Source organism: Hymenobacter nivis (genome assembly GCF_006439025.1).
In the GTDB taxonomy this organism is placed as follows: Bacteria; Bacteroidota; Bacteroidia; order Cytophagales; family Hymenobacteraceae; genus Hymenobacter; species Hymenobacter nivis_A.
Genome location: NZ_RCYZ01000004.1, coordinates 230,687 through 346,029, shown reverse-complemented (window position 1 = coordinate 346,029; position 115,343 = coordinate 230,687). Strand labels below are relative to the sequence as shown.

92 protein-coding genes, 1 tRNA gene and 2 pseudogenes (1 of these 95 cut by a window edge) are annotated in these 115,343 nt (G+C 65.4%); 40 read left to right on the top strand and 55 right to left on the bottom strand.

Annotated elements, in window-relative coordinates:
- Both EAH73_RS11760 and sdaAB read right to left on the bottom strand, forming a co-directional pair.
- A protein-coding gene (locus tag EAH73_RS11760) for a TolC family protein (protein WP_140466711.1) crosses the window boundary here: on the bottom strand, positions 1-207 show its start. Its footprint begins 1,347 nt before the window's first position; the window shows 207 of its 1,554 coding nt (coding positions 1-207); its start codon is at positions 205-207; its stop codon lies beyond the left edge, outside the window.
- 132 nt (positions 208-339) lie between these two features.
- Positions 340-1,020, bottom strand: coding sequence for an L-serine ammonia-lyase, iron-sulfur-dependent subunit beta (gene sdaAB / locus EAH73_RS11755; RefSeq protein ID WP_140466709.1), 681 nt, complete (start codon positions 1,018-1,020; stop codon positions 340-342).
- A 142-nt stretch (positions 1,021-1,162) separates the two neighbouring features.
- Here sdaAB and EAH73_RS11750 point away from each other — a divergent pair, with 142 nt between their 5' ends.
- From EAH73_RS11750 to EAH73_RS11735, 4 genes are all read left to right on the top strand, one after another.
- Entirely contained in the window at positions 1,163-2,185 is a 1,023-nt protein-coding gene (locus tag EAH73_RS11750; RefSeq protein WP_140466707.1) for a tryptophan 2,3-dioxygenase family protein, read from the top strand.
- 183 nt (positions 2,186-2,368) lie between these two features.
- Complete coding sequence (locus EAH73_RS11745) at positions 2,369-2,782, top strand: hypothetical protein (protein ID WP_140466705.1); 414 nt, start codon at positions 2,369-2,371, stop codon at positions 2,780-2,782.
- Between the two features lie 66 nt (positions 2,783-2,848).
- The gene (locus EAH73_RS11740) at positions 2,849-3,268 is read left to right on the top strand and encodes a hypothetical protein (RefSeq protein WP_140466703.1); all 420 of its coding nucleotides are present in this window, start codon (positions 2,849-2,851) and stop codon (positions 3,266-3,268) included.
- Between the two features lie 88 nt (positions 3,269-3,356).
- A complete protein-coding gene (locus EAH73_RS11735; protein WP_140466701.1) occupies positions 3,357-3,785 on the top strand; it encodes a hypothetical protein in 429 nt (142 codons plus the stop codon).
- 97 nt (positions 3,786-3,882) lie between these two features.
- On the opposite strand, the gene EAH73_RS11730 is transcribed toward EAH73_RS11735, so the two are convergent.
- A complete protein-coding gene (locus EAH73_RS11730; protein ID WP_140466699.1) occupies positions 3,883-4,416 on the bottom strand; it encodes a DUF2911 domain-containing protein in 534 nt (177 codons plus the stop codon).
- Positions 4,417-4,567: 151 nt separating this feature from the next.
- On the opposite strand from EAH73_RS11730, the gene EAH73_RS11725 reads away from it, so the two are divergent.
- Entirely contained in the window at positions 4,568-6,130 is a 1,563-nt protein-coding gene (locus EAH73_RS11725; RefSeq protein ID WP_140466697.1) for an NAD(P)/FAD-dependent oxidoreductase, read from the top strand.
- A 232-nt stretch (positions 6,131-6,362) separates the two neighbouring features.
- Here EAH73_RS11725 and EAH73_RS11720 read toward each other — a convergent pair whose 3' ends face one another.
- Positions 6,363-6,686, bottom strand: coding sequence for a hypothetical protein (locus EAH73_RS11720; RefSeq protein WP_070741530.1), 324 nt, complete (start codon positions 6,684-6,686; stop codon positions 6,363-6,365).
- Positions 6,687-6,983: 297 nt separating this feature from the next.
- Between EAH73_RS11720 and aspA the strand changes: the two genes are divergently transcribed.
- Complete coding sequence (gene aspA / locus EAH73_RS11715) at positions 6,984-8,390, top strand: aspartate ammonia-lyase (protein WP_140466695.1); 1,407 nt, start codon at positions 6,984-6,986, stop codon at positions 8,388-8,390.
- Positions 8,391-8,845: 455 nt separating this feature from the next.
- Here the strand turns inward: aspA and EAH73_RS11710 are convergent, their stop codons facing one another.
- From EAH73_RS11710 to mnmA, 4 genes are all read right to left on the bottom strand, one after another.
- Entirely contained in the window at positions 8,846-10,552 is a 1,707-nt protein-coding gene (locus EAH73_RS11710; RefSeq protein ID WP_140466693.1) for an acyl-CoA synthetase, read from the bottom strand.
- Between the two features lie 108 nt (positions 10,553-10,660).
- Entirely contained in the window at positions 10,661-12,337 is a 1,677-nt protein-coding gene (locus EAH73_RS11705; protein ID WP_140466691.1) for a S8 family peptidase, read from the bottom strand.
- A 310-nt stretch (positions 12,338-12,647) separates the two neighbouring features.
- Positions 12,648-13,397: a hypothetical protein gene (locus EAH73_RS11700; RefSeq protein WP_140466689.1), complete on the bottom strand. Its 750-nt coding sequence runs from the start codon at positions 13,395-13,397 to the stop codon at positions 12,648-12,650.
- A gap of 159 nt (positions 13,398-13,556) precedes the next feature.
- Positions 13,557-14,717, bottom strand: a complete 1,161-nt coding sequence (gene mnmA / locus EAH73_RS11695) for a tRNA 2-thiouridine(34) synthase MnmA (protein ID WP_140466687.1) — start codon at positions 14,715-14,717, stop codon at positions 13,557-13,559.
- 172 nt (positions 14,718-14,889) lie between these two features.
- Between mnmA and EAH73_RS11690 the strand changes: the two genes are divergently transcribed.
- Both EAH73_RS11690 and EAH73_RS11685 read left to right on the top strand, forming a co-directional pair.
- A complete protein-coding gene (locus tag EAH73_RS11690) occupies positions 14,890-15,534 on the top strand; it encodes a hypothetical protein (protein WP_140466685.1) in 645 nt (214 codons plus the stop codon).
- A 212-nt stretch (positions 15,535-15,746) separates the two neighbouring features.
- The gene (locus EAH73_RS11685; RefSeq protein ID WP_140466683.1) at positions 15,747-16,589 is read left to right on the top strand and encodes a redoxin domain-containing protein; all 843 of its coding nucleotides are present in this window, start codon (positions 15,747-15,749) and stop codon (positions 16,587-16,589) included.
- A 136-nt stretch (positions 16,590-16,725) separates the two neighbouring features.
- On the opposite strand, the gene trmB is transcribed toward EAH73_RS11685, so the two are convergent.
- The 9 genes from trmB to EAH73_RS11640 all read right to left on the bottom strand — a co-directional run bounded on the left by trmB (position 16,726) and on the right by EAH73_RS11640 (position 29,027).
- Positions 16,726-17,391 carry a tRNA (guanosine(46)-N7)-methyltransferase TrmB gene (trmB, locus tag EAH73_RS11680; RefSeq protein WP_140466681.1) on the bottom strand — a complete coding sequence of 222 codons (666 nt, stop codon included), beginning with the start codon at positions 17,389-17,391 and terminating at the stop codon, positions 16,726-16,728.
- 152 nt (positions 17,392-17,543) lie between these two features.
- A complete protein-coding gene (locus EAH73_RS11675; RefSeq protein WP_140466679.1) occupies positions 17,544-18,860 on the bottom strand; it encodes a bifunctional folylpolyglutamate synthase/dihydrofolate synthase in 1,317 nt (438 codons plus the stop codon).
- Positions 18,861-18,943: 83 nt separating this feature from the next.
- Positions 18,944-19,858: a hypothetical protein gene (locus EAH73_RS11670; RefSeq protein WP_140466677.1), complete on the bottom strand. Its 915-nt coding sequence runs from the start codon at positions 19,856-19,858 to the stop codon at positions 18,944-18,946.
- 100 nt (positions 19,859-19,958) lie between these two features.
- On the bottom strand, positions 19,959-20,375 hold the full coding sequence (locus EAH73_RS11665; RefSeq protein WP_140466675.1) for an ExbD/TolR family protein: 417 nt from the start codon (positions 20,373-20,375) through the stop codon (positions 19,959-19,961).
- Positions 20,376-20,478: 103 nt separating this feature from the next.
- Entirely contained in the window at positions 20,479-21,186 is a 708-nt protein-coding gene (locus EAH73_RS11660) for a MotA/TolQ/ExbB proton channel family protein (RefSeq protein WP_140466673.1), read from the bottom strand.
- Between the two features lie 23 nt (positions 21,187-21,209).
- Positions 21,210-22,409, bottom strand: coding sequence for a hypothetical protein (locus EAH73_RS11655; protein ID WP_140466671.1), 1,200 nt, complete (start codon positions 22,407-22,409; stop codon positions 21,210-21,212).
- A gap of 126 nt (positions 22,410-22,535) precedes the next feature.
- Positions 22,536-24,248, bottom strand: a complete 1,713-nt coding sequence (locus EAH73_RS11650) for a hypothetical protein (protein ID WP_140466669.1) — start codon at positions 24,246-24,248, stop codon at positions 22,536-22,538.
- A 174-nt stretch (positions 24,249-24,422) separates the two neighbouring features.
- On the bottom strand, positions 24,423-27,713 hold the full coding sequence (locus tag EAH73_RS11645; RefSeq protein ID WP_140466667.1) for a tetratricopeptide repeat protein: 3,291 nt from the start codon (positions 27,711-27,713) through the stop codon (positions 24,423-24,425).
- A gap of 330 nt (positions 27,714-28,043) precedes the next feature.
- Positions 28,044-29,027 (bottom strand): aldo/keto reductase, encoded by a 984-nt coding sequence (locus EAH73_RS11640; RefSeq protein WP_140466665.1) that lies wholly within the window; start codon positions 29,025-29,027, stop codon positions 28,044-28,046.
- Positions 29,028-29,129: 102 nt separating this feature from the next.
- Here EAH73_RS11640 and EAH73_RS11635 point away from each other — a divergent pair, with 102 nt between their 5' ends.
- Together EAH73_RS11635 and EAH73_RS11630 are read left to right on the top strand one after the other, a co-directional pair.
- Positions 29,130-30,137: an ABC transporter ATP-binding protein gene (locus tag EAH73_RS11635; RefSeq protein WP_140466663.1), complete on the top strand. Its 1,008-nt coding sequence runs from the start codon at positions 29,130-29,132 to the stop codon at positions 30,135-30,137.
- Between the two features lie 154 nt (positions 30,138-30,291).
- Positions 30,292-31,281, top strand: coding sequence for an amidohydrolase family protein (locus tag EAH73_RS11630; RefSeq protein WP_140466661.1), 990 nt, complete (start codon positions 30,292-30,294; stop codon positions 31,279-31,281).
- 38 nt (positions 31,282-31,319) lie between these two features.
- On the opposite strand, the gene EAH73_RS11625 is transcribed toward EAH73_RS11630, so the two are convergent.
- The gene (locus EAH73_RS11625) at positions 31,320-32,015 is read right to left on the bottom strand and encodes an HAD family hydrolase (protein WP_140466659.1); all 696 of its coding nucleotides are present in this window, start codon (positions 32,013-32,015) and stop codon (positions 31,320-31,322) included.
- Positions 32,016-32,098: 83 nt separating this feature from the next.
- Between EAH73_RS11625 and EAH73_RS11620 the strand changes: the two genes are divergently transcribed.
- Positions 32,099-32,728 carry a chloramphenicol acetyltransferase gene (locus tag EAH73_RS11620; protein ID WP_140466657.1) on the top strand — a complete coding sequence of 210 codons (630 nt, stop codon included), beginning with the start codon at positions 32,099-32,101 and terminating at the stop codon, positions 32,726-32,728.
- Between the two features lie 136 nt (positions 32,729-32,864).
- Positions 32,865-34,436 carry an ABC transporter permease/substrate-binding protein gene (locus EAH73_RS11615; RefSeq protein WP_140466655.1) on the top strand — a complete coding sequence of 524 codons (1,572 nt, stop codon included), beginning with the start codon at positions 32,865-32,867 and terminating at the stop codon, positions 34,434-34,436.
- Positions 34,437-34,572: 136 nt separating this feature from the next.
- Here the strand turns inward: EAH73_RS11615 and EAH73_RS11610 are convergent, their stop codons facing one another.
- The 5 genes from EAH73_RS11610 to EAH73_RS11590 form a co-directional block, all read right to left on the bottom strand.
- Positions 34,573-35,106, bottom strand: a complete 534-nt coding sequence (locus tag EAH73_RS11610) for a GNAT family N-acetyltransferase (RefSeq protein ID WP_140466653.1) — start codon at positions 35,104-35,106, stop codon at positions 34,573-34,575.
- Positions 35,107-35,232: 126 nt separating this feature from the next.
- Entirely contained in the window at positions 35,233-36,612 is a 1,380-nt protein-coding gene (locus EAH73_RS11605; protein WP_140466651.1) for an ABC transporter permease, read from the bottom strand.
- A gap of 17 nt (positions 36,613-36,629) precedes the next feature.
- On the bottom strand, positions 36,630-38,048 hold the full coding sequence (locus tag EAH73_RS11600) for an ABC transporter permease (protein ID WP_140466649.1): 1,419 nt from the start codon (positions 38,046-38,048) through the stop codon (positions 36,630-36,632).
- Positions 38,049-38,051: 3 nt separating this feature from the next.
- Positions 38,052-38,762 carry an ABC transporter ATP-binding protein gene (locus EAH73_RS11595; protein ID WP_317129390.1) on the bottom strand — a complete coding sequence of 237 codons (711 nt, stop codon included), beginning with the start codon at positions 38,760-38,762 and terminating at the stop codon, positions 38,052-38,054.
- Positions 38,763-38,801: 39 nt separating this feature from the next.
- Positions 38,802-41,246 (bottom strand): TonB-dependent receptor, encoded by a 2,445-nt coding sequence (locus EAH73_RS11590; RefSeq protein WP_240047228.1) that lies wholly within the window; start codon positions 41,244-41,246, stop codon positions 38,802-38,804.
- 528 nt (positions 41,247-41,774) lie between these two features.
- Here EAH73_RS11590 and EAH73_RS11585 point away from each other — a divergent pair.
- From EAH73_RS11585 to EAH73_RS11545, 9 genes are all read left to right on the top strand, one after another.
- Complete coding sequence (locus EAH73_RS11585) at positions 41,775-43,007, top strand: NADP-dependent isocitrate dehydrogenase (RefSeq protein WP_140466645.1); 1,233 nt, start codon at positions 41,775-41,777, stop codon at positions 43,005-43,007.
- A 162-nt stretch (positions 43,008-43,169) separates the two neighbouring features.
- On the top strand, positions 43,170-44,564 hold the full coding sequence (locus EAH73_RS11580; protein ID WP_140466644.1) for an FAD-containing oxidoreductase: 1,395 nt from the start codon (positions 43,170-43,172) through the stop codon (positions 44,562-44,564).
- A 153-nt stretch (positions 44,565-44,717) separates the two neighbouring features.
- Positions 44,718-45,347, top strand: coding sequence for an alpha/beta hydrolase (locus EAH73_RS11575; RefSeq protein WP_140466643.1), 630 nt, complete (start codon positions 44,718-44,720; stop codon positions 45,345-45,347).
- Between the two features lie 59 nt (positions 45,348-45,406).
- Positions 45,407-46,342, top strand: coding sequence for a ring-cleaving dioxygenase (locus tag EAH73_RS11570; RefSeq protein WP_140466642.1), 936 nt, complete (start codon positions 45,407-45,409; stop codon positions 46,340-46,342).
- Positions 46,343-46,544: 202 nt separating this feature from the next.
- The gene (locus tag EAH73_RS11565) at positions 46,545-47,894 is read left to right on the top strand and encodes an MFS transporter (protein ID WP_140466641.1); all 1,350 of its coding nucleotides are present in this window, start codon (positions 46,545-46,547) and stop codon (positions 47,892-47,894) included.
- A 228-nt stretch (positions 47,895-48,122) separates the two neighbouring features.
- On the top strand, positions 48,123-51,842 hold the full coding sequence (locus EAH73_RS11560) for a DUF4394 domain-containing protein (protein ID WP_140466640.1): 3,720 nt from the start codon (positions 48,123-48,125) through the stop codon (positions 51,840-51,842).
- A 79-nt stretch (positions 51,843-51,921) separates the two neighbouring features.
- Complete coding sequence (locus tag EAH73_RS11555) at positions 51,922-52,170, top strand: PID-CTERM protein-sorting domain-containing protein (protein WP_240047223.1); 249 nt, start codon at positions 51,922-51,924, stop codon at positions 52,168-52,170.
- A gap of 157 nt (positions 52,171-52,327) precedes the next feature.
- The gene (gene xrtX / locus EAH73_RS11550) at positions 52,328-52,900 is read left to right on the top strand and encodes an exosortase X (protein WP_140466639.1); all 573 of its coding nucleotides are present in this window, start codon (positions 52,328-52,330) and stop codon (positions 52,898-52,900) included.
- Positions 52,890-53,345, top strand: coding sequence for an XrtX-associated membrane protein (locus tag EAH73_RS11545; RefSeq protein WP_140466638.1), 456 nt, complete (start codon positions 52,890-52,892; stop codon positions 53,343-53,345). The genes xrtX and EAH73_RS11545 overlap by 11 nt, the downstream gene beginning before the upstream one ends.
- On the opposite strand, the gene EAH73_RS11540 is transcribed toward EAH73_RS11545, so the two are convergent.
- The gene (locus EAH73_RS11540) at positions 53,330-54,064 is read right to left on the bottom strand and encodes an ATP-grasp domain-containing protein (RefSeq protein WP_140466637.1); all 735 of its coding nucleotides are present in this window, start codon (positions 54,062-54,064) and stop codon (positions 53,330-53,332) included. The two genes, EAH73_RS11545 and EAH73_RS11540, sit on opposite strands and share 16 nt — an antisense overlap.
- An 85-nt stretch (positions 54,065-54,149) precedes the next feature.
- Complete coding sequence (holA, locus tag EAH73_RS11535) at positions 54,150-55,211, bottom strand: DNA polymerase III subunit delta (RefSeq protein WP_140466636.1); 1,062 nt, start codon at positions 55,209-55,211, stop codon at positions 54,150-54,152.
- A 166-nt stretch (positions 55,212-55,377) separates the two neighbouring features.
- On the opposite strand from holA, the gene tyrS reads away from it, so the two are divergent.
- Entirely contained in the window at positions 55,378-56,691 is a 1,314-nt protein-coding gene (tyrS, locus tag EAH73_RS11530) for a tyrosine--tRNA ligase (protein ID WP_140466635.1), read from the top strand.
- A gap of 203 nt (positions 56,692-56,894) precedes the next feature.
- Here tyrS and EAH73_RS23980 read toward each other — a convergent pair.
- Positions 56,895-57,065 (bottom strand): annotated as a pseudogene (locus EAH73_RS23980) (histone H1); the annotation flags it as partial.
- Positions 57,066-57,319: 254 nt separating this feature from the next.
- Entirely contained in the window at positions 57,320-58,558 is a 1,239-nt protein-coding gene (locus EAH73_RS11520) for an aminotransferase class I/II-fold pyridoxal phosphate-dependent enzyme (protein ID WP_140466634.1), read from the bottom strand.
- A 217-nt stretch (positions 58,559-58,775) separates the two neighbouring features.
- Here EAH73_RS11520 and accC point away from each other — a divergent pair, with 217 nt between their 5' ends.
- Entirely contained in the window at positions 58,776-60,287 is a 1,512-nt protein-coding gene (accC, locus tag EAH73_RS11515) for an acetyl-CoA carboxylase biotin carboxylase subunit (protein WP_140466633.1), read from the top strand.
- Between the two features lie 85 nt (positions 60,288-60,372).
- Here accC and gpmA read toward each other — a convergent pair whose 3' ends face one another.
- A complete protein-coding gene (gene gpmA / locus EAH73_RS11510) occupies positions 60,373-61,062 on the bottom strand; it encodes a 2,3-diphosphoglycerate-dependent phosphoglycerate mutase (RefSeq protein WP_140466632.1) in 690 nt (229 codons plus the stop codon).
- 171 nt (positions 61,063-61,233) lie between these two features.
- Between gpmA and EAH73_RS11505 the strand changes: the two genes are divergently transcribed.
- The 3 genes from EAH73_RS11505 to EAH73_RS11495 all read left to right on the top strand — a co-directional run bounded on the left by EAH73_RS11505 (position 61,234) and on the right by EAH73_RS11495 (position 64,401).
- The gene (locus EAH73_RS11505) at positions 61,234-62,793 is read left to right on the top strand and encodes a hypothetical protein (RefSeq protein WP_140466631.1); all 1,560 of its coding nucleotides are present in this window, start codon (positions 61,234-61,236) and stop codon (positions 62,791-62,793) included.
- 2 nt (positions 62,794-62,795) lie between these two features.
- Positions 62,796-63,326, top strand: coding sequence for a YceI family protein (locus EAH73_RS11500; RefSeq protein WP_140466630.1), 531 nt, complete (start codon positions 62,796-62,798; stop codon positions 63,324-63,326).
- Between the two features lie 82 nt (positions 63,327-63,408).
- Positions 63,409-64,401: an amidohydrolase family protein gene (locus EAH73_RS11495; RefSeq protein WP_140466629.1), complete on the top strand. Its 993-nt coding sequence runs from the start codon at positions 63,409-63,411 to the stop codon at positions 64,399-64,401.
- A gap of 133 nt (positions 64,402-64,534) precedes the next feature.
- Here the strand turns inward: EAH73_RS11495 and bshB1 are convergent, their stop codons facing one another.
- The 8 genes from bshB1 to EAH73_RS11455 form a co-directional block, all read right to left on the bottom strand.
- On the bottom strand, positions 64,535-65,263 hold the full coding sequence (gene bshB1, locus EAH73_RS11490) for a bacillithiol biosynthesis deacetylase BshB1 (protein WP_317129389.1): 729 nt from the start codon (positions 65,261-65,263) through the stop codon (positions 64,535-64,537).
- A gap of 232 nt (positions 65,264-65,495) precedes the next feature.
- A complete protein-coding gene (locus tag EAH73_RS11485) occupies positions 65,496-66,650 on the bottom strand; it encodes a peptidoglycan DD-metalloendopeptidase family protein (RefSeq protein ID WP_240047222.1) in 1,155 nt (384 codons plus the stop codon).
- Positions 66,651-66,678: 28 nt separating this feature from the next.
- Positions 66,679-67,614, bottom strand: a complete 936-nt coding sequence (gene trxB, locus EAH73_RS11480; protein WP_140466628.1) for a thioredoxin-disulfide reductase — start codon at positions 67,612-67,614, stop codon at positions 66,679-66,681.
- A 145-nt stretch (positions 67,615-67,759) separates the two neighbouring features.
- The gene (locus EAH73_RS11475) at positions 67,760-68,623 is read right to left on the bottom strand and encodes an RNA polymerase sigma factor RpoD/SigA (protein WP_068231931.1); all 864 of its coding nucleotides are present in this window, start codon (positions 68,621-68,623) and stop codon (positions 67,760-67,762) included.
- A gap of 117 nt (positions 68,624-68,740) precedes the next feature.
- A complete protein-coding gene (pnp, locus tag EAH73_RS11470; protein WP_140466627.1) occupies positions 68,741-70,906 on the bottom strand; it encodes a polyribonucleotide nucleotidyltransferase in 2,166 nt (721 codons plus the stop codon).
- Between the two features lie 175 nt (positions 70,907-71,081).
- Positions 71,082-71,357, bottom strand: a complete 276-nt coding sequence (gene rpsO, locus EAH73_RS11465) for a 30S ribosomal protein S15 (RefSeq protein ID WP_140466626.1) — start codon at positions 71,355-71,357, stop codon at positions 71,082-71,084.
- Positions 71,358-71,476: 119 nt separating this feature from the next.
- Positions 71,477-72,925, bottom strand: a complete 1,449-nt coding sequence (locus tag EAH73_RS11460) for an LptF/LptG family permease (RefSeq protein ID WP_240047221.1) — start codon at positions 72,923-72,925, stop codon at positions 71,477-71,479.
- Between the two features lie 72 nt (positions 72,926-72,997).
- Entirely contained in the window at positions 72,998-73,408 is a 411-nt protein-coding gene (locus EAH73_RS11455; protein WP_140466625.1) for an START-like domain-containing protein, read from the bottom strand.
- A 128-nt stretch (positions 73,409-73,536) separates the two neighbouring features.
- Between EAH73_RS11455 and EAH73_RS11450 the strand changes: the two genes are divergently transcribed.
- Positions 73,537-73,610, top strand: a tRNA-Met gene (locus EAH73_RS11450).
- 514 nt (positions 73,611-74,124) lie between these two features.
- A complete protein-coding gene (locus EAH73_RS11445) occupies positions 74,125-74,319 on the top strand; it encodes a hypothetical protein (RefSeq protein ID WP_140466624.1) in 195 nt (64 codons plus the stop codon).
- Positions 74,320-74,883: 564 nt separating this feature from the next.
- On the opposite strand, the gene rplT is transcribed toward EAH73_RS11445, so the two are convergent.
- The 7 genes and pseudogenes from rplT to EAH73_RS11405 all read right to left on the bottom strand — a co-directional run bounded on the left by rplT (position 74,884) and on the right by EAH73_RS11405 (position 83,668).
- On the bottom strand, positions 74,884-75,228 hold the full coding sequence (gene rplT / locus EAH73_RS11435; RefSeq protein WP_140466623.1) for a 50S ribosomal protein L20: 345 nt from the start codon (positions 75,226-75,228) through the stop codon (positions 74,884-74,886).
- Positions 75,229-75,411: 183 nt separating this feature from the next.
- Positions 75,412-75,606 (bottom strand): 50S ribosomal protein L35, encoded by a 195-nt coding sequence (gene rpmI, locus EAH73_RS11430; RefSeq protein WP_070744131.1) that lies wholly within the window; start codon positions 75,604-75,606, stop codon positions 75,412-75,414.
- 209 nt (positions 75,607-75,815) lie between these two features.
- Positions 75,816-76,373, bottom strand: a pseudogene (gene infC / locus EAH73_RS11425) (translation initiation factor IF-3); the annotation flags it as partial.
- A 215-nt stretch (positions 76,374-76,588) separates the two neighbouring features.
- The gene (gene thrS / locus EAH73_RS11420; RefSeq protein WP_140466622.1) at positions 76,589-78,523 is read right to left on the bottom strand and encodes a threonine--tRNA ligase; all 1,935 of its coding nucleotides are present in this window, start codon (positions 78,521-78,523) and stop codon (positions 76,589-76,591) included.
- Positions 78,524-78,768: 245 nt separating this feature from the next.
- Positions 78,769-79,914 carry a tetratricopeptide repeat protein gene (locus tag EAH73_RS11415; protein WP_161599519.1) on the bottom strand — a complete coding sequence of 382 codons (1,146 nt, stop codon included), beginning with the start codon at positions 79,912-79,914 and terminating at the stop codon, positions 78,769-78,771.
- A 47-nt stretch (positions 79,915-79,961) separates the two neighbouring features.
- On the bottom strand, positions 79,962-80,933 hold the full coding sequence (locus EAH73_RS23070; protein WP_161599518.1) for a hypothetical protein: 972 nt from the start codon (positions 80,931-80,933) through the stop codon (positions 79,962-79,964).
- Between the two features lie 5 nt (positions 80,934-80,938).
- Positions 80,939-83,668 carry a DNA gyrase/topoisomerase IV subunit A gene (locus EAH73_RS11405; protein ID WP_140467017.1) on the bottom strand — a complete coding sequence of 910 codons (2,730 nt, stop codon included), beginning with the start codon at positions 83,666-83,668 and terminating at the stop codon, positions 80,939-80,941.
- Positions 83,669-84,189: 521 nt separating this feature from the next.
- On the opposite strand from EAH73_RS11405, the gene EAH73_RS11400 reads away from it, so the two are divergent.
- Both EAH73_RS11400 and EAH73_RS11395 read left to right on the top strand, forming a co-directional pair.
- The gene (locus tag EAH73_RS11400) at positions 84,190-84,621 is read left to right on the top strand and encodes a hypothetical protein (RefSeq protein ID WP_140466620.1); all 432 of its coding nucleotides are present in this window, start codon (positions 84,190-84,192) and stop codon (positions 84,619-84,621) included.
- An 81-nt stretch (positions 84,622-84,702) separates the two neighbouring features.
- Entirely contained in the window at positions 84,703-85,200 is a 498-nt protein-coding gene (locus EAH73_RS11395; protein ID WP_240047220.1) for a group I truncated hemoglobin, read from the top strand.
- A gap of 74 nt (positions 85,201-85,274) precedes the next feature.
- On the opposite strand, the gene EAH73_RS11390 is transcribed toward EAH73_RS11395, so the two are convergent.
- Together EAH73_RS11390 and EAH73_RS11385 are read right to left on the bottom strand one after the other, a co-directional pair.
- A complete protein-coding gene (locus EAH73_RS11390; protein ID WP_140466619.1) occupies positions 85,275-85,730 on the bottom strand; it encodes a CHRD domain-containing protein in 456 nt (151 codons plus the stop codon).
- Between the two features lie 103 nt (positions 85,731-85,833).
- The gene (locus EAH73_RS11385) at positions 85,834-87,753 is read right to left on the bottom strand and encodes a DNA topoisomerase IV subunit B (RefSeq protein ID WP_140466618.1); all 1,920 of its coding nucleotides are present in this window, start codon (positions 87,751-87,753) and stop codon (positions 85,834-85,836) included.
- Between the two features lie 180 nt (positions 87,754-87,933).
- Here EAH73_RS11385 and EAH73_RS11380 point away from each other — a divergent pair, with 180 nt between their 5' ends.
- The 6 genes from EAH73_RS11380 (at position 87,934) to EAH73_RS11355 (ending at position 94,084) form a co-directional block, all read left to right on the top strand.
- Complete coding sequence (locus EAH73_RS11380) at positions 87,934-89,166, top strand: AI-2E family transporter (RefSeq protein WP_240047219.1); 1,233 nt, start codon at positions 87,934-87,936, stop codon at positions 89,164-89,166.
- Positions 89,167-89,257: 91 nt separating this feature from the next.
- A complete protein-coding gene (locus EAH73_RS11375) occupies positions 89,258-89,731 on the top strand; it encodes a PA2169 family four-helix-bundle protein (protein WP_140466617.1) in 474 nt (157 codons plus the stop codon).
- Positions 89,732-89,893: 162 nt separating this feature from the next.
- Entirely contained in the window at positions 89,894-91,387 is a 1,494-nt protein-coding gene (locus EAH73_RS11370) for an exonuclease domain-containing protein (RefSeq protein ID WP_140466616.1), read from the top strand.
- On the top strand, positions 91,384-92,052 hold the full coding sequence (locus tag EAH73_RS11365; RefSeq protein ID WP_140466615.1) for a sce7726 family protein: 669 nt from the start codon (positions 91,384-91,386) through the stop codon (positions 92,050-92,052). Before EAH73_RS11370 ends, EAH73_RS11365 begins: the two co-directional genes overlap by 4 nt.
- Positions 92,053-92,374: 322 nt before the next feature.
- Positions 92,375-93,529, top strand: coding sequence for a zinc-dependent alcohol dehydrogenase (locus EAH73_RS11360; protein WP_140466614.1), 1,155 nt, complete (start codon positions 92,375-92,377; stop codon positions 93,527-93,529).
- Positions 93,530-93,541: 12 nt separating this feature from the next.
- A complete protein-coding gene (locus EAH73_RS11355) occupies positions 93,542-94,084 on the top strand; it encodes a hypothetical protein (protein ID WP_140466613.1) in 543 nt (180 codons plus the stop codon).
- An 88-nt stretch (positions 94,085-94,172) separates the two neighbouring features.
- Here the strand turns inward: EAH73_RS11355 and EAH73_RS11350 are convergent, their stop codons facing one another.
- The 3 genes from EAH73_RS11350 to EAH73_RS11340 form a co-directional block, all read right to left on the bottom strand.
- Positions 94,173-95,291, bottom strand: coding sequence for a phytase (locus tag EAH73_RS11350; RefSeq protein ID WP_140466612.1), 1,119 nt, complete (start codon positions 95,289-95,291; stop codon positions 94,173-94,175).
- A gap of 39 nt (positions 95,292-95,330) precedes the next feature.
- Complete coding sequence (locus EAH73_RS11345; RefSeq protein WP_140466611.1) at positions 95,331-96,737, bottom strand: hypothetical protein; 1,407 nt, start codon at positions 96,735-96,737, stop codon at positions 95,331-95,333.
- Between the two features lie 66 nt (positions 96,738-96,803).
- Positions 96,804-99,548, bottom strand: coding sequence for a TonB-dependent receptor (locus EAH73_RS11340; RefSeq protein ID WP_161599517.1), 2,745 nt, complete (start codon positions 99,546-99,548; stop codon positions 96,804-96,806).
- A 401-nt stretch (positions 99,549-99,949) separates the two neighbouring features.
- On the opposite strand from EAH73_RS11340, the gene EAH73_RS11335 reads away from it, so the two are divergent.
- Genes EAH73_RS11335 through EAH73_RS11320 form a run of 4 tightly spaced genes read left to right on the top strand, consistent with a single transcriptional unit; the run spans position 99,950 to position 104,530 of the window.
- Positions 99,950-100,528, top strand: a complete 579-nt coding sequence (locus EAH73_RS11335) for a biliverdin-producing heme oxygenase (RefSeq protein WP_140466609.1) — start codon at positions 99,950-99,952, stop codon at positions 100,526-100,528.
- Positions 100,525-102,831: an ATP-binding protein gene (locus EAH73_RS11330; protein WP_140466608.1), complete on the top strand. Its 2,307-nt coding sequence runs from the start codon at positions 100,525-100,527 to the stop codon at positions 102,829-102,831. The genes EAH73_RS11335 and EAH73_RS11330 overlap by 4 nt, the downstream gene beginning before the upstream one ends.
- Complete coding sequence (locus EAH73_RS11325; protein WP_140466607.1) at positions 102,832-103,278, top strand: response regulator; 447 nt, start codon at positions 102,832-102,834, stop codon at positions 103,276-103,278. It begins immediately after the preceding gene.
- A gap of 10 nt (positions 103,279-103,288) precedes the next feature.
- Complete coding sequence (locus EAH73_RS11320) at positions 103,289-104,530, top strand: sensor histidine kinase (protein ID WP_161599516.1); 1,242 nt, start codon at positions 103,289-103,291, stop codon at positions 104,528-104,530.
- Positions 104,531-104,646: 116 nt separating this feature from the next.
- On the opposite strand, the gene acs is transcribed toward EAH73_RS11320, so the two are convergent.
- From acs to EAH73_RS11285, 7 genes are all read right to left on the bottom strand, one after another.
- Complete coding sequence (gene acs / locus EAH73_RS11315; RefSeq protein WP_140466605.1) at positions 104,647-106,557, bottom strand: acetate--CoA ligase; 1,911 nt, start codon at positions 106,555-106,557, stop codon at positions 104,647-104,649.
- A 128-nt stretch (positions 106,558-106,685) separates the two neighbouring features.
- Positions 106,686-107,066 carry a response regulator transcription factor gene (locus EAH73_RS11310; RefSeq protein ID WP_140466604.1) on the bottom strand — a complete coding sequence of 127 codons (381 nt, stop codon included), beginning with the start codon at positions 107,064-107,066 and terminating at the stop codon, positions 106,686-106,688.
- Between the two features lie 60 nt (positions 107,067-107,126).
- Entirely contained in the window at positions 107,127-109,904 is a 2,778-nt protein-coding gene (locus EAH73_RS11305; protein ID WP_140466603.1) for a sensor histidine kinase, read from the bottom strand.
- A gap of 88 nt (positions 109,905-109,992) precedes the next feature.
- Positions 109,993-110,211, bottom strand: a complete 219-nt coding sequence (locus EAH73_RS11300; RefSeq protein WP_140466602.1) for a hypothetical protein — start codon at positions 110,209-110,211, stop codon at positions 109,993-109,995.
- 214 nt (positions 110,212-110,425) lie between these two features.
- On the bottom strand, positions 110,426-111,901 hold the full coding sequence (locus EAH73_RS11295; protein ID WP_140466601.1) for an MFS transporter: 1,476 nt from the start codon (positions 111,899-111,901) through the stop codon (positions 110,426-110,428).
- Positions 111,902-111,996: 95 nt separating this feature from the next.
- Positions 111,997-113,562 carry a hypothetical protein gene (locus tag EAH73_RS23065; protein WP_161599515.1) on the bottom strand — a complete coding sequence of 522 codons (1,566 nt, stop codon included), beginning with the start codon at positions 113,560-113,562 and terminating at the stop codon, positions 111,997-111,999.
- Between the two features lie 461 nt (positions 113,563-114,023).
- Positions 114,024-115,289 (bottom strand): MFS transporter, encoded by a 1,266-nt coding sequence (locus EAH73_RS11285; protein WP_140466600.1) that lies wholly within the window; start codon positions 115,287-115,289, stop codon positions 114,024-114,026.
- Between the last annotated feature and the right edge of the window lie 54 nt (positions 115,290-115,343).

Here is a 115,343-nt window from a genome sequence, read left to right as displayed (position 1 = left end):
GTGGGCCAGGGCGTAGTCCACGGCGGCTTGCAGCGTCCAGGGGCCCGTGGGCACGGGGGCGGCCGGGGCGGGGGCCCCCAGCACCGCCGGGGCGGCGGGCACCGCCTGGGCGCAGGCGGGGCCCCCGGGGGCCAGCGCCACGCCCAACAGGGCCAGCAGGCCGGGGGCCCAGCGCCGGGGCCCCTCGCGCAGTTGTAAACGGTTCATCACGGCAGAAAGCAGGTTGGTAGAAGGAAAGGGCACCCGGCGAAAAGCGCCCCGGCGCGGCAGTTATCGCGCCGCGGGGCCGGCGCATTACGGGGCAAAATATGGTGCGCCGCGGCCTTTCGGCCCGGGGCCCTACTCCAGGGTGGGGATGTAGGTGATGTGCTGCACCCAGCCCAGGGCGCGCAAGTAAGACAGGGTCAGGTCTTTCACGGGGCTGTCCATTTCAATAAACTGGCGCGCGGCGTCGTTTTTACCCTTGCGGCTCACAAACATGGTGGCGATGTTGCATTCGTCGTGCGCAATGACCGACGCAATAAAGGCAATGGAGCCGGGCTCGTCGCGGGCGTCGACGATGAGCGTGTGCAGGGCCCCGGAGAAGTCGGCCGGAAAGCCGTCGACCTCCACGATGCGGATCACGCCGCCCCCGCGGCTCTGGCCCACCACCTCCACCCGGCGGCCGGTGGCCCCGTCGAGCAGGTTGAGCTTGATGGTGTTGGGGTGCATGGTGGAGGCGTTGCCCACGCTCTGGAACGTGTAGCGCAGGCCGGCCTCGGCGGCGTGGTCGAAGGCCGTGCGGATGCGCACGTCGTCGGGCGGGTAGCCCAGCAGCCCGGCCACAATGGCGCGGTCGGAGCCGTGGCCCTCGTAGGTGCGGGCAAACGAGTTGTAGAACGTGACCACCGCCTCGGTGGGCACGGCCCCCAGGATGCGGATGGCGGCCCGCGCGATGCGCACCACCCCGGCCGTGTGCGATGAGCTGGGCCCGATCATCACCGGCCCGATCATGTCGAAAATGCTGGATTTCTCTGCCATAACAGCCCCAAAAGTAGGGCCCAACGGCCGGACCGCCGCCGGGTTCTTTGGCCCCCTGGGCTATATAGCGTCCGGCGGATGCAGCCGGCGCGGCCCCAGCCACCGGGCGCAGGGTATTTTTGGGGCCCCTTCCCCTCCTGCCATGCCCCTCGACCCGCTCGCTCCCGCCGAAAACCCTGCCGAAAACCCCGCCGCCGCCGCCGAATTTTCGCCCGCCGTGCTGGCCCAGCTGCGCCGCCTGCAAGCCAAGTACGCCGCCGACGGCCAGGACTTGGCTGCCTACCTCGAAGGCCTCTACCGCGCCGACTACGTCAACTACTGGGACTACATCGAGCTTGATACGCTGCTCTCGCTCCAGCGCCCGCTCACGCAGCTGCCCGACGAGCGCATCTTCATCATGTACCACCAGATCACGGAGTTGTACTTCAAGCTCTGTCTTTGTGAGTACGAACAGCTGGGGGCCCTGGAAGCCCCCACCCTGGGCGAAGTGGTGCTGCGCGTGAACCGCGTGAACCGTTACTTCGAGAACCTCATCGACTCGTTCGACGTGATGGTGGACGGCATGGACAAGCAGCAGTTCCTCGAATTCCGCATGGCCCTGATGCCGGCCTCGGGCTTCCAGAGCGTGCAGTACCGCCTGATCGAAATTGCCAGCACGGCCCTCGAAAACCTCACCGACGAGCAGCAGCGCCTGGCCCTGGGCCAGAGCCCCGACCACCAGCAGCTCTTCGGCTGCATCTACTGGAAGGCCGGGGCCACCGTGGAGGAAACCGGAGCCAAGGCCCTGACCCTGGTGGAGTTCGAGCGCAAATACACGGCCCAGCTCGTGGCCCACGCCCAGGCCTACAAGCAGTGCAACGTGTGGGCCGTGGTGCAGCGCCTGCCCGAAGCCGAGCAGCGCCACCCGCGCTTGGTGCGGGCCCTGCGCCAGCTCGATGTGAGCGTGAACGTGAACTGGCCGCTGATGCACTTCAAGTCGGCCGTGCGCTACCTCCAGCGCGACCCCACCGACGTGGCCGCCACCGGCGGCACCAACTGGCGCAGCTACCTGCCCCCCAAGTTCCAGCGCCGCGTCTTCTACCCCGCCCTTTGGAGCGCCCAGGAGCTAGCCGATTGGGGCAAGGGCTGGGTGGAAACCGTATTGGACGAAGCGGGGAAAAAATAGCGCGTACCAAAGAACCCCGCGCCGGGACGGCTTTTTTGGCACGCTTTTACCTAGGAATAGGACTGTTACACAGCCGGGGCGTCAACACTTCCGTACCATTTTTCGTTGAACTAGTCTGCCCGGCCGCGCTCGCTCGCGGCCCTGTTTATCACTATGCTACTTGCCAATCCCACCCACCATTCTATGAAACCGTTAACCCCGCTACTGCTGTGCCTGTTAGGTCTGGCATCCTGTTCCAAATCATCGGACGATAACCCGTACCGGGTCGACCCCACCTGGTACCCCAGCCCCACCACCCGCCTTCAGCTGGTGGTGCCCTCCAAGTACGGGCCGGCGCAAGATTCCGTCGCCGTTATTTTTCGCAACCCCGACGCGGTCAACACCGGCTACGACTTCCAGCTGCGGCGCTACACCGGGGCCACTTACGTGGAAATCGGTACCGACAAGACGCGGCTGCTGAAGCCCGGCGAAACCCAACAGATTAATTATTCTACCCTGCCCACCGGGCAGTACGTTTACGGAAAAGATGCCATCCACGTGCTGCTCACCAACACCGATACGCACGAATTTTACGGCGATTTTCAGCTCACTAATTAATTCCGGTACCGGCTGGGCGGCGGGCCCCAGCCGGTACCGGAATTAATTATTCCTCCCACACAACCAATGAAAGTACCGTTTGCCCTGGCCATTGGTGGGGCGCTGCTCGCCGGGTGCGGGAATTCAAAAACCGATTCGGGGGCCCACCGGGCCGATGCCGATGCTGAGTGGCACAGCCCCACGCCGCGCCTGCACCTCATTATTCCCTCCCGGTACGGCCCCGCCCAAGACCTGGTAGCCCTCGGGTTTCGCAACCCCGACACGGTGCAGGTGCGCTACCAGTTCCAAATCAGGCGCTACACGGGGCCCCAGTACGTGCTGGTGGCCGAGGGCCAAACGAGCCTGCTCGCGCCCGCCGGCACCCAGCAAATCAATTATTCCACCCTGCCCACGGGGCCCTTTATCTACAAAACAGACTCGCTGCGGGTGCTGCTCAGCAACGCAGACACGCACCAGCGCTACGGCGATTTTTTGCTTACCCAATAGCTTAAGCTCAACAAATGAACCGCGGCGGCGCACGCCCCCGCAGGGGCCCCCGGCATGCCACCTGCCAATCATTATCCCCTGTCCTGTTGTGAAAACAAACTTTACCCGCGGGGCCCTGGCCGCGCTGGCTTTGGCTGCGGCCTGGCCGCTGGCGGGCTGCAAAAAGAACGACGACGCCTGCGCCGAAAACGAGTTTTTCGCGGCCGTTGCTACGGCCCCCACCACCGGCATGGCCCGGGTGGGCGTGCCGCTCGAAATCAAAACCACCGTGGCCCTGGGCACGCCCAGCTGCACCGAGTCGCGCCAGTTCCAGGAAACGCCGGCGGGCACGGGCAGCACCACCCTGTTTGTGCGGCCCGTGGGTTACTACGCCAAGTGCGCCTGCACCGGCGAAACGCCCGCGCCCCGGGCCCTCTCCTACTACTTCACGGCCCAGCAGGCCGGGCAGTACCTGGTGCGCTTTACCAGCACCGCCGACGGCACCGCGTTCCTGACCGACACGGTGACCGTGCGGTGACCGTGCGGTGACCGCAACGGCTCCGAGGGCCCAAAAAAAGCGCCGGCCCCTTGCGGGCCGGCGCTTTTTTTGGGCGTTAAAGGGAATGCCCGGGGCCCTATTTCACGGTGAAGTCCACCTCGGTCATGTCCCACTTCAGGGCCACTTTGCCAGCTTTGTCAACGGTAATGTCGAATACCTCGACCGGGGAAGCAAGCTTTTTAGCCGGCACCATCACGCGCAGCACGTCGTCGGATTCCTTGTACTTGTAGGCGCCCCACTGGTTGGGCTCTTTGTTGAAGATGACCGTCCAATTAGTGGCGGTGGGGATGGTGAAGAGGCTGTATTTACCGGCCGCCAATGCTTTACCGTTGATTTTCACCGCTTTGTCTACCGTGAAAGTAGTGGCCTCGTTGGCCCCCGTGCGCCACACCTTGCCGTAGGGCTCTAGCTCGCCAAACGCCTTGCGGCCCTTCAGCGATGGGCGGCTGTAGTCGATGGTAACGGTGGTGCCGTTGACGACGGCCGAGGCGGTGGCCGGCGGGCTGGGCCGCTTGGACTTATCCTCGGGCGGCTTGGCGTCTTGGGCCTGGGCGGCGGCGGCTACGAGCAGCAGGGCCCCCAGGGCCGGAGCGAAAAAACGGGTTTGCATAAAGCGAACAAAAAAGTGGGTGATGTGAATGGGGCCCGAAGGTACGGGCGCGCCCGGGGGTTTGGTTTGGGGCGCGGCTGGGGCCCCAACTTCCGCCGCCGGTGCCGACCTTTGCGCCCGTTAGAAGGATAACCACCTTCCGCCCCGCCCCGTGAAACAAGAACTGGAAATCCTGCTGCCGCCCGAGGTGGCCTTTGATGAATTTGCCCGCTACGAGGCCATCCTGCGCCAGGCCGGCCTGCGGCCCGGCGAGGCCGATTTTGTGCACTTGCTGCGCCGCTCGATTGACGCGCGCGGCCGGCAGCCGCTGGTGCGCCTGCGGGCCGAGGTGTACACCGGGGCCCCGCCGCGCGAGCTATTCGGGCCCTGGTTTCAGTACCCCAGCGTGGCCGGGGCCCGCCGCACGGTGCTCATTGTGGGGGCCGGGCCGGCGGGGCTCTTTGCCGCCCTGCGCTGCATCGAGCTGGGAATGAAGCCCATCGTGCTGGAGCGCGGCAAGGACGTGCGCGCCCGCCGCCGCGACCTGGCCGCCATCAACAAGGAGCAGACCGTGGACCCCGACTCGAACTACTGCTTCGGCGAGGGCGGGGCGGGCACCTACTCCGACGGCAAGCTCTACACCCGCGCCACCAAGCGCGGCGACGTGGGCCGCGTGCTGCGCCGCCTGGTGCAGCACGGCGCCACGCCCGATATTTTAGTCGATGCCCACCCCCACATCGGCACCAACAAGCTGCCCGACGTGGTGCGGGCCCTGCGCGAGGCCATTGCCGCGGCCGGCGGCGAGGTGCGCTTCGGGGCCCGGGTGACGGATTTTATCCTCGAAAACAACCAGCTGCGCGGCGTGGTGCTGGCCGACGGCGCGGCCCTAACGGCCGACGCCACGGTGCTGGCCACCGGCCACTCGGCCCGCGACATTTACGAGCTACTGCACCGGCGCGGGGTCCTCATCGAGGCCAAGCCTTTCGCCCTGGGCGTGCGCGTGGAGCACCCGCAGGAGCTGATTGACCGCGCCCAGTACCGCCGGCCCGAGCGCGGGCTGCTGCCGGCCGCCTCCTACGCCCTGGTACAGCAAACCGAGGTGCAGGGCCGCCAGCGGGGCGTGTTTTCGTTTTGCATGTGCCCGGGCGGTTTCATCGTGCCCGCGGCCACGTCCCCCGGCGAGGTGGTGGTGAACGGCATGAGCCCCAGCCGCCGCGACTCGCGCTTCGCCAACTCGGGCATCGTGGCGGCCGTGGAGCTGGAGGACCTCGACGTGGCCCAGTACGGGGCCCTGGCCGGCCTGCGTTTCCAACAGGCGCTGGAGCAGCGTGCCTGCCAGGCGGCCGGCGGCACCCAGCGGGCCCCGGCGCAGCTGCTGGGCGACTTCCTGAAGAAAAAACCTTCCGCCCAGCTGCTCGAAACCTCCTACCAGCCCGGCCTGGTATCGGTGCGGATGGACGACGTGCTGGGGGCCCCACTAGCCGAGCGCCTGCGCCAGGGCTTCGCCAGCTTCGGGCGCAAAATCCCCGGCTACGCCACCAACGCCGCCCAAATCGTGGGCGTGGAAAGCCGCACGTCGGCCCCGGTGCGCATCCCGCGCGACCAGCACACCTTGCAGCACCCGGGGGTGCAGGGCCTGTTTCCGTGCGGCGAGGGCGCGGGCTACGCCGGCGGCATCGTGAGCGCCGCCATGGACGGCGAGCGGGTAGCCGAGGCCATCGCCGCGCTGCTGTAGCGGCGGCATAAGGCTGCGGTGCCCAGGCATATAAGAAGCACCAGCTAAAGCTTTCGTTTGCCGCAAAAAAGGCCGTCGTGCCGAGCGTGTCGGAGCATCTCCTCCGCAGCAGTAACCTTAATTACTTGCGCAGGAGGGATAATTCGAGACACTCGGCACGACGGCCTTTTTTTCTATTCATGCACGCCCCCGGGGCCCTAGCCGGGCGCCGGGGGGCCCTGGCCGTGGGGCCCTATTTCTCGGCTTTTTCGTAGGCGCGCCAGTCCAGCTCGCCGCTTTCTTTTTTGCGCAGGAAGTAGCTCTGCTCGTCGTCTTTGTTTTTGCCGAAGGTGAGGTCGCCGCGGCAGCTCAGGCACTTGATGGAGGTGTACTTAAACTTGCCCTGGGCCACGCGGCTGGTCAGATCGAGGTTGTCGGAGCCGCACAGGGCGCAGGCGGCCACGTCGGGGAAGCTCAGGCGGTCGTACTCGGCCACGGTTTCGTGGAAGTTGCTGCCCTGCACGGTGAAGTGGAACTGGCGGCGCCCAATGCGCTTGGTGATCATCATTTGCAGCATAATGCGCAGAATTAGTAGTACGGCTTGCTAACCAGATTAACCCGCATTTCGTGCGCGGGAACGCTAATTTAGCAGATTATTTTCACAATTATATTAGTAATTCAAAAACTATTAGCTAATTATTTTGGCCAAGCCAAAACCAGCCGGCCCGGCACGCCCCGCCGGGCCCTTGGGGCCCCCAGCCGCCCAGGCCGGGCCGCCGGGGGCCCTAACAGAAACCGGGCGGCCGGGCGCACTTTTGCGTAGAAGCGCTACCGTATTCGCTTCCCCACCTTCCTTTCCCCTCCCCTTTTTGGCATGAGCACCTCCCGCATCGAGCACGACTTCCTGGGCGAACGCGCCCTTTCCGACAACGTTTACTACGGCATCCAAACGCTGCGAGCGCTGGAAAACTTCCGCATCACGGGCATCCCCATCCGCTCCGAGCCGCTGTTTGTGCAGGCGCTGGCCCTGGTGAAAAAAGGCGCCGCCCTGGCCAACAAGGAGCTGGGCGTGCTCGACCCGGCCATTGCCGACGCCATCGTGGGGGCCTGCGACCGGGTGGCGGCCGGCGAGTTCGACGATCAGTTCCTCACCGACATGATTCAGGGCGGGGCCGGCACGTCGGTGAACATGAACGCCAACGAGGTGATTGCCAACGTGGCCCTGGAGGCCCTGGGTCACGCCAAGGGCGAGTACCAGTACTGCCACCCCAACAACCACGTGAACTGCTCGCAGAGCACCAACGACGCCTACCCCACCGCCTTCCGCATCGCCCTCAACAACAAGCTGGTGGGCTACCGCGAGGCCCTGGGGGCCCTGGCCGAAGCCTTCGCCGCCAAGGGCGTGGAGTTTCACAACGTGCTGAAAATGGGGCGCACCCAGCTCCAGGACGCCGTGCCGATGAGCATGGGCGACGAGTTCCACGCCTTCGCTACCAACCTGCGCGAGGAGCTGCTGCGCATCGACGACTCGCGCCGGCTCATCTCCGAAATCAACATGGGCGCCACCGCCATCGGCACCGGTGTGAACACGCCGCCCGGCTACGCGGGCCTCGTCACGCAGCACCTGCGCGCCGTGACCGGCCTGGATTTGCTGCTGGCCGGCGACCTCATCGAGGCCACCTACGACACAGGGGCCTACGTGCAGCTTTCGGGCGTGCTCAAGCGCACGGCCGTGAAGCTCAGCAAGATCTGCAACGACTTGCGCCTGCTCTCGTCGGGGCCCCGGTGCGGCATCAACGAGATAAACCTGCCGGCCCTGCAGCCGGGCTCCAGCATCATGCCCGGCAAGGTGAACCCGGTGGTGCCCGAGGTGGTGAACCAAACGGCGTTCTACGTCATCGGGGCCGACCTCACGGTGACGATGGCCGCCGAGGCCGGCCAGCTCCAGCTCAACGTGATGGAGCCCGTCATTTCCTTCGCCCTGTTCACCTCTATTTCCTACCTCACCAACGCCTGCGACACGCTGCGCGAAAAGTGCGTGGTGGGCATCACGGCCAACGCCGCCCACGCCGCCGCCCTGGTGCACAACAGCATCGGCATCGTCACGCAGCTCAACCCCGTGCTGGGCTACGAGGCCAGCGCCAGCATCGCCAAGGAAGCCTTGGCCACCGGCAAATCGGTGCACGACATCGCCGTGACCGAGCGCCAGCTGCTCACCCAGGCCAAGTGGGACGAGATTTTCACTTTCGAAAACCTAATCCGGCCCGTATTTATGCAGTAGCCACCGCTGGGGCCCCCGGCGGGCGCTGGGGGCCCCAGTGGGCAGCTAAGTGCTGGGCGATTAGCTGATGGCCACTAGGAACTGGCTGACACTTACTATTCTTAACGACAACAATTTACCTGAGCGTATTCTCCCACGAAATACTGACAATCAGATAGATAAGTAAAGCATATTTCATTCAACAACGGTCATCTTACTGCAAACGCCAGCAAATCGACCGCAACACTATTAAGATTAATTCTAAATAGTGTTGTTTTAGTATGATAATTATTTTCCCTCCCCCCGCTAATCCCCCGCCCCCCTGCGCCAGCAACGGCCGGCGCGCGCCCGGCAAAGCCCTACTCTGGCGGCGCTTGCGGCTCGGCCGGTTCTGACGCAGCCAGCGGGCCGAATCGCCGCGTGCTTACCTGGGGGCCCCACCCTGGGGCCCCCAGGTAAGCACGCGATGGAAGGCGCTATTTGCCGTAGAAATACTCTGTGGCCCGCGGGGGCCCACCGCCCAGCCGGTGCTGGGCTTCTTCGGCGCGCAGCTCGACGCGGCGGATTTTACCGCTGATGGTTTTGGGCAGCTCGGGCACGAACTCCAGCAGGCGCGGCATCTTGTGGGGGGCCAGGTGCGTGCGGGAATAGGCAAACAGCTCGGCTGCCAGGGCCGGGGAGGCCGCCACCTCGGGGCGCAGCAGCACAAACACCTTGATTTCGTGGCCCTTGACGGCGTGGGGCGAGGCCACGGCGGCGGCCTCCACCACGGCCGGATGCTCGACGAGCACGCTCTCGACCTCGAAGGGCCCCACGCGGTAGCCGCTCGATTTGATCACGTCGTCGTCGCGGCCCACAAACCACACGTAGCCATCGACGTCGCGGTAGGCCTTGTCGCCGGTGTAGTAGAGGCCGTGGCGAAACACGGTGGCCGCCCGCCCGGGCTCGCCGAAGTACTCCTTGAACAGGCCATTGGGCCGGTCCGGGTGCTGGCGCACGGCGATGTGGCCCTCGGCCAGAGCCGGCAACTCCGCCCCGTCGTCGTCGGCCACCACCACATCGTACATGAACGAGGGCTGGCCCATCGAGCCCGGGCGTACCGCCGCGCCGGGCAGGTTGTACACCATCGCCGTGCTCTCGGTTTGGCCGTAGCCGTCGCGCAGCAGCACACCGGTTCCGCGCTGCCAGGCGTCGATGACCTCCGGATTGAGCGGCTCACCGGCGCTTACGCACTCGCGGAAATTAAAGGCGTGCTGCGTGAGGTCTTCCAGGATGAGCAGGCGCAGCACGGTGGGCGGCGCGCAAAACGTGGTGACGCCCTGCTCGGCCAGTACCCGCAGCAGGGCCCCGGCCGCAAACCGGCCGGCCGGCCGGTGCACCAGCAGCGTGGCCCCCACGCCAAGAGGCGCAAAAAAGCTGCTCCACGCAAACTTGGCCCAGCCGGCCTGCGCCACATTGCAGTGCACGTCGTCGGGCCGCAGGCCAATCCAGGCGGCGGTGCTCAGGTGGCCCACCGGGTACGAGAAGTGGGTGTGCACCACCACCTTGGGCAGGCCCGTGGTGCCCGAGGTGAAGAACAGAAAGAGCGGGTCGTCGGCGCGGGTGGCGGCGGCGGCGGCCTCGGCGGGCTGGCCGTCGGTGGCCGCGAAGCCCACCCAGCCGGGCCGCTTGGTGGGGCCCACCAGCATTTTCAGCCCGATGCGCTGGCCCAGCTGCTGCTCGGCCTGGTCAATCTTTTCGGCGTTTTCGGCATCGGCCACCACCACGGCGGGCAGCAGGTGGCCGAAGCGGTACACCAGGTCGGGCACGGAAAGGATGGTGGCCACCGGCACCAGCAGCAGCCCGCCCTTGATGCCGGCCAGGTAGGTGAGCCAGAGCTCGGCCACTACCGGCACCATCAGCAGCACGGCCTGGCCGCGGCCCACGCCCTCGGCCCGCCAGTAGTTGAGCAGGCGGTTGGCGCGGCCGCTTAGCTCGCCGTAGCTGAAGCTTTGGGCCGGGGCCCCGGCCTCGTCGTCCACCAGCACGAGGGCGGCCTTGCCGGGGTGCGCCGCACCGTGCAAGCCCTCAAAAATATCGGCGGTCCAGTTGAAAAACTCCGGCTTGGGCACCGGCTTTTGGGCCAGGGCGGCGTAGGATCCGGCCCGGGCAAGGCGCTGGAAATACTGAAAATATTCTTTCATAAGGCGAGCAGCAAAAGGCTGCAAGCCGACAATACGGCCCGGCCCTCGCCCACGATATTGGACTATGTTCCTATTATTTAGTCCTATTCCCGTGTGGCTTTGCTTTGCTTACTGTTGCACGAAGCGCACGGCTTGCTGCTGGCCACCGCCGCGCACCTCGCACAGGTACGTGCCCTTGGCCAGGCCCCCGGCGTCGAGGGCCACCTCCTGGGCCCCGGCGGGTGCCAGGGCCACGCGGCGCACCACGGCCCCGCGCGCATCGACGATGCGTACTTCCAAGGCCTTGTCCTGAAGCTCTTTGGGCAGCACCAGCAGCAGCTGGCCGGTGTGCGTGGGGTTGGGGTAGAGCTGCAGGCGGGCGGGCGCGGGGCCCAGCGGCACGGGCGGCACCAGGGTGGCGGCGTAGGTATCGGCGGCCGCAAAATCGGGGATGCCGTAGCCCAGCACGTTGTCGGGGGCCCCGCCCTGCGAGGCCGTGCGCGTAAGGGCCAGGATGATTTGCTGGGCCGAGAGCCGCGGGTGGGCCTGCCAGAGCCCAGCCGCCAGCCCGGCCAGCTCGGGGCAGGCGTAGGAAGTGCCGTTGCCGCGCACCACGGCCCCGCTGGCCGTGACGACGGCGCTGGCCACGCCCATGGCCGAGAGCGTGGGCTTGATGCGCCCATCGGCTGTGGGCCCGTACGAGCTGAAGCTGGCGTGGAAGCGCAGCGAATCGACGGCCCCCACCGAGATGATGGAGTCGGCGTCGGCCGGCACGGCCACGTAGCGCCAGTTGTTGGCGCCTTCGTTGCCGGCGGCGCTCACCACCAGCATGCCCGCCCGGGCGGCCAGCGCCGCGGCCCGCGAGCCCAGGGCCGTGCGCCCGTCGAGGTCGGCGTAGGTGTGGGGCGCGGCAGGCGGGTCAAACGAGGTGTAGCCCAGCGACGAGCTGATGACGTCAACACCCACCGAGTCGGCGTATTCGGCGGCGGCCAGCCAGTTGGCCTCCTCCACGGGCCGCTCCGAGCCCGTATCCTCCGTGATGCACAGGTGGAACGAGGCGTTGGGGGCCGTGCCCACAAACACGCCCGCCTGGGCCCCGCCAATCAGCGACAAGCAGTTGGTGCCGTGGCTGCTGCGCACGTACACCTGCCGGCCGCCGTCCACAAAGTTGCGGGTGCCCAGCACGCGCTGCTGGGCGAAGAGCGGCTGTAGCGGCGCCACGGCGTTGGCCCCCGGGAAGCCCCCGTCGAAGACGGCGATCTGCATGCCCTCGCCGCGGTAGCCCGCGTCGTGCATGGCCACGGCCCCGATGAGCTGGTCCTGGGCGAAGGTGCGGCCGTAGTCGGGGCGGGTGCCCACCACGTAGGTTTGCTGGCTGGTTTGGGGCGGGGCGGGGGCCCAGGCCGGGGCCCCAGGGCGGGGGCCCCGGCCGAGGGTGGTGGCCTGGCGCACAGCGGGCAGCGCCTGCACCCGCGCCAGCACGGCCGAGTCGCAGGCCACCAGCACGGCATTCAGCCAGCGCGAGGGGTACACGATTTGGGCCCCGGGCACGGCCCGCACCTGGGCCAGGTAGGCGGGGCTCACGGGCAGGTCGCGGGGGGCCACGGCAATGCCCTGGCGCTGCCGCCGCGCCACGGCGCGGGCCGACAAAAAGGCCTCGGGCTGGTCCACGCGGTAGGGCGTGCCGGCCTTGTCGCGGAAGTACACCAAGTGGCGGCGCACGAGGCCCTGGGCCCGGGCGGGGGCCGCTTCGCCGAGCAGCACCGCCGCCGCCAGGGCCAGGGCCCCCATCCAATTCACACGCATATATTTCAAACTAATTGTTAAACGGTTTATTATTAATTTATTAGGACTTCCACACCACATTTTGCCTGTTTGCTCCCAGAGCTTGGAAACGTGGGCTATGCGTTATAGAATTCCAAAATCTACCGGTGCCAAAGTGCCTCCAGATGTTGGAAACGCCGTTGTGAATTTTGGTGCGGAAGCGCTATTACCTTGTCGCTAGGCGAATGAGTGGTTGCTTTCGGGTTAACGATTGACCAGTAAGTGCGAAGCCATTGGGGGACGACGCAGCAATTTACCCCAATCATCAAACCACTAATAAGTAAACAATTGCTTACAAGTTACCGGCGTCGATCAGGGTTTCGCGGTGGATGTAGCCGCTGAACACCTGCCCCTGCACCGGCAGCGCACCGGTGCTGCCGCTGGTGTACACGAAGCGCCGCCGCCGCCGCAGCACCGGGCCCACGCCCTGGGCGAGCACCTGCTGGTAGGTGCGCAGGTAGTAGAGGTTGTCTTCGTAGATGTTGGGCCGGTTTAGGGCCGTGTCTACGGCGGTGGCCGTGGCGGGGTAGGCGCGGGCCGTGCCGCCGAGCACCGCCGTGGTGTAGGGGGCCCCCACGCGGCGGTAGCTGCGGGTGTCGGCGTTCACGGTATCGGCTGAGTTGTTGTTGAAGGCGTTGAAATTCCAGATGCGGCCGGTGCGCGCCGGAAACACGGCCTCCACGGTGCGCTGGTTGCCGCGGTTGAGGACGACGGCGGTCGGGCTCACGCTCAGGGCAAACACGCTATCGGCCACCCAGGCGTCGGCGGTGGTGGCGCGGCGGGCGCGCTCCACGCGGTAGGTGAGCTGGCCGGCGGCATCGGCGTAGGTGCTCGTGATGGCCTCGCGCAGCTGGTAGGGCGTGCCCACCGTGCGCACGTAGTTGTTCCAAGTCGTGTCCACCACCTGGTAGGCGCGGTAGGTGCCCACGGCCACGGGGTAGTAGCTGGGGCCCTGGTCGGGGGCGGGCGCGTCTTGGGTGCGGCACCCGGCCAGGGCCAACAGGGCCCCGGCGGCGCTCAGGAGCGGGTAGCGTAAACGCATAGCAATCGATAGAATAGGCACCAGAACAACGAATAAACGGGAATAGCCGGCAAGTTATTGGCGGGCCGCCGAAGACCCGTAGAATTCTTCCGCAACCCGCCAATAATCTTGTATTATCCCGGCATATCCCTACCGGCACAGTGGCCGTCCGCCGGGGCCCTACGCCACCGGCGCTTCGGCACGGGCAAAGGGCACGGGCGCCTCGCCGATGACGTGGCGCTCGATCCAGCCGCCGCCCAGCACGTCGTTGCCTTCATAGAACACGGCCGCCTGGCCCGGCGTGATGGCGTGCACGGGCTCCTCGAAGTAAACGTGGATTTTGCCGTCCACTTCTTCCAGGAACGCGGGGGCCCCGTCGTGGTTGTAGCGCACCTTGGCCACGGCCGGCACCAGGCCGCGCCCCTCCAGGGTGGCGTACTTACCGGGGTTGAGCTGGCCCACCACGGTGGCCGTGCTGGCCAGGTCGTCGTAGTTGCCCAGCACCACCTCGTTGGTATCGGGCAGGATTTCCGTCACGTAGGCCGGGAAGCCCAGCGCGATGCCCAGCCCCTTGCGCTGCCCGATGGTGTAGAACGGGTAGCCCTCGTGGCGGCCCAGTTCGGCGCCGCTTTTGTCTACAAAGCGGCCGCCGGCCACGCGCGCCTCCAGGCCCGGCACGCGCCGGCGCAGGAAGCCCCGGTAGTCGTTGTCGGGGATGAAGCAGATTTCGTAGCTCTCGGGCTTGTTCACCAGCTCGGTGAAGCCGCGGCGGCGGGCCTCGTCGTAAATCTCAGTTTTGCGCATTTGGCCCAGCGGAAACAGCGTGCGGCTCAGGCTGGCCTGGCTCACGCCCCACAGCGCGTAGCTCTGGTCCTTGTTGTCGTCCAGGCCTTTGCTCACCACGAAGCGGCCGGTTTCATCGTCCTGCCGCACTTGGGCGTAGTGGCCGGTGGCGATGAACTGGCACCCGAGCTGGTCGGCGCGGCGCAGCAGCGCGTCCCACTTGATGTGGGTGTTGCAGAGCACGCAGGGGTTGGGCGTGCGCCCGGCCAGGTACTCGTCGGTGAAGTTGTTGATGACAAAATCGCCGAACTCGTCGCGGATGTCGATGATGTAGTGCGGGAAGCCCAGGTCTACGGCAATCTGCCGGGCGTCGTTGATGCTGTCGAGCGAGCAGCAGCCGGTTTCCTTTTTCGACCCGCCCGCCGAGGCGTAGTCCCAGGTTTTCATGGTCATGCCGACCACTTCGTAGCCCTGCTCGTGCAGGAGCACGGCGGCCACCGACGAGTCGATGCCACCGCTCATGGCCACGAGAACGCGGCCTTTGGGGTTGTTTTCCATTTGGTTCTGAACAGCACCCGAAAGGTGAATGATTTGGCTGCCGTTCGAACAACAAAGATACGCCCACGCCCGTGCCCGGGGCCCCCGGCGGCGGCCGGCGGCGCAAGCCGGGCCCCGGTGCGACCTTTGCCGTTCTTATTCATTGGCAACCGGCACCCGCTGCCCACTTTTTATGGCCCTTCGCATCCCCGTCCTCGTCCGCGGCATCAACAACTTATCCGACGCGCGCTACTGCGCCGGCATGGGCGCCGACGGCCTCATCTTCACCCTCGACCCCGAGCTGCCCGGCGCCATCGACCCCGCCACGGCCAAGGAGCTGGCCGGCTGGGTGGCCGGCGTGGAGCTCATCGGCGAGTTTAAGGATGCCGACCCCGAGCAGCTCGTGGCCGTGGCCGCCGCCTGCGGCCTCGACAGCGTGCTGCTGCACGAGGCCCCTTTTTTCTTCCCCGGCATGCACGAGCCCCTGCCCTTCCCGGTGCTGCGCGAAACCGACCTGCTCACCGCGCTCCAAGCCCTCATCGACCCCGACCTGGCCCACGAGCTGCGCAGCACCGACTTTGCCCCCGCCGGCGGGGCCCTGCTGGTTACGCTGCCCGCCGGGGCCGACCTCGTGGGCTGGCAGGCGCAGCTGGGGGCCCTGGCCCGGCAGTTTCCGCTGTGGCTGGGCGGCGATTTTGCCGCCGCCGACCTGCCCGGCCTGCTCGACGGCGTGCACCCGGCCGGCCTCGTGCTGCAAGGCGGCGACGAGCTGAAGCCCGGCCTGCGCGATTTCACCGGCCTGGAGGAGATTTTTGAGGCCCTGGAGGAAGTGGAATAAGGCTAGGGGCCCCAGCCCACGCCGGAAAACTGCTTGCCCAGGGTCTATGATTGTCCCCCCTACCTGGCCTAAGCTAGGCCGAACGCAAGGCGTCTTTCGCCTGGTAATTGAAGTATTCTGCGGGGAATTAGGAGCCGTTCAACGAGCACACGACCGCGGCGGCAAACTGCCAGCCGCCCCGGGGGCGTAGGTGGCGCAACTCTCCGCTCCCCATGCATTACTCGCTCACCCTTGCCCTCGCCCTCGGCACCGTTCTCGCCGGGCAGGCGCAAACCGTTAAACCCCATTCGTCCGCTGCTTTGCTGGCCATGCAAGTTGAGTCCGGCTCCCCCGCGCCGGCCCCGGCCCAGACCTACCGCCTAGCGGGTCGCGTGTTCGACCCCCAGGGCAACCCCCTCCCCGGGGCTACGCTACTGGTCAAGGGCACCAACCGGGTAGTGAGCACCGACGCGGCGGGCAACTTCACCCTGGACCTACCCAGCCGCACGCCCAACACCCTGGTGGCGGGCTACGGCGGCTGCGAGGATCAGGCCCTTGCCTTGGGCCCCAACCAGCTTCAACTCAACGTGCACCTGCGGCCGATTCTGGCCGATGGTCTCGATCAGGCCCTGCGCGTAGGCGACTTTGCGCCCGACTTCGACCTGCCGACGACCGCCGGCACCACCTTCAAGCTCAGCGAGCACCGCGGCCACCCCGTGGTGCTGTACTTCTACCCCAAGGACGGCTCGTCGGGCTGCACCAAGGAGGCCTGCTCGTTCCGCGACCAGTACGAAGACTTTTCGGCCCTGGGCGCGGAGGTCATCGGCATTAGCTCTGATTCCGAACGCTCGCACCGCCAGTTCACCGCCAAGTACGACTTGCCCTTTCCGCTCCTCAGCGACAACGGCGGGCAGTTGCGCAAGAAGTACGCCGTGCCCCGCGCTGCGCTGGGCCTGCTGCCGGGCCGAGTCACCTACGTGCTCGACGGCGAAGGGCGCGTGCGCTACGTGTTCAACTCCCTCAACGAGGCCAACGAGCACGTGCTCAACGCCAAAACCATCCTGCAAGGCTTGTAAGGCCCTAAAACCGGTAAACCGGTGAACCGCCCATTAGGCGGTTCACCGGTTTACCGGTTTTGCCCCCCCCGGTGGGCAACGGCATTTCGCTCCGGGGAGTAGCCGCGTTAGGGCCCCGGATGGCTGGCCCGGGGCCCTAACTCAAGCGGAAGCGCACGTACTTGATGGGCACGCCCACGGCGCGGTACTTGCCCTCAAAGTTGGTTTGGATGGCCTGGGCCTCGGCGAAGCCGGGGCCCTGTTCGGCGTACAGGTCGCGGGTGCTGGCTTCGATGGCCGTGCCGGGGCGGGCGGCCAGCATTTCCAGGGTGTAGTCAAACAGGCCGTCGTTGTCGGTTTTGAGGTGCAGCGGGGCCCCGGCGGCCAGTAACTCTTGGTACTGGTTGAGGAAGCGCGGCGAGGTGAGGCGGCGCTTGATGTCGCGGTCGCGCGGCCGCGGGTCGGGGAACGTGATCCAGATTTCGCTCAGCTCGCCGGGGTCGAACTGGGCCGTGAGGGCCTCGGCCCGGGCCCGCACGAAGCCTACGTTGGCCAGGCCCAGGGCCGCGGCCCGCGTGCTGCCCGACCACAGCCGCTCGCCCTTGATGTCGAGGCCCAGGAAGTTGCGCTGCGGGTGGCGCTCGGCCAGGCCCACCGTGTACTCGCCCTTGCCGCAGCCCATTTCCAGGGTCAGGGGGTGGTCGTTGTGGAAGAAATCGGCCCGCCAGCGGCCCCCCAGGGTTTCAAATTCTGGCTTACCCGGCTCAATGACGTCGGGGCGGGTGGCATTATCAGCGAAGCGGTGGAGTTTGACGCGGGGCAAGGCAGGGAAGGCGTGAATGGACGAATAAGTGAAGGGGACGCGGGCTGACCGTACCGTAGCGCGGGCTTTATAGCCCACGGCCCTCGCTTCGTTCGGGCGCTAATAGCGAAACGACCGGTCAGCGACGCGGGCTACGAAGTTCGCGCTACAGCTTATTGGTACAGCTCGGCTACCTCCGCCACCACAAAGGTGCTGCCGCCAATGAACACCACATCGGCGGGCGCGGCGGCGGCGCGGGCGGCGGCCACGGCAGCGGCCACCGGGCCGTAGGCGCGGCCTTGCAGCCCCGCGGCAGCGGCGCGGGCCGCCAGCTCGTCGGCCGGCAGGGCCCGGGGGATGTCGGCTTGGCAAAAGTAATAGGTGGCCTCGGGCGGCAGCAGCGCCAGCACGGGGCCCACGTCCTTGTCGTTCACGGTACCAATGACGAGGTGCAGCCGCTCGTGCGGCACTTGCCGCAGCTGTTGCATTACCAGGCGCAGGCCGGCCTCGTTGTGGCCCGTGTCGGCCACCACCAGCGGCGCGTGGCCCAGGATGCTCCAGCGCCCGCGCAGCCCAGTGAGGGCCCCCACCTCGCGCAAGCCCTGGCGCACGGCGGCCTCGGGCAAGGCAAAGCCCTGGGTACGTAGCTCCTCCAGCACGGCCAGCACACCGGGCAGGTTCAGGGCCTGGTAATCGCCGAGCAGGCCCACGGCCACACCGGGCAGATACGGGGCCCCGGCGCGCGTCACGTCGAATTGCTGGGTGCCAGCCGCCGCATCCGCTGGGGCCCCAGCGGCGGCCGGCACCACGGCGTAGGCGCGGTCGGCCCAGGTGAGGGGCGCAGCTTCGGCGGCGGCTTTGGCGGTGAACACGGCCGCTACTTCGGCCTGCGTCTGGCTGACGACCACCGGCACGCCGGGCTTGATGATGCCCGCTTTCTCACCTGCAATTTCGGGCAGCGTATCACCCAGCATCGCCTGGTGGTCGTAGCTGATGTTCGTGATGAGCGACACAAGCGGCGTGATGACGTTCGTGGAGTCGAGCCGGCCGCCCAGGCCCACTTCCACCACGGCCACGTCCACGGCCTCATCGGCGAAGTAGCAAAAGGCCAGGGCCACGCACATCTCAAAAAACGAAGGCTGCACTTCGGCAAACAGCAGGCGCCATTTCTCCACCCAGGCCACGAGGTAATCGGGGGCCAGCTCCTGCCCGTTCAAGCGCACGCGCTCGGTGAAGGCGCGCAGGTGCGGCGAGGTGTAGAGGCCCACGCGGTAACCGGCGCTTTGCAGCACCGCCGCCAGCAGGTGCGAGCTGCTACCCTTGCCATTGGTGCCCGCCACGTGCACGCTGCGGAAGCGCCGCTCGGGGTGGCCCATGGCCGCCAGCAAGGCCTCGGTGTTGCCCAAGCCCTTCTTGAAGCCCGCCGCCCCTACCCGCTGGTACATGGGCAGTTGCGCATAGAGAAAGCCTAGCGTTTCTTCGTAATTCATGGGGTGGCAAGGGGCCCCGGGCGCGGCGGCCGGCCGCCCGCAACGGGTGCCGCGCCGGTGGTAGCGCCTGGGGCCCCGCTAGTTTATTGAACCGAAATCTTGAACGTGTAGAAGCCCGTGGCCCCGCCGGTGCCGTTGTTGGTGCGCCGGAAGCTGGCGTTTTGCAAGGCGTCGCGGCACAGTTTCTCCTGGGCCGGCGATACGTTGCCCGACACCTTGGTGACGCCTTCCACCTCCCCGTTCTCGTCGATCTTAATCTTGAAACGCACGATGCCCGAGTTGTCGTCGATGGCCGCCACCTTGGGCACGGCCGCGGCGGCCCAGCCGCTCATTTCCAACCCGTCGCCGGCGCCGTTGCCGCGGCCCCGGCCACTGCCGCCACCCGAACCGCCGCCGTCGCCATCGCCGCCGCCGTAGAGCGATTTGGCGTTGAGCGAGCCGCGGGGGTCGCCTTGGTCGCCCACGGTGCCGGGGCGGTCGCCGTTATTGTTGCCGGTGGGCGCGGTGCTGGTGCCGTTCACGCCGTTGCCACCGCCGGTGGCCGTGCCCTTGGGCGAAAACGTGACGGCCACCTTGCGGGCTGGCTTGGGTACTTCCTTCACTTCCTCCTTGGGCGGCGCGGGCGTAGCCACCACGGGGGCTGTCACAGGGCTTTCCTCGGCCTCGCTGGTGATGAGCTTCTCAGCGGCCGGGGGCGTGGGCGTAGCCTGGGCCACGGCCGTAACGGGCCGGGGCTCGGGGGCGGCGGCGGGCGGGCGGCTGTCGGCGCGGTTGGGCGAAGCGTTGGCCGTGGCTGTGGTTTGCACGTCGCCGCTGCCGGCGGCGTCTATGCCGTAGTTAAGCTCTACCCCGCCCCCGCCGGGCGTGGCCATCTCGTCGAGCGGCGGGTCGGGGCCCTTAAACACGGTGAACAGGCACAGCAGCACCAAGGCCACGTGGATGGCCACGGTACCAATCAGGGCCTCGCGGCGGTGCTGTTCGGGATAGTCGAGAGCCATTTTATTGAGCTGTTAGCTTATAGCTATTAGCCGTTAGCTTTTTTATTGCTGATACTCAAACGTGAGCTAACGGCTATAAGCTAACAGCTTAGAGAAAACCTTACTTACCGGCCGCCTGCTGGGCCTGGGTGGCCATGACCATTTTGATCTTCAAACGGTTCCCGATTTCGAGGATATCCACCAGCTTCTGCACGTTTTGCGAGGCATCGACGCGCAGCACCACGGTGGGCGTGTCGAGGTTGTTTTGGCCGATGAGGGCCGTCAGCTCGGTTTCCAGCTCGGTGGGCTGCACCGGCTTTTTATTCACGAAGTAGGCCCCCGCGGCGTCCACCGATACGGTGATGGGCTGCTTCATCACCTGCTTGCTACTCTTGGCGCTGGGCAGCAGCAACTTGATGACGTTCGGGTTCACCATCGTGCTGACGATGAGGAAGAACAGCATCAGGAAAAACATGATGTCGTTCATCGACCCCGTTTCGACGTGCGAGGTCAGGCGATGGCGGCGGGAGAGGTTCATGCGGTGAATGGGTGAATGAGCGAATGAGTGAGTTGTATAAGAGCCAATAAGCGAGGTGACGCTGGAAACGAAAACCTCCTTCATTCGCTCGTTCACTCATTCACTAATTGTCCTGCAAGATGTCCATGAACTCGATGGCCGAGTTTTCCATGCGGAACACCATGCGCTCGACCAGGATGCTGAGCCAGTGGTAGCCGGCGTGGGCGATGATGCCCACGATGAGGCCGGCCGCGGAGGTCACCATCTTGGTGTAAAGGCCCCCGGCAATCTGGGCAATGCCGAAGTCGCCGGTGGCGTTGATGGCGTAGAAAATCTTGATTACGCCGATGATAGTACCCACGAAGCCCAGCATGGGTGCGATGCCAGCGATGATGCCCAGGATGTTGATGTTCTTTTCGAGGCGCGCAATTTCAATCTTGCCCACGTTTTCCACGCTGGCTTCGATTTCGGTGAGCGGCAGGCCCAGGCGGCGCAGGCCTTTCTCGACCATGCGGGCCAGCGGCGAGGGGTTCTGGGCGCACAGCAGCTTGGCCCCCTGGATGTCGCCCTTCACCATCAGGGCCCGGATGCCGTTCATGAACGACTCGGGCTGCCCCCCCGCCTTACGGATGGTGAGGTACCGCTCCAGAATGATGTAAACCGAGACGAAGAGCAGAATGAACAAGGGCAGCATGATCCAGCCGCCCTTTAGAATAAGGTCGATGAGCGAGAGCCCACCGTCGGCTTGGTTGGCGGCGTTCACGGCCGCGTTCACGGAATCGGGTGCGGCTGAAACCGCCGCGTTGGTAACCTGCAACAGGAAAATGGACATTCGGAGAAAGTAGCTTTGTAGCCTTAATTAGCTAGCACCCAGAGGTCTTTCCCCAGGTGGGTTTGGGTGCGCATGCGCTGCGCCTCGCGCTCGGCCGTCAGCTTGTCGGCGTAGTCATCGATGGATACCTTGATTTTGTGGCCGCTGTAGCGGGGCAGCACCACGCGCGAGCGGTGGCCCAACTTGGCCAGCGCCTGCCGCTGCACCTGCGCCGCCGCCAGCGTGCGGAAGCTACCGCCCACAATGAAGTAACGGCCCGTGGGCGCATTAATTGTAGTGCTGAGCGCCGCGGGTGCGGCTTTAGCCACCGCAGGCGCGGCCTTGGCCACGGCTACAGCGGCCGGCTTAGCTACGGCTGCCACGGGCTTGGCTACCGGCGCGGCGGGCTTGATCACCAGCGCGGTAGGCTTGGTAGCCGCCACGGGTGCGGTTACAATTTTCGCCACAGGCGCGGCGGCGGGAGCAGCGGCGGCCAGCGCATTGGCTTCATCGAGCAGGCTGGGGGCCTCTTCGGTGGGCACTACCAAGGCCACGGGGGCCGCGGCGCTCCAGGTTTGGCGGGCCAGGCCGGCCTGTTGGGGCCCCGGGGTGGCGGGGCGGGAGTCGGCCCACAGGGGAAGGCGGTCTTGCCAGGCCACGGGCAGGTAGCCAGCGTGCAGGGCAAAGAGGTAGTTGGCCGACACCACCAGCCCAGCCACCAAGCCGATGGCCGAGTAGCTGAAGATGCGGCGGCGGGTGGGCCGGGCCGGGTGCAGGCGCGGGGCGGGCAGCGCCTGCGGGGCCCGGGCCCCGGTGCGGGCAGCGGCGCGCACCGGCCGGGCCGCCAGCTCGGGCAGGCCGTAGGCGGCGGGCAGCAGGGTATCGGTGCCGGTGTACTCGAACGAAAGGCCGCGGCCGGCGGCCCGGCGGAACACGCCAATGCCGGGCAGCTCGGTGCGGCTGGTGGCGTCCAAGTCGTGCTGCAGGCCGGCCACGGCAGCGCGCAGGGCCTCGCGGGCCTGCACGGCGGGCACGCCCAAATGCTGGGCCAGGGCGTCCACGAGGAGGCCGTCGTTGCGGGTAAGGGCTTGGTTGAAGGCCACCAGGCGGGCAGGTGGGCTCACAGAATGGCGGTTGGCCTGCATGCGGGCCGGCACGGCATCGGCCACGAGGCCCCCAAAATCCGGAATAATCACGCAGTCGTGGTCGCGGAGCAGGGGGCGGATGTGGTCGGCAAGGTGCATAGAGAGTGGCGTTGGGGGGGCAGCGAGGCAAGGGTTGGCGGCTCAGCTAAGCCTACCGGCGCGGGGCGTTAACCCCCGGCAGTAAGCGCTTCACAATCAACAATTCAACCAGCAACAATTAAATCTTTAAAACGTGTAAGTCACCCCGCCGATGATGTTGATTCCCTTAACGGGGTAGCGGTAAAACCGCTGATATTGGCGGTTGGCGAGGTTGTTACCCATTGCAAAGATGGATAAATTTGACGTAACGCGGTAATCGGCGCGCAGGTTGAGGTCGTAAATCGGGGACGTGGCGCGCAGAAAATCGGCCACTTGGTTGACGTAGCTGATGCCGTAGCTGGCCGAGTAGAAGTAGGTTTCGACGCCCAGCAACAGCTTGTCGGTGGCGTTGTAGGTGCCGAACACGGTGGCCTGGAACTCGGGCCGGCCGTAGGGCTGGGCCAGCGCCCGGGTGCCGTAGCGGTTGTAGTCGGCCCGGGCCCCGAGGCGGAACTTCTCGCCCGTGCCGTACGAGGCCTCGGCGTGCACGTTCACGTTGGTGGTGCCCTCAGCATCGTACACCAGGTTGAACTTGTCCTGGTGCAGGGGGTCGTTGAGGTAGAAATACAGGTTCTTGTCGCGGCTGAAGGTGACGCGGCCGTTCAGGGCCAGGCCGCGGGCCGGGGCGGCGGTAAAGCCCGCGTACACGGTGGGGCCCCGGCGGGTGTCGGCCACGAACACGTTGCGGTTCAGCCAGGGGTTTTCGGCGGTGATGTCGTTGCGCGTGACCCGTTGGATGGCCCCGCCCAGGCCCCCGTACACGGTGAGCTGCTCGGGCACCACGGCGTAGCCCACCCGGATGGCCGGGTACACGGCCCCGCGGCTCACGCCGTTGAGCAGGTCGGAGGAGTAGCCCAGGGTGAGGCCCAGGGCCAGGTTCAGGCGGTCGCGCTTCACCTCGTAGGCCGGCGTCACCTGCACGAAGTTGCGCGAGCGGGTGGCCGAGTCCTTGTCGGTGATGAAGGAGGCGTCGCCGTTGAGCACGAAGCGGCTGTTGTCGCTCAGGGCGTAGCCCAGCTTGGCGTTCAGCAGCACGTTGCTTTCGGAGGCCGAAAAATGGTCGTTCCAGTACTTATAGCCCACGCCCAGGTCGTATTGCAGGGCGGCGCCGGGGGCCTGGTTGCGGGCGTAGGCCCGGGCCCCAAAGCGCGAGAATACCTGCTTAATGTCGCCGGCGTCGGGCGTGGGCTGGGGCACGGGCGAGGTGGCCGGCCCGGTGTAGCCGTAGAAGTTGTAGCGCTCGCGGCTCACATCCAGGGCCCCGCCGAAGGCCGCGTTGCCGCGGTAGATTTCGCCGGTGAGGGCGGCGCTGGTCTGCGACACGCCCGAGTTTTTGCCGTCCACGGGCCCGTTCAGGGAGTTGATGTGCTTGACGTCGAGGCCGTAGCTGTGGTCGGTGCTGCGGGCGCTGTGCAGGTAGGCGCGGCCGTAGAACGTGCCGTAGTTGCCGATGCCCGCCTTAAGGTAGTTGCCGGTGAGGGGCGTCAGCTCCTCTTGCTTAATGGTGAGCACCTGCACCGAGGGCACGAGGCGGTCGGGCGGCAGCCGGAAATCGGGAAAGGTGTAGGCCGGGGCGGCCGCCGATTTGGGCGGGGCGGGCACCGCCACCTTGTCGAAGTTGCGCGGGGCCGTGCCCAGCTCGTTCACGCGGTCCTTCACAATCTCAATCTCCGCTTCCTGAATGGTGCCGCCCTTGCGGGGTTTGGTACCCTGGGCCTGGGCGGGCAGGGCCCCGGCCGCGGCCAGCAGCAGCCCCGCTCCTACTGCGCAGCGTGAACGATGGGTGGTAATATGCTTCATTAACAAGGAAGTAAGCAGAAATTTTTTAATTAAAAAGGATGAATTAAAAATCAAAAGTTGAGCAGTCTGGGGGCCCTACTAAAGGGCCGTTTCGCCCAGCGCGCACCGCGTTTCAAGGGGCCGAATGGCCGGGGGAAGGCGGACAGGCGAAGCTCAATTTTTAATTCGTCCTTTTTAATTTTTAATTGACTTGGTGCTGTCGGGGGCCGGGGCGGCGCGTTGCAGCGAATCGGCGGGGGCCCCGGCGGCGGGGGTGGCGGCCGGCACCAGGCCGCTGCGGGGCGCGGCGGGCGGGTTGCGTGGGGCGGCCGATGTGCTTTTAGCGGGGGCCGATGCGGGCTTGGCTGGGGCAGCTTTGGTGGGCTTGGCGGGGGCCGTTTTGGCCGGCGTAGCGGGCGCCGGGGCCGCGTCGTCGGGGCCCAGGGTTTTCAGCCGCTCGCGGGCGGCGGCCACGATTTCCGCCACCGGGAATTTGTTGTCGACGATGGAGTTGAGCGTGCCGCGGGCCTGGAAGTTGTCGCCCTGGGCGGCGTACACGTCGGCCACCAGCAGGAAGGCCCGGCCCTGCCACAGCTCGAAGTTGCCGAAGTCGCTGTTGTTGCGCAGGGCCGTGGCCAGGGCCGCGTCGTACTGCTTCTGCTTGAATTGGGTGTCGGCCAGCAGGTAGTTGGCCTCAGCCCCCACCACGTCGCCCGGGGCGGCGGCCACGGCGGCGGCCAGCTCGGTGGCGGCCTGCTCCAAGTTGTTGGTGCGGTAGCTGGCCTTGCCCAGGTAGAGCAGGGCGGCGTTGGTGGCGCTGGCGGGGGCCCCGGCCTGGGTGCGCAGCTCCTCGGCCACGCGGCGGGTGGCGGGGTAGTCGCCGCTTTCGTACTCGGCCTTCAGCAGGCCCAGGGTGGCGTTGGCCACCTCGCGGCGGTTGGTGCTGGCCGTGCGCAGGCGGGTGTAGTACTCGATGGCCTCGGGGTAATTCTGGGTTTCGAGGTCGAGGTCGGCGGCGCGGCCCAGGGCCCTGTTCACAAACTCGCTCTTGTTCTCCGTCACCACGGCGCGCAGGCGCGGCAGGGCCTCGGCCTTGTTGCCGGTTTTCAGGTACGAGTCGGCCAGGTAGTAGCGGGCGTTGGCGCCCAGGGCGTTGTCGGGGTACTGCTTGAGGAAGCCTTCCAGGCGCTGGATGGCCTGGGGATACTTCTCGGCCAGGTACAGCGACTTGGCGGCCTCCAGCTCCACGCTTTCGGTGGCCTTGCTGTCGGGGTTCTGGGCCTTGAAGGCAGCCAGGGCCCCGTCGAAGTCCTCCGTTTTGCCCTGCGCGGCCAAGCTTTCCTGCAAGCTGTAGATGGCCTGGTTGGCGGCGTCGGAGCGCGGGAAGTCCGTCAGCACGCGGCGGAAATCGGCCACGGCGGCGTCCTGCTGCTGCAAGTTGGCGTAGGCCACGCCCCGCTTTTGCAGGGCCTGGGGCACGAGCGGGCTGGTGGGCCGGCCGCTGATGAGCTTCGTGAAGCCGTCCACCGCCGGCTGGTAGTCGCCGGCTTCAAACGCCAGCTGGGCCTGCTGGAAGGCGGCCTGCTCGGCGTAGCGCGAGGTGGGGCTGGTGCGCAGCAGCGTGGCCAGGGTCTGGTCGGCCTCGGCGCGGCGGCCCATCTGGCCCAGCGTCACGCCCTTCTGGTAGTAGGCGTAGTCCTTGTCGGAGGCGTTGGCCTGAATCACCTTGTCGTAGCCAGCCAGCGCGGGGGCGTAGCTTTTGGCCACGTAGCTGAGGTCGGCCAGGCGCAGGGTGGCGTCGTAGTAGTTAGCGTCGCGGGTTTTGCTGGCGTCGTCGGCCGCCAGGTAGGCCTGGAACTGGGGCCGGGCCTGGGCGTACTGCTTGGTGTTGTAGTAGGCGTAGCCGAGGCCGTAGCGGGCGCGCTGCTCGAAGGCCACTTCCTCGGGGCTCACGCCGCCCTGGCGCACGGTGCGGGCGGCGGCGGCGTAGGCGGTGGCGGCCTCGGGGTAGCGCTGGCCCACGCTGTAAATGTCACCCTTCAGCACCTGCGCGGCGGCCCGCAGCGCGTCGTCCGACGGATACTTCAGGGACTTGTCCAGCAATGCCAGCGCCGGGTCGTACTGCCCGGCGTTGTACAACGTAGCGGCCTGGGCGTAGGTCACGCGCTGGTAGGTGGCGTTCAGTTTGGGGCCCCGGTCGTCGAGGCCTTCGAGGTAGTCGATGGCCGCGGGGTAGTCGGTGGAGGCTAGGAAGCCGGTGCTCAGCAAGTCGTCCACGGTGGCCTGGTTGGCCGAGCGCGGGAACTTGCGGCGGAAGTCGCGGAGCGCAGTCACCACCTCGCCCTGGTTGCCCAGCTCGGCCTGCACCTGGGCGAGCTTGAGGGTGGCGTTTTCGGCCACGTCCTTCTGCACGGGGCCCTGGCGGGCGGCCTCAAAGGCGGTGACGGCCTGGGGCTTCTGGCCGGCTTGCAGGTAGCTCAGGCCCAGGTGGTAGGCGGCGTTCTGGCCCAGCGTGTCGCGGCGGGCGGCCACGGCGCGCAGGTTGGTAATGGCGCCCTTGTAGTCGCCGGTTTTGTAGTTGGCGAAGCCGATTTTGTATTGCAGCGCCGGCTCAATCTTGTTTTTGTGGGCGGCCGCGTACTGGTCGTAGTAGCCCACGGCCTCCTTGTAGTCCGTTTTCTGGTAGTAAGCGTCGCCCACCAGCAGCTGGATTTCGTCGGCGTTCTGGGGCGGCGGGGTTTGGCGCAGGCGGGGCGTGGCGTAGGCAATCAAGCCGTCGTAGTCGCCTTCCTTGTAGTAAATCTGCGTCATGATGGCCGGCACCACGGGCTTGTAGTCGTCGTTCTGCTCGGCCACGGCCAGGTCGGCGCGGGCGGCGGCGTAGGCCCCGGCGCGGTAGCCGAGGTAGCCGGCGTAATAGGCGCTGGCGTAGCGGTAGGGCCCCTGGGCCTGCTTGCTGCGGTCGAACAGCAGGCGGGCCTGCTCGTAGTCCTTCTGCTGGAAGTAGCTGTAGGCCAGCTTAAAGTCGGACTCGGCCCGCTGCGCGTCGCTCAGGTTGGCGGGGGCCACCTTTTGGAAGTAGGCCACGGCCTGCGGGTAGTTCTGCTGGTCGAAGTAGAACTTGCCCAGCTCGAAGTAGGCCACCGCAGCGCGCGGGTGGGCCGGGTGGGCGGCCACAAAGGCCAGCACGCGGCCCTCGGCGTCGGGGTGCAGCAGGTAGAGGCCGCTCACGGCGTCGTAGTACTCGGCGTCGGCGGTGCGGTCGCGGGCCAGGGGTTCCTCGCGGCCAGTGCGGCGCGGCTCCACGGCCAGGTACTGCTGGAAGGCCAGCTGGGCGGCCCCGTACTGCTGGCGGTCAAAGAGTTCGAGTCCTTCCTGGAAAAACCGCTCGTCGCTGGCAAACACCTGGGTTTGCTGGGCCAGGGCGGCCGCCGGGGCCGCCGCCGTGAGCGTGGCGGCCAGCGCCAGCCGGGGAAATAGCTTCATCGGGAAATGGTAGCGTGAAGGGGCCGCGAGGGGCCCGGGGAGGCATCAAAAGTAGACAAAAATGGCGCGCGTTGGCCCGGCGGGCCTTTTCGGGCCCCGGGCCAACGCGCGCCGGGTGGTTTTTGGTGTGCGCCGGACGAAAGTGGGGAGCACAACAAAAAGACGGATGAATGCTAAATACGGGTCATCCTGAACGCAATGAATGGCCCAAGGAAAACCGAACGCTTGGCGGTAACCTATGAATTATTGCGCATCGTTCGGCTGCCTTTGGGCCGCTCATTGCACTCAGGATGACAGTTTTTCAAGCATTCCTGCCCCGATTTTAGCCTACTACAACTGGTGCACCAGCGGCTGGATGAGGCGCTGGTACACGTCGCGCACGGCGGCCAGCTGCCCGACTTCGAGGGCGGGCAGGTCGGCGGCGCGCAGGTTGCTGGCGAGCTGCTCGGGGCGCGAGGCCCCCGGAATTACGCAGCTCACCTCGTCCGACATCAGCACCCAGCGCAAGGCGGCGGCGGCCAGGGCCCCCTCGCCGGGGAACACGGCCTTAAGCTCCTCCACGGCGGCCACGCCGGTGGCGTAGTCCACGCCGGCAAAAGTTTCGCCTTTGTCGAAGGCGGCGCCGTCGCGGTTGAAGTTGCGGTGGTCGTCGGCCGCAAACTGGGTCTGGGGCCCAAACTTGCCCGTGAGCAGGCCGCTGGCCAGCGGTACCCGCACGATGATGCCCACGTCGCGGCGCTTGGCCTCTTTGAAGAGCAGCTCGGCCGGGCGCTGGCGGAACAGGTTGAAGATGACCTGCAGCGTGGCCACGTTGGGGTACTCCAGGGCCTTGAGACCTTCCTCCACGCGCTCCACGCTCACGCCCAGGTTTTGCACCTTGCCTTCTTCCTTTAGCTTGTCGAAAAGCTCGAAGATTTCGGGGCGGTAGAACACGTCGGTGGGCGGGCAGTGCAGCTGCACCAGGTCGAGGGTGTCGAGGCCGGTGTTGCGCAGGCTGTCCTCCACAAAGCCGCGCAGGGCGGCGGGCTGGTAGGCTTCGTTGGTGTGGGGCTGGAGGCGGCGGCCGCACTTGGTGGCCACGAAGATGCGCTCGGACCGGCGGCGCACCAGGCGGCCCACGGCGGCCTCGCTGGCGCCGTCGCCGTACACGTCGGCCGTGTCGATGAAGTTGACGCCGGCGTCGGCCGCCGCGTCGAGGATGGCGTCGGCGGTGGCGTCGGAGAAGGGTTCGCCCCACTTGCCGCCCACCTGCCAGGTGCCGAGGCTGATTTCAGAAACAGAAAAACCGGTTTTGCCGAGGGTGCGGTAGTGCATAGCGGAAAGGGAAAAGAAAGGCGATGGAAAAGCCGCGCGGCCCGGCCGGGGCCCCGCGCTAAGTCCCATTAACGTACTTTGGCCGCCGCCGTTCGATTCTTTATGCCCGCTCCTGCCCCGCCCTCGCCCGTCATCCGCGTCTCGCACCTCACCAAGCGCTTCGGGGCCCAAGTGGTGGTGGATGACCTCTCGTTTGAGGTGGCGGCCGGCGAAACGCTGGTGCTGCTGGGTCCCAGCGGCTGCGGCAAAACCACGCTCCTCAAAACCCTCAATCGCCTGATTGAGCCCGACGGCGGCACCATCGAAATCAACGGCCGCGACGTGCGCCAGCAAGCCCCCGAAGCGCTGCGGCGCGGCATCGGCTACGTTATTCAGCAGGTGGGGCTGCTGCCGCACTACACCGTGGCCCAGAACGTGGGCGTGGTGCCCGGCCTGCTGGGCCGCCCGGCGGCCGAAACCGCCGCCCGCACCGCCGCGCTGCTCGAGCGCCTGCACTTGCCCGCCGCCCGGTTTGCCGACATGCTGCCCGCGCAGCTCTCGGGCGGGCAGCAGCAGCGCGTGGGCCTGGCCCGCGCCCTGGCCGCCGACCCGCCCGTGATATTGCTCGACGAGCCCTTCGGGGCCCTCGACCCGATTACGCGCGCCGCCGTGCGCCGCGACTTCCGCGAGCTGGACGAGCTGCGCCGCAAAACCGTGGTGCTCGTGACCCACGACGTAACCGAAGCGTTCGAGCTAGCGGACCGCATCATGCTGCTCAACAACGGCCGCATTCAGCAGCTGGGGGCCCCGCGCGAGCTGCTGGAACACCCGGCCAACGACTTCGTGCGCAGCTTCTTCCAGGCCGAGCGCCTGGCCCTGCAAATGCGCGTGACCACGCTGGCCGAGGTGCTGCCCTTCGTGGAATCCACCGGCCCGGGGGGCCCAGCGCCGGCGCCCGCCGGGGCCCCCGCCCTGCCGGCCACCGCCAGCGTGCAGGCGGCCGTGGCGCTGCTCGGCGAAACCGGCACCGGCCACCTGCGCATCGAGGGGGCCCCGCAACCGCTGGCGCTGGGGCAGCTGCTGGCCGCCTTCGGGCGGGCGCTGGGGCAGGCCGGGGCGGGCGGCGGCTAAGCAAGGGCCGGCCGGGCCCCACGGAAAATCATCAAACCCACAGCTTCGGCGCAGTTGCTTTGCGGCTGCGGGCCGCGGCGGGTGCCGCCCGGGCCGTATCGGCCGGGGCCCGGCGGGCGTAAAGACCACTCATTCTGGCGAATCACGAATCATTATGACGAAGCTGATTGCGATTGAAGAACACTTCCTGACGCCGGCCATCCGGGCGGCCTGGGCCGCTTCCGCCATCGGGCAGGACGGCACGGCGGCCCTCGACCGGGGCGAAATTGAGGCGCGGCTCGACGAGCTAGGGCCCCAGCGGCTGGCCTTGATGGACGAGAGCGGCGTGGACGTGCAGGTGCTGTCCGTTACTACGCCCGCCCTGCACAACCTCGACCCCGGCCCCAGCGTGGGGCTGGCCCGGCAAACCAACGACCTGGTGGCCGCCACCATCGCCCGGCACCCCACCCGCTTCCAGGGGTTTGCCACGCTGCCCACCGCGGCCCCGGCGGAGGCGGGCCCGGAGCTGGCGCGCAGCGTGACGCAGCTCGGCCTGGCGGGCGCGATGCTGTGCGGGCGCACCCGCGACAAAAACCTGGACCACCCCGACTTTCGGCCCCTGTTTGAAACGGCCGCCCGGCTGGGGGCCCCGCTGTTCATCCACCCCCAAATTCCGCAGCAGGCCGTGCGGGCGGCCTATTATTCGGGCTTCGGCGAGGCCGTGGACACGGCTTTCGCCACCTTCGGCCTGGGCTGGCACTACGAGGCCGGCATTCAGTTCGTGCGCCTGGTGCTGGCCGGCGTGTTCGACGAGTTTCCGACGCTGCAAATCGTGCTGGGCCACTGGGGCGAAGTCGTCCTTTTCTACCTGGAGCGGCTGAACGCCCTCGCCCGGGTGGCCACCCTGCACCGGCCCATTGCCGACTACTTCCGGCAAAACCTGTACGTGACGCCCAGCGGCATGTGGAGCCCGGCCTACCTGCAGCGCGCCCTGGAAATAGTGGGCCCCGAGCGCCTGCTCTTCTCCACCGATTACCCCTACCAGTACAAGCCGGGCGGCCAGGCGCGGAGCTTTTTGGAGGAAGCAGCCCTGCCCGCCGACCAAAAAGCGCTGTTCGCGCACGGCAACTGGGAGCGCCTCACCCAAGCCATAAAGCGCCAGTAAATACTTTGCTGCGCCCCACCCCACCTGGGGGCTGCCAGCTAAGCCAAATAAGCCAGCACGTCCACCAAGTGCTCGACGCGGTGAAAACTGAGGCCGGCCAGGCGTTCGGCGGGCACTTCCTCGTGGATCCAGGTGGTGTGGTAAGGCACATGGATGGCGGGGGCCCCCAGGGCCAGCACCGGCAAAATGTCGGACTTAAGCGAGTTGCCGATCATCAGGAAATCGGCCGGGGCCACGCCGTGCCGCGCCAAAATGCGCCGGTAGGTGGCCTCGTCCTTCTCGCTCACAATCTCCACGTGGTCGAAAAAGTCGCCCAGGCCCGAGCGCGCCAGCTTGCTTTCCTGGTCGAACAAGTCGCCCTTGGTGAGCACCATCAGCCGCTCGCCACGCCGCCGCAGCTCGCCCAACACCTCCATCACGCCGGGCAGCGGCTCGATGGGAAAGTCGAGCAGGCGCTTGCCCAGGTCGAGCAGCTGCTGGATTTCGCGCCCCGTCACGGCCCCGTCGGTGAGCTGAATGGCGGTTTCAATCATGGTCAGCATCAGCGATTTGGCGCCGTAGCCAAACAGGTGCATGTTGGCGCGCTGCACGGCGTAGAGCCGGGCGCCGATGGCGTCGGCCGCGCCGCACCGCACTAATATCGCCGCTAGCTCGGCCTCCACGCGGTCGAAGTGCGGCTGGTTGGGCCAGAGCGTATCGTCGGCGTCGAAGGCAATGAGCTGGGGCCGGGGCATTAGAACGGAGCGTGAACGGGCAAACATGAGCAAACCGGCCCCCACGGGCCAGCCAGGGCCCAAAAGTACCGAACTTGCGCCCCATGAAGCAGCCCATTGACCTGGCCACCTGGCCCCGCCGCGAGCATTTCGAGTTCTTTTCGGCGTTCGACGAGCCATTTTTTGGGCTGGTGGCCGACGTGGACGTCACCGCCGCCCGCGCCGAGGCCCGGCGGCTGGGCGTGTCGTTTTTCCTCTACTACCTCTACCACGCCGTGGAAGCCGCCAACGCGGTGCCCGAGTTCCGGCACCGCATCGAGGGGCCCGGTCAGGTGGTGGCCTACGACCGGGTGCACGCCTCGGCCACCGTCGGCCGGCCCGACCACACGTTCGGCTTTTCCTTCATCGAGCAGCAGCCCAGCTTGGCCGATTTCGTGGCCGGGGCCCAGCTTGAAATTGCGGCCGTGCAGGCCACCCGGGGCCTCAACCTGACCGAGCGCACCGGCCGGCCCGACGTGCTGCACTGCTCGGCCGTGCCGTGGACGCGCTTCACGGGCCTCACCCACGCCCGCAGCTTTCGGCACCCCGACAGCTGCCCGAAGCTTTCCTTCGGCCAGGCCCATGCGCACGGCGCCGGCCTGCGCATGGCTGTGGCCGTGAACGTGCACCACGGCCTGGCCGACGGCTACCACGTGGGCCAGTTCCTCGACGCGTTTCAGCAGCGGCTGAAGTAGCAGCGGCCGGGTCCGTTTGTACCGCCAAGCTGTGCTTGGCGGTACAGAACTCGTACACCACACTGGAAACCGTTCTAGCCGCGGCCGGCGGCTGGTGCGCACCTTTGCGGGGCCCCGCCCGGGGCCCCTTCTCCGCATGAACACCCTGACCGAACTCTTCGCCTTTTGGCACGAACAAGCCGGCAAGCTGGGCCAGCAAACCCTCCAGCACGTGGCCCTTACGGCCGCCGCCCTGCTGCTGGGCGTGGCCGTGGGGGTGCCCGTGGGCCTGTGGCTCACGCGGCGGCCGCGCTGGACCCCGGCGGTGCTGGGCGCGGCCGGCGTGCTGCAAACCGTGCCCAGCATCGCCCTGCTCGGCTTTCTAATTCCGCTGATGGGCATCGGGGCGGCGCCGGCCATCCTGGCGCTGCTGCTGTACTCGCTGCTGCCCATCATCCGCAACACGGTGGCCGGGGTGCAGGGCGTGCCGCCGGCCGTGGTGGAAGCCGCGCGGGGCCTGGGCTTCACCGACGGCCAGATTCTGCGGCGCGTGGAGTTGCCCCTGGCCCTGCCCGTGCTGATGGCCGGCATCCGCACGGCCACCGTCATCAACGTGGGCGTGGCCACGCTGGCGGCCTACGTGGCGGCCGGCGGGCTGGGCGAGTTCATCTTCGGCGGCATTGCGCTGAACAACCCGGCCATGATTTTGGCCGGCGCCATCCCGGCCGCCGCCCTGGCCCTGGCCTTCGACGCCGGCCTGGGGGCCCTGGAGAAGCTCTCGGCCCGGCGGCTGCGGGCGGTGGGCGGGGCCCTGCTGCTGGCGCTGCCGGTGCTGGCCGCGGGCTACTGGCTGCCCCAGGCCGCGGGCCGGCTGCGGGCGGGCTTCAGCCCCGAGTTCATCGGGCGGGCCGACTGCCTGCCGGGCCTCACCAAAGCCTACGGCCTCGTGCGCTTGCCCAACGTGGTGCTGGCCCCGGCCCTGGTGTACGAGGCCGCCCGCGCCGCCAACGTGGACGTCATCGACGGCTACTCGACCGACGGGCGCATCCGGGCCTACGGCCTGCGCGTGCTCCGCGACGACCGCCACGCCCTGCCGCCCTACTTCGCCGCGCCCGTGGTGCGCCCCGCCCTGCTGCGCGCCCACCCCGAGCTGGGCCCCGTGCTCAACCAGCTCAGCGGCCGGCTCTCCGACTCGGCCATGACGAACCTGAACTACCAAGTGGACTACCAGCACCGCGAGCCGCGGGCCGTGGCCCTGGCCTGGCTGCGCCGCCAGGGCCTGTGGCGGGCGCCGCGCCCACTGCCACCCGGGGCCCCGGTGGTGCGCCTGGGCTCGAAGATTTTCGCCGAGCAGTACCTATTAGTGGAGATGTACGCCGCCCTCATCCGCGGCAACACCGACTTGGGCGTGGCCACCAAAACCGGCCTGGGCGGCACCACTATCTGCTTCGAGGCGCTGCGGGGCGGCGAAATCGACCTCTACCCCGAGTACACCGGCACGGGCCTGCAGGTGCTGCTCCAGCCCTCGCCGGCGGTGCTCGACTCGCTGGGCGGGCGGCCAGCGGCAGTGTTCCAGTACGTACAAGCCGAGTTTCGGCGCCGCTACGGCCTGGAGTGGCGCGCCCCACTGGGCTTCAACAACGCCTACTGCCTACTCATGCGGCAGCAGCAGGCCGGGGCCCTGGGCATCGCCAGCATTTCTGATTTGGGCGGCTACCTGCGGCGCTAGGGCCCTGGGGCCCCTGCCCTGCGGCTGGGCGGCCGCGGGCCCACTGCTGGCCAGGCCTTCGCCCCGGCGGGTGGGGCCCTGGGCGGGGCTAACAACGGCGGCCGGCCAGCGCGCCGCGGGCACCGAACACGCGGGGCTAAACGCCGCCCGCGCCGGGCTGTTCCCAGTCAGCTTTTAACACGGCCATCACGATTTTGTCGTGGAACTGGCCCCGCCGGCAACAGGCCTGGCGCAGGCGGCCTTCCACTAGGAAGCCGGCTTTCTCGTAGGCCCGCCGGCCCCCAGTGTTCGGTTCCGAAACGGTGAGCATGATCCGGTTGAGGCCAAGCGCCGCAAAGCCCTGGGCCAGGACCTGCTGCGTGACCGCCGTGCCCACGCCCTGGCCCCAAAACGACTTCTCGCCGATGAAGATGAAGTACTCCCCCGAGCGGTTCGTGTGGGAAATGCCCGACAGGCCGGCGTAGCCAATCAGGGCGTTCGTGTCTTCGGCGTAGATGCCCAGGTTGAGGCAGTTTTCCTGCCGCAGCGTGGCCGCAAACCAGCTGTCAATCTGCGCGTTGGTCTTCAGGCTTTGGAAAGTTGACAACGAGTACTCGATGGCCTCCGGGTCGCGGATCCAGTCGTAGAAGCAAGCGGCCTGGTCCGGCTGCAAGGGGGCCAATTTTACCATCGTTTTCTTTTTTCAAAGGTAGTCCGGGCGCTTCGCGCAGCGCGAGCAGACTGCCACGGAAGCGGTGATTCTGCCCACGCCGCCTTGGTTAACAATGCCCCGTGGGGCCCCGGCAACCCCGCCGCCTCAGCGGGGGCGGATTGGCCGCCGGAGCGCCAGCCCGCCCGCGGCGCCCACCGCGCCCACCCCCAGCAGCAGCTGCCAAAGCCCCGCCCGTGCGCCGCCGGTATCGGTGGGGCTGGTGAACGTGTGGCGGGGCAGGCGGGCGTAGTCGGCGTGGGTGAAGGGCACCTGCCGGAACAGAAAAGGGTAGTAAAAGGCCCGCAGCGCGTCGTGGTAGCGGGTGGCGCTGTGCTGGAAGGCCAGGTGGGCGGGCAAATCGGTGCCGGCCAGCGCGTGGAGGCTGGTTTGCAAAGCAACGGCCGGCGAGAGCCAGCCCAGGCCCGCCCCCAGCGCGTGGCGCTGGCGCAGGCCCCCGGCGTAGGCCCCCGCCAGCGGCGCGGCCGACTGGTCGCCCAAGTACTGAAAGGCGTAGTACCAGCGCCACGCAAACCGCTCGCGGATGGCGGCCGTGTCGCGCCACTGCGGGTACGCGGCGTAAAACCGGGCCATGGTTTCGGACTTGGGCCGGTCCCAGCCCCCGTGGATGGCCTCGCGCTGCTGCACGGTGAGGGCCAGGCCCTGGGGCACGGGCCGGGCCGCGGCCACGTACACGTTCAGCAGGCCCGGCACCAGCACCAGCAGCAGCAGCCACGCGCCCAGCAGGACCACGGCGTTGAAGGACGAGCTACGCTGCCAGGCCGCGACGAGCAGGCCCACGCCCAGCCAAAACCCGCCGTACAGCCCCACCAGCGCCAGCCACAGGGCCACCCGGCCGTCCAGCGGCACCCGCGCCCAGGCCAGCCCCGCGGCCGACAGCCCCAGCGCCAGCCCCAGCACCAGGGCCCCGCGAAACGCCAGCTTGGCCGCCACCAGCTGCCCGGCGCGCACGGGCTGGGCCAGCAGCAGCGGCAAAATGCCCTGCTCCCGCTCTTCCGACAACAGGTTAAAGCACAGCGCGATGACGTACAGCGGCAGCAAGTACACCAGCACAAAGGCCAGGTCGAAGTTGCCGCTGAGCGCCTTGGTGGGGTTCACGTTTTCGGTGGCGTAGAGCTGGCCTTGCAGCCCCAGCAGGCGCAGCTGGAGGTAGTAGGGGTGCACGTCGCGCTGGCCCAAGGCCAGGCCGGCCCAGGGCGTGGGCCGGTGCACGGCAAAGGTGTGGTGGTAGTACCCGATTTCGCCCGCGTCGGCGGGCCCCGGGAACTTGGCTTGCAGCTCGGCGGCGTGGCGGCGGGCCAGCGCGGGCAGCTCGGCCAGGTGGCGGCGCTGGCGCCCGATTTCGGTGGTGCCGTAGTAGATGCCGTAGCCGCCCACCAGCAGCAGCAGGCCGGTGAGCAGCACCAGGCCCCGGGCGGCCCGGAAGTGCCGCCACTCGTAGTAAAACAGGACGCTAAACGTTCTCATGGCCAATGCGCTAAACCTTACATTTTCATCTTATCGAGCCGGCGCAGGCCCAGCCAGCCCAGGGCCCCGGCCCACAGCAGCAGCGCCAGCGCCGGCCCCAGCAAGTGGCCCAGGGCCCACCCCAGCCCCGGCGCTTGGTAGGCAAAGGGCGGAATGGCCCGCCAGGTGGCCGCGCCGAGCCGGCGCTCCTTGTCGCCGTAGCCCATGCCGGCCTGCAGGGCGTTGAGGCGTTGCACGAGCTGGTAGCGGTAGGCCTCGGCGGCCTGCTGGAAGTGCACGTAGTGGGCAAAGTCGGACCCCGCCAGGCCCATCGACAGGGGCCGGATGGCCTGGTACGGATTCAGCAGGCCGGCCCAGGCCGAAAGGGCGTTCTGGCGCTCGTAGGTGCGGGTGAGGGCCGCAAAGTGCCGCTGGTACACCCGGCTGCTGTAGGCCTCGCCCGCGGCCATCGTCAGGCCGGCCACGCTCACGGGCAGCTCCTTTTCGGTGGCCACGCCGTAGCGCCGCAGCAGCGAATCTTTGAGGGCGGCGGCGCGCCGGTCCTGCGGGTCGTGGCCGTTGAGGCCGTGCTGGGCCTGCTCGTGCACGGCGGCGTCGAGCTGGGCCTTGGTGGGGCCCGGGTGCAGGGCGGCCCCCAGGTTGGCCGTGGCCTTGGGCAGCACGAGGCAGCCCACCATCCAGGCGCCCAGCAGCAGCACCAACGCCGTGCGCGAGTGCCGCTGCCCGGCCGACACCAGCACCGCCCCCGCGATGACGACGAAGAAGTACACCGCGTAGCTCAGGGCAAACATCGCCAGCCGCCCGGCCAACGCCAGGGGCCCCGCGCCGGCGCCCGCCCCCGCGGCCAGCAGCCAGGCCGCCAGCGCCAGCGCGGGCCCCACCACCAGGGCCGCGGCCCGGCCGTAGCCCACAATTTTGCCCCAGGCCAGCTGGCGCATCGTCACGCCCTGGCTCAGCAGCAGCGGCAGGGTGCCGGCTTCGCGCTCCTCGGTGAAGGCCCCGAAGCACAGGAATATGAGCAGCAGCGGCACCAGCGTTTGCAGCACGAAGGCCACCGTGAGCTCGCCGAACCGCAGCAGCGCGCCCGCCTGCTGGGCGGGGCTGAAGTTGACGCTGTTTTGCTGGTGGGCCTCCAGGTACACGGCCGTGCCGGTGTAGGCGTTCAGGCCCGCGTCGAGGAAGCCCAGGCCCGCCACCGGCCGGAAGGCAAACGAGCCGTAGTGCGCCACCCGGTGCGGGTGCCGGCCCGGCTGGTGCCGAAACTGCTCGTTCACCATGTGCTGGGCGGCGGCGCGCGCCTGCTGCGCGGCGGCGGCGGCGCGGCGGCCCACCAGCGTGGCGGCCAGCAGCAGGGCCAGCACCAGGGCCCCCAGCACCACGAAGCGCCGGTCGCGCCGGATGCTCACAAATTCCTTCTGGGCAATGCTCGTCACCATCGGTTAGTCGTGCATGTGGGTGAGGTAGAGCTGCTCGAGCTCCTGGGCGTTCAGGGCGGCGGTGGGGCGCACGTCCACCAGCGCTCCGGCCCGCATGATGCCCACGCGGGTGCCCACTTCCTTGGCCCGAAAAATGTCGTGCGTGGCCATGAACACCGCCGTGCCCTGCCCGCTGAGCTGGCGCAGCAGCGCCGAAAACTCGTTGGCCGCCTTGGGGTCGAGGCCCGAGGTGGGCTCGTCGAGCAGCAGCACCTGCGCGTGCTTGGCCACGGCAATGGCGATGCCCACCTTCTGGCGCATGCCCTTCGAGTAGCTGCCCACGCGGCGTGCCACGGCCTCGGCCGGCAGGCCGGCCTGGGCCAGGTAGGCGCGCAGCTCGCTTTCGCGGTAGCGGAAGCCGGCCAGGCTGCTGAACAAGGCCAGGTTTTCGAGCCCCGTCAGGTGCGGGTAGAGCAGCACGTTCTCCGGAATGTAGGCCAAGTACTGCTTGGTTTTGAGCGCGTTGGCGGCTACCTCCAGCCCGCCGATGTAGGCCGCGCCCGCCGTGGGCGCAATGAAGCCCAGGAAGAGGTTGATGGTGGTGGACTTGCCCGCCCCGTTCTGGCCCAGCAGGCAAAACACCTCGCCGGCCGCCAGCTGTAGGTTGAGCCCGCGCAGGGCCAGCTTGCCGGGGTATTCCTTGCGCAGATCCTTAGCTTCTAAGATGTAAGACATGCGAGTAGTGATTTTAGCAATGATGAAAGCCCGGGGCACTCAAAGCGCGTAGCCCAGCGTGGCCAGGAAGTTGCGCGGGGCCCCGGGGCTGGCGCGGAAGTAGTCGTAGCCGCCCACGAAGTAGTACTTGTCGAACACGTTGTTGAGGTTGACGTGCAGGTTGAAGCGGTTGACGGTGTAGAACACGGCCACGTCGGCCACGGCGTAGCCCGGCCAGTAGGCCCAGGCGGCGGGGCCCCCATCCAGCGGCGCCGACGGGTTTTCGAAGCGGCGGCGGCCCACGCAGTTGCCGCCCACGGCCAGGCCCAGGCCGCGCAGGCCGGGCGTGAGGAAGGTGTACTTGGCCCAGAAGCCGGCCGCGTGCCGGGGCGCGTTGGCCAGCGGCTGGCCGTTTTCGGCGGCCAGGTCGGCCTCCAGCACCCGGGTGTGGGTGAAGGCGTAGTTGGCGTTCAGGCTCAGGTTGGGCAGCAGGTTGCCGGTCAGCTCCAGCTCGGCGCCGCGGGCGCGGGCCTGGCCGTTTTGGCGGTACACGGGGGCCCCGTCGGCGGTGAGCGACCCGGTGTTCACCAGCTGGTTGCGCTTCACGATCTGGTACACGGCCACGGTGGCAAACAATGCCCGGTCAAAAAATTCGCCCTTGAGCCCGGTTTCGAGCTGGTAGCTGGTTTCGGGGCTAAAGGCCTCGCTGCGCCCGTAGCGCGCCGGAAACCGGACGTACTCGGGCTTGAGCGGCCGGAAGCCGGCGCTGTAGCTGGCGAAGTAGTTCAGGTGCGGGCGCAGGGCGTAGGTGAGGCCGGCGCGGGGCAAAAACTTAGTTTGGGGCACGTTGGCCAGGCCGTCGCCGTAGTCGCGCTCGTCGGCAAAGAGCTCGTAGCGGGCCCCCAGCAGCAGGCCCAGGCGCGGCGTCAGGGCCAGCTGGTCCTGCACGTACAGGCCCGTGGTGTGGTAAATCGAGTTGATGTAATCGGTGAAAAACTGCGGCGTGGGCCGGCGCACGTACGTGTTGGGGTCGCGGATTTCGTAGCTCGGCTTGTTCAAATCGAACTGCAGCGGCACCACGCGCTGGCTCACCGCGCCGCCGGCCACGGTGGTCACCAGCTGCTGCCGGGCCTCGAACATGGCACTTTCGCGGTCGGTGTTGAAGCGGATGTAATCGGCCCCGGCCACCACTTTGTGCTGCACGGGGCCCGTGGGTCGGCTCAGCACAAAGTAGGCCGACAGGTTTTTGGTGTACTCCTCGGCCCGGCGGTCGAAGTAGCGCAGGTTCATCACGGAGTTGGCCGGCTTGGCGGGGTCCGAGTTGTCGTAGCTGTTCAGGGTGCGGTGCTCGCTCAGGTCTTCGTTGTACGTGAAGTCCAGGTACGACGCGTTGAAGGAGAGCCAGTTGGTGAAGCGGTGGTTCAGCGAGGCGTTCAGGTAGTAGGTGCTGGTGCGGAAGTAGTCGCTCGGCTGGCTGAGGGTGAACGCGCGCGGGGCCCCGTACAAGTCGTTGCTCTTGATGGGCAGGCCGCGGTCGAGGTAGCCGTCGCTGTGGGCGTACACCAGCTCGGCGTTGAGCGTGGTCTTGTCGGTCACCAGAAACGTCACCGTCGGGGCCAGCATCAGCGACCGGGTGTCGTTCACGTCGCGGAAGGTGTTGGTCTTTTCGTAGCCCGCATTCACGCGGTAGAGCAGGTTTTTCTGCCCGCCCAGGGGCCCCGTGAAGTCGGCCGTGGCGCGGCTGGTGTTGAAGGTGCCAGTGGAAAACGCCAGCGCCTGGCGGGCCTCGGCGAGCGGCTTCTTGGTCACCATGTTGACGGTGCCGCCGGGGTTGATGTCGCCGAACAGCGCCGCGCCGGGGCCCTTGAGCACCTCCACGCGCTCGAGGTTCACCGTGAGCGGAGCCTGGGTGAAGGCGTTGCCGTAGCTGAAGCCCGAGCGCAGGCCGTTGATGAGCCGGAAGCCGCTCTCGTAGCCGTTGCGGAAGCCGCGGATCGTGAAGTCGTCGTAGTGCGAGTACTGCGTCACGCCGGCCACGTTCTTCACCACGTCGGTGAGGCGGTAGGCCTGGCGGTCGGCCATCAGCTCCTTCGTGACGGTGGAAATGGACTGCGGCACATCAATAAGGTCGGTGGCCGTGCGGGTGCCCACCAGGCTGTAGTCGCTCTTGTAGGTGGTTTCCTTGCGGCCCAGCACCTCCACTTCCTGCATGGCGTGGGTGCTGGGCGCGAGCACAAAATCGGCGGTGGCGGTGGGCGCCTCGGCGCTGAGCAGCACCGCACGGCGCGCCTCCTGCTGCCCCAGGCCGCGCGTGATGAGCGTGTAGGGCCCCAGCGGCAGCTGGTCGAGGGCGAAGCGCCCGTCGGGCCCGCTCAAGGCGGCAAACCGGCCCGACTGCTCCACCACCGAAATGCCCTCCAGGGCCTGGCCCGCGGGCCCGGTGATGCGGCCCGCCACGCGGCCCGGCCCCTGCGCCCAGGCCCCCAGGGGCCCCCAGCAACACACCAAAAAGAGTAACCCTGCTCGTACCATACTGCGCCAGCGTGGCCCGCCCGGCCCGCGCACGGGCCCCGGGCAAGCCGGTGAAAAATGAGAAAATTGGCAGTCTCGCCGGTTCCTACTAATGCAACGTCGCAGCGCAACCAACGCCGAGGCCCCAAGTGCTTGAATTAGCTGCATTAGGGTTTAATTGAACCCGAATCAACATTAAAGGCAGCTCCTAAATGAAGAACAAATGTAGGCGGCGATTTTTAAATGAAACAAGGTTGCATATAAAATAATCGCCGCTTTGTGCTCGCGCGGAGCGGCATTATCCACGCGCTGAGGCCGTTCGGCGGTGCGGGCCCGGGGCGCCGGGGCGCGGGCGCGGGCGCGGCGCGGGGCCCCCGCCCGCGGGGCCGGCCCGGGGCCCCGGGGGCTTGGCAGGTGCCAAACCTTGCTTAATATTGGCGCGGGGTACGCCGCTCGGCGCCGCCCCACCCCGCCCCGCTGGGGGCCTTATCTCCCACCCTTACCCGCCCTACTTCCAAGGCAATGACCAAAATCAAAGTAGCCAACCCCGTCGTCGAACTCGACGGCGACGAGATGACGCGCATCATCTGGAAATTCATCAAGGACAAGCTCATCACCCCGTACCTGGACCTCGACATCAAGTACTACGACCTGGGCATTGAGTACCGCGACGAGACCAACGACCAGGTGACCATCGACTCGGCCAACGCCATCAAGCAGTACGGCGTGGGCATCAAGTGCGCCACCATCACGCCCGACGAGGACCGGGTGAAGGAGTTCAACCTCAAGCAGATGTGGAAGTCGCCGAACGGCACCATCCGCAACATATTGGACGGCACCGTGTTCCGCGAGCCCATCGTGATGGGCAACGTGCCGCGACTGGTGCCCAACTGGACGGCCCCCATCTGCATCGGCCGCCACGCCTTCGGCGACCAGTACCGCGCCACCGATTTCCTGACTAAGGGCAAGGGCAAGCTCACCATCACCTTCGAGCCCGAAGACGGCGGCGAGGCGCAGTCGTTCGAAGTGTTCAACTTCAAGAGCGACGGCGTGGCCCTGGCCATGTACAACACCGACGAGAGCATCCGCGGCTTTGCCCACGCCTGCTTCAACCAGGCCCTGATGAAGGGCTGGCCGCTGTACCTGAGCACCAAAAACACCATCCTTAAGAAGTACGACGGCCGCTTCAAGGACATCTTCCAGGAGATTTACGAGCAGGACTACACCGAGAAGTTTAAGGCCGCGGGCATCACCTACGAGCACCGGCTGATCGACGACATGGTGGCCTCGGCCCTGAAGTGGCACGGCAACTTTGTGTGGGCCTGCAAAAACTACGACGGCGACGTGCAGAGCGACACCGTGGCCCAGGGCTTCGGCTCGCTCGGCCTGATGACCTCCGTGCTGGTGACGCCCGACGGCAAAACGATGGAGGCCGAGGCCGCCCACGGCACCGTGACGCGCCACTACCGCGACCACCAGAACGGCAAGCCCACCTCCACGAACCCCATCGCCAGCATCTTCGCCTGGACGCGCGGCTTGGAGTTCCGCGGCATCCTCGACGGCAACCAGGAGCTTATCGACTTCTGCAAGGCCCTGGAGGCCGTGTGCGTGGAAACCGTGGAAAGCGGCAAAATGACCAAGGACCTGGCCGTGTGCATCCACGGCAACAAGGTGCAGCACGGCAAGGACTACCTCTACACCGAGGAGTTTTTGGAGGCACTGGACGAGAACCTGAAAATTAAGCTGGGCAAATAGCCCACCTAAGTCGTTGGAAAGCCCACCCGGTCGCGCACCGGGTGGGCTTTTTTGTGCGCACCGGCGCGGCGGGGGCCCCGGCGCACAATTCTTTACCTTGCGGGCGGGCTGGCGCAGAACCGCGGGCCGTTTGTTGTCAGTCTTTACGCAAGGCCCAGGCCCATGAACCATTCCTTTGACGCGTTGATTATCGGGGCCGGGCAGGCGGGCCCGTCGCTGGCCGGCCGGCTCACGGCCGCGGGCTGGACGGTGGCGCTGGTTGAGCGCCAGGCCTTTGGGGGCACCTGCGTGAACACCGGCTGCACACCCACCAAGGCCCTCATTGCCAGCGCCAAGGCGGCGCACACCCGGCGCCAGGCCGACCACTACGGCCTGCCGCCCACCGCCGACTTTGCCGTGGACCTGGCCCCGGTGCAGGACCGCAAAGACACGATTGTGGCGGCCTCGCGCGACGGCCTCGAAACCTGGCTGACGCATATGGCGGGCTGCATGGTGTTCCGGGGCACCGCGCGGTTTTTGTCGGCCACCACCATGCAGGTGGGCGACGACGTACTGGCGGCCCCGCGCATTTTCCTGAACGTGGGGGGCCGCCCTGCCCGCCCGGCACTGCCCGGCATCGACCGGGTGCCGCACTTCACCAGCAGCACGATTCTGGCGCTGCGCGAGCTGCCCGCGCACCTCGTCATTGTGGGCGCGGGGGCCGTGGGGCTGGAGTTTGGGCAGCTGTTCCGGCGGCTGGGCGCGCAGGTCACCATCGTGGAGCGCAGCCCGCGCCTGCTCCCGCACGACGACGCCGATGTGGCCGCCGCCGTGCACGATCTTCTTACCAGTGAAGGCATTACGCTGCGCCTCGGGGCCGAGTGCATCAGCATGAGCCAAGAAGACGGGCGGCCCGTGGTGCAGGTGAGCTGCGAAAAGGACGCCTCGCCGGCCCGCGGCTCGCACCTGCTGCTGGCCATGGGCCGCCAGCCCAACACCGACGACCTGGGCCTGGAAAACGCCGGCCTGCGCGCCGACAAGCACGGCTTCATTCCGGTGGACGAGCAGCTGCAAACGGCCGTGCCCGGCATTTGGGCCCTGGGCGACTGCAACGGCCGCGGCGCCTTCACGCACACGGCCTACAACGACTTCGAAATTGTGGCCGCCAACCTGCTCGATCACGACCAACGCCGCGTGAGCGACCGGCTGCCCGCGTCGGCCATCTACGTGGACCCGCCCTTCGCCAAGGTGGGCCTTACCGAGGACGAGGTGCGCGCCGCCGGCACGCCTGCCCTGGTGGGCAAGCGCCCCATGACCAAGGTGGGCCGGGCCGTGGAAAAGGGCGAAACTCAGGGCTTTATCAAGGTGCTGGTGCACGCCGAAACCGACCAGATTCTGGGCGCCAGCATTGTGGGCGTGGGCGGCGACGAGGCCATCCACTGCATCGTCACGGCCATGTACGCCCGGCAAACGGCCGCCTTCATGCGCCGCAACGTCTTCATCCACCCCACCGTGGCCGAGCTGATTCCCACGGTATTTGGCGAACTGAAACCGTTGCCCACGCCAACCGACCACTAGCGGCCCGGGGCCCCAAAATGCAGGATTTATACCTGCGCTTGCTGGCTCCGGCCCGGGCGCCGCGCCGCGGCCGGCGCGTACTTTGCCGCGGCAATCACTGCCGGGGGCCCTGGCACCGCGCCCGGTTTGCCCCCGCTTAAAACATTCCCTTTCATGCACCAAGAACCGTTTCGTACCGCCGGCGCGCCCCTGGCCACGGCCACTAGGGCCCTCATCCTGCTGCACGGCCGGGGTGCCAGCGCCGCCGACATTCTCGGGCTGGCCGCCCACCTGCACGTGCCAGGCTTTGCGCTGCTGGCCCCCCAGGCCACCCAGGGCACTTGGTACCCCCACTCCTTCCTGGCCCCGCCCGCCCAAAACGAGCCCGGCCTATCGGACGCGCTGGCCGCAGTAGGCCGCGCCGTGGCGGCCGCCGCGGCTGCGGACATCGCGCCGGAGCACACCTACTTCCTGGGCTTCTCGCAGGGCGCCTGCCTCACCCTCGAGTACGTGGCCCGGCACGCGGCCCGCTACGGCGGCGTAGTGGCCTTCACCGGGGGCCTCATCGGCGACCAGGTGCGGGCGGAAAACTACGCCGGCGACTTCGCGGGCACGCCCGTTTTCATTGGCACCAGCGACCCCGATTTCCACGTGCCCGTGGAACGGGTGCGCGCCTCCACGGCGCTGCTCGGCCGCCTGGGGGCCCAAGTCACGGAGAAGATTTACCCCAATATGGGCCACACCATTTCGCAGAACGAAATCGACTTGGCCAACGCGCTTGTTTTCGCGCAGCCGCTGGCTTAGCCACCGAGGCGCAACCGCTTTTCAAGTCACCCAGCTTTCCCTTTAACCCTTCCTTATCCATGGAACCACGCATTTTGGGCCTGCACCACGTCACGGCCATTGCCGGCGGCGCCCAGCGCAACTACGACTTCTACAAGCGGGTAATGGGCCTGCGCTTCCTTAAGAAGACCGTCAACTTCGACGACCCCGGCACCTACCATTTCTACTTCGGCGACGAAACCGGCTCGGCGGGCACCATTCTCACGTTCTTTCCCTGGGAGCACGTCACGCCGGGGCGGCGCGGCACCGGGCAAGCCACCGAAATCGGCTATTCGGTGCCCGCCGGCAGCTTCGATTTTTGGATGAAGCGCTTCGACGCCAACGGCATCACCTACAACAAGCCCAGCGAAAAATTCGGCGAAAAGTACCTCACGTTCCTCGACCCCGACGGCTTGAAATTCGAGCTGATTGAGTCGAAAACGCCCGATGCGCGCACGCCCTGGACGACGCCCGAAGTGGGCGCCGACGTGGCCACCCGCGGCTTCCACACCGTCACGCTCACGCTGGCCAGCGCCGCGGCCACGGCCGAAATCCTGACCGAAGTATTCGGCTACACGCTGCTGGAAAAGCACGTGAACCGCAGCCGCTACGCGACCGACGCGGTGCCGGACGCCGCCTACATCGACCTGGTGGAAGTGCCCGGCGAAGCGCGCAGCGTTACGGCCGGCGGCTCGGTGCACCACATCGCCTTCCGGGTGAAGGACGACGCGGCCGAGCTCTACATCCGCAAGAAATTGCTGGACCGCGGCTTGCAGCCCACCCCGCAGATTGACCGCGACTACTTCCACTCGGTGTACTTCCGCGAGCCGGGCGGCGTGCTCTTCGAAATCGCCACCGATAACCCCGGCTTCACCGTGGACGAGCCCCTGGCCGAGCTCGGCACCCACCTCATGCTGCCCACCAAGCACGAGCACCTGCGCCCGCAGCTGGAGAAGCGGCTCGTGCCCATCGGCTAGCCCCGGGGCCCCTGGGGCCCCGCCCGGCGTTGCTTTCCGAAGCCCCGGCCCCCGTTGGGCCGGGGCTTTTTGCGGGCCGGGGCGGGAGGCCGGCCGGGGCGGGGCCCCCGGGCCGAAAACCATTTGGGGCGTTGCGGCTTGTTGCGCCGGCCCGGGGCTTCACCGGGGCCTCATTTCCTTTCCCGTTTCCTTTTCGTTTTCTATGGCGCTTTCTACCGCTACCCGTTCCCTGGCACCGCCGCCTTTCACCGAGCGGCGCTACGTGGTCACCCTCGTTTTCGTCGTGTCGCTGTTCATGCTCTGGGGCCTGGGCGTCACAATGGCCGACATCCTCAACAAGCACTTCCAGCAGGTGCTGCACGTGAGCAAGGCCAACTCGGCCTACGTGCAAGCCGCCACCTTCGGGGCCTACTTCATAATGGGCCTGCCCGCGGGCTGGTTCATGAAGCGCTTCGGCTACCAGAAGGGCGTAATTCTGGGCCTGGGCCTGTACGCGGCCGGGGCCTTTTTGATGGTGCCGGCCGCCAACGCCGCCTCGTTCACGCTGCTGCTCATGGCTTTGTTCGTGCTGGCCTGCGGCTTGGGCACGCTGGAAGCCGTGGCGCACCCGTTCCTGGACGGCCTCGGCGACCCGGCCAGCTCCGACCGGCGCATCACGTTCTCGCACGCCATCAACGGCATCGGGGCGGTGTCGGGGCCCCTCATCGGGGGCTACTTCGTGCTGCGCGGCACCCACGCGGCCGGCGACTTATCGTCCGTGAAAACCCTTTACACCATCATCGGCACGGTGGTGGGCGGCATCGGGCTGCTGTTTGCCTTCGTGAAGGTGCCCCAGCTCAACGCCGAGCACACGCCCGAAACGCGCCTGGGGGCCCCCAACGAAACCCCCACCAGCCTAGTGGCCGACAAGAGCCTGTTCCAGCACAAGCATTTCGTGTGGGCCTGCGTGGCCCAGCTCTTCAACACGGCGGCGCAGGGCGGCACCTGGGCCTATTTCATTAACTACGGCACCGACTACATGGCCTTGCGGCCGGGGCCGGAAATCCACGGGTTCTGGCAGGTGAGCACGCTCCTGAGCCGCACCGTGGGCCTGGGGCCCGGCCTGCCCCACTTGACGGGCGAAGTGGCGGCGTACTTCTTCTCCCTCAGCCTAGTGGGCATGATGCTGGGGCGCTTCCTGGGCACCTACCTCATGCAGTACATTGCCCCCAACCGCCTGCTGGCCTTCGCGGCGGCGGCCAACATCGGCATGTGCCTGATTGTGGCGCAGCACTGGGGCTGGGTGTCGTTCGGGGCCCTCATTGGGCTCAACTTCTTCTTCAGCGTCATGTTCCCCATCATTTACAGCCTGGGGCTGAAGGACGTGGGCCGGCACAAGCAGCTGGCCTCGTCGTTCATCGTGATGGGCGTGGTGGGCGCGGCGCTGTTTCCGCGCTTCGTGATGGGGCCCGTGGCCAACGCCAGTGTGGCCCACGCCTATTACCTGCCCATCATCTGCTACGTGGTGGTGTTTATATACGGGATAAAGTTGTACAAAGCGGGGCGCGCCTAGGGGCCCATACCGCCGAACAAGACTTCCAGACGCCCAATTCCTTTAATGAAAATTTAATGAAAGAAAGACAGGAGTAGGTGATTAACAGCACATCCGTATATTGCTGCACCTCGTACAGTTTCACGCGGTTCGCGCAACTAAAACCTGGAAGCGGTTGCATCCAGGTTTTATAAAAAAGGATTTTGCCAATATCGGCAACTGCTAATTCCCCACCCCCAACTTTTTTTCATGAAAGCATCCGTACCGTTTTTGCCGTCGCAAAATTTTTCGGGCCGGCCCTGGCTGGCCACGCTCGGCCTCGGCCTGGTCCTGCTGGCCACCACCCCCGCCCTCGCCCAAACCCCCACCATCTACGGCCTGGGCACCGTAAGCCGGGCGATTGACCCCAACACTAATCCGTTGTACCCGGCCGGGGCACCCGCGGGCACGCAAGGCATTCTGCCCATCAATGCCGTAACTGGCACTCCTAACGCATTTCCTACCCTGATTACTGGGGTCGCTGTGGGGCAAACGCTAATTGGCATGGACTACCGGCCTAATACTGGTACGCTTTACGCTTTGGGTTACGACCCTAGCATCGCCTTTGATGCAACGCAACAGACGTTTAACGCGCGGCTTTACGTGCTGGACCCTACCACGGCTGTGGCTACCCCAGTTGGCACCGCCGCGGGTATATCGCTGAACCTTGGCACCAACGTTACCCGCATCGGCTTCGACTTCAACCCCACCGTGGACCGCATCCGCGTGGAGGGCAGCAGCACCCGGGCCAACTACCGGCTTAACCCCAACACCGGCGGCATCGCCGCCTTTGACAGCCCACCCTTGCTGACCTATCCTGCTGCGCCGAACAACGCTTACGCGCCGGTCATTGGCTCGGTAGCCTATACCAATTCCTACGCCGGCAGCACCAGTACAGCCCTTTACGCGCTGGACATCCCGGGCGTAGGTTCCAGCGACCAGGAGGCCATTGCCCCGAACAGCGGCTTACTGTCGTTTCAAAACCCTCCCAACGGCGGGGTTTTGTCCAACCCCAAAGCCATAACGCTGGATGGCAACTCATTCGGTAGCCCCGTGGCGGCGAACGTAGACGTATACTTCGATCCCTCTACCGGTACTAACAAGGGCTATCTGACTTATGTAAAGGCTAGAGCCGCCAACGGCACATCGAGCAGCGACTTCTATGATATTGACGTAACCACTGGGGTTGCAACCAACAAACGCAACATTCTTTCTCCATCGCTCGGCACCCCATTCGACATCCGCGACATTGCGGTGGCCATTGCGCCGCCCACCCAGCCCGCCCTGGTGGGGCAGCTGCTGTACGCGGTGGCCGGCGGCAACCTGATTTCCTTTGACTCGGGGGCCCCGGGCACTGTTCGCTCGGCGGTAAACTTTGGCGGTGGCATCACCACTGGCGAAACCACGGTGGGCATTGATTTCCGCCCCGCCACCGGCCAGCTCTATGCCTTGGGCTACAACGCGACGGCCGGCACCGCCACGGTGTATTCGGTGAACCTGACCACCGGGGGCTTCACCGCCGCGGGCCCGGCCATTGCCCTGGCCCTGGGCGCGGCCACCGACCGCGTGGGCTTCGACTTCAACCCCACCGTGGACCGCATCCGCGTGTTGGCCACCAATGGCAACGACTACCGCCTCAACCCCAACAACGGGGCCCTCGTCATCAAAGACGGCAACCTAACGGTTGCGACCGCGGGAAGCGCCGCCGCCTATACCAATAGCAGCAGCGCCGCCAACAGCACCGCCCTCTACGACTACGACGCCACGGCCGGCCAGCTTTATCTCCAGAGCCCGCCCAACGACGGCACCCTCGTGGCCGTGGGCGGCGCCGGGGGTCCCACCAGCGCCGACGGGGCCGATTTCGATATCTTCAACACCCGCGGCACCACCACCAACGCGGCTTTCCTGGCCCTTTCGCCCAGCGGCACGGCCAACAACTTCGACAACCTCTACACCGTGGACCTGGCCGCGGGCACCACGGCCGCCGTGGGCCGCATCGGCCTGGGCAGCAACGTGAGCGGCCTTACCGCCTTCATCGCCACCGGCACGGGCCTCACCTGGAACGGCTCGGCTAGTACCGACTGGGGCACGGCCGCCAACTGGACGCCCAACCGCGTACCCACCAACGCAGACGACGTGACTATCCCCGGCGGCACGCCCAACCAGCCTGCCGTGAGCGGCAGCCAGGCGGCCCGCTTCGTGGTGCTGGCCAGCGGCGCTTCGCTGACCTCGAACGACGGCTCGACCCTGACCGTGGGCGGCAACTTCACCAACAACGGCGGCACGCTGGCGGGCGCGGGCACGGGCACCATTACCCTGGCCGGTACCGCCGCCCAGGTCATCGGCGGCACGGGCACCTCGGCCTTCCAGAACCTGACCGTGGGCACGGCCGCCACCAGCCTGGCGGGCCCCGCCGCGGTGCAGCGCGTGCTGCTGCTCAACGGCAACCTGACCACCACCGGCCAGTCGCTAACGCTGCTCTCCAACGCCGCCAACTCGGCCCACGTGGTGAACGCCGCCGGCGCCGTGACGGGCCCTGTGACGGTGCAGCGCTACATCGACGGCAGCATCAACAGCGGCGCGGGCTACCGCCACTACGCCGCCCCGGTGTCGGGCTCCACGGTGGCCGACCTGGCCACCGGCGGCTTCACCCCCGTGGTAAACCCGGCGTACAACACGGCCGCTATACCCAGCCAAGTACGGGCCTTCCCCACGGTATTTGGCTTTGACGAAGCCCGCATTAACACCAGCGGCAACCCCACGCCGCAGGACTTTGATAAAGGCTTCTTCTCGCCCGGGGCCCTGTCCGACGCCCTCACCCCTGGCCAAGGCTACGTGGTGAACATCCCTGCCTCGGAAACGGTGGACTTTGTGGGCACGCTCAACAATGGCGACGTGGCCCGCACCGGCCTCACCCGCGGCAGCCAAACCGAGTCGGGCTGGCAGCTGCTGGGCAACCCCTACCCTTCGCCTATCAGCTGGACGACGACTTATAACAACGGTGCCGCGGGCCTGAACAACGCCGTGTACGTGGTGAAATCGACCGGCCAGTACGCCGGCGGCTACGCCAGTTACGTGAACGGCGTGGGTGCCAACGGCGGTACCGACCAGATTGCCACCGGCCAGGGCTTCTTCGTGCGGGTGGCCGCCGCCGGCACGCCCGGGGCCCTCACCTTCAAAAACAGCGGCCGCCTGACCACCTACGCCAGCCCGGCCTTCCAGCGGGGCGACGCTACCACGGCGCCGCTCGTGCGCCTGGCGCTGCGCAACGCCGCCGGCCGCGCCGATGAGGCCGTGGTGTACTTCGACGCCACCGCCACCGCCGGCTTCGATGCCGCCCTCGACGCCTACAAGCTGAACCCCGCCGGGGCCACAATGGGCCTGGCCACTGCCAGCACCGAGGCGCTGTCCATCGACGCCCGCCCCGCCCTCGGCACCGCCGACGTGCTGGTGCCGCTGTCGGTGCAGGCCGAAGCCGGCAGCTACACCCTCGCCGCCGCTGAATTGCTGCGCCTGCCCACTGGCACCAAAGCGTTCCTGCGGGACGCCCTCACGGGCACCGTCACCGACCTCTCCCAGCAGCCCAGCTACCCGTTTGCGGTAACGGCCGGCGCATCGGCCACCGGCCGCTTTAGCCTGCTGCTCACCACACAGGCCGTGCTGGCCACGGCCCCGGCAGCCCTCAGCAAGCAAGTGAACGTGTTCCCGAACCCGGCCCGCGGCACGGTATCGGTGGGCCTGCCCGCTTCGCTGGCCCGCCAGGCCATCGACGCCACCTTGGTAAATGCCCTGGGCCAGACGGTGCTGCGCGCCACCCTGCCCGCCGGCGCTACCTCGCAGCTGGCCCTGCCCAGCGTGGCCCGCGGCGTGTACACGCTGCGCCTACTCACGGCCGAAGGCACGGTTAGCAAGCGCCTCATCGTCGAATAATTACTGCCAGCCACGAGCCCGGGCCCCTAAGGTCCGGGCTCAAGCTGCGCTTTCTCCTCCATTCACTTTATCCTTGATTGTGAAAAACTTATTCACCGCTTCGTTCCGCACCTTCGCCGTGGGCGCTGTGCTAATGCTGGCCGCTGGTGCTTCCATGCAAGCCCGGGCCCAGGGCTCCACTGGCCCCACCCCTACCGACCCCACTACGCCTACCGATCCGCCCGTTACCCCGCCCACGGCCGTGCCCCTCGATGGGGGCGCCTCGCTGCTGCTGGCCAGCGGCGTGGCCTATGGCGTGCGGGAACTGCGCCGCCGCCGCAAAAAATAATCACCGCTCCGTTGCCACAAGCCCGGCGGGGCCCCACTACATTCGGTGGGGCCCCTGCCGGGCCTTGGTGTTTACGGCCAGCGTTTCCCCGCAGGCTTGTTGCTGGCACCCAAGCACTGACTAGCCAGCAACTGACAATTTAGCTAACTGTGCACTTATGAAGCTTCCTATACCCTCTTCTACCTCCGCACAGCCGGGCCGACCAGCGCTGCGCTTCTTGCTGGCATTTGCGGCCCTTTACGCCCTGTGGGCGCTGGGCTACGACGGCCTGGTGGGCCCCGACGGCCGCCTCGACCACGCGCTGTCGACCAACCTAGCGGCGGCCGCGGGGGGCCTATTGCGGGCGGTGGGCTTTGCGGCCGGCACCGCCCCGGCCAGCCCCGTGCTGGTGGTGCTCAACGGCCAGCCGGTCGTGTCCGTCGGCGACCCGTGCAACGGGCTGCTGATGTACGCGCTGTTTGCGGGCTTCGTGGTGGCGTTTCCGGGGCCCTGGCGGCACAAGCTGTGGTTTGTGCCGGCGGGCATCCTCGCCATCTACGCCCTGAATGTGGGGCGCGTGGCGCTGCTGGCCCTCAACCACGCCTACTGGTACCACTCCGTCGATTTCAACCACCACTACACCTTCACCTTCGTGGTGTACGGGGCCATCGGGGCCCTGTGGATACTGTGGGCGCGGCGCAACGCCGGCGGCTTGCTGGCGGCCACGCCTGCCCTGCACGGTGCCCGCTAGCGCCGCCCGCCCACTGGGGCCCTACCGCCTACTGGTGGCCGTGCTAATAGTTTTACTACTGGCCCTGGGCCTGTTTGAAGAAGAGGTTTTTGCCGCGCTGGGCCACCTCTGGTACCCCGGTGGGGCCCCGGCGGCCGTGCCCGGCATGACCACCCACGGCTGGCCCGTGGCCATCAGCTACCGCTTGCTCTACGCCGCACTGAACGTGGCCCTGCTGCACCTGCTGCTGCGCGGCCGCTACACGGTGGCCGCCGTGCTGGGCTACGCGGCAGGCTACGTGGCCGGCGCAGGCCTGCTGTGGCTCGGGCAGCGGGCAAGCCTGCCCTTCGCCGCACTCACCGGCCACCGAGTACTCGACGTGCTTTCGTCGCCGCTGCCTATCATGTTTGCCTACCCACTGGCCCTGCTAACGGGGCCCCGGGTGGCCCCTCAAAAGTTGCAGTAGTCCACGGTCCCGCTCAGCTGCGCCCAGCGGGCCGACAGGAATTTGGCGTACGCGAGGGGCATTAACCCGTAGGCGCCCAAGGCGTAGCCGTCGTTCACTTCCACCACTAGTGTAGCGCCGGCCTTGGTCACGCCCACGTCGAGCGAGAAAGCGGCCGGTGCTTCTGGTAGGTAGGCGGCCAGGGCCGCTTCTACCACGGCCGGGTCGAAGTGCGCCCGCCAGTCGCCCTTGTACGGCCGGGCATCCAGGATGCGGCCGTAGCGCACGAAACAGCGCCACTCAGCCACGAATTGCACCGGATCGGCGCACCACACGGGCGTGTCCTGGTGCTGGTCGCCGCAGCCCACCAGGTCGCCCAAGCGGCGCACCAGCACGCCCGTGAACTTCTTGGCGTCGTGCATGGGCTTCACAAACACCGGCCAGCTTTCTGGGTGCGCCGCCACGGCGTTGATGGTGCTCGGCCACAAGTGCCGCCCCAGAAACGGCCGCAGCGCCTCGGGGTAGCCCAGCTCGGCCGGCACCGCCAGGCCCAGGGCCCCCAGGCCGGCGCGCATGGCCGCTATGTGGCCCACCACCATTTCGTCGGGGGCCTGGTTATGCACCGGCTCCGCATCGGTGTACGGCACAATTTCCCAGCCCATTTGCTGAAAACCGTCCATCGCCAGGTAGTTGTTGACGCTTTGGGGGATGCCGTGGTGGAAGTGGATGTGAGCGCGCATTCGATGGGGCGTTGGGGGCCAGGCGGAGTTCATTTGCAGTTCGAGGCACTAATGCCTGGCCCGGTACTAGGTACCCGGGGTAGCCTTACCCCACTACGCCGGCCGGCACGGCGTGCAAAATCAGCCAGACGAGCTCGCGCAGGATTTCGCCCTCGTCCATACTGCCGCTTTCGATGCCCTTGCTCTGGGCGTCGGCCCGGCGGATGAGGTGGATGATGTCCACGACCCGCGCCGCGGGGTAGGCTTTCATCGCGTGCTGGTACTCCTTCTGGGCGAAGCTGTTGACGATGCCCAGGCCCTTGAACACGCCGTCGGTGGGGTTGGGGCCCGCCTGGTGCAGTACCATTAGCTTGCTGAAGAAGCCGAAGAGCAGCGTGAGGTTGGGGATGAGCGGGTTGGCCTTGGGGTTGGCTGCGAAGTAGCCCAGGATGCGGTTGGCCTTCAGCACGTCGCGCTGCACCAGGGCCTTTTGCAGCTCGAAAATATTGTACTCTTTGCTAATGCCCACCAGCCGCTGCACCAGCTCCTCGTCGATGGCCTGGCCGGGCTTGAGGTTGAGCACCAGCTTGTCGATTTCGTTGGCCAGCCGGCTCAGGTCGGCCCCGATGTACTCGGCCAGCAGGGCGGTGGCCTGCCCGGTAATTTGCTGGCCCAGGCCCCGTACGTGGGCCGTGAGCCAGGCCGGCACCTGGCTGTCATACAGCTTCTTGCTGGTCATCAGCACTACGCCGGGCACGTCTTTACCGGCCAGCAGCTTGCCGAGCTTCTTGCGGCTGTCGAGGGTTTTGTGCTTGTAGCAGAGCACCAGCACGGTGCTGGCGAGCGGGTTTTTGAGGTAGGCTTCCAGAAAGGGCCAGCTCCGCTCCTGCTCCAAATCGGCAATGGTCTGGGCCTCCTTCACGATGACGACCGTGCGCTCGGCCATCATGGGGAAGCGCTTGGCCTGGCCGAGCACGCCGGCCACGTCCACGTCCTTGCCGTAGAGCACGGCCTGGTTAAAGCTGCGGTCGGCTTCGGGCAGGGCCATTTTCTCAATCAGGTCGGCCACTACGTCGATGTAGTACGGCTCTTCGCCCTGCAAAAAATACACGGGCTGGAACTGCCCCTGCCGCAGCTGCTTGAAAATGGCGTCGGCGTCCTGTACCAATGGGTGAATGGGTAAATGAGTGAATGTGTGAATAAACGCGGCCCGCTCATTCCCTATCGGCAAAGGTAAAGCCGCCTAGTACCTTTGGCACGGCGTTTCCAACGCGCATTTTCCTGAGCAGGGCCCCCGGCTCATTCACCCATTCACCCATTCACCCATTCACTCCTTGAACCTCATTGACGAACTGACCTGGCGCGGCATGCTGCACGATGCCATGCCCGGCACCGCCGAGCACCTGGCCAGCACCGCGCCCGTGTCGGGCTACATCGGCTTCGACCCCACGGCCGCCTCGCTGCACATCGGCAACTTGGCCAGCATCATGCTGCTCATGCACTTGCAGCGCGCCGGCCACCGCCCCGTGGCCCTGGTGGGCGGCGCCACCGGCATGATCGGCGACCCCAGCGGCAAGTCGGCCGAGCGCAACCTGCTCGACGAGGCCACGCTGCGCGCCAACCAAGCCGGCATTCGGGCCCAACTCGAGCGGTTCCTGGATTTCAACGACTCGCCCACCGGGGCGCTGGTGGTGAATAACTACGACTGGTTCAAGGAATTCAGCTTTCTAGATTTCCTGCGCGATGTGGGCAAGCACCTCACCGTGAACTACATGATGGCCAAGGATTCGGTGAAGCGCCGCATTGGGGGCCCCGAGGATGGGGCCGCCGCCGGGGGCAGCGAGGGCATCAGCTACACCGAGTTCAGCTACCAGCTGCTGCAGGGCTACGACTTCTTTCACTTGTATAAGTCGCTGAACTGCACCCTGCAAATGGGCGGCAGCGACCAGTGGGGCAACATCACCACCGGCACCGAGCTCATCCGCCGCCTCGGGGGCCCCGAGGCTAAGGCCTACGCCCTCACCGGCCAGCTCATCACCAAGGCCGACGGTACCAAGTACGGCAAGTCCGAGAGCGGGGCCGTGTTCCTCGACCCGGCCCTGACCTCGCCCTACCAGTTCTACCAGTTCTTCCTGCGCGCCGACGACGCCGACGCGCCCCGCCTCGTCCGCGTGTTCACACTGCTGGACCAGGCCGAAATTGAGGCACTCGAGGCCCAGCACGCCCAAAACCCCGGCGCCAAGACCCTGCAAAAAGCCCTGGCCAAGGACGTTACCATCCGCGTGCACTCCGAAGCGGTGTACGAAGCGGCGTTGGCGGCCTCGCAGGTGCTCTTCGGCGGCGGCGACCTGGGGGCCCTCGACGAGGCTACATTGCGCGACGTGTTTGCCGGCGTGCCCCACCTGCGCGTGCCCCGCGCCGAGGCCGGGGCCCTCAACGTGGCCGTGCTGCTGAGCGAAGCCACGGGCCAACAAATCTTCCCCTCGCGCGGCGAGGTGCGCAAGCTTATCCAGGCCAACGGCCTAAGCCTGAACGGCCAGAAAGCCACCTCGCCCGACGCGCTGGTGGCCGAGCTGCCCCTGCTCCACGGCAAGTACCTGGTGGTGCAGCGCGGCAAGAAAAACTACTACCTCGTGGAGCTAACGTAGCCCTGGGGCCAGAACGGCCGCTAAGGCCACAAAAAAGGGGCCCCGCCAGCTGGCGGGGCCCCTTTTTTGTGGCCTTAGCGGCCCGGGAATTACTTCTTTTTGGCCGGAGCGGCTTTTTTGGCGGCAGCGGGCGCAGCCTTTTTAGCGGCGGCCGGAGCGGCTTTCTTGGCAGCCGCTTTGGGAGCGGCGGCGGGGGCTTCGGCGGTGTTCTTCATGTTCTGCACTTCGGTGCGGAACTCCTGGGCCATCGTCTTCAACTCCTGCATGCCCTTGCGGACGCGGGTGCCGGCGGCAGCGTTGTGCTTATCGTAAAACTTGTCGAAATCGCCTTCCAGCGAGAGTACCAGGTCTTTCAGTTTAGCAAAGTTGTTCATGGAGGTTTGGGGGGTTGGAATGGGGAAAAGAAACAGGTTGAAGCATTTAGACGGCCCTAATATACAGGGATTTCAAATGCAAGCAACTTTTAGCTATTTTTCCAATGTCCCCGCATTACGCAGAAAAGCAGTTTTTAGTTGAAAAACTGCCAACGCAGCGAATTACCTCCCGCTCGCTTATCTTGGCATAGTGCTAAAATAGACGCGCCGGCTACCTTTCGGGTAGCCGGCGCGCAGCACAAGGCAATGGCGAATTAGGCCGGCTGAGCGGCATTGCTGTACAAGCCCTTGTCGAGCTTGGCGGCCATGATTTCGAAGGCCCGGATGGTTTCCTCCACGTCGGCCAGCGAGTGCATGGCCGTGGGAATCAGGCGCAGCATAATCACGCCCTTGGGCACCACGGGGTACACCACGATAGAGCAAAAAATGCCGTGATTCTCGCGCAAATCGAAGGTAAGGGCCGTTGCGTCAGATATTTCCCCGTTCAGGAACACCGGCGTTACCGGCGATTCGGTGGTGCCGATGTTGAAACCTTTTTCGCGCAAGCCGCTTTGCAGGGCCCGCACCACGGTCCAGAGCTTTTCGCGGTACTCGGGGTGGCTGCGAATCAGCTCCAAGCGCTTCAGGGCCCCTATTACGAGCGGCATGGGCAGCGATTTTGCGAAAATCTGGCTGCGCATGTTGTATCGCAAATATTCAATAACTGTTTCGGTGCCCGCCACGAACGCGCCGACGCTGGCCATGCTCTTGGCGAAGGTGTAAAAGATTAGGTCCACGCCTTCGATGGCGCCCAAATGCTCGGCCGTACCGGCCCCGGTGGCCCCCAGCGTGCCGAAGCCGTGGGCGTCGTCGACGAAGATGCGGAAGTCGTATTTGGCCTTCAGGGCCACGATTTCGGGCAGCTTGCCCAAGTTGCCCGACATGCCGAACATGCCCTCGGTAATCACCAGAATGCCGCCGCCGGTTTCGTCGGTCAGGCGCTTGGCGCGCTCGAGCTGCTTCTCCAGGCTGGCCATGTCGTTGTGATTAAACACAAACCGCTTGCCCTGGTGCAGGCGCACCCCGTCGATGATGCAGGCGTGCGACTCAGCGTCGTACACGATGGCGTCGTGGCGGCTCACCAGCGCGTCGATGATGCTCACCACGCCCTGGTAGCCGAAGTTGAGCAGCAGCGCGGCGGGCTTCTGTACGAAGTCGGCCAGCTCGGTTTCGAGCTGCTCGTGCAGCGTCGAGTTGCCGCTCATGATGCGGGCCCCCATGGGGTAGGCCATGCCGTAGGCGGCGGCGCCGTCGATGTCGGCCTGCCGCACTTCGGGGTGGTTGGCCAGGCCGAGGTAGTTGTTCAGGCTCCAGGTAAGCACTTCCTTGCCGCGGAACATCATGCGGGGCTGAATTTCGCCTTCCAGCTTCGGAAATGCGAAATAGCCGTCGGCGTAGTGCGAGTGCGAGCCCAGCGGGCCCCGGTTGGCGGCGATGCGGTCAAAAATATCCACAGAGAAACGGGTGGTAAAATGGATGGTAAAAGGACGGGGTGACCCGGCGGGCCAGCGTGAAGCGTTGCCTTATAATAAGGCCAATTACAAAGATAACTCCGGGCCCGGGTTGTGCATAATTTAGGCGTAACAACCCGCTCGCCGCCGCAGGGTTTGCGGCGGCCGCGCCGTTTGCCGCTTTCTTTGCGGGCACACTGCTCGCTATCCCACCCGCTGCATGAAAAAGATCACCAAACTGCTCGTTGCCAACCGCGGCGAAATTGCCCTGCGCGTGCTGCGCTCGGCCAAGGAAATGGGCCTCCAGACGGTCGCCATCTACTCCGAGGCCGACCGCAACGCCTTGCACGTGCGCTACGCCGACGAGGCCGTGTGCGTGGGGCCCCCAGCCTCCAAAGACAGCTACCTGCGGGGCGACAAAATCATTGAAATCTGCAAGGAATTAGGCGTCGACGCCATCCACCCCGGCTATGGCTTCCTGAGCGAAAACGCCGGCTTTGCCCGCGCCGTGCGCGCGGCGGGCCTCATCTTCGTGGGGCCCTCGCCCGAGGCCATGGAAATCATGGGCGACAAGCTCTCGGCCAAGCAGGCCGTGGCCGATTTTGACATTCCGCTGGTGCCGGGCACCGCGGAGGCCATCACCGACGTGCCCGCCGCCCAGGCTATTGCCGAGCAAGTCGGTTTCCCGATCCTCATCAAGGCCTCGGCCGGGGGCGGCGGCAAGGGCATGCGCGTGGTGAACCACGCCGATGAATTTGTGGAGCAAATGCAGCTGGCCGTGTCGGAGGCCACGTCAGCGTTCGGCGACGGGGCCGTGTTCATCGAGAAGTACATCGGCGCGCCGCGCCACATCGAGATTCAGGTGCTCGGCGACGAGCACGGCCACATCGTGCACTTGTTCGAGCGCGAGTGCAGCATCCAGCGCCGCCACCAGAAGGTGATTGAAGAAGCGCCCTCTGCCGTGCTCACGCCCGAACTGCGCGCCCAGATGGGCCGGGCGGCCGTGGACGTGGCCCGCGCGTGCAACTACACGGGGGCCGGCACGGTGGAATTTCTACTCGACGAAAACCACAAGTTTTACTTCCTGGAGATGAACACGCGCCTGCAAGTGGAGCACCCCGTGACGGAGCAAATCACGGGCCTCGACTTGGTGAAGGAGCAAATCCGCATCGCCGAGGGCCAGCCCCTGCCCTTCCGCCAGGAAGATTTGACCATCCGGGGCCACGCCCTGGAGCTCCGCGTGTACGCCGAAGACCCGCAGAACAACTTCCTGCCCGACATCGGCACGCTCACCACCTACGTGCGCCCCCAGGGCCCCGGCGTGCGCGTGGATGACGGCTTCGAACAGGGCATGGACATCCCGATCTACTACGACCCGATGATTGCCAAGCTGGTCACCTTCGGGGCCGACCGCGCCGAGGCCATCGCCCGGATGCTGCGCGCCATCGAGGAATACCAGATTACGGGCATCGAAACCACGCTGGGCTTCGGGGCCTACGTGCTGCGCCACCCGGCCTTCGTGAGCGGCCACTTCGACACGAATTTCATCCGCGACCATTTCCCCGCCGGGGCCCTCGTGCCCCCCGCCCCCGATGAGGCCACCGCCCAGGTAGCGGCGGCGCTAGTGGCGATGCTGCTCGAAACCAAGCAGCCCCAAGCACCGGCCGCCGCCGGCGCCGCGGGGGCCCCAGCCGCCTCGGGCTGGCGCCGCAACCGGCTGGGCGTGCGGTAAGCACAGCCCGCTTTTACCTAAAAGCAAACGCCCCCGGCCGAATCGGCCGGGGGCGTTTGCTTGCTCGGGATTTTGCTTGGCTAAACTATTGCAAGTAATAGTGCCGGATGCGGTCCAGGTTGTCGTCTAGCTCATACACGAGCGGCACGCCGGTGGGAATGTCCAGGTTGGTCACTTCCTCGTCCGAAAGATGGTCGATGTACTGCACCAGGGCGCGCAGGCTGTTGCCGTGGGCGCACACAATTACCTTCTGGTTGCGGCGCAGGGCCCCCATTATTTTCTCCGTCCAGAAAGGCATTACGCGCTCCATGGTTTCGCTCAGGTTCTCGGTGAGGGGCAGCTCGCGGTTGGTGAGGTGCTGGTAGCGCAGGTCGTGGCCGGGGAAGCGCGGGTCGTCGGGGGTGATGGCCGGCGGGTGCTCGTGGGGGTCGCGCCGCCACTGCTGCACCTGGTCGGCGCCGTACTGGGCAGCAGTTTCGGCCTTGTTGAGGCCTTGCAGGGCCCCGTAGAACCGCTCGTTCAGGCGCCACGACTTCTGCACCGGCACCCAGAGCTGGTCCATTTCTTCGAGCGCGAGGTTGAGCGTTTTGATGGCCCGTTTCAGCACCGACGTAAAGCCCAGGTCGAAGGCGTAGCCGTTGGCTTTCAGCAGCTGGCCGGCGTGCACGGCCTGCTGGCGGCCGGCGTCCGTCAGGTCCACGTCGGTCCAGCCGGTGAAGCGGTTTTCCTGGTTCCACACGCTTTCGCCGTGGCGCAGCAGCACAAGTTTTTCCATGCGGGGCTTCAATTGGTGAGCGGACCGCAAGGTACTCGTCTTAGCCGTTGGGTTTGATGAAGCCGTGGCGCACGTACGTTCCGCTCGGGGCCCCAACGCACCGCCGGGCAAGCACTGTATATAATTAATAAAATATATTAATTATATTTCCGAACGCTTTTACCTCCGCGCATGAAGCCTCACACACTTTTACTCTTCTGGTTGCTGCTCAGTATCTTGCTGCTGAGCAGCACCGGCTCGACCACCCGGCCCCGCGGGGCGCAAGCCTTGGGCGCGCTGCCCTTTACGCCCGTCATTCCGCGCACCTGGGACAGCACGGCTTTGGCGGAGGCCGAGCTGCCACTGGCCACCGCCAAAGCCTCGCCCCAGCAGATAACAGCCGCTTATTACTACGCCCTGCCGGAGCGGGTGGCCTACAAAACCTACCCCGTGTACGCCCCCGGCCGCGAGCCCGCAGGCTACTGGGAAGGGCTGCAAAAGCGGGAGCCCGAAGTGGTATTCGACCCCAGCAAGCTGCGCACCGAAGCCGATTGGATTAAGGCCGGCGAGTTGCTATTCGATATGCCCATTGATGTGAGAGGGGCCATTATTTCCGTGGCTGATGCGCGGAATCCAGCTTTTTACACCGACAATAAAATCCGACTGACCAAGGATGGCGTGATGCCCTACGCCCGCTACGTTATTTCGACAAAAGGCACCGTGCAGCTTGGCAATTTGTCGTGCGCGATGTGCCACACGCGCGTCGAAAAAAATGGCGTGGTCTTGAAAGGTGCGCAGGGTAATTTCCCTGGCGACCGAGTCACCGCCTGGGATATTCGCCACGCGGCAGACTTTCCCGAGCCGGCCGTGCAGCACGTGGCCGGGGTGCTGTTCGACGCGCCGTTTGTGAAGGACGACCCCAATTCGGCACTTAGCCGCAAGCCGAAGGAAGAAATTGCTCAGGCCTTCGACGCGTTGCCGCCCGGCACCAACGGCCGGCAGGGCACCAGCATCCTGTTTCCGCCCGCTGTGCCCGACCTTATTGGCGTGGAGGGCCGCACCTACCTTGACCACGGCGGCCTGGCGCGGCACCGCAACATCGGGGATATGATGCGCTACATTGCCATCAACCAATCGACGGATGTTCTGGCCAGTTACGACGGCTTCATTCCGGCGGGGATGAAGCAACAAACCTTGCCCCCGCCCGGCAAAGCCCATTTTTCCGGTACCTTCGACCGCTACAGCGAGGCCCAACTCTACGCCTTGGCCAAGTACGTGTACTCGCTCCGGCCGCCCGTGAACCCCAACCAGCCCACGGCGCTGTCCAAGCGCGGCAGCCAGCTGTTTATCAAGGAAGGGTGCGTGAGTTGCCACACGCCGCCGCTCTACACCAACAACATGCTCACGCCCGTCGACGGCTTCGAGGTGCCCGCGGCACACCGCCAGAAGTACGACATCTTCGAGATTTCTATTGGCACCGACCCCGGCTACGCCCTCAAAACCCGGCGCGGCACCGGCTACTATAAAGTGCCTTCGCTGAAGGGCGTGTGGTACCGGGGGCCCTTCCTGCACGACGGCACGCTGGCCAGCTTAAACGATGTGCTGGACCCCAAACGGGTGCGCGCCGACTATGTGCCCACCGGCTTCCGCGGCGCGGGCGGGGGCCCCAAACCCGTGCCGGGCCACGAATTCGGGCTGGAACTGTCAGCTTCCGACCGCGACGCGCTGGTGGCATTCCTCAAAACCTTGTAGCCATGAAGTTTTTTTTCGCGCTGAGCTGCGTGCTGTGGGGCCTGGCCTGGGGGCCCCGGGCTGTGGGGCCCCCAGTTGCCGAATCAGCGGTTCGCTTTCAGATCAAGAACGCCGGCCTGACGGTGGACGGCACCCTGGCGGGCGTGGACGCCACCATTCAGTTCGACCCGGCCCACCCCGAGCAGGGCCACATCCAGGCCACCGTCCCGGTGAGCACCATCCGCACGGGCATCGGGCTGCGCGACCAGCACCTGCAGAAGCCTGACTACTTCGATGCGGCGCAGTTCCCCACCATCGCCCTGCAATCCAAAACCATCCGCCTGGTGGGCCCGGGCCGGTTCGAGGGCGTGTTCGCACTCACCATGAAAGGCATCACGCGCGACGTAACAATCCCTTTCACCGTATCGGCGGCCCACGAGTTCCGGGGCCAGTTCCAAGTCAACCGACTCGATTACGGCCTGGGCAAGACCAGCCTTGTGCTGGCCGATGAGGTAACCGTGAGCGTACGGGCCAGGACCGCCGCCGGCCAGTAGGGCCCCGTACGGGGCCCCAACCCGCCGCCCGGCCGGGCCGTTGAACCGACGAACCCCTCCGTCCACCCACCTCCTACCGGCCATGCGCATCGTCGCCCTCGAAGAACACGTTTCCTTTCCCGACTTGGTCAACCGCATCAGCCCCGCCGTGCGGGCGCAAGCGGGCTGGCCCACCGCCGATGCCCCCAACTCGCCAGTGCACGCGCAGCAGGCAAAACTGGAAGAAATAGGGCCCCTGCGCCTCCGCCTGATGGACGAGGCCGGCGTCACGGTGCAGGTGCTGTCGGTGGCGGGCCCCGGCGCCGAGCTGCTGCCGCCCACCGAAGGCCCCGCTTTCGCTCGCGAATACAACGACCGCCTGGCCCAGGCCATTGCCGCGCACCCCGGCCGCTTCGCCGGCTTCGCGCACCTGCCCACCACGGCCCCTGCCGCAGCCGCCGACGAGCTGGCCCGCGCCGTGGAAACCCACGGTTTCGTGGGGGCCCTGCTGAGCGGCACCATTAACGGCCTGTTTCTCGACGACCCGCAGTTTGCCCCGCTGCTGGCCCGGGCCGAGGCACTGGGTGTGCCGCTGTACCTGCACCCCGGCATCCCGCCCCAGGCCGTGCGCGATGCCTACTACAGCCACCTGCCCCACGGCCTCGACCAGCGCCTGGCCATGGCTGGCTTCGGTTGGCACGCTGAAACCGCCGTGCACGTGCTGCGCCTCGTCCTCTCGGGCACGCTCGATCAGTACCCGCGCCTCCAGCTCATCATCGGCCACATGGGCGAAACCCTGCCCGTGATGATGGCCCGCTGCGACCAGGTGATGCCCCAGGCTGAAACCCAGCTCCCGCGCACCGTGTCCCAAACCTTGCGCGACCAAGTGTACCTCACCACCAGCGGCATCTTCACCCGCCCGCCCCTCGAAGCCGCCCTGGCCACCTTCGGCCTCGAACGCATCCTCTTTTCCATCGATTACCCATTTGCGCCCAACGTGGCCGGCCAGCAATTTCTAGCCGGCCTGCAAATGCCCCCGGTCGACCTGGAAAAACTGGCGCACGGCAACGCGGACCGGGTATTGAAGTTGGGGTAAATAATTAGGGGCCCCGGCCAGTATTAAAAAACGCAAAGCGTCCGGCTAAGTCAGCCGGACGCTTTGCGTCTAATCAACATATACCGGATCAACCCATTACAAAAGCCGTCGGCTAGTACAAAGCTCCGCGTACTTACACCAATTCCGTAATCTCGCGCACGCCTACTGGCCGGGCGGCGGTGAAGCCTTCACCAAATTCTGCGCCGATGATGTGGCCGAACTCGCGGGCCCGGGCTTCCATAAATCGCTCGAACGCCTGGCCCGACAGGTACGTGGCGGGGGCCCCGGGGTCGGCGTTGGGGTTGAAGAACTGGCTGCCGAAGGCGTGGATGGCGTCCCACTTGCCCTGCCAGTAAGGCGTAATGTCCACCACGAAAGCCGGCACTAGCTGCTGGTCTTGGATGTAGTGGTACACCTTGCGGGGCCGCCAGGGCGCCTGGGGCTGGCCGTTTTCGTCCAGCGTTTCAATCATGCGCAGGCCGCTCAAAAAGCAGGCGTCGATGGCCAGTTGGGCCCCCTTGCCGTGGTCGGGGTGGCGGTCGGCCACGGCGTTGCACAGCACCACGTCGGGCTGGTAGCGGCGCAGCGCGGCAATGAGCGGCAACTGATGCTCGCGGTCGTTGCGAAAAAAGCCATCGGGCATCCCCAGGTTTTCGCGCACACTCAAGCCCAGAATTTTGCTGGCTGCGGCGGCTTCGGCGGCGCGGATTTCTACGCTGCCGCGGGTGCCCAGCTCGCCGCGGGTGAAGTCGACCACACCAATGGTTTTGCCCGCGGCGCGGGCCGCCAGCAGCGTGCCGGCGCACGACATCTCCACATCGTCGGGGTGGGCCCCCAGGGCCAGTACGTCTACCTTGATCACAGATTTTGCAGATTTAGGGGATTACGCAGATTCAGCGATTACTTCTGTTTTGTTACTGCTTTGCTTCTTACTTACGATGCTACTTCTGTCTTGGCACAGCCATCTACTCAGCTAGCTACTCAGTTATCACCGTAGTGAACCAGCGTAGCCGCTCAAGTTTACAACCTCAAACGCTCGTTCAAATCGGGCTGCTACATCTGCGCAATCCCCTAGATCTGCAAAATCTGCGATCTTATTTGATGCGCAGCTTTTTGCCAGGTTGCAGCTTTTTAACACCTGGGTTCAGGCGCTTGAGGGTGCTCAAGCCCACGCCGTACTTTTCAGCCACCTCTGAGAGCGTATCGCCCGGGCGCACGCGATGCGACACCACCACGCGCGCGGCGCTGGGGGCCCCACGGCGGCTACCCCTGGCGCTGCTGCTACTGCTGCGCCGGCCGCCGGTGAGGCTGCCGCCACCGCGCTGCAAGGCCCGGCTGTAATAATCAAACAGGGCAGATGTGATGGTGAAGTTGTCCTTGCGCAGCTTGTTCTCGGGGAAGTCGTATAGCTGAATCGGGTTGATGGGGTTGCCTTGGTAGCGCACCTCAAAGTGCAGGTGCGAGCCCGAGCTATGGCCCGTGCTGCCGCCGTAGGCAATGAGCTCGCCGGCTTTTACAAACGTGCCCACCGGCACCAGCGCCTTGCTCAGGTGGCCATAAAGGGTTTCGAGGCCGTTGTAATGGCGCACCAGCAAGTAGTTGCCGTAGCCGGCCCCGTCCCACTTACTCACGCGCACCACCCCGTCAAACACGGCCTTCACCGAGTCGCCCGTTTCCAGGTCCAGGTCCACGCCGAAATGCCAGCGGTAGCCCCGGAAGCCGAAGCCTGAGGTAATGGGCGTCGCCGCCATGGGCATCTGGCTGAACCGCTCGCGGCTGGCATCGGTCAGCTTCAAGTTCACCGAGTCGCGGAAGCGGCGGCCGTCCACGTGGTAGGGGTTGATGCTGTGCGTGTCCCAGATGGAGTAGTAGCCCGCCACTTTCACCCACGACGAGTCGATGAGCACCTCCTCCGACATCTCCACAATCTCTTGCCCCCCTTCGTTGAGCGTGGTCGTGTCCTCGCTCACGATGCTCAGCTTTTTGGCCGGATTGAAGCGCAGCGACTTGGCCGCATCAGAGTTTTCGTCGTGGATTTCCTCCGTTTCGATGATCGTCGTGGTGTCGGGCCGCACGTACTTCATGCGCGGGGTTTTCACCCGGAAGAAGTCCGACCGGCGGCCCGTGCGCTCGTTTTTGGGGTGCGCCGGCCGCCGGCCCTGGGCCCCCACCGGGGCCGTGCCCAGGCCGGCCAGCAGCAGCACGAGCAGCGCCACGGGGCGCAAAAGTTTTAAGTGATGAAGCAGCAAAAGCAGGGAAGCAAAGCGAAAACCAAGATTAATGCAGGCCCAAGGCAGCCAAGTACCGCTCGGCGTCGAGGGCGGCCATGCAGCCGGTACCGGCCGCCGTCACGGCTTGGCGGTAGGTGAAGTCCTGCACGTCGCCGCAGGCAAACACACCGTCCACGTTGGTCTTGCTCGTGCCGGGCAGCGTCTTCAGGTAGCCCTGCTCGTCGTGGTGCAGGTAAGGCTGGAAAATCTTGGAGTTCGGCTCGTGCCCAATGGCTACAAAAAAGCCGGTAAGGGCAATTTCGCGGGTTTCGTGGGTCAGCAGGTTTTTCACCCGCACGCCTTCCACGGCGTGCTCGCCCAAAATTTCGTCGGTGGCCGTATCAAACAGCACCTCGATCTTGGGGTTGTCGAGCACGCGCTGCTGCATGATTTTCGAGGCCTTCATCTCGCCCTTTCGCACAATCATGGTCACCTTGCTGGCCAGGTTGGCCAGGTACGTGGCTTCCTCTGCCGCCGTGTCGCCGGCCCCCACAATGGCCACTTCCTGGCCCCGGTAGAAGAACCCGTCACATACGGCGCAGGCCGATACACCCGAGCCGTTCAACCGCGCTTCCGATGGCAGCCCAAGCCATTTGGCAGAGGCCCCGGTGGCGATGATCACGGCGTCGGCCGTCAGTTCCGTCGTTTCGTCGATGGTGATTTTGTGCGGGTGGCTGGAGAAGTCCACCTTCGTAGCAATGCCGTAGCGGATATCGGTTCCGAAGCGGGTAGCCTGCTTCTTCAGGTCCTCCATCATCTCGGGGCCCATGATGCCATCGGGGTAGCCAGGGAAATTCTCCACGTCATTCGTGATGGTGAGCTGCCCGCCGGGCTGCAGGCCCATGTACATGACGGGGGCCATGTTGGCCCGGGCGGCGTAGATAGCGGCGGTATAGCCCGCGGGGCCCGAACCAATGATCAGGCACTTGTGGTGTTGCGACATGTTGTAAGTAGGGCCCCTGGGGCCGTAGCACGGGGCTGGGGGCCCCATAACTGATAAGAAACAAAGCGGGGCCAGTAGCCCCGCCGCTAGCAAAAAACCCCAACCTTACAGCCGGGGTTTTTATGCATTGCAAAATTAAGTAGAATTAACCCAAATAAGGCTTCAGCGCCTTCGAGCGCGAGGTATGACGCAGGCGGCGAATGGCTTTTTCCTTGATCTGGCGCACCCGCTCGCGGGTCAGGTTGAACTTCTCGCCAATTTCTTCCAGCGTCAGGGCGGCTTCGCCATTCAAGCCGAAGTACAGGGTAATAACGTCGGCCTCGCGCTTGGTGAGCGTGCTCAGCGCACGCTGCACTTCCTTGCGGAGCGAGTCGTTCATCAAAGCCATGTCGGGCGATTCCTCGTCCTCATTTTCGAGCACGTCGAGCAGGCGGTTTTCCTCGCCTTGCACAAACGGCGCATCCACCGACACGTGGCGGCCCGAAATTTTGAGCGTGTCCACCACTTCCGAGGTGGTCAGCTCCAGCACTTCGGCAATTTCCTCAGGCGAAGGCTCGCGCTCAAACTTCTGCTCCAGTTCTGAAAACGACTTGCTGATTTTGTTCAACGAGCCCACCCGATTAAGGGGCAGGCGCACGATGCGGCTTTGCTCGGCCAGGGCCTGCAGGATGGACTGGCGAATCCACCACACGGCGTACGAAATGAATTTAAAACCACGGGTTTCGTCAAAACGCTTGGCGGCTTTGATCAAGCCCAGGTTCCCCTCATTGATGAGGTCACCAAGGCTAAGCCCCTGGTTCTGATATTGTTTTGCTACCGACACCACAAAGCGCAAGTTGGCTTTGGTAAGCTTTTCCAGCGCCTGCTGGTCCCCGTCGCGAATGCGCTGGGCCAGGGTCACCTCCTCATCGGGGGTGAGCAAATCCACCCGCCCAATCTCCTGGAGATACTTATCCAGCGATTGGCTTTCGCGGTTGGTAATCTGCTTGCTGATTTTTAACTGTCTCATGGAAAGAGGTAAAGACGATAACTGAGGGTGATAGTTGACTAAAAATAACAGCTAACGATAAACCGAGAGTCAAAGGAAACCAACAGGCTTCCTTTGACGAAAGTTCGGGCCGTAGTGTTACGCCTGGCCGTTGTCTGCGGCCGCACCTTCGGGCTTCGGCAGCAATACTTTCCGCGAGAGGCGGTACTTACCAGTTTTCTTGTCAATATCCACCAGTTTCACGTCAATTTCCTGGCCTACTTCCAATAACCCTTCCAGGCTCTGGATGCGCTCGTGCGTCACTTCTGATATGTGCAGCAAGCCGTCTTTGCCGGGCATAATCTCCACAAACGCGCCGTAGGGCTGAATGCTGCGCACTTTACCCTTGTAGGTTTCGCCGATTTCTGGCTGCGCCGCAATGGCCCGGATACGGTCAATGGCCCCCTGCATGTCGGTTTGGTTCGAAGCGTAGATGCTTACGTGGCCTTTCTCGTCCTTCTCCTCGATGATCACCGTGGCGTTGGTGTCCTTCTGGATCTGCTGGATGACTTTGCCGCCCGGCCCAATGATGGCACCGATAAACTCTTTGTCGATCAGCATCTTATGCGAGCGGGGCGTGTGCGCCTTCAGCTCGGCAGCCGGCGCGGCAATGGTCTTGGCCATCTCACGCAGAATGTGCAGGCGGCCTTCGCGAGCCTGATGCAGCGCAGCGGTCAGAATCTCATTGCTCAGGCCCTGGATTTTGATGTCCATCTGACAGGCGCAAATCCCTTTCTCAGTGCCCGTTACCTTGAAGTCCATGTCACCGAGGTGGTCCTCATCGCCCAGGATGTCCGAAAGCACGGCGTACTCGCCGGTTTCCTTGTCCTGCACGAGGCCCATGGCGATGCCGGCCACGGCGGCCGAAATCTTCACGCCAGCATCCATCAGCGCTAGCGAGCCGGCGCACACGGTAGCCATCGAGCTTGACCCGTTCGACTCCAGGATGTCCGACACGATGCGGATGGTGTAGGGGTTTTCGTCGTCGGACGGCAGCACTTGGCGCAGCGAGCGCAGAGCCAAGTTGCCGTGGCCGATTTCGCGGCGACCGGCGCCGCGGTTGGGCTTCACCTCACCGGTCGAGAAACCGGGGAAGTTGTAGTGCAGCATGAATTTGGAGTAGCCCTTGGCCAGCGGCTGGTCCACAATCTGCTCGTCGAGCTTGGTGCCGAGCGTGGCCGTGGTCAGGCTCTGGGTTTCGCCGCGGGTGAAGATGGCCGAGCCATGGGCCCCGGGCAGGTAGTTGATTTCCGACCAGATGGGGCGGATTTCGGTGAGCTGGCGGCCGTCGAGGCGCACGCGCTCCTTCACCATCATGTCGCGGATGGCCTTCTTCTCAGCCGACGAGTAGTAACGGCTGAACATCTTCATGTCCAGCTCGGGCTGCTCAACCAACAGCTTTTCCAGGAACGCTTTTTTCACGCCCGAGAAGCCTTCCTTGCGGCCGCCCTTGCTGGTGTTGCCGGTGCGGGCCACATCGTAGGCCCCCTGGTACACGCCGTCGCTGACGAGTTTCTTCAGCGCCTCGTTTTCCTCGTACTTAGGATACTCGCGGGGCTGTGACTCGGGCGTACGGCCCACCGCTTCAGCCAATTCCTTTTGCAATTGGCACTGGGCCTTAATGGCTTCGTGGCCGAAGGCAATGGCGGCGACCATCTCTTCCTCGCTCACTTCCTTCATGGCGCCTTCCACCATGGCCACGGAGTCGGCAGTAGCACCCACCATCAGGTCCATGTCGGCACGCGCCAAGTCCGAGGTTTTGGGGTTGATCTGGAACTGGCCGTCGATGCGGGCCACGCGCACTTCCGAAATTGGGCCGGCAAACGGAATGTCCGAAATTGACAGAGCGGCCGAAGCGGCCAGGGCAGCCAGGGCGTCGGGCTGCACTTCTTTATCGGCCGAGATGAGGGTAATCATCACCTGCACCTCGTAGTGGTAGTCTTTGGGGAACATGGGCCGCAGGATGCGGTCCACGAGGCGGCAAATCAGGATTTCGTAGTCGCTCAAGCGGCCTTCGCGGCGCTGAAACGAGCCGGGAATCTTGCCAGCCGAGCCAAATTTTTCCTGGTAATCAACCGACAGGGGCAGGAAATCGACGCCGTCGCGCTGGCTGGGGGCCGATACCACCGTGGCCAGCAGCATGGTGTCGCCGAGGCGAACCACTACGGCGCCGTCGGCAAATTTGGCCAGCTTGCCGGTTTCAATGGAAATCTGGCGGCCGTCGGGCAGGGCCAGGGTTTTGGTAATGGCGTGAGGGGCGGGCATTCAGTTGGAGAAGAGAGGATAAGTGACAGGAGAAGTGAGCATCGCTGGGCGGGGGCGTGGCGTAAACGCTGAACACAAAAGCGCAGCGCATGGCTCCCGACTCACTTCTCGCAACAGGCAAAAAAAAGAGTAGGGAACCTCCCATTGGAAGGCTCCCTACTCTCAAGCATTGGACCTACTTACGGATGCCCAGCTCTTTGATGATGGCACGGTAGCGGTTGATTTCGCGGTGCTGGAGGTAGTCCAACATGCGGCGGCGCTTGCCGACCAGTTTCAGCAGGCCTAGGCGGGTGCTGTGGTCTTTTTTGTTCGCCTTCAGGTGCTCCGTCAGGTGGTTGATGCGGTGGGTGAAGAGGCCAATCTGGGCCTCGGCCGAGCCGGTATCGGTTTTAACGTGTTGCAGGCTATTCTTTTCGAAAATTTCCTGCTTTGCTTCGGTGGTAAGTTTCATCGGCGGATAGGGCCAGGCCCCGTCTTGGATTTAAAAAATGAAAAAATGCACCCCGCATTTCGAGGTGCCGCAAAGGTACGCGGTTTAATCGGAAATTGGAATAAAAATCCCCCGGGGCCCTATTCTTCGCCCTCGGGCTTGGTTATGCGGCGCAGGATGGGCAGGCCCAGGCGCCGGGGCAGCCGCCGCCAAAAATCCACTTCCAGCAAGCCTGAGTCGTTGTAGGCCTGGAACAACAGAAACAGCCCCACGGGCAGCAGTACCAGGTTGGCCATCCACACCCCCAGGCCCACGGGCAGCACAAATTCCTTGGCGTACTTGGTGCCGGTGATGGTGAGCACGTAGTACACAATAAAGAACAGAATGGACACCAGGATGGGCACGCCCAAGCCGCCCTTCTTGATGATGGAGCCCAGGGGGGCCCCAATGAGGAACATGAGCAGTACGGCCACCGACTGGGCGTACTTGTTGTAAATCTCGACCCGGTACTGGGCCGAGTCGCGGGCCAGGTTGTCGAGCTTAACGGCAGTAACCTTGAAAGACTCGCGCAGGTTGCGGGCCCGGTTGGCGGCCTGCTCCGCCATGGGGGCCGTCAGCTTGGGCAGGCGGCTGGCCGGCACCTGCCAATGGGCCACCCGGCGGTTAGCTGCCGCGCCCAGCGTGTCGAAGCGCAGGTAAGTGTAGTAGGCGTCGAGCTGGCGGGGCATTTGCTGGCGCGCCAGGCCCAGGCTGCGCTGGATGGAATCGGTACCGGCCCGCAGCTGCGGGATGGTGAGCATCATCCGGTTTGTCTGGAAAAGCTCCTCCTTCGTGCGGTTGAGGTCAAACGAAGCTAGCGAGAACGTCACCACGTTGTGGTCAAACCCCTGACGGATGAAGCTGGCCCCGGCGCGGTTCTGGGCGTCGGGCTGCTCCACGTAGTTGTGGCCGTGGAACAGCTCCAGGCCCAGGTAAGCCCCGTTGAAGCGGGTAAACATGCGGCCCGAATCGGCCAGCATCACCATGGCGTTGCCGCTGCGCTGGGTGTGGTCGTAAATCATCACCCCGTGCAGGCGGTCCTTATTGGGGCCCGTCTTGCGGTCCACCTTAATGGTATAGCCCGGAATGCCGCCGTAGAACACGCCTTCTCGGATGTCGAGGGCCAGTTTCTGCTGGCGCACGTCCCACAACAGGCTGTAGGCCTTCAAGTTGGCCTTGGGCACCACCGTTTTATTAAACCAGAACGAGGCCAGCAGCAGCCCCACGCTCACCACCAGCACCGGCCGCAGAATGCGCGTGAGGGCAATGCCCGAGGCCTTGATGGCCGTCAGCTCGTGGTGCTCGCCCATACTGCCGTAGGTCATCAGCGACGAGAGCAGCACGGCCAGCGGCAGGGAAGTGGGCACAATCAGCACGCTCAGGTAGAAGAGCAGCTTGCCGATGACCGGCAGGCCCAGGTCCTTGCCGATGATATCGTCGAGGTACTTGAGCAGCGTTTGGGTGAGCAGGATGAACTGCACCACCGCAAACGTGAGAAAGAATGGCCCGGCAAAGGCCTTCAGGATAAGCTTGTCGAGTTTTTTGATCATGCGCAGGGCCAAACAGTACCGCGGCCGCTGCCCCACCAACGGGGCAACGGCCCAAATCGTGCGTTGGGGCCCCTAGCCCCCTACCTGTTCGCGCAGACGGGCCACCAGACCGTCCCAAAGCTCGCGCTGCTCAGCGGCCTGGGCCGAGGAGTAATCCACGATGTGCAGAAACACTTCGTCCGTAACGGCCGAAGAATGAAGGGTAAATTCCACGTAGCTGGGGTCGGCCACGGGGGCATGCTCGGGGCCCGAGAAGACGTAGCGCGCCGCGCGGTTGAGGCGCTGGGGCCCTACTTCAGCGTAGTGGTTCTCGCGGTCCCACACGAAATTCAGCCGCCCGCCCGCCACGTGGTTCACGTCGTCGCAAAACCAACGGGCCAGGCCGGCAGCCGTGGCCAAGTACGGGAAAAGTATTTTGGGGGACGCATTGATGGGGAAATCGGCTACAAACGGCGACTTAGTTTGGGTATCAGGCAATGCCATGGGCTTAATTGATTAAGAACGAGGGGCCCCGGCGATTAAAGGCCCGCGGGGGCATAATAAACCTTGTTTTTGGGCTTGCGGCTTGCACAAGCGGTATTTCTTGCGTTACCTTTGCACCCACAAAACCCGGCGGGGTAGCTCAGTTGGTTAGAGCACAGGATTCATAACCCTGAGGTCGGCGGATCGTACCCGCCTCCCGCTACTTGTAAATGAAGCACTTGCGCACTCAGCTGCGCAGGTGCTTTTTTTATTGATAGGGCAACCAATCATCATTTTGGGTAAGCTTAGCATTCGGGGTGCAAAGGTACGCATTTCCCCACCCTGCCGAAACTGTTGCTTAACAGATTGATGACTGCAGGGCAGCCGCGAAAATTTTGCCGCCCGGCTTGATGGAAAAGGTGCACTGGCCGGGGCATAAAGCCCCGCCGGCCAGCGCTCCGCAGGGCCCCTCACATCAACTGGCAGGGGCCCCTACCCTGGCCAAAGGAGCGGTGCTGGGGCCCTGTTCTGGGCACACAGGCTAAGCCCAAGAATAACTTTAAATCGTTTTTTTTATCATAGCCAGCCTACAAGCGCCGACGCAACGCAAACGAGTATAATCATCAGCTGGATTGTTTCGGCGCTCGCCATCATGCTGGTTATCACCTAGCCATTTAAAGCACCCGAATACGTGTGAGCCGTGAGCGACGCTTGTACTGCGGCTCCTGACGCCTACGATGGGCTTGGCGGGCGTAGCCAATGTCCCCAACGTGCACCTGTTTCTGATGGGCATGATGCTGCTGGCCGAAACGGCCCGCGAGGAGAAGTTCTTCGACTGGCTCGTGGTCCACGCCAACCGGCTCGCCAAAGTCTTGGCCCAATGGTTGTTTTTGTTCAGATACTGCCGCTGGTGGCCGGGCTGTTCTTGCTGATTGAAGCCCTCACCAAAATGGGCGTTACCCGCTGGCTAACCATACTCCTTAACGCCGGGGCCGCGCAATCGGCCAACAGAACGGCTTGGGCCCCAATCCTTCGGTAACGGGCTCACTGGCCACCATTTTGTGGCTAGTAGCGCTACGCTGCGAAAACATCGAAGAGAGGCTTGGCAATTCTTAAAGCTCGGCGCGCTGTTCGTAACCGTACCGCTCCTACTTGCCATAGGGGCCCTCTTTCCTCTGCCACGTTAGCACGCTACGCTTTTTACCCGTACCAAGCCAGCTTAATTGCCTTGCTATTTCTTCACGCTTCCAAGCTAATGTTTGCGCGCAAAGTGGACACCAACGCATTAATTTCTCACCTTCGTTGTCGGTCACCTAGCTAGGTCGGCGCTGGGGGCCCCAGTTTCGCATCCTCGCCGTTCACGGCAAAAGGCAGCGTTTTTGCACCTAGTCGCCACCGTTAGATAGGCCGACGTTCTGCACAAAAAAGCGCCTGCTCCTTTACAGGGGCAGGCGCTTCTTGTAGACAGTTGGGACGCCCCAACTAAAGCAATTGCTTTACTTAGCTTTCTCCACGATGCCGGCAAAGGCAGCGGGGTTGTTCAGGGCAAGGTCAGCCAATACTTTACGGTTCAGCTCAATACCGGCCTTTTTCAGGCCGCCCATCAACTGCGAGTACGAAAGGCCGTGCATGCGGGCACCGGCGTTGATACGCTGAATCCAGAGGGCCCGGAACTCGCGCTTCTTTACCTTACGGTCGCGGTAAGCGTAGAGCAGACCTTTCTCAACGGCGTTTTTGGCAACGGTCCACACGTTTTTGCGGCGGCCGTAGTAGCCTTTCGCCAAACGCATGATTTTTTTGCGGCGGTGGCGCGAGGCCACGTGGTTGACGCTTCTTGGCATAACCTGAATTGTTTTTGGCAGCCGGCGTCACTGCACAGCGGCAGTGGCTTAGAATTGCGGCCGGAAGCCTGGTGGGGAAATTAAATTATTAAATAACTCAATCAGTCAATTGCTAATCCTTAAATTGTTTCAGTCAATAGCGTTGAACAGCAACAATTTATCCTCAACAATTAAATCATCAAATTAAATGTTCAGCATCTGCTGCACCCGGTTCATATCGGCGCTGCTCACGAGGCCGGCATGGGTGAGGTTGCGCTTGCGCTTGGTGCTCTTCTTGGTCAGAATGTGCGATTTGTAGGCGTGCTTCCGCTTCACCTTGCCCGAGCCGGTGAGCGTGAACCGCTTCTTAGCACCGGATTTCGTCTTTACTTTCGGCATTTTAGTGGGGTTTGGGGTGGTTGTTGATTGTTTGTTGATTGCTGACCGACCGTGGGCCGGGAAGCCATCCGCAACCGGATATGCTATTCGGTGTCGGCCGCGGCGGGGGCCGGAGCTTCGGCGTCCTGCGGTGCGGCCTCCTGGGCGACGGCCGGCTTGGGGGCCTTCTTCTCCTGCTTGTCGCCGGCAACGGCGGGCTTCGCCACGGGCTTGGCTACAATAGCGGCTTTGGGCGCGAGGTAGAGGAACATACGCTTGCCTTCAAGCTTGGGCAGCTGCTCTACTTTGGCCAGGTCCTCAAGGGCCTGGGCAAACTTGAGCAGCAGGATTTCACCCCGCTCTTTGAACACGATGCTCCGCCCAACGAAGTGCACGTAGCTCTTGATTTTCGCGCCTTCGCGCAGAAATTCTTGGGCGTGCTTCACCTTGAAGGCGAAGTCGTGCTCGTCGGTGTTAGGTCCAAAACGAATTTCTTTGAGAACGACTTTGGTCTGCTTAGCTTTCAGCTCGCGGGTCTTTTTCTTCTGCTCGTACTTGAATTTCGAGTAGTCGATGACGCGGCAAACGGGCGGCGTGGCCGTGGGCGAAATCTCAACGAGGTCCAGGTTTTGCTCCTGGGCCATTTTACGGGCTTGGTCCGTAGTGTATACACCCTGGGGCACGTTGTCGCCAACAAGGCGAACTTCGCGGGCCAGGATTTTCTGATTGATTTTGAACGGCTCTTCCACCTGCTGGCGGGGCACGTACCGACGATTCGGGGTTGCTATGGTTTGGTCCTCCTGCGAAAAAAGTGGCTGAGAATAGATTCTAGTACCAATCAACCAGGGCGAACCCAGTCAATCAGGGGGCAAATATCGTTATTTTAATTCGTAAAGGCAAGCTGGCACGGCCAACTTTCCGCAAACGAAGCCGCCGGAGGCCCAAATACAGGGCCTCCGGCGGCTTCGTTTGTAGGAGCACTGGGGCCCCGGCGCGGGCGGCCTTAAATGGCCGCGGCTACTTGGCTTTGCACGCTGGCAATGAACTCGGCCACCGACATGGCACCTAGGTCGCCTTCGCCGTGGCGGCGCACCCCCACGGCTCCGGCTTCGGCTTCCTTTTCCCCTACCACCAGCAGGTAGGGCGTTTTGGCCAATTCCGCGTCGCGGATTTTACGGCCGATGCGCTCGTCGCGGGCATCAACGGTCCCGCGCAGGTCGGCGGCTTCCAGCTGGGCCTTCACCTCGTAGGCGTAGTCGATGAACTTGTCGGAAATGGGCAGCACGATGAACTGCTCGGGCGTGAGCCAGAGCGGGAAGTTGCCGGCGCAGTGCTCGATGAGCACGGCCACAAAGCGCTCTAACGAGCCGAAGGGTGCCCGGTGCAGCATCACGGGGCGCTGTTTGGTATTATCGGGCGCAACGTACTCCAGGTCAAAGCGTTCGGGCAGGTTGTAATCTACCTGAATGGTGCCCAGCTGCCAGCGGCGGCCCAGCGCGTCGCGCACCATGAAGTCGAGCTTGGGACCGTAGAAGGCCGCTTCGCCCAACTCCGTGACGGTGGTGAGGCCCTTCTCGGCAGCGGCTTCCTGGATGGCGCTTTCGGCCAGGGCCCAGTTCTCGTCGGAACCAATGTACTTGGTTTTGTTTTCGGGGTCGCGCAGGCTAATCTGAGCCGTATAGTCTTCAAAGCCCAGGGCTTTAAACACGTACAACACCAAGTCAATCACCTTCTTAAACTCGTCCTTTACCTGGTCGGGCCGGCAGAAGATGTGGGCGTCGTCCTGGGTGAAGCCGCGCACGCGTGTCAGGCCGTGCAACTCGCCCGATTGCTCGTAGCGGTAAACAGTGCCAAACTCGGCGTAGCGCACGGGCAAGTCGCGGTAGCTGCGGGGCTCCGTTTTGTAGATTTCGCAGTGGTGGGGGCAGTTCATCGGCTTGAGGAAAAACTCCTCGCCGGGGTTGGGCGTGCGGATGGGCTGGAACGAGTCGGCCCCGTACTTCTCGTAGTGGCCGCTGGTGACGTACAGCTCCTTGGCCCCGATGTGCGGCGTAACAACGGGCTGGTAGCCGGCCTTCACTTGGGCCTTGCGCAGGAACTGCTCGAGGCGCTCGCGCAGGGCCGTACCCTTGGGCAGCCACAGCGGCAAGCCGGCCCCTACCCGCTCGCTAAAAGCAAAGAGCTTCAGCTCTTTGCCCAGCTTGCGGTGGTCGCGGCGCTTGGCTTCTTCGAGGCGCTCGAGGTACTCGGTGAGCTCCTTGGCCTTGGGGAAGGTGATGCCGTAGAGGCGGGTAAGCTGCTTGTTTTTTTCGTCGCCGCGCCAGTAGGCCCCGGCCACGTTCATGAGCTTGGCGGCCTTGATGGTGGACGTGTCGGGGATGTGGGGCCCCCGGCAGAGGTCGGTGAAATTGCCCTGGGTGTAGAACGTAATCTGGCCGTCTTCAAGGCCGTCGATGAGCTCCAGCTTGTAGGGGTCCTGCTTCTCGGTGAAGTAGGCAATGGCCTCGGCCTTGGGCACTTCGCGGCGCACGTACTGGCTTTTGGCCTTGGCCAGCTCCACCATCTTCTTCTCGATTTCGGGAAAATCGGTGCTGCTGATGGTCCGGCCCTCGCCGAGGTCTACGTCGTAATAAAAGCCGTTTTCGACGGCCGGGCCGATGGCCAGCTTCACGCCGGGGTACAAGGCCTCCAGGGCCTCGGCCATGAGGTGGGCCGAGGAGTGCCAGTAGGTGGCCTTGCCAGCGGCGTCGTTCCAAGTGAGAATGGCCACGCTGGCCTGGTCGGGCAGGGGGCGGTGCAGGTCGCGCACCTCACCATTCACGGTGACGGCCAAGGCGTTGCGGGCCAGGCCCTCGGAGATGGAAGCGGCCAGGTCGTAACCGGTGGCGTGGTCGGGCAGCTCGCGGGGCGAACCGTCGGGAAGGGTGATGTGCAACATAACTAGGTATTAAGCCATTAGCTTTTAGCTGATAGCTATTAGCTTTCTTGTTGGTAATTAAACTATTGTACCCAAACCAATGGATAATTAATTCAGGCCAGGCTCTTAAGGCACGCGATGAGCGCAAAGCAGGCGCAAGTTACGCCCGCCCTACGGGTATGCGGGCCATACAGCCCCGCTGCCGGGCGGCAGGTCCGCCAAAGGTGGTGCTTTGTGCACTATGCTGTGCAGGGGCCCTGCCCCAACTAGCGGGGCGGCGGGCTGCCCACCGGGTCCAGGGGCGCTATGGCCGAGGGGCGGGCCCGCGGGGGCCCCGGGTAGTAGAGCGGGGCTGGGCGCAGGCTGTCGGGCAGCAGCAGGCGGGCGCGGTTGCCCACCTTCCACACCTTGAAGGGCCAGTGCGCATTGCCCGGGTTTTCGGCCACCAGCAGGCGGTACTGGGCCAGGGCCGCGGGCAACTGGTTGTTGGCTTCGAGGGCTTCGGCCAGCAGGGCGCGCGCCTCGGGCAGGCGCGGGTTGCGGCGCAGGGCCCGGGCCAGGTGCGGGATGAGGGACGCCGGCCGCTGGCCGCGGGCCCCGGCGGCCAGCGCCAGCCGGTAGTCGGCGCGGTACTGGGTGGTGTCGAGGGCCAGGGCGCGGCGGTAGTACCAAGCGGCGCTGTCCGTTACGCCCTTCAGTTCTAGCTGGCGGCCGTAGTCGTAGTGCAGGCCCCCGGAGGCGGTGTCGAGGCGCAGGCCGCGGGCGGCGTAGCGCACGGCCTGCTCGGGGTCGCGCAGGGCGTTGTAGAGAAACGCCAGTTGGTGCAAAATCTCGGGCTGGCGCGGCTCGCGGGCGAGGGCCGCCCGCAGGTAGTCGAGGGCCTGGGCGGTATCGGCCGAGGCGGCGTAGGCCAGCCCTTTATAGAACAGGGCCGCCGGCTGGTCGGGGTCGAGGCGCAAGGCCCGGTCGAGGTTGTCGAGGGCGGCGGGGTAGTCGCGGGCCGCCAAGTGGGTTTCGCCCACCAGCAGCGGCAGGTCGGGGCCCGTGAAGCCGTTGTCGGCGGCCTGGCGGGCGGCGGCCAGGGCTTCGGGCAAGCGGCCCAGCATGCGCAGGGCGCGGGCTTGCAGAAAGTACAGGGGCCCGTCGTCGTCGCCATCGGCCAGGTCGAGGGCGGCGGTGGCGTCGCGTAGGGCCGCCGTGGGCTGGCCAGCAGCCAGGCGCAGGGCGGCCCGGCGCGAGAGCAAGGCCACGTTGCCGGGCTGCTGGCGCAGGGCCCCGTCCAGTTCGTCGGCCTGCACGCGGGGCCCGCTCTGCACAGTGGCCAGGTCCACGAGGGTATCGGGCCGCTCGGCGGGGGCCGACTGGCACCCGCCGAGCGGCCCCAAGGCCGCGACCAGCAGCCCGGCAAGCAAAACAAGTGGCGCGCAACGCATGCCCAAAAGTACGGCCCGCCGCGCCCTCAGGGAGCGGGCACGGCGGGTGGGGCCCCGGCGGATGCGGCGGCCCGCTGCCGGATGCGCAGCTGCCGCCGGGCCCCGCGGGTGGTGGCCCGCTGCAAGGGCTCCAGCAACTGCTGGCACAAGCGGTTGATGGTCAAGTCTTCGCTGGTGAAGGTGGGCAGGCGCACGGCTTTTTGCAGCAGGGCCACGGCACGGCGGCGGCGGCCCTGGTAGCGGTACATGCGGGCGAGGTCGTAATAAAACGTGGCCCGCGTCGAATCCAGCCGGAGGGCCGTTTCGAGGCTCCGCATGGCATCGGGCACGCTGCCGCCGGGGGGCACCCCGCCCAGCAGCAGTTTGCTGTAGAGGCGCTCCAGCACGTTGTAGTGGCCCACGCGGTACTGCCAGCGGCCCAGCAGCTGCCAGGCCTCGGGCAGGTCGGGGCGCTGGGCCACGGCCAGAAACACGTAGGAGCGCAGGTCGCGGAAGGCGGCCAAGCGGTTTTCGGAGCGGTACAGGCTGGCCTGGCTGAACAGGGCCAGTGCGGCGGCGTAGTTGCTCTCGCCGCCCTCGGGGCGCACGACCAGGGCGCGGTCGGCGTAGCGGGTGGCGGCGTCGAAGTAAGCCGCCTTGCGGGTTTCGTCGGAGTACCGGGCCCCTATTTTCACGCTCAGCACGGCTGCCTGCCACAGCGCCAGGTAGTGGGCCGGGCTGATTTTGAGCACGTCCTGGTAGGTGGCCAGCGCCTCCGAGTCTTTGTAGCGGTTGATGAGCCGCACGGCATCAAACAGCTTCTGGCGCACGGCCAGCGGGTCGCTGGCCACGGTATCGAGCGGGGCGGTGGCCAGCGTATCGGCCGCCGCAGCGGGCAGCCCAGAAGCGGGGGCCCCGGGCACGGCCTGCGCCACCGCCGGGGCCCCCGCCCCGGCCAGCCCCGCCGCCAGCGCGGCCCGCCCCAGCCACTGCCGCCACCGCCGAAGCCCGCCGCGCACAGCCGCTAGAATAGGCCCAGCTGCTTTTTGGAGCGGCTGGCCACCTCGCGGGCCTGGGCCACTTCCTCGGCCGTCACGGCCACGGCGCTTTCGTCGGGGGCGTCGTCGGGGGCCGCGGGGGCGTCGGGCGCGGGGGCCCCGGCGGCGCGCTTGCGGGCGGCCTCGCGGCGCTGGGGCTCGGGGCCCTCGTCGGTGAGCAGCTCCAAGGCGTGGACCTTGTAGTAGTTCAGCTTGTTGCCCATGGCCTTCCAGCCCTTCACGTCGATGAACTCGTGGAGGCCGATTTTCTCGGTTTCCTTGTCGGCCTTCTTGTCTTTCTGCACCTTCGCCTCCACCACCGGCTCGGGGTGGGCCGTTACGGCCAGCAGCTTCGAGCCCTTGGTTTCAGTAATGAAGGTGAAGCGCTTGCCCAGGGTGCTGGTTTCGATGCGGAACCGCTTGACGTAGTGAATCTTCGTATCGCCGTCCACGTACACCGCGCTGAGCACCGTGTCGGGGTCGTACTTGCGCAGCAGCACAATGTTGGGCACGTCGTAGTGGTTGCCCGGGTCGGGCGTGGTCAGCTCGTAGCTGCCATCCTTGAATACCACCAACACCGTCTCGTCGGTGTCGAAGGCCCCCAGGTAGCGGCCGTGGCCGGCGGTGTTGAGGCGACCCACCACGGCGTCGAAGAAGGTTTCGCGGCCGCCCAGGGTGCTATCGCCCCGGCTTTTTTGGGTGATTTTCTTGATGAGCTGCTTGGTCACAATGTTGCCCATCGAGCCCTTGCCCTTGATGGCCAGCTCGGCAAAGTCGAAGTCGAACTGCTTCACCCGGGCCGCGGCCTTGTCGCTGAGCTGGATGGTCACAATCTCGCTTTCCGAGTTGGGGTTGGCCGTGAGGTACAGGGTTTTGGTGCCCTTGGTGCCCTTGGTCAGGTCGTAGGCCTTGTCGCGGGTGATGCCCGACACCAAGAAGCGCTTGGCGAAGCTGATGCCCGAGGCCCCGTCCACGTACACCATGTTGTACACCAGCCGGTCGTCGTTCTTGTTGTACACGCCCACGTGCAGGATGTCCTTGCCCACGAAGGTTTTCTCCGCAATGCGGCTCACCACAAACGTGCCGTCGCGCTTGATGGCGATGATGTCGTCGAGGTCCGAGCAATCGCACACGAACTCGTCTTTCTTCAGCCCGAAGCCCACAAAGCCGTCCTGGCGGTTCACGTACAGTTTCTGGTTGGCCACGGCCACCTTTTGGGCCGTCACCACATCGAAGGTGCGGAGCTGGGTTTTGCGCTCCCGGCCGGCGCCGTACTTCTTCAGCAGGCCCTCGAAATAGGCCACAGCGTAGCGGGTGAGGTTGGCCAGGTGGTCGGCCACTTCCTCCAGTTCGGCGGTGAGCTTTTGCAGGTACTCGTCGGCCTTAAAGCCGTCGAACTTGCTGATGCGCTTGATGCGGATTTCAGTCAGGCGCGTCAGGTCGTCCTCCGTCACGGCGCGGCGCAGCACCACGCGCTGGTCGTTGGCCTTGGGCTTCTCCCCTTCCACGCGCACAAATTTCTTCAGGCCCGCGTCGATGGTTTCCAGGATTTGCTCCCAGGTCTCGGCTTCCTCAATGCGGCGGTAGATGCGGTTTTCGATGAAAATCTTCTCCAGCGACGCGTTGTGCCACCGCTCCCACAGCTCCTCTTGGCGGATTTCCAGTTCGCGCTCCAGCAAGCGCACGGTGGCCTTAGTGCTCAAGCGCAGCACGTCCTCCACGCCCACGAAGCGGGGCTTGTCGCCGATGATGACGCAGGTGTTGGGCGAGATGCTGATTTCGCAGTCGGTGAAGGCGTAGAGTGCGTCCATCGTGAGGTCGGGCGACACGCCGGCCGGCAGCTGCACCTGGATTTCGACCACCGCGGCGGTGTTGTCCACCACCTTCTTAATCTTGATCTTATTAGCCTCGCTGGCCTTCACGATGCTCTCCATCAGCGCCGTGGTGGTGGTGCCGTACGGAATGTCGCGGATGATGAGCATGGTCTTGTCGACCTTCTCGATGGTGGCGCGCAGGCGAATTTTGGCCCCGCGCATCCCCGAGTTGTAGTTCGTCGCGTCGCACAGGCCCCCGGTCGAGAAGTCGGGCAGCAGCTGCACCTCTTTGCCTTTCAGCACCGCGATGCTGGCCTGGCACAGCTCGCGGAAGTTGTGGGGCATGATCTTGGTGCTCAGGCCCACGGCGATTCCCTCCACGCCCTGGGCCAGCAGCAGCGGGAACTTGACGGGCAGCGTGGTGGGCTCGCGCTTGCGGCCGTCGTAGCTGAGCTGCCACTCGGTAGTATCGGGGTTGAACACCACGTCGAGGGCAAACTTGCTGAGGCGCGCCTCGATATAGCGGGGAGCCGCCGCGCCGTCGCCGGTGCGCACGTCGCCCCAGTTGCCCTGGGTTTCGATGAGCAGGTCCTTCTGGCCCAGGTTCACCATGGCGTCGCCGATGCTGGCGTCGCCGTGGGGGTGGTACTGCATGGTTTGGCCAATCACGTTGGCCACCTTGTTGAAGCGGCCGTCGTCCATCTCCTTCATGGCGTGCAGGATGCGGCGCTGCACGGGCTTAAGGCCGTCCTCGATGGCGGGCACGGCGCGCTCCAGAATCACGTAGGAGGCGTAGTCAAGGAAGTAGTTCTGGTACATGCCCCGCACCGTGGCCACGTCGTGGATGACCTCGCCGGGCGCAAACTTGGGGTTTTCCTCCTCCTGCGGCTCGGCTTCGGCCAGGGGCTCGTTTTCGGCGGTGAGCTGGGCGGCGAGGGCTTCGTCGCCAGCGGCCAGCTCGGCGTCTTCTTCGGCGGCGGGCGAAAACGCGCCCAAGTCAAAATCGACCGAGTCGCCGGCCTGGAGGTGTTGGTAAGGGTTGGGTTCCGACGCGTCGGAGGCGCGGGACTCGTCGGCGGGGAACAGCGAGGCGGGGCCGGGGGTAAGGGGTGTATCCACGAAGAGCAAACGGGTGAGCGGCAAGATAGCAGTCAAATGTACCGGCGGCGGGGCGGCGGCGCAACTTCTGGCAAGGCCGGGGGCCCCCGGAAAGTTCCGCCCAGGGCCCCCGGCCGCGCCCGCCGGGTCCCCGGCCCCCGCCGGGCCGCCGGGCTGGGGCCCCGCCATCGGCCCCGCCATCGGCCCCGTTCACCCGACGAATTCAGGCATTCACCGAAAAGCACTTCCCAATAAAACCTTTACAAGCAACTATTGCCATTGAATTCGTTCAGGCCATCTGTAAATAGTATTTAACTAATAATTTTATGTTTGCTCTCGTACGCCGTGGCTGGCTGGTGGGGCCCCTGGCCGTGCTGGCCTGGGCCAACTGGGAGGCCCCGGCCCTGCACAGCTTCGCCGCGCCCATTGCCCTGGTGGCCTGGCAGGTGCCGCACCTGCCCACGGGCCCCGCCGCCGAGGCCCTGCGCGCGCGCCTGGCCGCCCAGCCGGGCGTGTCGGCCTGCGCCCTGAGCGCGGCCACGGGCACGGTATCGGTGGTGTACCGCCCCGGCGAGGCCACCGAGGCCGGCCTGCGCCAGGCGCTGGCGCAGGCCGGGCCGTGGGTGCCCCAGGCCCTGCCCGAAGCCCCGGCTGCCGCCCCCACCGGGCGCGCGTGCCCGGTGCCGGCCGGCTACGTGCTGGCCCTGGAGCGCGTGCGCTTCGCCCTCAACGTGCGTCGCTTTTTCGTGGCGGTGTAGCTACCCGGCGCGGCACAGTGCCGGGGCCCCTATTCGTTTCCGCTTCCCTCTTTCACCCATTTTTATCTCCTTTATTTACCGATGAACACCTTTATTCCGATGCGCAACGTGCTGGTAGCCGGCGCCCTGCTGCTGAGCGCCGCCGCGTGCAGCAAATCCAGCGACCCCGCCCCGGCGGCGGCTACCCCCAACACCCTCTACGTGCGCCTCGGCAGCGTCAACGGCGTGTCGAAGGTGGTGGACTCATTTCTGGCCAACGTAATTGCCGAAACCCAGACCAGCAACACCTCGCTCAAGCGCACCTTCAACCCGCTGCTCACCTCGAACAATGCCCAGCGCGTGACGCTGCTGCGCGACAACCTGATTGACCAGATTGGGCAGGCCACCGGGGGCCCCCTGGTGTACAAGGGCCTCACCATGACGGCCGCCCACAAGGGCATGGCCATCACCACCCAGGAGTTTGGCGTGTTCGGCGTGGCCTTCACCAAAGCCCTGACCGACAACGGCGTGAAAGACCCCGAGAAGACCGAGCTGCTCACCATCATCACCAGCCTGCAGAGCCAGGTAGTGGGCCAATAGGGCCCCACTGGCCACGCAAAAAGCCCCCGCCGGGACGTACCGGGCGGGGGCTTTTTATGTTGGAAAGCCGCGACTTACTTGGTCGTGATGTCGCCCCGGATCTCGCCGTTGGGGAAGGTCGTGGTGTGCAGGTTGGCATACATCGACTTGCCAAGCAGGGCCGTGGCCTGGGTTTGGTCCAGCTTGACGGTGCCGGTGATGGGCGACACGAAGCCAGTGCCGGCCGTATTGTTGGGGGTGAAAGGGACGGACACTGGGCCGGCGGTGCCGGGGGCCCCAATGTGGAGGTGGCCCATGGTGGGCGCCAAGCCGGTAAAGGTGACGGTGTACGTCAACATCATCGTGGTTTGGTTGTAGGAGCCCGTGAAGCTGCCCGTGGCGGCGGAGCTGTTGGGCGTAGGAGCTTCCTGGGCCCCGGTGAGGGTGGAAGATGCGGTGGTGATTACCGGCGCCACGGTTTCGTCTTTGGCGCAGGAGGTAGCGGCTGCCAAACCGGCGAGCAACAAGAGAGAGGAGAAAATCTTTTTCATACTAAAAGAACAGAAAACCTGGAAAAAGTGAAATCTATTCTCCCTCAACTGTGCCGATTACAATAAGTTCAACTAACGCGCTGTTCAGCTAAACCTCGGGGCCCTAATCGGCCTCCACTACTTCGGCTACGGGCAGCACGTCGCTGGTTACCAGGTCTTTCTCGAGGCGCAGGTTTTCGATGATGAACTGCTGGCGGTCGGGCGTATTCTTGCCCATGTAGTAGGTGAGCACCTGCTGGATGCTGCGGTCGGACTGCAAGATGACGGGTTCGAGCTTGATGTTTTCGCCGATGAACTTGCCGAACTCTTCGGGCGAAATCTCGCCCAGGCCCTTGAAACGGGTGATTTCGGGGTTGCGGCCCAGCTTGCGCATGGCGGCCTGCTTCTCGCCCTCGTTGTAGCAGTAGATGGTTTCTTTCTTGTTGCGCACCCGGAACAGCGGCGTTTCGAGGATGAACACGTGGCCGTTGCGCACCAGGTCGGGGAAGAACTGGAGGAAGAACGTAAGCAGCAACAGCCGGATGTGCATGCCGTCCACGTCGGCGTCGGTGGCCACCACCACGCGGTTGTAGCGCAGGTTTTCAATGCCTTCCTCGATGTTGAGCGCGTGCTGGAGCAGGTTAAATTCCTCGTTCTCGTACACGATTTTCTTCTTCAACCCGAAGCAGTTCAGCGGCTTGCCGCGCAGGCTAAACACGGCTTCTAGCTCCACGTTGCGGCTCTTGGTGATGCTGCCCGAGGCCGAGTCGCCCTCGGTGATGAAGAGCGTGGTGAGCAGTTCCTTTTCGGCGCCGTCCTTGGCGTTTTCGCCTAGGTGGAAGCGGCAGTCGCGCAGCTTGCGGTTGTGCAGGTTGGCTTTTTTGGCGCGCTGGTTGGCCAGCTTTTTCACGCCGGCCATGTCCTTGCGCTCCCGCTCGCTCTGCATGATGCGCTTGAGCAGGGCCTCGGCGGTGGCGGGGTTCTTGTGCAGGAAATTGTCGAGGTTTTCCTTCACGAAGTCCAGGATGAAGCCGCGCACCGTGGGGCCCTCGTCACCCATGTTGATGGAGCCGAGTTTGGTTTTGGTCTGGCTCTCGAACACGGGCTCCTGCACACGCACCGAAATGGCCCCCAGGATGGAGCCGCGGATGTCGGCCGCGTCAAACTCCTTCTTATAAAACTCGCGCACCGTTTTCACTACTGCCTCGCGGAAAGCGGCCAGGTGGGTGCCGCCCTGGGTGGTGTACTGCCCGTTCACGAACGAGTAGTATTCCTCGCCGTAGTCGTTGCCGTGGCTCATGGCCAGCTCAATATCGGGCCCCTTGAGGTGGATGATGGGGTAGCGCAGGTGCTCCACGTCGGCCTTGCGGCCGAGCAAGTCGCGCAGCCCGTTTTCGGAGAAGTACTTCTGGCCGTTGTAGTTGATGATGAGGCCCGCGTTGAGGTACACGTAGTTCCACATCTGGTTTTCTAAGTACTCCGGGATGAAGCGGTAGTTCTTGAAAATGGTATCGTCGGGCTGGAAGGTGACCAGCGTGCCGTTGCGCTGCGGCGTTTTCTGGGGCTTGGGGTCCTGCACGAGCTTGCCCTGGGCAAACTCAGCCGACTTCATCAGCCCTTCGCGCACGCTCTGCACCAAGAAGTAGCCACTGAGCGCGTTCACGGCCTTGGTGCCCACGCCGTTGAGGCCCACCGACTTCTGGAACACCTTGGAATCGTACTTGCCGCCGGTGTTGATTTTGCTCACCACGTCCACCACTTTGCCCAGCGGGATGCCGCGGCCGTAGTCGCGCACTTGCACGCGGCTGTCCGATATTTTGATGTCGATGGTGCGGCCGTGGCCCATCACGTGCTCGTCGATGCAGTTGTCGATGACCTCCTTCACCAGCACGTAAATCCCGTCGTCGTAAGCAGAGCCGTCGCCGAGCTTGCCGATGTACATGCCCGGTCGCAGGCGGATGTGTTCGCGCCAGTCGAGCGAGCGGATGCTGTCTTCGGTGTAGCCGTGGGCGGGGGCCGCGGGGGTGAGTTCGTCGCTCGTCATAAAAAATCCGTATGGGGCAATTGCCAGGTAAAATAACGCACAAAACCCCGGCCAGCCGCCGGGGGCCCTGCCAGGCAGCTTAGCCGCCACCGCCAACCTGGTTAGCCAGTTTCATAACCCCGGCCGGGGCCCCCAGGTTCGCCGGGGCCCCGGCTCCACCCCTACTTCATTCCCCAACTTATGCAACCCACCGCTACGCCCAAGGGCGCGCCGCGCGTCATGCCGCCGCCCAACAACCTCAACACGCCCCACAACTTGCCCTCGCCCATGCAGCACCATGCGCCGGCGTCGGTGAAACAGTCGGGGGCCGCACACTACACGTTCGTGCTCATCGGGCTTTCGCTGCTGGTGTACGTGCTGCACAAGCTCGACGGCATCTTGCTGCCCATTCTGTTCGCAGCGCTGCTTTCGGTGCTGCTGCTGCCCATCGTCACGCGGTTCGAGCGCTGGAAGTTTTCGCGCATCTGGGCCATCATTTTTGCGCTGCTCATAGTCATTGCGGCGCTGGTCGGGATGTTTTACCTGTTTGGCTCGCAGATTGTGAGCTTGCGCGACGAGCTGCCCAAGCTGCAAGAGCGCGCCGTGGAGTACTTCGACATGGCCCAGCAGTGGGCCAGCCACAAATTTGGCTACCAGCCCGTCAGCAAAGACGAGCTCATCGACTCTGGCATGGAGTCCTTCAAGTCGTCGGCCGGCGGCTACCTGGGCTCCACGCTCAGCACCACGGCCGGCGTGCTGAGCGTAACGACGCTCGTGCCGATTTACATTTTCTGCTTTCTGTACTACCGCGACCATATGCGGCAGTTCCTGTTCCGCTTCGTGAAGCCCGACAACCGCACCAGCGTGCTGCACACCATGGACAACATCCAGGTGGTGGTGCAGGCCTACATCCAGGGCCTGCTCACGGTGATTGTGATTGTGTCGGTGCTGAACTCCATCGGCCTGCTGCTGCTGGGGGTGAAATTCGCCGTGTTCTTCGCCATTTTCGCCTCGGTGCTGGCCATCATCCCGTACATCGGCATCCTGGTGGGCTCGGCTATTCCGGCCCTGGTCACGCTCGTCGATACAGGTTCGCCCACCAAGGCGCTGGGCGTGGTGGGGGTGTTCATGTTCGTGCAATTTCTGGAAGGCAACTTCATCACGCCGATGGTGACGGGCTCGAAGGTGAGCATCAACCCGATGGCGGCCATCATCGTCCTCATCCTGGGCGGCGAGCTGTGGGGCACGCCGGGCATGATCCTCAGCATCCCGCTGGTGGCCGTGCTCAAGGTGGTGTTCGATGCCAACCGGAGCACGGAGCCCTGGGGCTTTTTGCTGGGCGACGTGAGCGACGGCGAGGAGTTGAAATCGTCCAAAACGACGGCCAAAGAAGGATTTTTTATGCGCACCTGGCACAAATTGAGGCCGGCGTAGGGCCCCGGGCGCAACCCCACGCCGGGGGCCCCGTAAACCCCAGCACAAGCCCAGTGCTTCTTTCCACTCTCACTTTCAACTTGACTTTATCATGGCTAGCACGCTCACCGACACCACCGCCCGCGCCCTCACCGACCTGCTGAACCTCAACCGCACGTCGACCAAAGGATACCAGGAAGCCGCTGAAGAAGTAAAAAGCGCCGACCTGAAATCGCAGCTCAGCGAGTACTCGCAGCAGCGCGCCGGCTTCGCCTCCGACCTGGAGCGCTACGCCCAGCAGTACGGCATCGACGCTTCGGACTCGAACACCATTGAGAGCGTAGCCACCGACGCTGCCGCCGCTGTGCACCGCGGTTGGATCAACATCAAATCGGCTTTCACCGGCCAGGATGATTCGGCCGTGCTCGAAGCCGCCGCTACTGGCGAAGCAACGGCCCTGAAAGGTTACGAGACGGCCCTAGCCGCCCAAGACCTGCCCGCCGACGTAAAGAGCGTGCTCCAGCAGCAGCACACCAAAGTGCAGGAAGCCAAAACCTGGCTCACGGCCCACACCACGAACAACTAAGCCAACGCGGCCATAGTGGTCGCTATCCGCTTGCGTTATCCTAAAAAAGGAGCGGCCCTTGGGTCGCTCCTTTTTTTGTGGGGCCCCGGCCGGGGTGGGTTGCAACCTTCCGGGTGGCTAAATTTGTTAGCCCAATCTCCCGCTCGCTATTTTCCGCTGCCCTTGTACGCCATTGTCGATTTAGAAACCACCGGTGGCCAGCCGGCCCAGGACCGCATCACCGAGATTGCCGTGTACATCCACGACGGCGAAAAGATCATCGATGAGTACGCCACCCTGCTCAACCCCGGGCGCAGCATTCCGCCGTTCATCACCCAGCTCACGGGCATCACCAACGACATGGTGCGCGACGCGCCCAAGTTCCACGAGGTGGCGCGCAAAGTAGTCGAAATCACCGAGGGCTGCGTGTTCGTGGCCCACAACGTGCGGTTCGATTACTCCTTTTTGAAAAAGGAATTTGCCGACCTGGGCTACAACTACCAGCGCAAAACGCTGTGCACCGTGCGGCTCTCGCGCAGCCTCATTCCGGGCCAGCCCAGCTACAGCCTGGGCAAGCTGTGCCAAAACATCGGCATCCCGCTGAACGGCCGCCACCGCGCCGCCGGCGACGCCCACGCTACGGCCCTGCTCTTCGGCCGCCTGCTCGGCATCACCCAGGAGAGCGAAGCCGGGGCCCCGGGGGCCCCCACCGCCGACACGCTGGCTCAGGTAGACGCGCTGGCCCCCGCCGGCCGCCGGCCCGAGGGCGCCGGGGCCCCCAAGGCGCCCTCGGCCAAGCGCGTATCCGCCGTGCAGCAGGCCATCAAAACCGCGCTGCTGCCCCCGCTCATCAGCCCCGAAATGGTGGCCGCCCTGCCCCAGGCCACCGGCGTGTACTACTTCCACAACGAGGCCGGCGAGGTGATTTACGTGGGCAAGAGCATCAACATCTACAAGCGCATCCAGCAGCACTTCGCCGTGGACGTAAAGTCGCGCAAGAGCCTGGAGTTCAAGAATTCCATCGCCGACATTACCTGGGAACTGACCGGCTCCGAGCTGGTGGCGCTGCTGTATGAGTCGCACTTGATAAAGCAGCTCAAACCGGCCTACAACCGGGCCCAGCGGCGCTCGGTGTTCCCGGCAGGCATCTATCTGCGCGTGGACGAGCAAGGCTACAAGCGCCTGCTCTACGGCCGCGCCGACGCCCGCAACGCCGAAATTCCCATCATTGCGCTTGGCAACCAGTATAAGGCGCAAGGCTTTCTGTACCATAAAGTGGCCAAGTACAACCTGTGCCAGAAGCTGTGCGGCCTCTATAAAACGCCCGGCGCCTGCTTCGACTACCAGGTGCACCGCTGCCTGGGGGCTTGCGTGGGCGAGGAAGCGCCCGAGGCCTATAACGCCCGTGTAGAGGAAGCCATCGACAGCATCACCTACGAGCACCAGTCGTTCGTGGTGATTGGCGCGGGCCGCACCGAGTTGGAAAAGACCGTGGTGCTGGTCGAAAACGGCCGCTACCTGGGCTTCGCCTACGTGGACGAAACCTTCACGGCCCGCAAAATCGGGGACTTCCGCGACGTCATCAAGTTGTACACCGACAACAAGGACACCCAACAGATCATCCGCCAGTACTTGCGCACCAAGCACAAGGGCGAGAAGGTGAAGGTGTTTGCGTGAACGACCCGGCAATTAGGGCCCTGCTCTACCCGCGGCTGACGGACGGCGTGTACGTGGACGAGCTGCCCACCGGCAGCACCCGCGCCGACGTGGTGCACATCACTGAGCACTTCATGCACGGCTACGAGGTGAAGGGCGACCACGACACCTTGCAGCGCGTGCCCAACCAGTTGCGCTGCTACGCCGCAGCCTACGATTTCGTCACGTTCGTCGTCACGGAGAAGCACCTACCCAAGCTGCTGCCGCTGCTGCCCGAGTGGGTGGGCGTGCTGGTAGCCGACGCGGACGGCCTGCGCCCGCACCGCCCGGCCGCCTACAACGCCACCGTGGAGCGGGCCCCCATCGCCGCCCTGCTCCTGCTCGAAGAGGTGAAGCAGTTCCTGCTGGCCCTGGGCCTGACGGGCGTGAGCACGCTGCGGGGCCGCGACATTGCCCACCTGCTGCGCACCAACAACCGCATCCCGCTGGCGCGCCTGGCCCAGTACGTGCGCGACCGGCTGATGGCCCGCCTGCCCCAGCGCCTGCTGGCCCGCGCCGAGCGCAAGGTGGAGCGCGACCGGCTGGCGGCCATCCGGCAGCGGCGGCCCAAGCGCAAGGCCAAACCGGGCGCCAAACCCGCTAAAAAAGCCAAGCCCGCGGGCGGCCAGGCGCCGCCTGTTAAGTGATACAGGGGCCCCATGAGTAACCAATTTATCCGGTCGGAATGATAATTCTGCGAAAACGCGAATTATTATTCTCAGTACTAAACCTGGGCCTTAGCTGCACCAAGTTATTAAATTATAGCTTATTCATTACAAGCAATTTATAAGCTCAACCTTGTTGTAGTTTCGAGGCAAAAGGTTACTGAAACCTTGGGTATGCAGTTCAGTATTAACAAGTCAGCCAGCCGTGCGAAGGGCTTCTCCAGGGGCTGGGCGGACGCGAGTTTCCTGGGGAAATGCCTGGCGCGGCAGTAGCTGCCTTCCTTCCTTTCCAGAAGTTTTTTTTATGTTAGCAATGGAATACCGGGGCCCCAAGCGGGTCCGCGCCGTGCAGAAACCCATGCCGGAAATCAAGCATCCCCAGGATGCCATTGTGCGCGTGCTGCGCGCCTGCATCTGCGGCTCCGACCTGCACCTCTACAACGGCAACATTCCCGACACCCGCGTGGGCTCCACCTTCGGACACGAATTTGTGGGCGAAATCGTGGAAATCGGCCCGGACGTCACTAAGGTGAAGGTGGGCGACCGGGTAATTGTACCGTTTAACATTGCCTGCGGCGAGTGCCACTTCTGCCGCCAGGGCATGTTCGGCAACTGCCACGAGTCCAATACCGAGGCTACGGCAGTCGGTGCCATTTTCGGCTACTCGCACACGGCCGGCGGCTTCGATGGCGGCCAGGCAGAGTACGCCCGCGTGCCCTACGCCAACGTGGGCCCGGTCATCATCCCGCCCGATATGGACCTCGACGACGCCGTACTGCTCACCGACGTGGTGCCCACGGGCTACCAGGGCGCCGAAATGGCGGGCATCCAGACCGGCGATACGGTGGTGGTGTTCGGGGCCGGCCCCATCGGCATCATGGCCGCGCGCTGCGCCTGGCTGTTCGGCGCAGGCCGGGTCATCATCCTCGACAAAGAGGATTACCGCCTCGAGTTTGCCCGCAATTACTCGTATTGCGAGGCGTACAACTTCCAGGAAATAGGTGACCCGGTGGTGTTCATTAAGAAGATTACCGACTGGATGGGCGCTGACTGCGTGATTGACGCCGTGGGGGCCGAAGCCGCCGGCAATACCCTGCAAACCATCACCGGTCGCAAGCTATTGCTGCAAGCCGGCTCGGCCACGGCCCTGCACTGGGCCATCAACTCGGTGAAAAAAGGTGGCATCGTGTCGATTGTGGGCGTGTACGGGCCGACCGACAACCTGATTCCCATCGGCAACGCCATGAATAAGGGCCTGACCATCCGGGGCAACCAAACATCGGTGAAGCGCTTGCTGCCGCGCCTGATTGAGCACGTGCAGAACGGCATTATCAATCCCAAAGGGCTGATTACGCACCGTATGCCGTTGGAAGAAGTGGCCGACGGCTACCGCATGTTCTCCGACAAGCTGGACAACTGCATCAAAACCGTGCTCATGCCTCCTACTGCCAACCAGTAACCCTTGACTCTCATGAAAGATAACGCCATAAATACCCCCATCGACCCGAAGCAGATCAAGGGCTGGGGCATTGATGCCGACCCCAAAAACGACCCTACCTACCCCATGCGCCACCGCATGAACGTGGGCGAGGACCCCGATAGCAAGCACCGCCCCACGCTGCAACACGTGGACGAAGAGGTACTAAAGTCAATTGAGCGGCCCAATGTATCGGCCGTGTTTGGCACGCCGGAGCCGCCCCGCGGTTTGAGCGGCCTGATCCGCCGCCAGGCTTACAAGTACAGCGAGAACCAGTACAAGCACTGGCTGCCCATGATTCTGGCCGACCGGGTGGACATGATAGAGGGCGTATTGGACGACCTCGCGCACGGCCACGTGCCCAACATTTTTGCCGAGCGCGGCGCCAAAATGGACTGGAAATACAACCGCTCGGGGTTTTTTACCCGCTTGGCCACCATCTCCCTGCTCACGGCCGGCACCATCGTTTTGTTCAGCGGCAAAGGCAAGAACAAGAACAAGCGCTCCAAGAAGCAGCGGCGCTACCAAGATTTGTAAGCGCTTGCCCGTTGGCGATGCGTTAATAAAAAGCCCGACTGGTATTATACCGGTCGGGCTTTTTGCTGTTCCTGGGGCCCCGGGCGGGCTACTGCACAGCTTTCAGGTCGGGGCCCAGCATGTCCTCCCAGCGGTAGTAGTGGAAGGTTTTGTTGTCGGACATGGCCACGAACATTCCGTGCGGAAACTGCGGATTCAGCGGCACGTTGGTCACGTCGGAGCCGTCGCTGAAGTGGGCGGCCACCTTCACAGCGCGTAGCTCGGGGTGGGCGTTGGGGTCGGCGGGGGTGCCCTGGCGGGGGAAGAAGCGGAACTGGCTGGCCCCTTGGTCCGACACTAGGAGGTAGCCCGTTAGGGCCCCTGTTTTGTAAATGGAGATGCCCTCGTGGTCTTCGGCAAAGCCGGTGCGGGCGAACAGGGCCAACTCCTGGTTGCCCCGGGCGGGGTCGGCGTAGTACTTGCGCACGCCCACGCCCTCGTCGGAGTAGTAGATGAAGCCCAGCTCGTTGTCGACGGCGATGGACTCGATTTCCTTCTTGCCGCTCCAAGTACCGAACTGGCGCACAAGCGTCATTTGCAGCTGGCCGGTGCCGTCGTCGGCCAGCCGGTACTGGGCCAGGTAGCCCTCCCGGGGCCCCGTTTTGCGGCCCACCACGGCAAATTGGGCCCCGTCGGCCGGGCGGGTGTAGATGGCCACGCCCATCGGCATGCGGTCGCCAATGCCGGCACCGGCGAACACGGCCAGGTTGCCGTGGTCGAGGGGCTGCATGTCGGGCAGGCGGAAGGCGCGTAGCAAGCCAGTTTCGCGCTCCGTCACGAGGGCGAAGTCGGTGGGGCGGCCGCCCAGCTTTAAGCCGTAGCCGATGTCCACGTTGTTGGGGCGCTTCAGGCCGTGCACGGTTTTGCCCGGCACTTCTTTGCCCTGCAAATCAAACACGTACAGGCCCCCGTCGGAAGCTTTGTCGGTGCCGATGACCAGGCTTTGGGCGGGGTCGGCGGGTTTCACCCAAATGGCGGGGTCGTCGGTGTCGTAGCGCACGGGGCTGGTGACGACCACCGGCTGCACCACGCCGGGGCCCGTATTTAGGGCCCCCACCGGCGTGCCCAGCACGCCCGACACGGATTGGTGGCACTGGGTGCCCAGCAAAGCCGCGGCGGCCAGCAAACCGGCCACGGCCGGGAATCGAAAATTAGCAGAAACGGGCATCGGGGAAGCGGAACGAGCCGGGCGGCCCGGTAAGCGAAATTATTGCTGGTTGCCGGTGCCGTCGGCCTGGTAGGCCCCGGCGTCGGAACCGGGCGCGCTGACGGTGGGCGTGAACAGGCCCCCGACGCGCAGGCCACTCACGGCATTCACGGGCGAAAACGTGGTGAAGCCCCGGCCCAAAGCCGGCGAATTGGCCAGCAGCCGCAGGGCCCCGGGGGCCTTCAGGAAGTTGGTCCACTGCATGGCAGTGCTCGGGGCGGCCGTGGTGCCGGCGGCCGTGGCCAGGTCGGCGGCCTGAAACTTGGGGTCGAGGGCCCCGGCGGCACCGCGGGTGTCGTTGGGCTGGTTGGTGGTTACGGAGCCGGCCGTGGCAGCGTTGAACTCGGCCACCTGAAAGGTGGTGGCGCCATAGTATTCCTGGTTGTTGTACTTGATTTTGCTGAGGTCGGGCAGGTCGTCGGAGCGCATACGCAGACCGAAGCGGCAGTTGACAATCAAGTTATTATACACCAGGCCGGCGGCCTGCACCTCGTAGTTGATGGAGCCGCCGCGGCCGGCCTTAGTCTGGCGGTAGCCGCAGTTGAGGTAGGTGTTGTTGTACGTGTTCACGGTGGCCTGCACGGGCGCGGCGGCCACCGAGGCCACCTTCGAGCCGTTGGTGGCCCCGCCCACAAAGGTGTTGTAGGCGATGTCGCCGCGGCAGCCGGCCTTCACGTTCACGCCCTCGCCGCCGGCCTTGCCCATTTTCTCGAAGCGGTTGCGCATCAGGCTAAACTTGCAGCTTTGCAGCCGCATGAAGTCGTCGACGGAGCCGTGCAGGTAGCAGTCCTCCACCACGAGCTGGGCGGTGGCTTTTTTGGCCAGCATTGAGATGCCGTATTTGGGGTCGCCGGCGGCGTAGCCGGTGGGCGCGTTGGCGCCGTAGGGCCCCCCGACGTAGCCGATTTCCGTCCAGCGCAGCACCAGCAGCGAGGCGCCGTCGGCGTTGATGCCGCCCCAGTAGCCCTTAAAGGCGGGGTCGGTGGCGGCGCTCACCACGGCGTTGGGGTCGCCTTTGAGGTTGTCGCGGATGGTCATCACCACCGGCGCTTCTTTAGTGCCCAAGCTCAGCAGGGCGCCGTTCACCACGAAGCCCGGGTTGTTGGTGGCCTGCCCAAACGTGCCGGTGGACTTGGGCTTGCCAATCACCAAAATCTTCACGCCCGCTTGCAGCAGCAGCGTGTCGCCGTCGTTCACGGTCACGTCGCCCACCATGTAGTACGGGGCGGCCCGGCCCGCAATGGTGCCCTTAATGGGGCTGCGCAGCGTGTCGCCGGTGAAGGCCTGGCCCACCGACGTTACGGGCGCGGCCACGTAAATCACGTCCTCGCACGCCGAAAATAGGGCCCCGGCACCCAGCAGGCACGTAGCCGCGGCCGCACGGAACAAAGAAGTAGAGAAAAGCATAATCAGGATAGATACAGGGTTAAAAGCGGCCAAAGGCTGCCGTGCGGAGCGCTTGCGCCGGGGGCCCTAGAGGCGGAAGCGCAGGCCAGCCAGGTAGTAGGCGCGGTAGGTTTGGTTGACGACGCTCACGCGGTCGGCGCGCTCTTGGTAGGGGTAGTTGGCCACGGCCGGGGTGCCGAGCACGCCGGGGGCCCCAGCGGCCAGGATGTCCACTTGGTAGGGCGTATTGAGCAGGTTCTGCACCTTCACGTAGGCCGTCAGGCCGAAGCGCTTGTCAGACTTGGTCAGCCGTTTTTCGGCTGAAAAGTCAAGCTGCGACTGCGCCCGCTGCCAGTAGTCGAGGCCGAGGAACTGGCCCACCTGCACAATGCGCGCGCCGGTGTACACGTAGGCCAGTTGCACGTCGAAGCCGCTGCGCGGGTTTTTGTAGAGCAGCGAGGCGTTGGCCACGTGCTTGGACTGGCCTTGCAAGGGGCGCTTTTGGGCCACGCTGACGCGGGTATCCTCGGCGGTGGCGCTGCGGCCCTTGTCGGTGGTGATGGCCGACTGGGTGAAGGTGTAGTTGGTGGACAGCCCGAAGTTGCCCAAGTACTTCACCCCCACCCACTCGAAGCCGAAGTTGGTGGCCGCGCCCGTGCCGGGGTTGATGGGCTGGTACACCGTCACGGTGCTGCTGGGCAGCGTCACGAGGCCGTACTCAATCGGGTTTTTGATGTTTTTGTAGAAGGCCCCCAGCATCACCTGGTCGTTGCCGGCGCCGAAGAATTCGTAGCGCAGGTCCAAGTTTTGGGCCTGGGTGTGCAGCAGGTAGGGGTTGCCGGCCTCGGCGTACACGTTGCTCTCGCTCACGCTGCCCGCGTTGTTGTGGGGCGTTAGCTCGAAAAAGCTGGGGCGGCTGATGCTGGAGAAGTACGAAGCGCGCAGGTTCTGGCGCCCGTCCAGGGCGTAGCGCAGGTGCAGGCTGGGCAGCACGTCGAGGTACTTTTGGCCGCCGCGGTTGGCGGCTTCGGTGGCGGGCAGGCTGGTGATGTACGACTGGTCGGTGTACTCGGTGCGCACGCCGCCCAGCACCTCCCAGGGGCCCCGCACGAAGCGCGCCTGGCCGTAGGTGGCCGTCACTTTCTCGGCGGCCGTGTAGTTGTTGTTGCCCACGTAAATGCCCAGCGGGTTGAACACCGTGTAGGCTTCGGAGTTGATATCCTGCTCATTCGTAGCCGGTTGGCCCGAGGGGCGCAGCGAGTACGCCAGGTAGTGGTTGGTGCGGTCCTTGTCGCGGTACAGGGCCCCGGCCGACACGTCCAGCCCTTCGAGCAGCGTGTACTTCAGGTTCAAATAAGCGGCTTTATCCTGGTCGGTGTTGTCGAGCCAGGTGCGGGTGGCGTTCTGGTAGTAGTTGCCCGACGCCGTCAGTTTCAGGTCCTGCTCCACCACGTCGGGCACGTTGTTGGTGGCCCGCGAGTACACTAATGACCAGGTGACGGCCAGGCGCGGGGCCAGCTGGTGCTCGCCCTGCAGGGTGGCGTTGGCGATGCCCTGGCGCTGGTAGCGGTTGCGCAACAGGCGGTCCACGTCGGGGCGGGCGGTGCCCTTGTAGGTGGTGTCGGTTTCGGCGCGGGCCTGGGCCTCGTCGAGTTGCAGGTACACGCCGTAGAAGCGCAGCGTGTTGCGGGCGTTGAGGCGGTAGTCGAGCTTGGCGTTCAGGCCCAGGCGTTGCTGCGCCGTGGAGTACTGCTGCACGTGCAGCGTGCGCAGAGCGGGCTGGTTGTCTTGGGTGATGCCCGTTTCGTAGAAATAGCCGTTCGAGCCGCGCGTTTGGGCCTGGTACGAGCCGGCCAGCAGCACGCCCAGGCGCTGCGCCTTGCCGTAGCGGCTGCCGAAGGTGAGGTTGCCGAGCAGGTTGGGCCGCGCGGCTTTGCGGGTGTAGTTCACCCACGGGAAGTCGGCGGGCGTGGCCTGGTAGCCGCTCCCGTTGCGCTCGGCAGGCGACTTCATGTTCACCTGCCCCCGGCCGAAACCCAGGAACGAGCGGTCCGCAAACAGCTGGCCGTAGCCCGTGCCCAGCTGCCCGCTGAGGGTGCGCTCGGCGGGCGCGTCCTTCATCACCAGGTTCACCACCCCGCCGATGGCGTCGCCTTCCATGCTGGGCGTCAGGGCCTTGGTTACTTCGAGTCGCTGGAGCAGGTCGGCCGGAAAAATATCGAGCGGCACGTAGCGGTTGTACGGGTCGGGGCTGGGAATCTTGATGCCGTTGACCAGCGTGTAGTTGTAGCGCTTGTCCATGCCCCGCACGATGGCGTAGCGGCCGTCGCCGTTGGTGCTGCGCTCCAGGGTCACGCCCGACACGCGCTGCAACACGTTGGCCACCTGGATGTCGGGCGAGGTTTGGATGGCCTGGGCCGACACCACGTTCACGATGCTGGGGGCCACCTGCTCGATGCGGCGGGCCGCCACCTCGCCCTCGGGGTCGCGGTGGCCTTGCACGGTCACCTCGGCCAGGGCCTGGTTTTTGTCGCGCAGCCGCAGGTTTAGCACCTGGTCGGGCTGGGCGCTGGTGAGGGTAATGCGCTGGCTATGCGGCTCGTAAGTCATCAGCTGGCCAATGAGCTCGTACTCGCCCGCCGCCACGTTGCGGATGGTGAAGGTGCCGTCGAGCTGGGCCTGGTCGCTGTGGCCGGTGCCGCGCAAGTACACCGTGGTGCCCACCAGCGGCTCGCCGGTGCGGGCGTCCGTCACGCGGCCTTTTATGGTGCCGCCCAGCACCGCCAGCGGCAACGTGAGCAAGCAAATTAGCAGGGCGTACAGTCGATTCATCAAATGCGGGAAGGAGGGTAATTGCTTTGCCGGTGCAAAACTCCCCCCTGCTCCCCCCCGGCGCCAAGCAGCCCGCATTATCAAAAAATTACCAGCAATCTATTCTCCTACAAAATCAATTATTAATTCCATAATCAATTAATACAAATTATTGATAATCAATATATTAATTAATTAACTTGGAACGCATAAACTTCATATTACGCCTGCGTTATGCCGCCGCCAGGCCGAAAGTTTGGGCCCCAGAATCAACCGTATTTATTGGGGAAAATAGCCGGGCACTCGTTGCCGAAACGGGGCAACCGTGTGGGGCTCCGCCGGGGGCCCTGGCGCGGTTGCGGGCGCTAAAACCGTTCTTTGCGTCTTAACTTCCGCGGTTCTCCTACCCACTGCCCCTCGCCTTGCCTCACCCCTCCGAAACGCCGGCCATCCTGCTGCGGCTGCGCAACGAAACCCGCCCCTACCACGACGCCCTGGAGCAGCACGCCTTTAACCAGTCCCTGGCGGCCGGAGCCCCCACAGCGGCCGGCACGGCGCAGTTTTTGGCCAAGATGTACGGCTTCCTCCAGCCCTACGAAACGGCCCTGCGCGCCCACGCCGCCGATTTCTCGCCCGACTGGGCCCTGGCCGAGCGGTTCCGCGCCCACCTCATCCTGGAAGATTTGCCCGAAACGCCCGGGGCCCCTACCCCGCCGCTGTGCCCGGCCATGCCGCCGCTGCGCACCCGCGCCCAGCTGCTGGGCACCATGTACGTGATGGAGGGCTCGACGCTGGGCGGGCAGGTCATTGCGCGGCAGCTGGCCAAGGCCGGCATTCCGCTGCGCCACTACTTCACGGGCTACGCCGAGCGCACGGGGCCCCTGTGGAAGGCCTTTTGCCAGCAGCTGGCCGAGGCCGCCCCGGCCGCGGGCCCCGACGAGGTGGTGGCCGCCGCCAGCCGCGCCTTTCACCACCTCGACGCCTGGCTGAACCAACCATGAGCCTGACCGACAACGATTTCCTGGCCGACTCCGTCACCCTTACCAACTGCGACCGGGAGCCGATCCACATTCCGGGGGCCATTCAGCCCTACGGCTTTCTGCTGTGCCTCGACCCCACCACCCAGCTGATTGTGCACGCCAGCGCTAATACCGGGGCCCTGTTGGGCCTGCCCGCCGAAAGCCTGCTGGGCGGCGGCCTGGACCAGCTGCTGGGCCCCGCCCGGCTGGCCGAGGTGGCGGGCCGCCTGGGCACGCTCACCGAAACGGCCCAGCTGCTGGGGGCCCGGCTGGAGGCCGTGGCCGGCCAGCCGTACTACAAGCTCATCATGCACCGCTACGACGGCCTGCTGTGGGTGGAATTTGAGCCGGTGGCCGAAACCGACGCCACGCCCCTCGACCTGGCTTTCCTGAACGCGGCCTTGGGCCAGATGCTGGCCGCGCCTACGGTGCGCGAGTTTTGCCAGCACGCCGTGGCGCAGGTGCGCGCCGTCACGGGCTTCGACCGGGTGGCCATCTACCGGTTTGCACCCGACGAGAGCGGCGAAATCATTGCCGAGGACATTGCCGCCGGCCTGGCCCCCTGGCTGGGCCTGCACTACCCGGCCTCCGACATTCCGCAGCAGGCGCGGGCCATGTACCTCAAAAACTGGCTCCGCTTCATTCCCGACGCGGCCTACCAGCCGGTGCCGCTGGTGCCCGTGCGCAACCCCGCCACCGGCCGGCCGCCCGACATGACCTACGCCGTGCTGCGCAGCGTCTCGCCCATCCACCTCGAATACCTGCACCACCTGGGCTCAGCCGCCACCATGACCGTTTCGCTCATCGACGACGGTAAGCTGTGGGGCATGCTCACCTGCCACCACCGCACGCCCCGGCTCGTGGGCTTCGAGCTGCGCGAGCTGTGCCAGTTCATCGGCAAAACGTTTTCGGCCTTGCTCGCCGGCAAGGTGCGCGCCGACCAGCACGCCTACCAGCTACAGGTGCGCGAGCAGCTGGCGCAACTGCTGGAACACGTGACCCGGGCCGACGATTTTGTGGGGGCCCTGGCCCAGCCGGGCCCCACCATTCAGGAGGTATTCGACTGCGGCGGGGCGGCCGTGTGCTTCGGCGATGAGGTGCACTTGCTGGGCGATACGCCCCCCGAAGCGGCGGTGCGCGAGCTGCTGGCGTGGCTGGCGGACAACGCGCCGGGGCCCCTGTTCCACACCGATTCGCTGGCCGCCCACTACCCGGCGGGGGCCCCGGCGCTGCGGGCCACGGCCAGCGGCCTCATCGCCGCGGCCCTGGCCGATGCGCCCGGTCATTACCTGCTCTGGTTCCGGCCTGAAGTGGTGCAAACCGTGACCTGGGCCGGCCGCAACGACAAGCCCCAACTGCTCGCCGATGGCCAGATTTTCCTCTCCCCGCGCCAGTCGTTCGAGGCCTGGAAGCAGCTGGTGGAGCACACCGCCGTGCCCTGGCTGCCCCTGGAGCTGGCCGCCGCCCGCGAAATTCGCCAGCACGTGGCCGACTTGCAGCTCAAAGCCTTCAACGAGCTGCAGGCCCGCGCCCAGAGCCTGAGCGCCCTCAACACGGCCCTGGAGCGCAGCAACGACGAGCTGGACTCGTTTGCCTACGTGGCCTCGCACGACCTCAAGGAACCGCTGCGGGGCATCCACAACTACGCGCTGTTTTTGCTGGAAGACTACGCCGATCAGCTCGACGCCGACGGCGTGCACAAGCTCCAAACGCTGGTGCGCCTGAGCCAGCGCATGGAAGGCCTCATCAGCTCGCTGTTCGAGCTCTCGCAGGTGGGCCGCACCGACCTGGTGGTGGTGGACCTGGACGCCGGCGAGGTGCTGGCCGAAGCCACCGACTTGCTGCGCCCGCGCTTCGAGCAAACCCACACCGAACTGGTGGTGGCCGGGGCCCCCTGGCCCACCGTGCGCGGCGACCGGGTGCGGCTGCTGGAGGTGTTCGGCAACCTGCTCAGCAACGCCATGAAGTACAACAACCAGCCCACCAAAACCGTGACCGTGGGCCAGGGCCCCGCCGCGCCCGGCGAACCCGCGGCGGCCGTCAACCTCGACCATTATTATTTATTCTACGTACGCGACAACGGCATCGGCATCGACGCCAAGCACCACGGCAGCATCTTCAAGCTGTTCAAGCGCCTGCACGGCCAGGACAAGTACGGCGGAGGTACGGGCGCGGGCCTGGCCATTGCCAAAAAAATGGTTGAAAAGCACGGCGGCCAGCTGTGGGTGGAGTCGGCCCTGGGCCACGGCGCCACATTCTACTTTACTCTTTCAAAGAATATATAAGTGACCTATACGCCCCTAAAACCGGTACTCGTGGTGGAAGACAGCGCCGAGGATTTCACGGCCCTGGGCCGCGCCTTCCGCAAGCACGCGCTGCAAAACCCGGTGCTGCGCTGCGAAGACGGCGACCAGGCCCTCGATTACCTGCTGGGCTACGGCAAGGCCGTGGGCTGGCCCCAGGTGCTGCCCTCCATCGTGCTGCTCGACCTGAACATGCCCGGCACCGACGGCCGCGCCGTGCTAGAGGTGATGAAAACCGACCCGCGGCTGAGCTACATTCCGGTCATCGTGTTCAGCACGTCCACCAGCGCCACCGACATCGACGACTGCTACCAACTGGGGGCCAACAGCTACCTCACCAAGCCCATTGAGTACGCGGCCCTGGAGGAAAAAATCAGGATTACCATCCAGTATTGGCTTGAATCATCGGAGTTGCCGCGCCTGTTATAAATTTGGGGTAGTGAAGAAAATCTTACTCGTTGACGACAATGAGCAGGACCGGGAGTTGTATAAGCGGTACCTGAGCAAGCACTTTGGCGCCGAGCGGCTAGCGTTTAGCGAGGCCAGCACCAGCGCCGAAGCCCAAGCGCAGTTCTTGGCCCACCGCCCCGATTGCGTGCTGCTCGACTACAACCTGCCCGACGCCGACGGCCTCGACGTGCTGGCCGAGTTGCTGCGGCTGGCCCCGCCCGAAAGCCTGTGCGTGGTGATGATTACCGGCGGCGGCAACGAAACGCTGGCCGTGCGCGCCCTTAATACCGGGGCCCTGGATTACCTGGTGAAGCAGCGGTTCGACCCCGCTCTGCTGGCCAAAACGGTGCTCCACGCCATCGAGAAAAACGAGTGGCGCCAGTACGTGGCCCGCTACCACGGCGAGCTGCGCACCGTGAACCAGCAGCTGCGCGACTCGCTGGACGCGCTGACGGAAACGCGCCAGGAAATCAGCCGCAAAAACGCCCAACTCGTGGCCGCCAACGCCGAGCTGGCCGCCACCAACGCCGAGCTGGCCCGCTCCAACCGCGACCTCGACAACTTCGTGTACGCGGCCTCGCACGACCTCAAGCAGCCGGTGACCAACCTGCGCGGGCTCTTTGAGGAGCTGCGCCGCAGCGCCACCTTCCACGACCCCGACGAGGCCCAGGTGCTACGCCTGGTCGATGCCTCGCTGCTCGACTTAAGCGCCACCATCACCGACCTGGCCGCCGCCGTGCAGGCTGAGCGCGTGCTCGGCAGCCGCCCCGACCCCGAGCCGGTGGCCATGGCCGAGGTACTGGCCGAGGTGCTGGCCACCCTGGGGCCCCAGGTGCAGGCCGCGCACGCCCAGGTGCACGCCGATTTTGGGGCCCTGCCCGAGCTGCCCTACGTGCGCAGCAGCCTGCGCACCATTTTGCTCAACCTGCTGGCCAACGCCCTCAAGTACTGCCACCCCGAGCGGGCCCCGCAGGTGTGGCTGCGCACGGCCTGGGCCGCCGGCCAGCCCGTGCTGGAGGTGCAGGACAACGGCCTGGGCATCGACCTGGCCCGCCACGGGGCCGAGCTGTTTCAGCTTTTCCGCCGCTTCCACCCGCAGGCGGCCTCCGGCACGGGCGTGGGCCTGTTCCTCGTCAACCGCCTGGTGCAGGCCCAGGGCGGCCGCATCGAAGCCACCAGCCAGGTGGGCCAAGGCACCACGTTTCGGCTGTATTTGCAAGGGCCGGCGTAGCCCGCCGGGGCCCCCAGGGCCCTAAAAAAGCCCCGCCAGCTTGTGCTGGCGGGGCTTTTTTTTTAATCGATGAATATGGGGCCTATTGCGTATAGAGACGCATCCCGGGGCCCCGCCTACTTGCGACCGGCCAGGATTTCGTCCACCACCAGCGGTTCGAGCAGGGTCGTGACGTCGCCCAAGTTGGTGGTTTCGCCCTCGGCCACTTTGCGCAGGATGCGGCGCATGATTTTGCCGGAGCGGGTTTTGGGCAGGCCGCTCACGAGCTGGATTTTGTCGGGCTTGGCGATGCGGCCGATGGCGGCAACCACGGCCTCGACGATGCTGGCCTCGGCTTTTTGCAGCTCGATGTCGGTGGTAGGCACGCCGTTTTTGCAGATGACGTAGGCGTAGATGCCCTGGCCCTTCACGTCGTGCGGGTAGCCTACCACGGCGCTTTCCACCACGTAGTCGCTCTGGTTGATGGCGTTCTCAATTTCGGCCGTGCCGAAGCGGTGCCCGCTCACGTTGATCACATCATCGACGCGGCCGATGATGCGGTAGAGGCCTTTTTCGTCGCGCCGGGCCCCGTCGCCGGTGAAGTAGTAGCCTGGGTACGGCGTGAAGTAGGTTTGGCGGGCGCGCTCGTGGTCGCCCCAGGTGGTGCGTATGACGCCCGGCCAGCTGCCCTTGATGGCCAGGTAGCCCTCCTGGTCGTTGCCCTCAATTTCGGAGCCGTCCTGGTTGAGCAGCACGGGCTGCACGCCGGGCATTGGCAGGCCGGCGCGGGCGGGCACGCTGGGCGTGATGCCGGCCAGGGCCGAAATCATGATGCCGCCGGTTTCCGTCTGCCACCACGTGTCCACAATGGGGCAACGGCCCTTGCCCACGTGCTGGTTGTACCAGTGCCAGGCCTCCTCGTTGATGGGCTCGCCCACCGAGCCCAGCACGCGCAGGCTGCTGAGCGAATAGGCCAGCACGTGGTCGAGGGAGTGGGCCATGAGGCTGCGGATGGCCGTGGGCGCGGTGTAGAAAATGCTCACGTGGTGCTTGTCAATCACTTCCCAGAAGCGGCCCGGCGACGGGAACGTGGGCACGCCCTCAAACAGCAGCGTGGTACTGCCGGCCAGCAGGGGCCCGTACAGGCCGTAGGTGTGGCCCGTCACCCAGCCAATGTCGGCGGTGCACCAGTACACGTCGTTTTCCTCCACCTGAAACACGTTGCGGAAGGTGTAATCGGCCCACACCATGTAGCCGGCCTGGGTGTGCACCACGCCCTTGGGCTTGCCGGTGCTGCCGCTGGTGTAGAGGATGAAAAGGGGGTCTTCGGCGGCCATTGCTTCGGCCGGGCAGTCCTTTTCCACGTCCTGCACCTCGTCGTGGTACCACACGTCGCGCCCTTGGTGCCACTGCACGGGCCAGCCGGTGTGCTCCACCACGATGACGCGCCGCACGCTGGGGCAGGTTTCGAGGGCCTCGTCCACCACGCTCTTGACGGGGATTTGCTTGGCCCCGCGGTTCAGGCCGTCGGCCGTGAGCACGAAGGTGGCGTCGGCGTCGTTGATGCGGTCGGCAATGGCCGAGGCCGAAAAGCCGGCGAAGATGACCCCGTGCACCGCCCCGATGCGGGCGCAGGCCAGCACGGCAATGGCCAGCTGCGGAATCATGGGCATGTAGAGCACCACCCGGTCGCCCTTGGCCACACCGTTCTTTTTCAGCACGTTGGCAAACTGGCACACCTGCTCGTGCAGCTCGCGGTAGGTGAGGCGGGAGTGGCGGGTTTTGGGGTCGTTGGGCTCGAAGATGATGGCCAGCTTGTTGGCGCGCAGCTCGAGGTGGCGGTCGAGGCAGTTTTCGGTGAGGTTGAGGGTGGCCCCGTCGAACCAGCGGCTTTCGCCGGCCGGCGAAAACTCGCCGCTGCGCACGGTGTCCCACTTCTTGCGCCAGGTGAAGGGCTCGGCCGCTTCGGCCCAAAAGGCGTCGGGGTCTTCGATGGACTGCTGGTAATCGGCGTGGTACTCTTCGAGGGTGCGGATGCGGGTGTGCATGAGAACGGGTGAGAAGTGAGAATGACAAAAGAACGAATTAGCGGCACACTGCCTTGCCCCGGGGCCCCCAGGGGCCCTAAAAGCGGCCGGCCGGTTTTTCTATTGGGCGGGTTTTTCTGCTGGCCTTGCTATGGCGGGCCGATGGCCAGCAGCTCGCGCACTTTTTCCATCAGCTGGCGGGTACTAAAGGGCTTGGGCACGTAGAGGTCGGCGCCCACGTCGTAGCCTTTTTGCACGTCGGCGTCGCGGCTTTTGGCCGAAAGGAACACCACTTTGGTGGCGGCGCGGTCGGGGCGCTGGCGCAGCTGCCGGCACACCTGGTAGCCGTCCACGTCGGGCATCATCACGTCGAGCAGCACCAGGTCGAAGGGCGTTTCGGCGATGGCGGCCAGGGCCTCGGTGCCGTTGCGGGCAATGCCGACCTGGTAGCCGTTTTTGCGCATCAAAAATTCGAGCGACATGACGATGTTGGGCTCGTCGTCGACGATGAGGATGTGGGGCGTTTTCATAGCTGGTAGCCGTTAGCTGGTAGCCGGTAACTTGGGCGGGGAATGGGACGGAGCCAGGGGCTAAAAGCCACCGGCGGGGGGCTTGGCTGAGAGCGGCAGCTCGACGAAGAAGCGGGCCCCGCGGTCCAAGGCGCTCTCGACCCAGATGCGGCCCTGGTGCAGCTCCACAATTTTGCGGGTGATGGCCAGGCCCAGGCCCGAGCCCTCGGGCTTGCGCAGGGCCTGGTGCTGGGCCTGGAAAAACTTGTCGAAGATGAGGTGGTGCTCGGCGGGCGAAATGCCCTTGCCGTTGTCTTCCACGCACAGCAGCAGGGCGTCGGCGGCGGGCCAGGCCAGCACCGCGATGCGGCCCCGGCCGCCGGGCGGGCAGGCCTTCACGGCGTTGGAGAGCAGGTTGATGAGCACTTGCATGAGGCGGTCGCGGTCGGCGGGCAGGGTGGGCAGGGCGGCGGGCACGTCCACGCGCAGCTCGATGCCGCGGGCGCGGGCCAGCTGCTGCACGGCGGCCACGGCATCGGCCACCACGGCGGCCAGCACCACGGGGCCCCGGGCCAGGGTGGCCTGGCCGCTCTCGTACTTTTCGAGGTCGAGCACCAGCGAAATGAGGCGGGTGAGGCGCTCGGCCTCGCGGCCGATGGTGAGCTGGAAGTTGGCGCGCTCGGCGGCGTCCAGGTCGGGGTTGTCGGCCAGGATTTCGGCCAGGGCCCGGATGCTGGTGAGGGGCGTGCGCAGCTCGTGCGTCACGGTGTAGAGGAACTCGTCCTTTTGCTGGTCGAGGGCCTGGAGCTGGTCGTAGGCCTGGCGCAGCTCGTCGGTGAGGCGCTGGAGCTGGCGGCGCTGCTTTTGCAGCTCGCGGTTGGCCTCCAGCAGCTGCTGGCTCTCCTTGAGGATGCCCACCACGTTGTCGTAGCTAATCTCCTCGGCCCCCGCCACCGAGGCCAGCAGCAGCCGCGCCGAGGCCGGGCCCAGGGTGCCGGCCAGCAGCTTCTCGGCGTAGGTGAGCAGGCGCGGATCGGCCGACACGAAGGACTGGGGCCCCGGCGGCGGGCCCGACACCACCGGGGCCGGGGCGGCCGCGGGCAGCGCGTCGGGGAAGCGGGTGGCGAAGGCGCGCAGGGCCTGGTTGGTGCGGCGCTTGCCCAAAAAGCCCAGCAGCAGGGCCCGCACGTCGGGCAGCGGGGTGCGCCCCTGCCAGCCGGCCACCTCCTCGGCCAGGCTACGGCGGCTGAACACGTCCACGAACACGTCGGCCTGGCGGCGCTCCAGGGCCGTGGGGGCCCAGGCCAACGACAGCCCCACGTAGAGCCCGATGTTGAAAAACCAGCTCCAGAACAGCCCGTGCGAGAGCGGGTCGAGCCCTTCGAGGCCGAACAGGGCCTCGGGCCGCAGCCAGGCCACGCCGCCCACGCCCGCACTAAGCACGCTGGCCGGCAGCCGCCCGGGGCCCACCAGCGTGGGCAGCACCAGCGTAAAAAACCACAGCGCGAAGCCCGCCAGCAGGCCCGCGGTGGCCCCGCGCCGGGTGCCGCCCTTCCAGTACAGGGCCCCCAGCACGGCGGGCACAAACTGCGCCACGGCGGCAAACGACACGAGGCCGGTGTTGACCAAAGGCAGCTGGCGGCCCACGGCGGCGTAGTAGGCGTAGGCCAGCAGCAGCACCAGCACCACGGCCAGGCGGCGGCTTTCGAGGGCCACGCGGCCCAGGTAGGCAAACCAGCGGGCCGGGCGGGCAGGGCCCGCGGCGGGCACGCGCACCAGCAGCGGCATCAGCAAGTGGTTGCTGATCATCACGCTCAGGGCAATGGTTTCGACGATGATCATGCCACTGGCCGCCGACAGGCCCCTCAGGTAGGTGAGCAGCGCCAGCCCCGGGTGGCCAGCGGCCAGCGGCAGGGCCAGCACAAAGGTGTCGGCGTCGAAGCCGCGCCCGCCCAGGCGCAGCATGCCGCCGAAGGCCACCGGCAGCACCAGCAAGTTGATGACGATGAGGTAGAGCGGGAACAGCCACATGGCCTTGCGCAGGTGGTCCTCGTCCACGTTTTCTACCACCGCCACCTGGAACTGGCGCGGCAGCAGCAGCACCGCCGACATGCCCAGCACGAGCAGCGTGGCCCACTCGGCGGGGCCCGTGCCGGCCCCGCGCAGCGTGAAGAGCTGCCGCAGTGCCGGCACCGCCGCGGCCTGGTCAAACACGTCGGCGAAGCCGTGGAAGAGCCCGAACGTGACGAAGGCCCCCATCAGCAAAAAGGCCAGCAGCTTGACCAGGCTTTCCACGGCCACGGCCAGCACCATGCCCTCGTGGCGCTCGGTGGCCTCCACCGAGCGCACCCCGAACAGGATGGTGAACACGGCCAGGGCCCCCGTGGTGTAGAGGGCCGTGGGCCCGCCCGCCCCGCTCCCCGTGAGCACCCCAAACGAGGCGGCAATGCCCTTGATTTGCAGCGCGATGTAAGGCACCACACCCAGCACGCACACCCCAGTTACCAGGGCCCCCAGGGCGGCGTTTTTGCCGTAGCGGGCCGAAATAAAGTCGGCGATGGAGGTGAGCCGCTGCTGGCGGCAGACGCGGATGATTTTGCGCAGCACCAGCCACCACACCGGCGCCAGCAGCGTGGGCCCCACATAGATGCCCACGAAGCTCAGCCCCGCGTGCGCCGCCCGCCCCACCGAGCCGTAGTACGTCCAGGCGGTGCAGTACACGGCCATGCTCAGGGCGTACACGTAGGGGTTGGCCACTAGGCTCTTGCGCGCCGCCGACCGACGCTCCGCCGCATAGGCCACCCCGAAGAGCAAGGCCAAGTAGCCAAACGAAAAGCCAACGACAAGGAGCTTATTCAAGGGGTGAATGGGTAAACGGGTGAGTTGGCGAATGAGTGAATGGGCGAATGATGGCTCAGGAATTACGCCGATGCGCTCATTCACTGCCTCACTCCTGCTTTCTGGCCAGGTACCCCGTTGTGGCTACTGCCAACACCCACACCAGCAGCACGTAGAGGTAGAGCACGGGCACGCCGGCCACGCGGCCGTCGCGGTCGAACACGGCCAGCAGGGGGAAATTCAGCAGCGCGCCGAACAGCACGGCCACGAACAGCAGGCGCTGGCCGCGGCGTTGCTCGGCCTGTTCGCCGGGGGGCAGTTGGGACATGCGGAACGAACGAAGAAGTGGCGATTTTAGGGCCCCGGGGCGGCGGTGGCTGGCGGCATCGGTGGCTACTCGTCAGCATGACGGGTTGATTGCCAGCAACTAGCCACTTCTAACCGGCCACTGGCAACCCTATTTTGGGGCCCCGGGCGAATAAAAAAATCCGCCGGACACGGGGCCCGGCGGATTTGGAGTGGCGAGCCAAGCAAACCGGGCGTTACTTGTCCATCAGCTTCACGTCGCGCGTGTCCTTCATCAGGGCCATGCCCACGAAGAAGCAGATGAGGGCAATGACCGTGGGGTACACCAGGCCCAGCAGGCTGCTGTGCTCCTTGGCAAAGGTGCCGGCCGGCTGCGCGGCGGCCCACACGCCGATGGAGGTGGCGATGAGCGGCACGAAGCCCCCAAACACCCCATTGCCAATGTGGTACGGCACCGAGAGCGAGGTGTAGCGCACGCTGGTCGGGAAGAGCTCGACGAGGTAGGCGGCGATGGGGCCGTACACCATCGTGACGAACAGCACCAGCAGGAAGGTGAGCACCGTCATCATGAACACGTTGGGGGCCAGGGCCTTCATCACGGCGGGCACGGCCTTGCCGGCGGCGTCCACGGTGGCGGGCGTAATTTCCGACAGGGGCCCGGCGTAGGCCTTGATGCCATAGAAAAGCGGGATGGTGAACAGGGCCCCGCAAATCATGCCCGTCATGATGATGCGCTTGCGCCCGATGCGGTCGGAGAGCGAGCCGAAGTAGATGAACAGCGGCGTAGCCAGCACCATCGCAATCACCAGAATGGTACTGGAGTCGATGATGTCGAGCTTGAGCGTGTTGTTCATGAACGAGTAGGCGTGGAACTGCGAGGTGTAGAAAATCACGCCCTGGCCCATCGTCACGCCAAACAGCGCAATCAGCACCAAGCGGCGGTTGATAGGGTTGGCAAACGAGTCGCGCAAGGGGCTTTTGCTGGTGGTGCCGGTGGCCTTGGCCTTGGCAAACAGCGGCGACTCGTGCAGCTTCTTGCGGATGTAGTACGAGGCAATGACCAGGAAGCCCGAGAGCAGGAACGGCAGGCGCCAGCCCCACTCCTTAAAGGCGGCTTCGCCCATCGTTTTGCGGGTAATCACAATGATGAGAATGCTGAGGATGAGGCCCCCGGTGGCCGTAATCTGGATGAAGCTGGTGTAGTAGCCGCGCTTCTTGTCGGGGGCGTACTCGGCCACGTAGGTGGCCGCGCCGCCGTACTCGCCGCCCAGGGCCAGGCCCTGCAGCAGGCGCAAAATCACGACGATGATGGGGGCGGCCACGCCGATGGTGTCGTAGCTCGGCACGAGGCCCGTGACGAACGTGGCCCCGCCCATAATCAGCAGCGTGACCAGGAACGTGTACTTGCGCCCGATCATGTCGCCGAGGCGGCCAAAGAACATGGCCCCGAACGGCCGCACCACGAAGCCCGCCCCGAACACGGCCAGGGCCCCCAGCAGCGAGTCCTCAATTTTGCCTGCGTGCCCAAACAGCACCGGCCCGATGATGGCCGCCAGCGAGCCGAAAATGTAGAAATCGTACCACTCGATGACCGTGCCCACCGAGGAGGCCGTGATGACCTGCCAGATGGTTTTCGAATCGACTTGGTTGTTGTCGTGCGCCGCCGGCGCGTCCGAGTCGGCGGCGTAGGCAGGGTTTAAGCTTTGGTCCATGAACTTGGGTGGGAAGAAGGGTTAAACGACTGGGAGCGGCGGCACCGCCGGCAACGACAACTGGGGGCCCCGGGCCCCGCGGGGGCCCCGGGGGCTTACAGGAAAACCTGGGTTTGGAGCGTGATTTCGGGGCGGTGCACCACGGTGCCGGCCGTGCCCACGCCGGCCACGGTGGTCATGTTGAAATCGGGCCGCTCGCGGTAGTTGAGGGTAATTTTGGCGTTGTGGCCGTCGAGCAGGAAGTTCATGCCCGCGTCGTACACGTTCACGCCTTGCCGCTCGCCGGCGGCGTTGCGCAGGCCCTCGTAGCCGCTGTGCAGGTAGGCCACGTAGGGCTGGAGGCGCACCTTGCTGCCCAGCGTTTTCTTGCCCGTCAGGAAGCCCAACTGCGCGTACACCGAGCTGCCGGTACCCGACTGGGGCAGGGCGTTGCCGCGGTAGGCGCTGGCGCCGTAGCCGGGGTTTTCGGCCCCCACGAAGCGCACGTAGTTCGGGCCGAAGTTGTAGTTGTAGTACACGCCGTAGAAGGTGACGGCCGTGCGCCGGGCCGTGTCGAGCGGCGTGTCGAAGAAGGCATCGACGCCGAAGAGCTTGATGTCGTGCTTCTCGGTGGGCACGGTGTTAAACAGGTCCGTGGTGCTGGTGTAGTTGTTCAGGGCCACCGTGCTGCTGGCCGAGCGCGAGAACATGCCGTTGCGGTTGTACATGAAGCCCGCCCCGAGGCTGAGCACCTTTTTGGTGCCCAGGTACGTGCCCTGGGTGTAGGGCAGCAGGTTGGATTCGGGCTCGAAGAAGTTGTAGCTGAAGTAGCCCTGGTACACGTGCCCGTCGTTCTGGGGGTTGTAGTTGGCCACGTTGGTGCCCGTGTTCGTAACCACGCCCGTGGCGCTGGTGCTGCTGAAGCCCAGCGCCAGGGGGTTGCCGGCCTGCGTGCCGGCCACGTAGAGCGGGTTGTTGGGCAGGTTGGTGAGGAAGGGGTCGCTCATCGACACGCGGTAGTCGAACTTGCCCACCCGGCCCTTGGCAAATACCCCGATCCAACGCGCAAACTGGTCAAGCGCGTCGATGGTCGGGAAGTTGGTCAGCGGCAAGTCCATCGTCAGGATGCTCGTGGTGCTGGCGTTGGTGAGGCGCGAAATGCCGTTGTAGTAGTGCAGGCCCGCCCCCAGGTTGAGGTACTTGTTGACCTTGTACTCCGTCACGGCTTCGTGGATGAAGAACTGCGGCTTTTTGCCGTCCACGGTGGGCGAAACGCCGCCGCTCACCGCGTTCTGGTTGTTGATGCCCAGGTGGGTATAAATCAGGAAGCGCGGGCTGAGCTGGGCCAGCAACACCATGCGCGAGCGGCGGATGCCGAAGTCGAGCTGGCTGCTTTTGGGTTCGCTGGGGCCCCGCAGGGTGCCGGTATTGTTCTCATTAAAGCGCATGTACACCTGCGTCCAGGCCATCAGGCGCACGTATTTCTGGCCGTCGGGCGAGAGGTTAAACTTCATGCCCGAGCCGTAGGGCACCGCCTTGGTGGGGGCCGGGGGCGTGGGGGGCGGGGCCGGGGCGGCCGGAGGGGGGGAGGCATTGCCGGGGGCGGGGGGAGCCACCTGGGCCGTAGCGGCCCCGGCCAGCAACAAGCCGCTCAGCGTAAGTGCGTAACGAGTAGCTTTCATGGATTGTGGGTAAAATAGAAAGAGCGAACTATTTGGTAGTCCCTTTAGATGCTGCCAAATAGCAACCTTCCCACACTCCACGGTACTTCCTGGCTATCGTTTTGCTAAAGGCATAGCTTTGGGCCGCCAGCCATTATATACCGGCCATTTTCCTCTGGATATCACCTACTTCCCTCCCACCGCCCCGCCTGTCCCGCCACCCGGGCACCTCGCGTCCGGCATGCGCGCCAGGGGCCCTATTTCCGCTGGCAAAACCTTTTCCGCGCCCACAATCGGCTGCTACGGCCACCAGATCCCCCTTTAATGGGGCCCCATTGGGTCAACGATAGTTAATAAGCAAACCTATATCTGTTTTGCAACAAAACGGCCGGCGCGGCGGCGCGGCTTGCCACCAACGCCGAACGGCAGCCCCCGCGTGGAAGCTGCCGTTCGGGCGGTTTTGGGGCGGGCGGCGGGGCGGCTTATTCCACGTAGTTGAGGTCCTTGGCGTAGGTTTCGGGCAGGGTGCGGGCGCTGAAGAACGCCAGCACCAGCAGCACCGCCCCGATGATGGCGGCGCTGCCCACCATGCCCAGCGCGGGCACAGCCTTGAGGGCCTGGTAGCACGGCACCACCACCACGGTGGCCCCCCGGGCAAAGTTGGGGATGGTGGTGGCCACCGTCGAGCGCAGGTTGGTGCCAAACTGCTCGGCGGCCACCGTCACGAACAGGGCCCAGAACCCGCCCGCGTAGCCAATACCAAAGCACACGGCATAGAAAACCGCGGCGCTGGCCCCCTGCAGGCCAAACAGGTACAGGGCCACCATGGCGGCCGTGGCCACGATAAACAGCTGGAGCGTGCGGGTGCGGCTGCGCAGCAGCTGGCTCAGCGCGCCGCTGGTGAAGTCGCCCAGGGTGAGGCCGAAGTAGCACCAGAAGATGCTCAGGCCGCCCGTGACGGGCGTTTGCACCCCGAACTGCTTGCCGAACTCGGGGGCCAGCGTGATGAGGATGCCCACCAAAAACCAGAACGGCGTGCCGATGAGCAGGCAGCGCAGGTACTTATAAAACCGCGGGCCGTTGGTGAACAAACTCAGGAAATCGCCGCGCACGACGTTTGCCTCCTTGGTTTGCTCGAACATGCCCGACTCAAACACGCCCACCCGCAGCGCCAGCAGGGCCAATCCCAGCCCGCCCCCGATGAAGTAGGCGTTGCGCCAGCCGAAGAGCTGCACCCCCACCACGTAGGCCACCATGGCCCCCGACACGCCCACCGAGGCCACGATCATGGTGCCGTAGCCGCGCTTTTCCTTGGGCAGGCTTTCGGCCACCAGCGTGATGCCCGCCCCCAGCTCGCCGGCCAGCCCGATGCCGGCCAGCAGCCGCAGCCAGGCGTACTGGTCCACGGTTTGCACGAAGCCGTTGGCGATGTTGGCCAGCGAGTACAGCAGAATGGAGCCGAACAGCACCGAGAGCCGCCCGCGCTTGTCGCCGAGCACGCCCCACAAAATGCCGCCCAGCAGCATGCCCCACATCTGCATGCTCAGCAGGTGCAGGCCCTCGTCGGTGATGGCGGCCTTGGGCACGCCGATGCCCGCCAGGCTCTCGACCCGGATGATGCTGAACAGCACCAGGTCGTAAATGTCCACGAAGTACCCCAGGGCGGCCACCACCACCACCGCGCTGAACAAACCGACCGGCGGCCGCTCGGCCGCCGCACTGGCACTAGGAGAAGAAACTGGTTTCATTGCACGCAAAAAAAGGAAACAGATGGCCGGCCCAGGTCCCCAGGGCCCCGCCGG

Coding starts and splice junctions, on each gene's coding strand:
- EAH73_RS11460 (WP_240047221.1), bottom strand. CDS start 72,925: ATGATCAAAAAACTCGACAAGCTTATCCTGAAGGCCTTTGCCGGGCCA.
- EAH73_RS11330 (WP_140466608.1), top strand. CDS start 100,525: ATGAGCCTGACCGACAACGATTTCCTGGCCGACTCCGTCACCCTTACC.
- EAH73_RS11540 (WP_140466637.1), bottom strand. CDS start 54,064: ATGCGCGCTCACATCCACTTCCACCACGGCATCCCCCAAAGCGTCAAC.
- EAH73_RS11745 (WP_140466705.1), top strand. CDS start 2,369: ATGAAACCGTTAACCCCGCTACTGCTGTGCCTGTTAGGTCTGGCATCC.
- EAH73_RS11375 (WP_140466617.1), top strand. CDS start 89,258: ATGGCTAGCACGCTCACCGACACCACCGCCCGCGCCCTCACCGACCTG.
- EAH73_RS11500 (WP_140466630.1), top strand. CDS start 62,796: ATGAAGTTTTTTTTCGCGCTGAGCTGCGTGCTGTGGGGCCTGGCCTGG.
- EAH73_RS11455 (WP_140466625.1), bottom strand. CDS start 73,408: ATGGCATTGCCTGATACCCAAACTAAGTCGCCGTTTGTAGCCGATTTC.
- EAH73_RS11600 (WP_140466649.1), bottom strand. CDS start 38,048: ATGGTGACGAGCATTGCCCAGAAGGAATTTGTGAGCATCCGGCGCGAC.
- rplT (WP_140466623.1), bottom strand. CDS start 75,228: ATGCCAAGAAGCGTCAACCACGTGGCCTCGCGCCACCGCCGCAAAAAA.
- EAH73_RS11615 (WP_140466655.1), top strand. CDS start 32,865: ATGAACACCCTGACCGAACTCTTCGCCTTTTGGCACGAACAAGCCGGC.
- EAH73_RS11505 (WP_140466631.1), top strand. CDS start 61,234: ATGAAGCCTCACACACTTTTACTCTTCTGGTTGCTGCTCAGTATCTTG.
- accC (WP_140466633.1), top strand. CDS start 58,776: ATGAAAAAGATCACCAAACTGCTCGTTGCCAACCGCGGCGAAATTGCC.
- trxB (WP_140466628.1), bottom strand. CDS start 67,614: ATGTCGCAACACCACAAGTGCCTGATCATTGGTTCGGGCCCCGCGGGC.
- EAH73_RS11400 (WP_140466620.1), top strand. CDS start 84,190: ATGTTTGCTCTCGTACGCCGTGGCTGGCTGGTGGGGCCCCTGGCCGTG.
- EAH73_RS11565 (WP_140466641.1), top strand. CDS start 46,545: ATGGCGCTTTCTACCGCTACCCGTTCCCTGGCACCGCCGCCTTTCACC.
- EAH73_RS11355 (WP_140466613.1), top strand. CDS start 93,542: ATGAAAGATAACGCCATAAATACCCCCATCGACCCGAAGCAGATCAAG.
- EAH73_RS11700 (WP_140466689.1), bottom strand. CDS start 13,397: ATGCGTTTACGCTACCCGCTCCTGAGCGCCGCCGGGGCCCTGTTGGCC.
- EAH73_RS11445 (WP_140466624.1), top strand. CDS start 74,125: ATGGGCTTGGCGGGCGTAGCCAATGTCCCCAACGTGCACCTGTTTCTG.
- pnp (WP_140466627.1), bottom strand. CDS start 70,906: ATGCCCGCCCCTCACGCCATTACCAAAACCCTGGCCCTGCCCGACGGC.
- EAH73_RS11350 (WP_140466612.1), bottom strand. CDS start 95,291: ATGCCCGTTTCTGCTAATTTTCGATTCCCGGCCGTGGCCGGTTTGCTG.
- EAH73_RS11345 (WP_140466611.1), bottom strand. CDS start 96,737: ATGCTTTTCTCTACTTCTTTGTTCCGTGCGGCCGCGGCTACGTGCCTG.
- EAH73_RS11360 (WP_140466614.1), top strand. CDS start 92,375: ATGTTAGCAATGGAATACCGGGGCCCCAAGCGGGTCCGCGCCGTGCAG.
- EAH73_RS11730 (WP_140466699.1), bottom strand. CDS start 4,416: ATGCAAACCCGTTTTTTCGCTCCGGCCCTGGGGGCCCTGCTGCTCGTA.
- EAH73_RS11685 (WP_140466683.1), top strand. CDS start 15,747: ATGCATTACTCGCTCACCCTTGCCCTCGCCCTCGGCACCGTTCTCGCC.
- EAH73_RS11630 (WP_140466661.1), top strand. CDS start 30,292: ATGACGAAGCTGATTGCGATTGAAGAACACTTCCTGACGCCGGCCATC.
- EAH73_RS11595 (WP_317129390.1), bottom strand. CDS start 38,762: ATGTCTTACATCTTAGAAGCTAAGGATCTGCGCAAGGAATACCCCGGC.
- sdaAB (WP_140466709.1), bottom strand. CDS start 1,020: ATGGCAGAGAAATCCAGCATTTTCGACATGATCGGGCCGGTGATGATC.
- EAH73_RS11285 (WP_140466600.1), bottom strand. CDS start 115,289: ATGAAACCAGTTTCTTCTCCTAGTGCCAGTGCGGCGGCCGAGCGGCCG.
- EAH73_RS11310 (WP_140466604.1), bottom strand. CDS start 107,066: ATGAAAACGCCCCACATCCTCATCGTCGACGACGAGCCCAACATCGTC.
- EAH73_RS11740 (WP_140466703.1), top strand. CDS start 2,849: ATGAAAGTACCGTTTGCCCTGGCCATTGGTGGGGCGCTGCTCGCCGGG.
- acs (WP_140466605.1), bottom strand. CDS start 106,557: ATGCACACCCGCATCCGCACCCTCGAAGAGTACCACGCCGATTACCAG.
- EAH73_RS23065 (WP_161599515.1), bottom strand. CDS start 113,562: ATGAAAGCTACTCGTTACGCACTTACGCTGAGCGGCTTGTTGCTGGCC.
- EAH73_RS11640 (WP_140466665.1), bottom strand. CDS start 29,027: ATGCACTACCGCACCCTCGGCAAAACCGGTTTTTCTGTTTCTGAAATC.
- EAH73_RS11560 (WP_140466640.1), top strand. CDS start 48,123: ATGAAAGCATCCGTACCGTTTTTGCCGTCGCAAAATTTTTCGGGCCGG.
- EAH73_RS11665 (WP_140466675.1), bottom strand. CDS start 20,375: ATGAACCTCTCCCGCCGCCATCGCCTGACCTCGCACGTCGAAACGGGG.
- gpmA (WP_140466632.1), bottom strand. CDS start 61,062: ATGGAAAAACTTGTGCTGCTGCGCCACGGCGAAAGCGTGTGGAACCAG.
- EAH73_RS11655 (WP_140466671.1), bottom strand. CDS start 22,409: ATGCACCTTGCCGACCACATCCGCCCCCTGCTCCGCGACCACGACTGC.
- EAH73_RS11690 (WP_140466685.1), top strand. CDS start 14,890: ATGGCCCTTCGCATCCCCGTCCTCGTCCGCGGCATCAACAACTTATCC.
- thrS (WP_140466622.1), bottom strand. CDS start 78,523: ATGTTGCACATCACCCTTCCCGACGGTTCGCCCCGCGAGCTGCCCGAC.
- EAH73_RS11295 (WP_140466601.1), bottom strand. CDS start 111,901: ATGGACCAAAGCTTAAACCCTGCCTACGCCGCCGACTCGGACGCGCCG.
- EAH73_RS11625 (WP_140466659.1), bottom strand. CDS start 32,015: ATGCCCCGGCCCCAGCTCATTGCCTTCGACGCCGACGATACGCTCTGG.
- EAH73_RS11475 (WP_068231931.1), bottom strand. CDS start 68,623: ATGAGACAGTTAAAAATCAGCAAGCAGATTACCAACCGCGAAAGCCAA.
- EAH73_RS11495 (WP_140466629.1), top strand. CDS start 63,409: ATGCGCATCGTCGCCCTCGAAGAACACGTTTCCTTTCCCGACTTGGTC.
- EAH73_RS11300 (WP_140466602.1), bottom strand. CDS start 110,211: ATGTCCCAACTGCCCCCCGGCGAACAGGCCGAGCAACGCCGCGGCCAG.
- xrtX (WP_140466639.1), top strand. CDS start 52,328: ATGAAGCTTCCTATACCCTCTTCTACCTCCGCACAGCCGGGCCGACCA.
- EAH73_RS11385 (WP_140466618.1), bottom strand. CDS start 87,753: ATGACGAGCGACGAACTCACCCCCGCGGCCCCCGCCCACGGCTACACC.
- EAH73_RS11675 (WP_140466679.1), bottom strand. CDS start 18,860: ATGAATTACGAAGAAACGCTAGGCTTTCTCTATGCGCAACTGCCCATG.
- EAH73_RS11750 (WP_140466707.1), top strand. CDS start 1,163: ATGCCCCTCGACCCGCTCGCTCCCGCCGAAAACCCTGCCGAAAACCCC.
- EAH73_RS11580 (WP_140466644.1), top strand. CDS start 43,170: ATGAACCATTCCTTTGACGCGTTGATTATCGGGGCCGGGCAGGCGGGC.
- EAH73_RS11710 (WP_140466693.1), bottom strand. CDS start 10,552: ATGAAAGAATATTTTCAGTATTTCCAGCGCCTTGCCCGGGCCGGATCC.
- rpmI (WP_070744131.1), bottom strand. CDS start 75,606: ATGCCGAAAGTAAAGACGAAATCCGGTGCTAAGAAGCGGTTCACGCTC.
- EAH73_RS11645 (WP_140466667.1), bottom strand. CDS start 27,713: ATGAAGCTATTTCCCCGGCTGGCGCTGGCCGCCACGCTCACGGCGGCG.
- EAH73_RS11650 (WP_140466669.1), bottom strand. CDS start 24,248: ATGAAGCATATTACCACCCATCGTTCACGCTGCGCAGTAGGAGCGGGG.
- EAH73_RS11670 (WP_140466677.1), bottom strand. CDS start 19,858: ATGGCTCTCGACTATCCCGAACAGCACCGCCGCGAGGCCCTGATTGGT.
- EAH73_RS11390 (WP_140466619.1), bottom strand. CDS start 85,730: ATGAAAAAGATTTTCTCCTCTCTCTTGTTGCTCGCCGGTTTGGCAGCC.
- EAH73_RS11705 (WP_140466691.1), bottom strand. CDS start 12,337: ATGCGTGTGAATTGGATGGGGGCCCTGGCCCTGGCGGCGGCGGTGCTG.
- EAH73_RS11395 (WP_240047220.1), top strand. CDS start 84,703: ATGAACACCTTTATTCCGATGCGCAACGTGCTGGTAGCCGGCGCCCTG.
- EAH73_RS11380 (WP_240047219.1), top strand. CDS start 87,934: ATGCAACCCACCGCTACGCCCAAGGGCGCGCCGCGCGTCATGCCGCCG.
- EAH73_RS11340 (WP_161599517.1), bottom strand. CDS start 99,548: ATGAATCGACTGTACGCCCTGCTAATTTGCTTGCTCACGTTGCCGCTG.
- mnmA (WP_140466687.1), bottom strand. CDS start 14,717: ATGGAAAACAACCCCAAAGGCCGCGTTCTCGTGGCCATGAGCGGTGGC.
- EAH73_RS11660 (WP_140466673.1), bottom strand. CDS start 21,186: ATGTCCATTTTCCTGTTGCAGGTTACCAACGCGGCGGTTTCAGCCGCA.
- EAH73_RS11585 (WP_140466645.1), top strand. CDS start 41,775: ATGACCAAAATCAAAGTAGCCAACCCCGTCGTCGAACTCGACGGCGAC.
- EAH73_RS11720 (WP_070741530.1), bottom strand. CDS start 6,686: ATGCTGCAAATGATGATCACCAAGCGCATTGGGCGCCGCCAGTTCCAC.
- EAH73_RS11620 (WP_140466657.1), top strand. CDS start 32,099: ATGAAGCAGCCCATTGACCTGGCCACCTGGCCCCGCCGCGAGCATTTC.
- EAH73_RS11610 (WP_140466653.1), bottom strand. CDS start 35,106: ATGGTAAAATTGGCCCCCTTGCAGCCGGACCAGGCCGCTTGCTTCTAC.
- EAH73_RS11635 (WP_140466663.1), top strand. CDS start 29,130: ATGCCCGCTCCTGCCCCGCCCTCGCCCGTCATCCGCGTCTCGCACCTC.
- EAH73_RS11605 (WP_140466651.1), bottom strand. CDS start 36,612: ATGAGAACGTTTAGCGTCCTGTTTTACTACGAGTGGCGGCACTTCCGG.
- rpsO (WP_140466626.1), bottom strand. CDS start 71,357: ATGAAACTTACCACCGAAGCAAAGCAGGAAATTTTCGAAAAGAATAGC.
- EAH73_RS11575 (WP_140466643.1), top strand. CDS start 44,718: ATGCACCAAGAACCGTTTCGTACCGCCGGCGCGCCCCTGGCCACGGCC.
- aspA (WP_140466695.1), top strand. CDS start 6,984: ATGAGCACCTCCCGCATCGAGCACGACTTCCTGGGCGAACGCGCCCTT.
- EAH73_RS11570 (WP_140466642.1), top strand. CDS start 45,407: ATGGAACCACGCATTTTGGGCCTGCACCACGTCACGGCCATTGCCGGC.